This is a genomic window from Streptantibioticus ferralitis, from assembly GCF_029223525.1.
Classification (GTDB): domain Bacteria; phylum Actinomycetota; class Actinomycetes; order Streptomycetales; family Streptomycetaceae; genus Streptantibioticus_A; species Streptantibioticus_A ferralitis.
This window is the reverse complement of record NZ_JARHTQ010000003.1, coordinates 339,992-455,334: the sequence shown is the minus strand read 5'-3', so window position 1 is coordinate 455,334 and position 115,343 is coordinate 339,992. Positions and strand designations below refer to the sequence as shown.

Here is a 115,343-nt window from a genome sequence, read left to right as displayed (position 1 = left end):
CCTGGACGGCCAACTGTTCACCGCGATGGTCACGATGGCGATCGTGACCACCGTCATGACGGGCCCCTTGCTGGACCGGTTCCACAAGCAGGCGAGACCGGCCACCCGGCAGAGCGAGCCTGTGGACCAGAACCGCGATGACCGCCGCCCCCTGGTCACCTCGCCGGACGAGGCCCTCTGAAGGGTACAGAGTGGTGTGTGTCTTTGCGAGTCCCGCAAAGACACACACCACTCATTCCACCCCCTGCCCATTGTCGACTTCGTCTCAGAGAATCGGCGACTTGTTGCGCCACAACGCCATCAATTGCTCATCTCCCTCCAACTTCAGCCCGTTTTCGGTGTACGACTGCCTGTTCCAGAGTGCGCGATAAACATCTTGCGCCGACCCACTGATCCGGCAGTCCCACGTTTCGGTGGCCTCGCGCACGGTCCGGGGGGCAGCGGCACTCAGGTGCATGGTCCATTCCCGCCCTTCTGCGGCTTGTACGAGGAGAACGGCGGGCTTCTCGGCGCGCAGCAGCGATCGGGGACGGCCGTGCCAGCCCGTCAGAATTTCATCGATGCCGTCCATGGCGAGGTCGGGTGCTATGGGTGACAACAGCCCTCCGCCGGCCAACTCGGCGTCCACCCGGTGGATGGTTGTCTCATGCGCCTGACGGCGTGCCCAGAAGGCGCGGGGATTGGTGGCCCCGGGAAGAAACTCCCAGGCCAGCAGCCTGTCGTCAGCGGCGTGCAGGGAGGCCACCAGACGACGTAGTCCCCCCTCGAACCAGGCCGCCAGCTCATCGTCCCCGAGCCGGGCGTCGGGAAGAGGACGCGGATGAGTGATTCCCCCACGGACATACTCGTCGGCCCAGCGATGAACATTCGCTTGATGACCGACAAGGTCCCTCATGGACCATCCCGGACAGCTCGGCACGGCCGCGTCCCATCCTGCCCTGCGCGCGGCCGAGAGAAGCAGAAAACCCTCGGACTCTATTGTTTCGACGAGTTGTGTTGTCCGCATGGCCTGGATCCTCGCACCGCGTATTGGACAGGCGCAAGCGCCGGAAAAACCATATGCGCGTACGCGACTGCCGGCGAGGACGAGGAAAGGACTCGAAAAGGACGCAGCGGGGACGCCCCCACATATTTTGGCTGGCGATAGGAAATCTTTCGGAGCCTCGAATTGCGGGGACAGTCCCGGCCGGAGGGAAAGCGATGGGTAGGACACTCGCGGAGAAGGTCTGGGACGACCATGTCGTCCGGCGCGTTGAGGGCGAGCCCGACCTCCTCTACATCGATCTGCACCTGCTGCACGAGGTGACCAGCCCGCAGGCCTTCGATGGCCTCCGCAAGAGCGGGCGCCGGGTGCGCCGACTCGACCTGACCATCGCGACCGAGGACCACAACACCCCGACCCTCGACATCGACAAGCCCATCGCCGACCCGGTCTCCCGCGCCCAGCTGGAGACACTGCGCAAGAACTGCGCCGAGTTCGGGGTGCGCCTGCACCCGCTGGGCGACGTCGAACAGGGTGTCGTGCATGTCGTGGGCCCGCAGCTGGGTCTGACCCAGCCGGGTACGACCGTCGTCTGCGGTGACTCGCACACCTCTACGCACGGTGCCTTCGGCGCGCTGGCGTTCGGCATCGGCACCTCACAGGTGGAGCACGTGCTGGCCACTCAGACGCTGCCGATGGCACGCCCGAAGACCATGGCCATCACCGTCGAGGGCGAGCTGCCCGAGGGCGTCACCGCCAAGGACCTGATCCTGGCGATCATCGCCAGGATCAGTACGGGCGGCGGCCAGGGCTACATCCTGGAGTACCGCGGCTCCGCCATCGAAAAGCTCTCGATGGAGGCGCGGATGACCATCTGCAACATGTCCATCGAGGCCGGGGCCCGTGCGGGCGTGATCGCCCCGGATGAGACCACCTTCGCGTACCTCAAGGGCCGCCCGCACGCGCCCGAGGGCGCCGATTGGGACGCGGCGGTGGGCTACTGGAGGACCCTGCGGACGGACGAGGACGCCGTCTTTGACGCCGAGGTCGTCATCAAGGCCGACGAGCTGTCGCCGTTCGTCACCTGGGGCACCAATCCCGGCCAGGGCGCACCGCTTTCGACCTCCGTGCCCGACCCGGCTTCGTACGACGACGCTTCGGAGCGCCTCGCCGCCGAAAGGGCCCTGGAATACATGGGGTTGGAGGCCGGGCAGCCGCTGCGCTCCATCAAGGTGGACACCGTCTTCGTAGGCTCGTGCACCAACGGCCGCATCGAGGACCTGCGCGCCGTCGGCGCGATCCTGAAGGACCGCAAAGTCGCCGACGGTGTACGGATGCTGGTCGTCCCGGGCTCCGCTCGGGTCGGTCTGCAGGCCGTCTCCGAGGGCCTGGATGTGGTGTTCAAGGAGGCCGGGGCTGAGTGGCGGCATGCGGGCTGCTCGATGTGTCTGGGCATGAACCCCGACCAGCTGGCCCCGGGTGAGCGCTCGGCGTCCACCTCCAACCGCAACTTCGAGGGCCGGCAGGGCAAGGGCGGCCGTACGCACCTGGTGTCGCCGCAGGTCGCGGCCGCTACCGCGGTCATGGGCCACCTCGCCGCCCCCGCTGACCTGCCCGCCGCCGACACCCCTACGCCCGCTGGAGTCTGAGGATCATGGAAGCCTTCACCACCCACACCGGCCGGGCCGTCCCGATGCGCCGCAGCAACGTCGACACCGACCAGATCATCCCTGCTCACTGGCTGAAGAAAGTCACCCGGGACGGTTTCGAGGACGGGCTGTTCGAGGCCTGGCGCAAGGTCCCGGAGTTCGTCCTCAACCGGCCCGAGCGGCAGGGTGCCACGGTCCTGGTCGCCGGCCCCGACTTCGGCACTGGCTCCTCCCGCGAGCACGCCGTCTGGGCACTGCAGAACTACGGCTTCAAGGCCGTCATCTCCTCCCGCTTCGCCGACATCTTCCGGGGCAACTCACTGAAGAACGGCCTGCTCACGGTGGTCCTGCCGCAGGAGACCGTAGAGCGGCTGTGGACGCTGACGGAGGCCGATCCCACCGTCGAGATCACCATCGACCTTCAGGCCCGCGAGGTACGTGCCGAGGGCATCACCGCCTCCTTCGAGCTCGACGGGAACTCCCGCTGGCGGCTGCTGAACGGGCTGGACGACATCAGCCTGACCCTGGCCGAGGAAGACGGCATCGCCGCTTACGAGTCGCGCCGCCCGAGGTTCAAACCGAACACGATGCCGCCCTCTGCCTCCCGCACTATCGATCTCGCCGTGATCCCAGGCGACGGGATCGGCCCGGAAGTCGTGGCCGAGGGGCTCAAGGTGCTCACGGCCGTCCTGCCGCCCGACGTCAAGCTGAAGACCACGGAGTACGACCTCGGGGCGGACCGCTGGCACCGCACCGGAGAGACGCTCCCGGACGAGGAGCTCGAGTCCCTGAAACGGCACGACGCCATCCTGCTCGGGGCCATCGGGCACCCATCGGTGCCCAGCGGTGTGCTGGAGCGCGGCCTGCTGCTGAAACTGCGGTTCGCGTTCGATCACTACGTCAACCTCCGTCCCAGCAGGCTTCTTACGGCAGCCGCGAGCCCGCTGGCCGGAAGCCGGGAGATCGACTTCGTCGTCGTCAGGGAGGGAACGGAGGGCCCCTACACGGGCAACGGCGGCAGCCTGCGAACCGGTACGCGGCACGAGATCGCCACCGAGGTCAGTGTCAACACCGAGTACGGCGTCGAGCGGGCGGTCCGTGACGCGTACGAACGGGCTATGAGCCGCCCGCGCCGGAAGCTGACCCTGGTGCACAAGAACAACGTTCTGGTACACGCGGGCCGGCTGTGGACGGAGGTCTTCGCCCGGGTGGCTGAGGAATACCCCGATGTCAGCACCGACTACCTGCACGTCGACGCGGCGACGATCTTCCTCGTGACCCAGCCCGAACGCTTCGACGTGATCGTCACTGACAACCTCTTCGGTGACATCCTCACGGACCTGGCCGCCGCCGTGAGCGGCGGTATCGGCCTCGCCGCCTCGGGCAACATCAATCCGGCCCGGGACTTCCCCTCGATGTTCGAGCCGGTTCACGGTTCCGCGCCGGACATCGCCGGCACCGGCCGGGCCGACCCGACCGCCACCTGCCTGTCGGTGGCGCTGCTCCTGCGGCATCTGGGCTTCGAGGACGAGGCGGCGCGGGTCGAGGACGCGGTCGCCGAAGACCTCGCCGAGCGGGAGACGGCCCAAGCCCGCTCGACCGAGGAGACGGGCGACGCCATCGCCGCCCGGGCAGCCGGATCCGCGCGCAGGGACGCCGCGAGGACGGCGTGACATCGCGAGCGTCCAGGGACCAGGAGAGGAGCCAGCCGATGCACAATTCCGTGATCAGGTCGTTCCGGGAACTCGCAACGGGCGGCACGGACATCGCCGCTCCCTTGGTGACGATGTTCAGCGGCGGCCTGGACAGCACCTATCTCCTGTACCGGCTCAGGGACATGGGGGCCACCGACATCCACGCGCTCACCGTCGACCTCGGAGAGGGTGAGTCGCAAGAGGCCAAGCAGGAGATCTGCGACCGGCTGGGCGTCAAACTGCATGTGCTCGAGGGGACACGGCAGTTCGTCGACGAGTTCGTCCGCCCCGCGATATCCGCCCAGGCGGTCTATCTGGGCACCCATCCCATCAGCTCCTCGCTGAGCAGGCCGCTGATCGCCCGGCTCGCCGTGGACCTGGCACAGGAACTGGGAAGCGAGACGATCCTCCATACCGCCAACCGGTCACAGAACACCCTTCGCCGCCTCAACGGGGCCCTGGAACTGATCGGCTTCACCGGACGGTACGGCAGTCCCTACGACCTGGAGCCCGTCGACCGGCCCCGAAAGTCCGCGGAACTCACCGCGGCGGGGCTGACCCTGATGAGTGGGCGGACGGTCTCCAGCGACTCCAACCTGTGGTGCCGCGAGTTCGAGTCCGGTTCCCTGGATGACCCCGAGGGCTTCGAGGTGCCGGAGCGCCTCTACCAGTGGACCCGGGCGAGCGGCACCCCCGCTGAGGAGACGGTGGACGTCGGTTTCCTCGGCGGTGTTCCGACCTCCGTCGACGGCCGTCCAATGGCGCTGCCCGAGATGATCGGCACGCTGAACAGCCGCGTCGGCAGGCACGGACTGGGACGTTACAGCGGCCTCGAACACCTCGGCAGCGACGTGAAGGTGCTGGAGGCGCGGGAGATGCCGGCGGCGTGGCTGCTGCTCCGCTCCTACCGGCAACTGGAGAGCGCCGTCCTGCGCTTCGAGACCATCCGCGAGAAGACACATCTCGAACAGCTATGGGTCCGCGAGGCGGTCGAGGGCCGCTGGTACGGGGAACTACGGCGCAGCGCACAGGCGTTCATCGACACCTGCGCGGTCAAGGTCACCGGGTCGGTCAGGTGGCGGCTGGGCACGGGCCGTGCCGGAGTCGAGTCGATCACCGCGCGGGACCCGCTGTATCTCCGCGACCGCGAAACCTGGGAGCGTGCTTCCGTCGCCCGTGAGCGGTCCACGTTCGCCGCCGCCGTCGGGTCCGCATAGGCCTCTTCCCCGCCACCCGAGCCAAAGCAGTCAGTCCCCGCTCGTCGAGCGCGACGGTCGAGCGTACACGCGAGAACGGAGAGCACCATGGGCACCAGCGGGCCGGAACTCGAAGACGTCTGCGTCCGTCCGGCAAGCCGCCAACTCCGCCGGATGTCAGAGCACTTCCATCGGTACGGCATGGTCACCGTCACGGACCTCGTCGGCGAGGCGACCCGAGTGCGGGTCCGTGAGGAGACGGATCGCCTTCTCGGCTCCCATGCGGAACGCAGGGATCTGCGGCTTGCCACCACCGGCTTCACCCGCCGGTCGATGTCCGTCGTACCGAGTGAGGTGATCCGGGACAACAGCGGTCTCATCGCAGGGCTCTACCCCAACCCCGGCCTGGTCCAGCCCCTCGAGGACATCGCGGGCGAGAAACTGTACCCGTGCCCCAAAAGCGATGAAAAATTCCTGATTACCCGCCAGGAACGTCGCGGGGACACCCATGGATGGCACTGGGGTGACTTCAGCTACGCCCTGATCTGGGTTGTCCAGGCGCCCCCCATCGACGTCGGTGGCCTGCTGCAGTGCGTACCCCACACCTCATGGGACAAGTTGTCGCCCCAAATCAACCTGTATCTCGCGGAAAATCCCATCCACACCTATCACTTCGCCTCCGGCGACGTCTATTTCCTGCGCACCGACACCACGCTGCACCGCACCGTCCCGCTCCGTGAAGACGCGACACGGATCATCCTGAACATGACGTGGGCGGGGGCGCGCGATCTGGGCCGCGACATCACCGCGGACGACCGCTGGTGGGACGATGCCGGCGTCTCGGCGGCGAGCGCCATCGAAGAGTGGCGACCGGCCGACAACCACGAAGCGAGAGAAGCGACATGACCGAGACAAACGCCCTGCACCCCGCCACCGCCGCGTGGGACCACTTCGACAACGTCGAAACCGGCGTCCGGCGACGTATCGCCGTGGCGGACCCGTCGGTCAAGGCCTACCTCGACGGGCTGCTCGTCCGCATCTCCGAGCACCGCGCCGTCGAGCACCCGCTCCTGAACGTCTACCGCACCACGCCGTTCGACCCTCGGCAGGAGCGCCTGTTCTACAGCGAGTGCCACTACTTCTTCCGCCATCTCCCCTTCTACATCACGGGAATGGCAATGATGACCCGCGACGAGATGATTCTGCGGGAGATCGTCCTCAACGTGGCCGACGAGATCGGTACGGACCCGACACATTCCACGCTCTTCGCCGGCTTCCTCGCCCGCCTAGGCATCGACCAGGAGCATCTCGACCGGTACGAGCCGCTGGAGGTCACCCAGCAGCTGAACGACGGAATCCGGCGTCTGTACACCGAGTCGTCGATCTACACGGCTCTCGGCGCACTCTACGCCGACGAGACGATGTCCTCCATCATGGTCTCCAAGATCAACGACGGTCTGCACAACCAGGGGTACGACGAGAAGACGCGCCACTTCTGGAAGCTGCACGTCGACGTCGAGGTGGGACACAGCAACTCCGTCTTCAACGCGATCGCGCCCTACGTCGGATCGGCCACCACCCGACAGGAGTTCGAAGAGGGCTCCTCCGAGTTCCTGGAACTAGTGGAGCGGTACTGGGACGGGGTGCAGCAACTCGTGGGCGTCACCACCTGACCGGGGCGGGCACGCGCGACGCCGAGGCGCGCGCGTGCCTCCTTCGTGGAGGCCGCCCGCCTCGGCGTCGACGGACCGGTCAGATGCTCTCCCAGGCGCTGTTCAACGCCGCCTGGTCGAACGGGGTCTCCACGCCGGCGAGTACGTGGGCGAGGGCCGCATAACACACCGCGTCCGCCTCCCCTAGGCCCTCGGCCTTGGCCAGGGTCTTCTGTAGCCGGTACATCTGGGTGAAGGCCTGCTTGAGGTCCTGCCGGCCCAGCAGGCCCTTGATCTGGCCGGCGGCCTTGGACACCTCGCCGGAGCGCTCCTGGCCGTCGGCCGGCTCGCGCGCGCTGACGGTCGCGTGAACCGCCAGGAAGCGCTCGCACGGCTCGATGTGCTGCGGCTTGACCGACAGCATGTCCAACGGAGCGGCGCTGACGAGCAGCGCGAGGCGCAGCACCTCCTCCGAGGTCGCGGGGTCCGTGCCCTTGGCCAGCTGGGCGTTGCCCACCACGACGACCTCGGGGGCGGTCTTGACCACGGGTGCGATATCCGGTTCGGCCAGCAGCAGACGCAGGGCCAGCAGATCGTCCTCGACCCGGGTGGACGGGGTGACGACCGTCAGCTCGGCGGAACGGACGTGCTCCTCCACCACGCTCAGAACGGGCGAGAGGCACAGTCGCACCGGCTCGCCGGACGCGTCGTCGCGCGCTACCGTCCGCCGGCGCTGGTCCCACGGCACCTCGACGCCGCCGTCGGAGCCGACCGAGGCGACCCGGAAGGTGCCCATCCCGGAATCGGTGTACTCCTCGACCAGCCCCCGCTCCGCGACAGCGGCGAAGTACACGGTCTTGGCCTCGTCGAATGGCAGTCCCTCGGCGGCGGGGCCGACCCGGTAGGCGTGACCCGACTTGATGTACGGGGGCTTCACCCAGTCGACCGGCGCGCCGTCGTGGCCCTTCGGCGCGAGCGAGAACCGGACGGGAAGACCGACCTTGCGGCTGAACTCCAGGTCGGGCAGGTTGTGTCCGGGGTTGAGGAGGACCGCTCCCGTCCCGAATTCGGGCTTCACCCAGTCGCCGACCCAGATCGGGAGGAGGTCCCCGGTGAGCGGGTGGCGGCAGAAGCGTCCGGTGAACGAGGCGTGCTCACCCGGGCCGAGGCCGGTGCTCAGCGGATGCCCCGGGTGGACGGCAACGGCACAGGAACTGGGCAACCCCGTCCAGTCGGTGACAAAGGTCCTCAAGGAGGCGGGCTCGTCACCGCCGGCTCGCGCCTCGGCCTCGAGCGGGAACTCGAAGATAGCGCCGACGGAGCGGCGGACCAGCTTGCGGTGCCGGGACACCATCGACTGGAGCCAGGCCCCGTCGCCGTCACCCGCGACGCGATCGCGGGCGGCACGGGTGGGGACATAGCGCACCTCGCCGCCGTCGCCGATCAGGGTCGCCGCTTCGGCGAGCAGCGTCACGGCCTGACGGGAACCTGTGGCATCCGTGGCGACCGTCGCACTCTTACCCTCGATCACCCGCAACCGCCGCAGATAGGAACCCAGGGCCTCGCTGCGGAGGTTCGACTCGGGGGATTCCGGATCACGAAGGACCAGGACGATTGTGCTCCTCACTCATGGCTCCAATGCACTGAGACGGTTTGATACTTTTGCCGGAGAAAAGGCGGTTGGCCGCGTCGAGCTCAGAGACACGGCAGGCTTTCGAAGCGACCGGTAGGCCCACGGCCAAACCGTGGGCGGATTCGGTTCGCAGTCCACGAGGGGTTCGGCACCGGGGGGTGTTCTGCCCTAAGTCGGCCGCCGTTTCGGCCGCGAGCTGGCCGGCGTACGCGTGGAGCAGTTCGTGGATCACATAACGCCCCGGGCTCGACGTGGCGAGCAGATGGGCATCGACGAGCGATTCGAGCAGGGTGTCCGCCTGGGCCAGGGAGATCCTGGCGAGCCCGGCGACGTTGCGCGTCTCGATGTGGTCGCCCGGCATCTGGCCGAGCAGCCGGAAGATACGTTGCTGACCCCGGCTCAGTCCTGCGTAGGACTGACGGAACACCTCGATCAGGCCGCCGTCCTCCGCCTCCAGAGTGGCCAGCCGCTGTCTTCCCCTGGCCAGGCGAGAGGCGAGGTAGGCGACGGACCAGGAAGCGCGGTGGCGCAGTTTGGCGGCGGCCAGCCGAATCGCCAGTGGCAAACGTCCGCACACGTCGACGACGGTGTCCACTGCTTCGCGCTCCTCCGCCACGCGATTATCCCCGACCATCCTGCAGAACAGATCCCGGCCTTCCGCGGACGTCATCTCCCGGAGCGTGAGATGGCAGGTGGCGATGAGGTCGGTGAGCCGCGTACGGCTCGTCACGATGGTCAGGCAGCTAGGCACCCCGGGCAGCAGCGGGAGGATCTGCTGGGTGTCGGCCACGTTGTCGAGCAGGATCAGCGTGCGGCGGTCGGCGAGGAGCCGACGCCAGGTGGCAGAGCGCTCCTCCAGGCCCTCCGGCATGTCGCTCGGTGGAAATCCGAGCCCTGCCAGCAGCGTGCCCAGAGCCATCCCGGGATCCAGCGGCCGGCCGTCCGCGGCGCAGGCACCCATGTCGACGAACAGCTGCGCGTCCGGGTACAGCGGCGTGAACTCGTGTGCGGCATGCACCGACAGCGTCGTCTTGCCGATGCCGGCCATGCCGTCGATCGCCAGGACCGCGGGAGCGGCGGAGGGCGGGCGGCCGCCTTCCGCGTAGCTCCGGGCCACGTCGCTGAGAACCTTCATTTCACGGGACCGGCCGGTGAAATGAACGGCAGAGATCGGCAGGCTGTTGCACCTCAGAACGGGAGCGCTGCGAGCCGATGGCCGGCCTTCGCTCTGCAGAATACGGCGGTGCAGCTCCTGTAATTCCACGCCCGGGTTGACACCCAACTCGTCCTTGAGAATCCGGCGGGTCTCCTCATAAACGGTGAGAGCACGCGCCTGTGCACCGGAACGGTAAAGCGCCAGCATCAGCTGGGCCACGAGGCGTTCCCGCAGCCGATTCTCCGCCACCCACGCGGAGAGGTCGCCGACGACGGATTCGTGATTGCCTTGGGCCAGTTCCAGTTCGACCCGCTCCTCCATGGCGGCGAGCCGCATTTCCTCCAGTCCGGCTATCTGCGCGCGCAGGGCCGGGCTTTCGAGTCCAGCCAGCGCGGGACCGCGCCAGAGGAGTAGTGCGGCGCGGAACTCCTCCAGAGCTTCCGCGAGGCGTCCTTCGTTCCGGTGTTCGCGTGCCCGGGCGACCCGTTCGGTGAACACGCGGGCGTCCAGGCACCAGCCATCGACTGCCAGGCGGTAGCCGTCCCCGGACAGCGTGAGCCGCTCGGCGATCTCCGGATGGATCTTGCGAAGGTCGGATGCGACGTTGCGGATCTGCTTGGCGGCGGTGACGGGCGCCCGGTGTTCCCACACGGTGTCCATCAGGCGGTTGAGCGAAACCGATTCACCGTGCGCGAGGAGGAGCGCGCCGAGGACCGTCTGACGCTTTCTTCCGGACAACCCCAGGCGTTCTTGGCCACACCACATCTCGAGCAGGCCCAAGACACGACACTCCAACACTGGCCCCCATGCTTCCAAAACCATGATGACTCGTTCCAGGGATTGCGACGTTCCATTTTTCAGGATTCCCAGGGTCAGGGCTGCGAAATTCGGACAACCCCCGTGCGCACGAAGTAATTGCGCCAAGCGCATCCGCGACGAACATCGGCTTCCAGGATTGACCGAAACTCGTCGCCCGGTTCTGCCTTGGCCCGGCCGGTCGGGCGAAGGGCCGGTGTGCCCCGCTTCGACGGGGGATTACCAGCGGGCACACCGGCCCGGTCTCTTCTCCGGCGGCTCCGCGCACACCGGTTCCGGCCTGTCAACTCCCTTCGGCCTCGGTTACCACCGCATCCCGCACCTGGGGAGCGACAGTGCTGCCCTGTCCCCGGGCGACGGCCGGCTCCCCGTCGCTCTCCTTCCGGGCGGCGGGCTTTGCGGCTCCGCGTGCGCTGACCACGGCGAGGAAGGCACCGCCCAGCATGATCAGGGCCGCGCCGCCCTGGGCCCAGGTGAAGGACTCCCCGAGGAAGATGAAGGAGAACAGGGTGCTGAACAGCGGGACGGCGAACATCATCACCGAGGCGGTGGAGGCACCGAGGTCCCGGATACCGCGGACGTACAGCAGGTAGGCGATGGCGGTCGGGCCGATCGCGAGATGGACGGCGTTGACCCAGAAGCCGCCCGACAGGTCGCCCCACTGGACGCTGCCGAACTTCGGTACGGCCATCACCGCGAGTGCCAGGGAGCCGGCGACGGTCGAGTACATCACCGCCTGCACGGGGTCCATGCCGACCACCAACTTACGGTTGAGCAGGGTGTAGACGGACCACACGGCGGCACCGACGAGGAAGATGGTGTCGCCCATGAGCCGGTCGGAGCCGCCCCCGCCGTGGGCGGTGGTGGCGACGAAGAACAGCGCCGCGCCTCCGACGCCGACCGCCAGGCCGATGATGCGCACGGGCCGCGCCGACTCGCGGCCGCCCAGGATGAGGGCGAGGGACGTGATGACCGGGGTGAGCGCGGGGAAGATCACCCCGCCGTCGCTCGCTGGGGCCATGGTGACACCCCAGAAGAAGAGCGCGTTGTAGCCGAAGACGCCGACTATCCCGGCCACGCAGGCACCTAAGACGGCCTTGAGCGGTGGGGTCTGCTGCGGTCGCCGGAAGAAGGTTATGAGCAGCAGGACGATGGCACCGCCGCCGAACCGGAACAGGGCCGCGACCTCATGCGGGACATGCTCCACCGCGTACTTCGACGAAGGGAAGGCGCTCCCCCACAGCACCATGGTGAACAGGAGCCATCCGTAAGCTCCGAAGGCTTTGGTCTTCATGTCGCATCACGCTCGTTCGTCTTCTCGAATCCAGTGGCCGGCGCGGCGGCCGTACCGTAGGGCCGTCAGCCACCGTGCAGGGCCTCGGCGATGGCGGCATGCACCCGCGGGGCATGCTCGAAGATGGCGAAGTGGTCGCCCTCCAGCTGGTGCAGGGTGAACTTCTCGGTCGTCTGCTCTTCCCAGGCCGTCAGTTGGGCCACGGTGGCCCTCGGGTCATCGGTCGCGGCGAAGGCGGTGATGGGGATGTCCAGGGGCGGTTCCGGCGTGTACCGGTATGCCTCGCTGACCGCGAAGTCGGCGATGAGTAGCGGATGGAGCATCCGCAGCATGGCCGGGTCGTTCAGCACCCATTCGGGGGTGCCGCCGTGGTGGCGCAGTATCTCCGCCAACTCCTCAATGGTCAGCTCCTCCAGCCGTGAGGGGCGCTCCCCGACTTGGGGGGCGCGGCGCCCGGCGACGAAGAGGTGGACCGGCTGCGAGGCGCCGATCCGCCGCAGCTGCCGGCACAGTTCGAACGCGCAGATCGCTCCGGTGCTGTGCCCCATGACGGCGTACGGTTTCTCGACGACCGCGGCGACGTCCTCGGCGAGCGCAGCCACCAGCGGGCCCACCTCGCTCAGCGGGGTCTCCTGCCTGCGCGTCTCGCGGCCCGGTGGCTGGATGGGGGACAGACCGATCCAGTCCGGCAGATCCGCGCCCCAGGCCCGGTAGGAAGAAGCTCCCGCGCCCGAGTGCGGCAGGCACAGCAGCCGGATGTCTGCCTGCTCGGCGGCGCCGAAAGGCAACCAGGGAGTCTTGCTGCGCTGCGTGCTCATGGTCCTCCTTCTGCGTCGTGGGATGCGGGTCGAGGGCGGCCGTGCAGACCTTGGAGACGAGGCCCGTGACTCCTGGCAGTAACGGATCTTGGCAGCTCTTTCAGGGATTCTCCACCAATTCCGAAACTTCTGCGGTAGTTTCGCAGGCATGCCGAATTTTGATGAGATCAATCGTGCCTTGCTGCTCGAGCTCCAGAAGAATGCTCGCCGCTCCAACCGGGAGCTGGCGCGCACCCTCGGCATCGCCGACTCCACGTGCCTTGAGCGGGTCAAGAACCTGCAGCAGAACGAGGTGATCCTCGGATATAACGCCGAGGTGAACCTGGACGCACTCGGACGTGGTCTGAAGGCGATGATCGCGGTGCGGATCCAGCCGAAGAGCCGGCACGCCGTGGAGTCCTTCCGGGAGTTCGTGCTCGGCCTCGACGAGGTCCTGGACGTGTTCGTGGTGTCGGGAAGCAACGACTTCCAAGTGCTGGTGGCCGTCCAGGACCCGCAGCACCTGGAAGACTTCGTGCTGGACCGCATCGCGCAGTTTCCGTCGGTGGCCGACCTGCACGCCTCGCTCGTCTACGAGCACCTGCAACGACGGCCGGTGGAGATCCTCGCGCCCAAGGCGAAGCGACGCCGCCCCGCCCGGCCGTGGAACTGACCGGCGGTCAGCGCGCCAACGGGCCGGCCTCCCGGCGGACCGCCCCGTGCATGAACGCGGCCATCGCTCCGGCCGCCCCGGCCGAGTCGGTGAACAGCGCGTAGTGGCCGCCCGTCGGGATTACGGACAGCTTCGCTCCCGCGACCAGCTCGGCGGCCCGCCGCGCATGGCGGTGGCTCACCATCTCGTCGTCCTCTCGGGCGATGAACTGGGATGGGACCGCCAACTGCGCGCAGGCCGCGGCCGGGTCGTAGTCGCACGTCGCGTGGATGCCGAACGCAAACCGGGTCAGCGCCTCGACATCCTGCCGGTAGGGACGCGTGAGCATGCGCGTCAGCTCCTCGTCGGGAACGCCGAGCACGGCCGACTCGTTGCCCCGCGGCCGTACCACGTCGTGGTAGAAGCCGGCGCGGTCGCTGTCCGCGGAGATCTTCGCGCACATGTCGAAGACAGCGTTGCCGAGCCGGGCACCGGGAGTTCCGGTGAACAGCAGGGCGCCGTCGACTGAGGTGAAGGACAGGGCGCGCTCGGCCAGCGCGCAAGTGGCGAACAAAGCGATCGAGGCGCCGGTGCACCAGCCGACCACATGGGCGCGGGTGATACCGAGCGCCTCCAGGACGGCCAGGGCGTCGGCGGTGTGGTCGTCCAGCGTCACCCGGGCCGGGCCTTCGGCCCCGGGGCTGCCGCGCAACTCCCAGGTGATCAGGTTGAGTCCGTGCGCCCGGAACTGTTCCCCCAGGCCCGCGAGCAGAGCGTTCTCCATCCCGACGGCGTTGGCGAAGAGCACGGCTGGCTCGTCATCGCCGAAGACGGCGGCGTGGAGCGTGACCTCACCGCTGCGGACGGTCTCAGTGCGCACCGCGCATCTCCTCAAGAGCCTCGGCGAGCCTGCGGATCCCCTCGGCGATGACCGACTCGTCCGGGCTCAGGCTCAGCCGCACGCAGCGGGTCGCGTGCTCCGCCAGGAAGAGTGAGTTGAACGGTGGCACGAAGAAGTGACGGCCCGGAACGATGAAGACCTTCTTGCGCTTGAGTGCCTCGTACATCGCGAGGTCGTCGAACCAGTCGTGATCGATCCACAGCCAGCAGAACATCCCGCCCTCGGTTGCGTGCAGGCGCCAGTCGACCGTGTCGGGCAGGAGTTCGTGCAGCAGCTTCTCGGCGACCTGGCGCTTGCGCCGGTAGTACGGCTTGATCACTTCGCTGGTGAGCGTGTCGATCACGCCCGTGTTCAGCGCCTGTTCGGCCGTCGCCTGGATCAACTGCGGGGGATGCAGGTAGGAGTTGGCGGTGAAGGACAGCATGGCGTCGATCGCGGCCTGCGGGCCGATCGCGAAGCCGAGCCGCTCGCCGGGCAGGCCCGCCTTGGACAGCGTGAAGCAGTTGATGACGTGGGAGTGGAGCGGCGGGTCCACGGAGTCCTCGGCGACCCCGGGAAACGGATCGCCGTAGGCGTGGTCCAGGAACAGCGGTACGTTCCGCTCCTCGGCGATCTCGATCAGACCGGCCAGGGCGTCCGCCGGGATGCTCCGGCCCGTGGGGTTGCCCGGACTGGACAGCAGCATCATTCCCATGGAGGGTTCCCGGCCCACCGCTTCGAGGTCGAAGGTGTAGCGGAAGAGGCGGCCCTCCTGGAGCTCCACGCCGGGGGCGACACCGACGATGCCGCCCTCGTCCAGGCTCAGCCCCTGGTATCCGGTGTAGTCCGGGACGGACGGCAGCACCAGGCGCCTGGGACCGTCGGCGTAGGGGCCGGTGAAGATCGTGGTCGCCATGAACGCCAGCATCTGGCAGCCGGCGCCGACCAGGACGTTCTGGGCCGTGATGTCCCAGTCGTAGCGGCGGTTGAAATAGCGAACGATAGCGTCGACGAGTCCGTCGGAGCCGCGCGAGGGGCCGTAGCGGCCGCTGGCTTCCGCGAAGCGCTGCGCCAACGACTCCTGCTGCAGTCGGAGCCAGGTGCCGGTCACCTCCGGGATATGCGCCGGGTTGCCCGGACTCAGGTTGAGCCAGGTCCCGCCGGAGGGGTCGGAGGCAGCCAGAGCGATGTCCTCCATGATGCTGCGGATGCCCGACAGACCGCCCATCTTCGCGCCCCGTGGGGAGAGTTCCACCGGCAGAGTCCTTCCGTTGAGAGGACGCGTCGTTCCCGTGCGTCATCGTGCTGTTGCGTGTGGAGCGGGGCCATGACCCGCGCGCCGGGGGAACACCGGTACCGTCCGGTGTTTTTCCCCCGGCGTGTCCGACCGGCTGTCGTGGTCCGTCCCGGACCCGTCAGCGGGCGCGCGAGGGCGCCGTAGGGTGGTGCGACGTCACGACACCGTGGCCCGGGACTCCAGGTGGGCCGAGATGCTCCTGATCGTGGAGTGCCGGAACAGCTCGTCCATCGGCACTTCGATGCCCAGCTCCTTGGCGATCGCCGCCTGGATCTCCGCCATGACGAGCGAGTGTCCGCCGAGGGCGAAGAAGTCGTCGTCGTCGGAGATATTGTCCAGCTTGAGGGCGTCTTCCCAGATCTTGTTGATCTTCTGCTCAATCACGCTGTGTCCTCTCTGTCATTGCCGACCGGATTACCGCGCCGGGCACAGGCGCATCAGTGGGTGTTCTTGACGGCGAACGGCTCGCCGTGGACGTTGGTCGTGCGGAGCCGGTTGTGACCGTAGGTGTCACGGCCCGAGACCAGAACGGCGCCGTAGTCCTTGAGGTCGAAGTCCTGACCGTGCGCGGTGTAGGAATCCTGGTTCGGGTACACACGGACGTGCGTCGGCACATAGCGCGAGGTGATCGCGAACCGGGTCTCGCGCTCGGTGATGTTGGGCAGCGAGCCGTGCACGCAGGAAGCGGTGAAGATGAGGGCCTCGCCCGGCTGCATCTCCACCTCCGCGACATCCTCGGGGCGCGGCTCCCAGTTCGGGTCCACGGCGAAGTCGGAGAAGTCGTAGCCGTAGAAGCCGGTTTCTTTGGTGAACGTGGTCACGTGGTCCGCCGCGTAGTGTGCTTCTCGGCCACGGACCGGTGACTTGCTCTCGTCGAAGATGCGCTCCCGGTGGGAGCCGCGCACGAACTTCATGCACCCGGTGCGCTTGGTCGCCGGGGTGAAGGTCGTCCACACCGTGATGTCGATGTACGCGTTCCAGTCCGTTGCCGTCGGCAGCAGCTGGGGCTTCCCGGTGGCGTAGCTGTAGTCGCGGACCTGGTGCCACTCGGTGCCCCGGGAGCCGGGGAACTTGGCGAAGAATTCGGTGCGCCAGGACAGCACGTCCGGCCCGAAGATCGCGTTCAGGTACTTGAGGATCGTGGGGTGCGTGACGTGCTGCGACAGCTCCGGGATGTCCAAGTGCCGGTCGTAGTTCATGCTGTTCTTGAACACCGAGTGGGTGGTGTCCTGGTTCTTGACGCGGACCTCGCGCAGCATCTCGGCGGCCTCGTCGGGCTCGTAGAGCTTGACAGGGCCGATGAAACCATCCTGCATGAACCGTGTGATGTCGTCCTTGATGTCCTCGGGGACGATCGCGTCGCCGGCAATCGCCATACCCGAGCCTGTGGGCCCGATCTGAGTCCCAGTCATCGTGAGGTCACGTCCTTTCAAGGATTCCTGAACTCGTCGAAGTCGTCCCGTCACACCGGCCCATCACAGTCCCGGAAGTACGGAAAACCGATGCGCCATCGTGGACTCGACCAGGAATACAGGAACTTGTGGTGCCTTCCGTGGAGCATCCTCGATGGCGCTGTCCTCGCGAGGTCCTCGCCCTGTCCTCGCGACATTCCCGGCGCTCACGCAGGCAGCGACACGAACAGATTTCAGTCGACGGTGGCGGGGAAATGCGGGTTGACAGCCCGTCGGCCACCGTCGATGCTGACGGCGTTCGTGAGGGGCCGGAACCAGCATCGCCGAACTGCGCACCGCAATGTGGCGGACCGACCACAACGGCCCATCGAGACGATTTCGCAATGGCTTCGGGAGATCCGGGGTTTGTTCACTCACCGGTCGACGAAAGGTCTTACGGCGCACACATGACAGGAAGTGAGATCCTTTGAGGCCACGGCGCCGACCGACCGTCTTAGGACCGACTGAACGGGCCTGCTGAGACCACCGATGCCCGCCGCATGACACGAGTGACGAGGAGAGTACATGGCCAGGCCAGACATGTCCGTCAACATCGCCGGGAAGCTGGCGAAGGTGACCGAACACTGGTCGCCGAAAACAGTTCTCGAGGTGAACGGCCTCGAATTCAAGGCGGTCAAGGTCAAGGGTGATTTCGTATGGCACAACCACCCCGAGGGTGACGAGCTCTTTCTCGTCGTCAGGGGAGAACTGACCATCGACCTCAAGGACCGCCCGAGTGCGGTGGTGCGGGCCGGGGAAATGTTCGTCGTGCCCCGCGGGCTGTACCACAAGCCGTACGCCGCGCAAGAGTGCGAGATCCTCATCATGGATCCTCCCGGGGTCGTCAACACCGGTGAGGCGTCCAGCGACCTGACCGCCGATGAGGAGTGGTTCTGATCACTCCTCCTCCTGGCGGCCGCACCGATGACAGAGGAGTCGAGCTGTACGCCGGGCATTGGCTCCTCGAAGGGCTCCCATTCGGAGCGAGAGGGTCGCCATAACCACCAAAGAAGTCGCGCCGATCGGCGGCTTCGCAGCTTTGCTGATCCCGCCGAGGACGCACACCCGCGGCCTACATCTCACCGAGAGCGCACATCGCCTCGATCGTGACCCACCCACCGGTACCGGCCGCAGAGTGCAAGTCGCGCCGCCAACCGTGGCGTCGAGTTGTTCGGCGAGGACCTCATCGCCGGGCCAGCCGCGTGCACGCAGCCCGGCCGCGCACCCCACCGCCGCTTCCCGGGCGCGGGGTACGCCCCGGGTGGCGGCAGCGGTCAGTGCATCACCGCACTGCTGCAGCACGCAGCCGCAGTCATGCATGCGCAACAAGGCAAGGAGAGACGGGCCGTCCGCGGTGTGGCAGGCGACGCGGAGCGCCGTGTACGCGTGATCGGTCCAGGCCTACCCGCAGACTCGCTCCCCCGTGCCGGCCCCTGGGCTGTTCCACTACGCTCGGCGCGGTGAAGAGCGCCACCGCCTTGAAGTCCTGGCTCGCCGGCCGCACCCGCGAGCAACTGGCCGAGCTGCTGGAACAGCGGGAACTGCCACAGGCCGCCGCCTACGGCAGGGACGGGCTGGCCACCTTGGGACAGCTCGCCGACCATCTGCTGACCGCCTCTTCCGTCAGCCGCGCGCTGCGTGACGTCAGCCTCGGGGATCTACAGGTGCTGGTCGCGGTGGCACAGCTGGCCGAGCGGGTGCACGGTCCGCTGCCGACCGGCGGGACAGCCGAGCCGGGGCAGTTCGGGTATCCGGCACGAGCCGAGCAGGATCCCGCCGAACGCGCTGTGCCGCGCGAACAGTTGCTGGACTGGCTGGCGGATGGCCCCGAGCAACGGGCGGCCGCGGAGGACGCGTTGGAGCGGCTGACGACGCGGGCCCTGGTCCTGCCCGCGCATGCCGCGAAGGTTTCGGTTCCGATGTTGTTCCATCAGCAGGCTGCCGAACTCCAGGGCCTGGGAGGCCCGGTTGACTCGCTGCTGTCCGCCGCCTTCAACGCCGCGGAGATCCACCGCATCTCGGACGGACTGGGCCTGCCGAAGGCCCGCACTCGCGACGTCGCCAAGCGACAGATCACCGCCCTGCTCAGTGACCCGCAACAGGTACGGGAAGTGGCGGCTGGGGCCCCCGGCGAGGCACGCGAACTGCTGGACAAGCTGGTGGCCGGTCCCGCACGCCTGCGCACCCGCTGCTTCACCACCCAGTACGGCTACTACTCCGGCCCGAACTCCAAGTTCCTCTTCCGGCCCGGGGGTTCCGGCGATCCAGGCACGGACTGGCTGGCCGCACGGGGCCTGGTGGTGCCGGTCGGCACCGACCTGGCGGAACTGCCCTACGAGGTCGGCCGTGCCCTGCGCGACGATGACGCCCGCCCCGCCTTCCAGCCCGCACCGCCACCTGTCACCTCGCTGGTGCCGCTACCGCGCACCGCCGCTGGCGAGGCCCACTCGGCCGCCGCCTCCGCCGCCTCCCGGGTGGAACTGCTGCTGCGCACCACGGCAGCCCAGCCGCTGGCCGTACGCAAGGCCGGCGGGATCGCGGTGCGCGATACCAAACGGCTGGCCAAGGCGATCAGCGCCCCCGAACAACAGACCCGGCTATGGCTGGATCTCGCCGCCAACGCCGACCTGATCGCCCCGCACCGCGACGAGCCATCCCCCGCCCGGGGCCGCAATCGCAGGCCGGGCCCGCCGCCACCCGCCCGGATGCTGCCGACCGACCGCTACGACGACTGGCTGGCCGCATCGCCCGCCGACCGACTGCTACCGCTCCTGGCCACCTGGGCGATCATCCCCGAGGTGTTCAGCTACTGGCCCGACGCGGACGAGACCCCCGTCGCCCTGATCTCCCCCCAGGACCCGGTAGCCGTGCCACTGCGCCACGCGCTGCTGGCCGCCCTGGCACAACTCCCGCCCAGGCACGGTCCCGCCCCCGACTCCGGCGGTACGCCCACCCCGAAGGCGGTGGCCGAACTGCTGGCGTGTGCCGAGTGGTTCCAGCCCGCCATCGCCGGACTCGGCCAGGACGCCGTGGCGCGCGCCCTGGCCACCTTGGACGAAGCCGGACTCCTCGGGGTCGTCGCGCACGGCGCACTCACCCCGGTCGGACACGCAGTGCTCGCACTCTTGAACGCCGGCGCGGCCCGCCACTTCCCCGCCATCCCCGGCGCCGGACCGGACCTGACGAAACACCCTCAACTCGCTGCCGCCGTACAGGCGTTGGCCGAAACCCTGTCCCAGTTGCTGCCCCCGCCGCAGACCACCGCCCGCTTCCAAGCCGACCTGACCGTCACCGTCACCGGCGCGGCCTCACCCGAACTCACCGAACTGCTGTCCGCCGTCGCGGACCGCGAGTCCGAGGGCCACGCCGTGGTATGGCGGATCAGCCCCGCCACGCTGCGCCGTGCCTTCGACAACGGCCTTGCCGCCGACGACCTTCTGGAACGCCTCGCAGCCGTCTCCGAAGGCGGCGCCACGCTGCCCCAGCCGCTCGAATACACCATCAACGACACCGCCCGCACCCACGGACGGATGCGAGTCGTCCGCTCTGCCTGCTGTATCCGCTCCGATGACGAAACCCTCATCACGGAACTGTCCAAAGCTCGGACCCTGGCCAAACTGGCACTGCGCAAGATCGCCCCGACCGTGCTGATCAGCACCGCCGCCCCCGACACCACCCTGGCCACGCTGCGCACCGCAGGCTACGCACCCGTCCTGGAAGCCGAAACCGGCACCACCATCATCGAACGCGCCCCTGACGAGCGCGCCGCAAGTACCATGCCCTCTCTCGCCCAAGCTCGGCACCACCACGGTCCAGGACCGCAGACCGCCCCCGCACTAGCCGCCAAACTGCTCGCCACCCGGTAACACGCGGCCATCCCCGGCAACCACCCCGGCCCCGTCACGAGCTCTGCTTCCCATCACCGACCATGCCCCGGTAGCCATCCCGGCGCTGCAAAGAGTGACTACCCAGAGGCCGACGTCGAGGCGGTCGCCGTCACGACGATCCCTCGCGTGAGCCCTTCACCGGTTCGGAGGGCCTGCCTGCCATCCGCGGCGGTACGGCCCCGTGCGGGTAGTGCAGCTGACAGCACCGGAACCGAGGCCCCGTCTTGAAGCTCCCCGCCTGGACGGACGCAGATGCCCGCCCGGACGCGGAGAAGCTCGTCGCAGACCTGCGCGTGGTGGGCTGTTCCCCGTCGACCGCCGTATCGATAAGCCGTGACGCTCTCGGTCAACGGCCAGGCCGACCGCCCCCGCAGACTTCGCGGCAGCCGGCCCCGGACCGAACGCCCTTACGCACCCTTGGCGGCTTCCTTGAGCTTGGAGCCCGCGGAGACCTTCACGCTGTAGCCGGCGGGGATGTCGATCGGGTCGCCCTGCGACGATATGGCACAGGCGGGCATGAGCAATCCTTCGATCACGTGAGCCTCGGCAACCCACATGATCAAGGCATCCATGCCCGCCCACCCACGAAAGAACGCCCTACGCTACGACTTTGCCGAGGCAGCGGGCAGCACGCCGGAGATCCGCAACAGCTTGCCCTGCCGGTTGCTGACGTAGATCCAGCCGTTGTCGCGGTCCAGCCCGACGCCGCAGACCGTGCCGAGACCGTCGGCCACCACGCGCTGACGGCCCTTGGCCTCGCCGTCAGCCACGTCGACCTCTTGCAGCTTGCCGCCTGAGTCGGAGACGTATGCGTTGACCGCGCCATCCAGCGCTACGCGGACGGTTTTCCCGAGATTGGTGGCCACGACCTGCGGGGTGCCGCCATCCGCCGTCAGGTCGACCTCGTACAGCCCGCCGCGGTCATACTGGCCGACGTACGCCTTGCCTCCGTTCAGCGCTACTCCGGCGGCCCTCGGCACGTCCCAGGTGCGCTGCTTCTCCGCCGGTTCGCTGTTCAGGTCGAACTCGATCAGCTTCCCGCTTTCGACGTCGGTGACATAGGCCTTGTTGCCCGGCAGGTCCAGCGCGACGCCGTACGCGTACATGCCCTTGGCGACCGTGACCGGGGAGGTGGAGCGGTCGGACAGGTTCACCGTGAACAGGCGCTGGCCGCTGTAGTCGGCGACGTAGGCCTTGTTGCCCGGCAGGTCCAGCGCCACATCGTTGACTTGGCCCAACTTCTCCAGGACCCAGTCCGTGCCGCCGCTGGCGAGATCCACCTTGTACAGTTTGCCGCCGTTGTACCGGTCGGTGACGTACGCCTTCTGGTTCACCAGGTCCAGCGCGAGGCCATCGGCCGTCCCGAACCCGGCGGCGAGCTCGAAGGGAGCCTTTTTCGAGCTCTTTTGCTCTTCGCCGCCACCCTTGTAAAGAGGGTGATTCTTCATATCGAAATTAAGTTTTTCAAGCTCGAATACCTCGTGCACCCCGGCGAGGGTAGAAACGACCTCGGCTTCCCCCTTTTGCATAAACGGCTTGCCCTCATCGGTCAAGTCGAAAGTCTCCGCCGCAGTACCAGTCTCACCGAGTTTCCATGCAATCACCTGGGAGTATTTCGGTTCCTGGGCCTGTGGGCCGTCCGGGCGGGTCTCCTTGACCTCTACTGGCTCGGGGTAATACAAGGCGACCCACCCACCAAAGGAGACAGGGAATTCGTAGTCGAACCTCCTCACCTGACGTCGCTGCGTGGCCAGGACATCTACCCGGCTGCCAACTTCACCGTTCAGCGTAGACGATGTTTTGAACGAAGTGGTCAACGAACCACTGACAGAAGCAGTGATCCCAAGCATCAGCTGTGCCGATAATTCCCCGGTGCCCGTGGCGGTACTCGTGGCTGTTGTCGTACTCGTCGTTTGTGACTGAGACTCGACGTCAACGCCCTGATTGTCTTTGCTGTTCTTCAGGGTGGTCTTCTGAGATTGGTTCATCGCCATGCTCTTTTGCAGTTGCTGCTGCAGTGACGCGATGGCTTTTGCCCCGAAAGTGAGCTGTACCTGCCCCTGGAGCGACCAGCTGATTGTGTTCGAAATCGAGAATTCGACAGTGTGTGACCATGTGGTGGGGGTGGGGTCGGTTCGATTGACGTACGTTTGCTTGGAGATCACGTCAGGCGGGGGCTGTACAATGTCGCCTCGTTCTTCGACAAGCGGTACACCCACCGTCATATAGGCGCGCCACCCGCGCTGGTGTGCCGCATCCTCCCCATCGGGAAAGTCGCCGAATCGCCCCTTGTTCAAAGAAAACCCGGTAGGGGCGACATAGCGGTCCTTTCCGTCTGCTGATTTCTTCTCGGCCTTCCTCTTCAGTTTGTCCTTGTCCCGCTCCAGGATGGCAGCGGCCTTGTCGGCAATTTTGAGCTCCTTCAGGTTTCGCCCGGTCAGTGGGTGGCGCACGAATCGTTCGCCAAGATGAGCTGTACTCACGTTGTTTTTGGTGGCTCCGCCCATGCCGTTCAGCCTCCTTGCGTAGCAGAACTCAACGATTTGTCAGTGATTATTTGTGAGCTGTTTCCAGCCTGGCGTGACCGAATGAGAAGTCGTCAGGCTACCGAGCGGGGCCGTTGCCGCTGCTCAAGGGCCGGATCATAAAACCGGGACTTTTGAACAGCCCGCCGGCCCTCGAGTTGGCTTCCCGATCGGCCCTCACCCCTTGGCCGACCCGCCGTCAGCCCTTTTGGCGTTTTTCGCCAATTTATAGTTATCCTTTCCCAATCCTTCTCGCTCTTCGTCGCTGATCTTTGGCCGGTCGTCGTCCCTGATCTCCACCTCCACCTTTTTGAATGCCTCATCCTTTGCCGAAGATGCCATACCGGATGTCGATTCGGGGTTTTCGCTGGCTTCCCGCTGCTTGGCGGCTACTGTCTGGGTGTTCTTGAATAGGGGGGCGATGAAGTTGTTCATGATATTGAGCGCCTCAGGCGACGTCTCGCGCATAATCTTCGGGTCACGCGCAGCTTCAGGAATGCCGTCGTAGAGCTCCGGATCAACCCCTTCCCGTTCGGGCCGAGCGCCAGGAATTTTTTCAGATACCTTTTGAGCGGACTCTTCGGCGGACTTGGCTTCACTTCCGCCACTGTCGAAGATGTTCTTAAAGGACATGAACTTCCCTCCGGATCCTCTCGGTGGGCGCAAAATCACCCCTCACAAAGAGGATGATTTTTCTCGCCATGATTGAGTTTTTCGCATTCGAAGACATCGCGCACCCCGGCGAGGTGGCAATAATTCCGGCTTCTGCATTTTCGCGTAAACGGCTTGCCTTTGCCGGTCAGGTTGAACTTCTCCTTACTGTTGCCGCCAGTCTCGCCGAGTCTTCACGATCGCCTTATAGTGTTTCGGTTCCTCGGCCTGTGGACCATCTGGGCGGGTCTCCTCGACCCCTACTGGCCCGGGGTAACGCAAAGCGATCCACCCGCCCCAAAGGTGATGAGGATTTCGTAGTCGGACGTCCTCGTCTGACGTCGCTACGTAGCCAGGGCATCTACCGGCTGCCGATAAGCCCGCTAAGACCGTGTCATATTTCGCCAAGACAATCTGTGCACACGTCGCTTTTGCCGTCCAATGCCTTCAGCCTCCTTGCGCCATCCACTGTGTGCACCAGGATCTTCGTGTGCTTGCCTACCCCTCTGGTGATCGATCTATCCAGCTCGGCCCATTTGGGCCACCATGACGGCTGGAAATGATCCCCGGGCGGTTTCCGAATGAACGATGCTCTGAAATGGCCCCGCCTATGACCTGCGAGGACCAGCTTGGAGGGGCCGCTTCAGGACATCATCGAACTGCAGATCGCGTTGAGTCCTGGCCAACACGGCGGTCCCCAATATTGAGCCGAAACTGGTGGGTCTCCTGCTCATTGGACGGGTGTGAGCGTCGAAAGTGGGGACATGCGTCGGCTGGCGCCCACGGCGCAGGAGGATCTGCGGCTGCGGGGCGTTGCGGCGCTGGAGTCGGGGCGAGTTCGGACGTACGGCCAGGCCGCAGAGGTCTTCAGGGTGTCCGAGCGGTCGGTGGGCACCTGGTGGCGCCCCTTCCGGGCGGCCGGCAGGCGGTGCGGCAACCGCGCACCAGATTGGGCGAGTTGCTCGATGCCTCGGCGCGCGGGGCGGCACTTCAGGCGATGACGGAGACTGAACATCCCTTCGCGTCCCAACCGTCACCGCTCCTACCAGCGGCGACGACTTTTCGAGCGGCACAGGCATCCCGTGCGTCAACTGACGCCCCGACCGGCATGATCGGCAAGCCGCGGAGACTCGGCACCACCGAGCTCCGGGGCTTGCGGATCATGCCCTGTCGAGCCCGGCCCCGCCAGCGACGCAGCATGATCACGCGCGACAAGAAGTCGCGGCACCGGGCGCCCGAGCTGGCCGACATGCCGCTCGTCCTGCCGTGACCCGACCGGCTGCTCTGCACCCCGTCACTGGCTCCAGAGCGGGAGACGATCGCGTTCAGCGACAGCGTCAGTGAGGACTCGCAGAACATCGCGCCAACCGTGTCCCTGCTCCAACAGGCGCAGGCCGTCAGCACCGATACCAAGGTGCGCGTACTCCATCCGGACAGGGACGACACTGACGTGCGGGCCGAGGTCGAGCGCATCCTCACCGAGACCGGGCAAGCCCTACCCGACCCGATGCAGGCTCTCCCTCGTCTGACCACTGGAAGGGGGCGCCGTGCCGATCCACCCCGCCATGGCCAAGGACCTGTCGGTCAGGCGTAGCCACCCTGCACGCGGCCGCCGAGGCGTGACTGCCGGGCAGCGGCGACTGTAGCTGAGTTGATGCATTCGCCCAGGGTGCGCACCATGTCTGGCGGGAATGACCCGATGCGACAGTCAACAGTGTGCGCAGGCACCAAAGTTGGGAGGCGAGCGAATGGCTGACAGGGTCAGCGGCGTGGTCCGCTGGTACAACCAAGCCCGGGGCATCGGGTACATCGACGGGGACGACGACCGCGAGGTGAGGGTGGACCGCACGGCCATCGAGGACGGAACCTTTGTCGTCGAGGGTTTGCGGGTGACCTACGTGCCCGTGGAAGACGAAAACGGCTGGCATGCGGAACACCTGACCATCGTCAAGCACTCCCCGGGAACCTGAAGGGTGTCTTTACTGCCGTACAGTGACTGACCAGTGGCTTTGCGAGGGGCCGCGCCCCGGGCATGATCCCGGTTCGTGGGTCTACGGCTGCGGTACTTGATCTTCTGCCGACTGCTGGGCTGGCTGACACTGCTGGGGCGCTCCTCCGCCGCGCACAAGGCCGAGATCCTCGCTCTACGCCATGAGGTCGCTGTACTGCGACGCCAGGTCGGGCGGCCGCGGATGTCATGAGCCGACCGCGCCCTGCTCACCGCTCTCGCGCGGCACCTTCCACGCGCCTTGCGTCGGCACCGGTTGGTCACCCCGGGCACGCTGCTGACCTGGCACCGGCGCCTGGCGCGCTGGACGTGGCGCCAGCCACCGGGCAGGTCCGGCCGACCACCACTACCCGAAGGGATCGTCGCGCTCATCCTGTGCCTGGCCGAGGAGAATCCGACCTGGGGGTACGTAAGGATCCAAGGTGAACTGCGGCGGCCCGGCCACCGGGTCGCCGCCACCACCATCCGCCGCGTGTGCTACGCCGCTCCGGCCTGCCACCCGCACCACAGCGCGCCTCTCTCGTATCGCCAAGCTGCCCTTCTTGAGCAGCAGAGTCCTTCACGCACGTGCGGGCACCTTTTGGGTGCCCGCAGCGGCGTTCCTACCACCAGATGACGAGGTACCCACTGCCGCCGACGTTACCGCCCCTGCCTGGGCTGCCGACACCGTCCGCGACACCGGGCTGGCCGCCGGCGCCGCCGGTGCCACCACCGCCGCCGGCGCTGCTGCCGGGTGGCAGGCCGACGATGCCGCTTACAGCGGCGCTGCCTTGAGTGCCGGAGCCGGGGTTGCCGTCGCGTGTGATACCGCCGGTGCTGCAGGTGCCTGTGCCACCGGTGCCGCTGAGCCCAGTGGCACCAGGCGAGCCGCCTGCTTGGCCGCTCCCGCCGCCGTTGCCGCCCTCGCCGTGGCCACCGCCGGTGGCGCTGAGCAGCACCTTGGAGTCCGGTGCCGCCAGGGATGTGGTGCCTCCGTCGCCGCCAGCGATTCCGTTGTGCCCGACGGTGGCGGTGGCTGTGCCGCCAGCGCCGGAGGCTGCGACTGGGGATACGGTCACGGTGTAGTGGGCCCCGGGTCTGACCTTGATGACGCACCAGGTGAAGCCGCCTGAACCGCCTGAACCGCCGTTACCGCCCGCACCGCCTGCGACGGTGGCGCTGGCTGGGCCGCCTCCCCCGCCGCCTCCGCCTCCACCACCGCCACCCCATGCCTGAACGTTGACCGAGGTGACTCCGTCAGGTGGGGTGAAGATGCCGTTACTGGTGAAATCCTGCAGGCCGTGGGGGACCTTATGGGGTGTTGGATGATGACCGGGCGTCACCTGAGCGGTGGCCGCGGTTGCGGCGAACAGCTGGCCGGTCAGCGCTACCGTCACCGCGACGCAGGCAAGGGGAGCCTTGCGGAACGCCACGGATCGTTCATGGGTTGGGCTCTGACTGTTCATGTGTGTCGCTTTCCGCCCCTGCTACGGCGTAAAGACACAGGGGCATGATGAGTCGTCCGCGGGCCGAACAGCCCGTGGGTCCCCATTCCACCTGAGCCGCGCGCCAGCGCAGTCACGACACGCATCGCACGTAGCAGTCGAATCGGATAATGACACTACCTGGAGTTACTCGTGTCCCGGGTCGCTGCTGAAGGTCACCTCAGACGTCAGGTGCGACGGCTCTCCCGCACGTACTGCGACGCCCCTGGTCACTCGGGTGGCCATGTCCAGCTCGGCCGTGGTCCCGCGGGGAAGGGCGCCAGCCCCAGGTAGCGGCGGTACGCGGCATGGATCCATGCTGCCTCGGTCTGTGGTGGAAACGTGAGGTCGGCCAGAGACACCTCGCCGCCGTTACCAACTCCGCTCTTGCGGCAGCGCGCGGTCACCTCCGCGCGGCCGGACGGCACGCCGATGTGGATCGCTGCGACCGTCTCGCCAAGCAGCTCGGCCTGCGCCGGGACGTCGATGACGTCCTCCAGTACGGTCTCCCATGCGACGGCTTCTTCGTCTTCGCCGTAGGCGTCCGTGAGCACGATCTCGATCACACGGTCCAACTCCGCGTCGTCGGTCACTGAAAACCCCCTGTCCATCGTCTCTCTCGCGGTTGGCGAGTTTGTGGTGGCGCGCTCGCGGGGTGTGATGTGCTTGCCATGAATCGTGACGGCGGTCGGCGCAGGGGCCGTCGGCGTGGAGGAGGGGACGGCCGGATGGCGCGGGTCATCGTCACCGCTCCGGGGCCGAAGGGGCCCGGAGCAGACCCGCTCGCCTCGCCGGAGTCCACGGCCTGGGTCGGCGGCCTGCTGCTCGGCGGCTGGGCCGCGGTCTTCGTGCCGGGGGAGCCCGACCGTACCGGGCGGATGGTGCTGTGGCAGCCCAACGGCGCCCCGTACCAACCGACTTCAGCGCCCCCGGTCGGTATAGAGGCGGCAGAGCTCGAACTGGTCCTGCTCCACGGGCGCGGAGTGCGCCGCCGCACCGTCGCCGGGTACGCGGTACCGCCCGCCCAGGCCCTGGCCGCGCTGGTTCGCGATGAGCCCGCGCATCCTTCCGCGGCCGCTTGGGCCGTCGCCGCCCGTCTCGCCCTGCGCCTGATCGCCCAGGGGCGGCTGTATCCCGCGCTCACCGAGCAGGGGTACGACGCGTGGCGGGCCGGGCCGTACGACGCCGAGAGCCGGCAGGCCGTCATCGCGCTCGCCGCGGCCTTCCCGCCACACGCGCACTGCCTGCCGCTGCCCGGTACGTCACCCCTACGGATCGCTCGCCGAACCCGGGCCGCTCATCCGGGACTTCGTCGATGCCGTCGCGGACACTCTGGCGCGTACCCCCGCAGCCCCGCTCGCGTTCGGTCAACTCCCCTACGTCTGGCGAGCGGTGCGGCCGGTGCCCGCGCTGCGGGACTGGGCCGAGGAGACCGACGCCGGGCTGTCCGCCGCTGTCACGGTCAGCCTGCGCGTGGAGCCGCCGGAGGGCAGACGCCGGCAGTTCCGCGCCGTCGTCCAGTTGCACACCGCCGATGACCCGTCTCTGGTGGTCGAGGCCGCGGATCTGTGGGCCGATCCCGAAGCCGTAGAGCGTCTGCTCGGCGCGCGCGCCGAGACCGAGGCTCTACTGGCTCTGCGCCGCGGCGCCCGGGTCTGGGAGCCACTCGGGCGACTGCTCCAGGAGGCCGCGCCCGACCAGCTGCGGCTGACCGACGACGAAGCACTCGAACTGCTCGGCGACGCCACCGACGCGCTCAGCAGCGCGGGCATCGACGTCCACTGGCCCCGCGAACTCGTCAAAGCCCTCACCGCCCGCGCCGAGATCGGACAGGCAAGTGCCCCCGGCTCCGCCGCCCCCACGCTGCTCGACGTCGACAGCCTGCTCGACTTCCGCTGGCAGATCTCGCTCGGCGACCAACCGCTCACCGAAACCGAGATGGACGCTCTCGCCGACTCGCGCCGCCCTTTGATCCGGCTGCGCGACCAGTGGGTGATAGCCGACCCGAAGCTCGTCGCCCGTGCCAAGCGCCGCCGTATGGAACCGCTCAGCCCCATGGAGGCCCTCACCGCGGCCCTCTCTGGTCTTCACCCAGTACGTCGCCATGGCCAGGCTCATCGAACGCCACCTGGCCGACCAGGGCATGGCGCCGCTCCTGCTGCACGGCGGCACTCCAGTCGCCCGCCGCGAGGAGATGGTCACCGCCTTCCAGTCCGGCACGGCCCCGGTCTTCCTCCTGTCACTCAAAGCCGCGGGCACCGGCCTCAACCTCACCCGCGCCACTCATGTCGTGCACTACGACCGCTGGTGGAACCCCGCCGTCGAGGACCAGGCCACCGACCGGGCCTACCGCATCGGCCAGGACCGCCCCGTACAAGTCCACCGGCTCGTCACCGAAGGCACCGTGGAGGACAGGGTGGTCAGACTCCTCGAAGGAAAACGAGCGCTCGCGGAAGCCGTTGTCGGCTCCGGCGAAGCCGCGCTCACCGAACTCGGCGACGATGAACTCGCCGAACTCGTCGCCCTGCGCAGGCACTCATGAGCCCCTCCCGCCGCTCCCCCACCCGCGGTAAGCGGGCCTTCGCCGCCACCTGGTGGGGCCAGGCCTGGGTCACCGCGCTGGAGGACTCCTCCCTCGACTCCGGGCGTCTGTCCCGCGGCCGCACCTATGCCCGCCAGGGCATGGTCGGCGAGGTCACCATCTCGCCCGGCGCCGTCACAGCACCCGTCCAGGGCAGCAGGCCACGCCCGTACCGGACATCGGTCCGCGTCCCGACACTGACCGACCGCCAGTGGGACACCCTGCTTGGGGCGATCGTCGCCCGCGCCGGGCACGCCGCGGCGCTGCTCGACGGGGAGATGCCACAGGATCTCGTCGACGACGCCCGCAGTGCCGGCGTCCCGCTGCTGCCCCGGCCGACCGAGCTCGATCCCGACTGCTCCTGCCCGGACTGGGGCTACCCCTGCAAGCACGCCGCCGCCCTGTGCTACGCCATCGCCGCCAGCATCGACGCCGACCCCTTCGTCCTGTTCGGCCTGCGCGGCCGTACGAAGGAGAAGGTCTTCGAGGAGCTCCGCCACCGAAGAGGCCGTACGGCAGGCGAACCCGCCCCGCAGACCGCCCCGGCCGGTCTCCCGGCAGCCTCCGCGTACGCCCGCTGGGCGGCAGACCGACCCGAACTGCCCGAACCGCCTGCGCTCACCCCCACCCGGGCACCGGTCCTCCCCCCGGCGCCGCCCCCGGCTTCCGGACTGACCGCCACCGGGCTGCAGCGCCTCGCTGCCGACACCGCCGCCCGCGCCGCCCGGCTGCTGGCCGGTGACACCGCGTCTCTGGAACTCACCCAGCACCAGGACGCGCTGCGCCTGGCCGCGAGCCACAATGACCCCGAGTGGTTCCACGGCATCCGGACCAGTACGGGGGTCCGCCCGGCCGAACTCTCCCGTCTCACCCGCGCCTGGCGACATGGCGGCGCCGCGGGTGTCACAGCGGCCGAGGAACCCTTCACCCCCGAACCCGCCACGATGGCCGCAGCCCGGACCGCGGTGGCCCGAGCCCTGCGGGACATGGACGACGACACGGCCGGGCAGCGACTACGGGCCTGGCGCAACCGCCTCACGCTGGAGGGCGCCGGTCTCCAACTCCGCCTCGGCCCGGACGCCCGCTGGACGCTGAGTGGTGGCCGTGCGCCGCCGCCGACCCGGACCCGGCCACGGCCCTCGTTGCGGCTTGGGAAAGGGTCAGCGCCGGTGGACAGTTGACGGCTGAGTCCGCCGGGAGCCCGCCCCGGGAGGGGGTGCGGTCCGCAGCGCACCGGCCGCCACGGCCGTGACCGGGGGAAGGCCACCAACCTGCTGGCTCGACAATCACCCCGCTGGGAACCTGGCACGGCCTCTGGCTACCACCGGTAGTAACGCCCTGGTCGGAGCGGCGGCCGTCGCCTGGCGTGCGGCTCAGGCCATGTCCGCCACAACCCGGTCGCTCGGGTGGCTCGGGTCTTGGACATCCGTGAGGAACGCACCCCGACGCACGTACGGCTTATAGCGCGAACGTGACGGTCTCGTCTGACGCACCGTCACACCCTCCGTACCCGTCCGCGTCGACTGCGCACTGACGCCGTTCGGGGAAGGCCTCATCCCCGTGATGCGAGCGCTGGCGCGCGGGTCCCGAGATTGCCGGACGGCTTCACCGGGGAACCCGTACGCCAATGCTCGCATCCTGCCGCTGCTACGACGGGTTCTCCACAGCCCGACCGGTCCCTGTCCTACCTGGAGGAACAGTTCCTCACGCGCGTTGAGAAGGGCTGGCGACCTCCCAGGCCGCCTCGATCATCCGGAAGATCTCGTTCACCGCGGCCTCCGGATCGGCCGCCTCACGGGCCAGCGAATGGGCGTCGATCACGAACCTCGCGATCGTCCGGCAGGCCGTTGTGGTCTGTGACAGGTCGAGATCGGCGGCGATGGCCGTTGCCAGCGACTCTGCATGGCGCAGCCTCATCGACTCCTCGTACTCCCGCAGGGCAGGTGATTCGTCGACCATGCGCCAGATCGGGGCGGCGCTGTCCACCATGCAATGTCGCACCAGGGCCTGGATCTCGCGGCGCAGCGCAGGGATGAGCGGCTCGTGCGGCGCCCGGCCGGTGACCGCCTGCGTGAGGCGTTGCTCGAAGTCCTCGTCCTGCTCGAACACCAGGGCCTCTTTCGAGGCGAAGTGGGAGAAGAGCGTGGTGACGGCTACGTCGGCCTCAGCGGCCACATCACGGATGCCCACCGCGTCGTACCCGCGTTCCAGGAAGAGCCGCAGGGCGGTGTCAGCGATCTTCTGGCGGGTCGCGGCCTTCTTACGCTCACGGCGTCCGGGCGGCACTGGCATGCCCTAACACTATCAGGTACAAAGCCGGATGGGTTCTCAAACACTAACCGTTAGTGTTACGGTCGACCGCATGAAGAGAGTGAGCTTCGCCGAGTTCGGCGGTCCGGACGTTCTGCAACTGGTAGACGCCGAGGAGCCCCACGCGGGCCCCGGTCAGGTACGCATCGCCGTGCGGGCGGCGGGCGTGAACCCCGTCGACTGGAGGATCCGTGAAGGCCAGTTCCAGAAGGTCCATCCGATCGAGTTGCCCGCCGGAGTCGGGCAGGACGCCTCCGGGGTGGTGGACGAGGTCGGCGAGGGCGTCGAAGGGGTCGAGGTCGGCGACCACGTGTTCGGCGAAGGCTCCAGCACCTATGCCGAGTTCGCCGTGCTGTCGGCCTGGACCCGTATGCCCGAGGGCCTGACCTTCGAAGAGGCGGCCGGGTACCCCTCCGTGGTGGAGACCGCGCTGCGCATCATCCGCGAGGTCGGTGTGCAGGCCGGGCAGACGCTGCTGGTCAGCGGTGCGTCCGGGGGAGTCGGATCGGCGGTGCTGCAGATCGCCCGCGACCGCGGCATCACGGTGATCGGCACGGCTGGGGCCGCGAACCAGGACTATCTGCGTAGCCTGGGTGCCGTCGCCACGACGTACGGCGAGGGCTGGGTCGAGCGGGTGCGGCAGCTCGGCCATGTCGACGCGGCTCTCGATCTGGCCGGCTCGGGCGTGATCCGCGAGCTCGTCGAGCTGACCGGGGATCCGCAGAAGGTGATCTCCATCGCCGATCTCGCTGCGCCGGAGCTCGGTGTCCGATTCTCCGGCGTGGCCGGGAGCATGCCGGAAGCGCTCGCCGAGGCCGCCGGCCTCATCTCGCGGGGAAAACTCCACATCCCGGTCGAGAAGTCGTACACGCTCGCCGAGGCCGCGGCGGCGCACATCGACAGCCATACCGGTCACACGCGCGGGCGCCGGGTCGTGGTCGTCTGAACCGTTTCCTGCGCAGTTGCACGGCCCGGCAAGCTGAATTCCCTGGCGGTGGTGAACGTGCTTCCCGTCCCCGAGGCCGCCGGGCAGGGATGGCTACAGGTCTTCGAGCTGCTGCTCGCAGCATGCGGTTCGCCCGATGACGAGTGTCGATGTGAAGTGCCTGCTCGGACTGGCCTTTTGGGCGCCGTACGGGCATGAGGATGCCGATGCCCGCGCCGATGTAGCCCTTGTCCGCGAGGGTCGGTAGGCCGTCGGCCGCCGCCTTGTCTGCCTGCCGGAACGGGCCCAGTGCCCGGGAGCCCTTCGACGTGCCGATCCGCCGCCGGTGTGCGGCCAGGTGACGGGCGAGGAACGGGAGATCCACCTGAGCCTTCCGTGCGTACCAAGCCACCGCACACCGACTGCGGGCAGGCCGGGGGTGTCCTGCCCGCCGTCGGGGCGGGTCAGGCGTGAGCCGCCAGCTCGCCGGGGACGATGAGGCGGACCAGGTCGTCGACGGTCCGTGCGGCATTGAAGGTGCGCAGGTCGAAGTCGACACCGAGCCGGACCTCCAACTGGGTGAGGGCCTCCAAGGACCTCAGGCTGTCCCAGGCGTGGCTGGCGAGCACCGGGTTGGCGCGCAGATCGTCCACCGGTGTCTCAAGGACCTCGCCGAGGGTTTCCAGCACGGTCAGCCTGGCCGCTGCGAGTTCAATCATGATGACGCCCTGCTTCCTTCGATTTCGACGATGTTGATCCATGCGGGGGTCGGGCAGCATTCGAGAGGCCGAATATGGAGCAAATATAGGAATGGCCGGGAAAACGCGTCGGCCCCGGCCTGTGGAGGCCGGGGCCGGGGTACCGGTAGCCGGGGGATTCGCTACCGGTCGTCAGTTCCCGTCGGCGGGCTTGATGTTGTGGGTGAAGCGGAACAGATTGTCAGGGTCGTGGAGTGCCTTGATGCGTGCCAGCCGCTCGTAGGCGTCCGCGTCGAACAGCTCGCGCACCTGCTCCTCGTTCACGGGAGTGCCGTCGTGGTAGACGAAACCGGGGCTCCGGCCCACGGCCCACTGCTTCATCGCGTCGTAGACCCGCTGGTGGACGGGGCGCACGGAGTCGGCGGGGGCGGGGACTCCCCCGGTCATCACGCGCAGGATGTACTGGGCCTCGCGGCCGCCGACCGCGCTGGGCTGGGCCGGCCGACGGGCGAACGCTCCGCCGAGGTGGCGGATGTCGATGATGCACGGAACGGCCGAGTCCGGGCCCGCGAGGTCCATGAGGGTCTGTAGCGCGGTGGGGTCGAGCTCGCGCAGCAGTACGTTCCCGCCGAAGTAGGCATGCGGGAAATCCGGGTCGTGGTAGACGGAACCGGCTTCCTCGTACGGCATCTCCCTGAGGGTGTCGATGAGGCGCGGCCCGAGTGCGCGCAGCGGCGCCACGAGTCGCTCGCCTTCCGCCGTGTCACCGTTGAAGGCGATGCGGACGTGGGCCACGTACCGGCCCTGCAGTTCCTTGGGGAAGGCCGGGATCGGCGGATAGCCCATCAGCCCGATCGAGGAGGTCAGCTGTTCCGGGACGGTCAGCGTCCACTCCCGATAGGCGCGCAGCACCTCGACGGGGCTGTCCGCCTCGAAGTAGAGCCCTCCGCCGTAGAACCGGGCGACCGGGAACAGGCTGGTCTCGATGGCGGTGACGACGCCGAAGTTCCCGGCGCCGCCGCGCAGCGCCCAGAACAGGTCCGGGTCGGACCCGGCGGTGACGCGGCGCAGCGTGCCGTCGGCGGTGACGAGTTCGATGGCGTGCACGTGATCGGAGGCGTAGCCGAACTCGCGGCCCAGCAGGCCCGTTCCACCGCCGAGCAGATAGCCGACGACCCCCACGTGCGGGGCGGAGCCGTTCAGCGGGGCAAGCCCGTGGCGCGCCGCCTCCCGAATCACCTGCTCCCAGCGCACCCCCGCCTCGCCCCGCACGGTGCGGGCTTCGGCGTTGAGTTCGAGCCCGGCCATCCGCCGGGTGGTGATCAGGACCCCGTCCCCGTCCAGGGCGGTGACGATGCCGTGTCCGGTGGATTGCACGGCGACGGGCAGCCCGCGCTCGGCGGCGAAGCGGACCGCGGCACGCACGTCCTCGGCGCCGGTGGCTCCGACGATGACGGCGGGGCGGTGCTGGAAGCCGGCCTGGAAGCCGGCCCGCTCCTCGTCGTAGCCGTCGCCGCCGGGCTGCAGGACGGGGCCTCGGACCGTGGCGGTCAGCGCTTCCACGTCGACGCTCATCTGCTCGTTTCCTTTCCAGAGGGCGGGTCCTCACCCTGCCCCCGTGTCCATCCGAAGTCCAATGTCGGGGCCACTTGCACATCTGCGGGGTTGCTCAGACGGCGTCGCCGGTGATTCGCCGCCAGCGCGGGACTCGGCGCTGCGGCCGTCCGACCAGCGCTGTGCCGTGCAACACCAGCTCGTCGCGGTCGAGTTCGAGGTCGCGGGACTGCTCCGTACCGAGCCAGCCCGACTCGGGGGCCACGTCGATGGTGTGAACGACGCGGTCACCCTCGCGCCGCCAAGTGCCCGCGTAGCTCATGTAGTTGCCGCGTTCCGGGCGGGCGGGCCCGGTGCGCATCATGGTCACGCAGACGTGGCCGTCGGCCGAGTAGGAGAGCAGTCCCCGCGGCTCGGACCCGAGCGGACCTTCGTGCGACGTCCCCGCGCTGTCGATGTCGTGGAAGGACTCCGGCCGCCATACCCCGACGAGTTCATGTGCCGTCATCGTGTCCCGTCACTCCGTTCCATCCCTGTGTCCTTGCGTCCGCGTGTCCCCGTCTCACGGCACGGGGACGGCGGGCGTGACCATCCGGCCCGGATCGCCGCCGAGTACGGCGTCCCGCGCGATGGCGTTGACCTCGTGGGGTGCGCCTGCGGGCACCCTGCCCGCCGTGCACAGCCGGGCGTACTGCTCGTTGGTGAGCGTGAGGTCGAGGGCGGCGAGGTAGTCGTCGAGCTGTTCGGGGGTGCGGGGGCCGATGACGGGCACCAAGGCGGTGCCGGCCCGCCGGGCACGCTCGCGCACCCACGCGACGGCGACCTGGGCGGCCGGCGCCCCGGTCTCCTCTGCGACGGCCCGCACCGCGTCGACGACCCCCTCTTGGCGGCTGCCGTCGCCGCCTCGGATGACCCTTTTGCCGTCGCTGACCCAGCCGTCGGTGCCCCGCCGGTACAGACCGGTGAGCGGCCCGCCGCCCAGCGGCGACCACATGGCGACGCCCAGCCCGAGGCTCTCCGCCATCGGCAGCAGTTCCCGGTCGGGGGTGCGCTGCGTCAGGCTGTACTCGGTCTGCACGCCGATCAGCGGCGACCAGCCCCGCAGGTCCGCCATCGTGGCAGCCCTGGCGACCCGCCACGCGGGGAAGTTGGACAGCCCCGCGTAGAGGATCTTCCCGGCGCGGACGAGGTCGTCGAAGGCCGCCAGGATCTCCTCGATGGGTGTGAGGTCATCGGGAAAGTGCGCCCAGTACAGGTCGATGTAGTCGGTGCCCAGCCGTTTCAGGCTGGCCTCGACGGAACGGACCATGGTCTTGCGGCTGTTGCCGGTCCCGCTGACCCGGGGGTGTGGCGAAGAGCTGTTGGTGAACTTGGTCGACAGGACGAAGTGGTCCCGGTCGGCGGCGAGGAACTCTCCGAGCAGTTAGTCCGCCTCTCCGAACTGATAGCAGTCCGCGGTGTCGACGAAGTTGCCTCCCGCCTCGGCGAAGCGCTCGAACAGCGCACGGGTCGTGGGCCGGTCGGCGCCCGCGCCCCGCCTGCCCCACAGCGGAGTCCCGGCGGTCGGCCCCGGCGCGCGGGTGCAGGCGGCCCGGCGGGCCGGCACAGCAGGTCTTCCTCGACAACGCTCACGCATGCCCCTTCCGGAAGCGGCCGGGCCGAGCGACCACGACCTGCGGACGACGGACGTCCCTCATCGTGAGCTCCCGCCATTGCAGGGACCTTGCAAAGTTCTGCACGCGTGGGCGTATCAGGCGTAAAGGACGGCACGCACGTCACGATCCACGGTCGGCAATGTCTCGGCAGCGGGCCTCAGAACACTTCGCCACGCCCCCTGGCCGGAACCGCTCCTCCACAACGAGCCGTCCCACGGGACCTGCCGGTGACCCGAATCGGCCTTGATCGCGCGGGCCACTCGGAAGTCGGTTTCCGCCGTCGGTACGATCAACTCCATGCCGCAAGAGGCTCTTGGCGATTTCACCCCACTGAACAAGACTGCTGCACCCTTTTGCGGCCTTCCAGGTACAATGGACGATTCTGCGGCCAACGGCCAACGGCCAACGGCCAACGGCCAACGGCCAACGGCCAACGGCCAACGGCCAACGGCCAACGGCCAACGGGCAGTACTCCTTGCCGTTCGTTCGGCGGGGGCCCTGCACCGGCTTCTCGATGTGCTGCCCGTCTTCGAGGGTGACGAGCGCATCCTTGTCCGCTTCACGCTGGTGCCGGGATCGGCGTTCGACGCGGACGCCTTGGCGGCCTTGGAGCGCTCCGGCGCCCGTACCATCATGTGGGAAGAGGCCCGCGACGGTAAGCACGACCTGATCCTGGCCGCGAGTCCGAAGGGCGCGTTGCGGGTGCTCTCGGGTCCTGCGGCGCTGCTTCCGCACGGTGCCGGGTTCAACAAGACCGTCAGCGAAGAGGGTTCGCCACACCTCCCGTCCGGTCTCGATCCCCACCACCTACTCGCCGACGGCGAACCTTGGGCCGCACTCCACGCGCTGGCGCATGACGATCAACTCACTCGCCTCACCGAGTACTGCCCTTCGGCCGCCGCCCGGGCGGCGGTTGTGGGTGACCCGACGCTGGATCGGCTGCTGGGGTCTCTCGCCCATCGGGAGAACTACCGTTCCGCCCTGGGAACGGGCGAGCGACGACTCATAGTGCTCACGTCCACCTGGGGGCCGGAGTCGCTGCTCGCGCGGCGACCCGAGCTACCGGGCGAGCTCATCAACCGACTCCCGTACGACGAGTACCAGCTCGCTCTTGTCCTTCATCCCAATGAGTACAGCCGGACGGGCACGTTCGACCTTTCCCGTCAGCTCGCTCCTGCCCTGGCTGCCGGCCTGACCCTGGCCAGACCGCATGAGGAATGGGCCGCCCTCCTGGTCGCGGCCGATGCCGTGGTCACCGACCACGGCTCCGCCGCCCTCTACGCGGCTGCTCTCGGCCGACCGGTCATCGGGGCATACGGCGGTGGGAGTGAGCTGATCCCTGGCAGCCCCATGGCACGGATGCTCTCCCGGGTTCCCCAGCTGGCCGAGGCTGCCGACCTGCTCGATGTTCTCCCGGCGGCCGAAGCCCACGACGTACGGGACTTCGCCGACGCGGCTTTCGCGCTGCCTGGCCAGTCACTGCGGCGGCTTCGCTCCGAGCTCTACCGGTTGTTGGGCCTCCGGCCACGGTCCGCACCGGTGACTCCGCATCCGCTCCCCCACCCGGCCGCGCCCCAACGTCCCCGGGCCTTCGCGGTACGGGCCGAGGTGTCTGGGCTCCGGATAAGCGTCGCGCGGTTCCCCCCGTGCACCTCCGAGGAGGTGCACCACCTGGCGGCCGAACACCCTGAATCCGGCCAGCGCCATGTGCAGAGCGCGTCGGTGCTGTGGCGCCGTGCACGGCCCACCTCTCCGGCACCGCACACCAGCGCCTGGACTGCTGCCGGTTGGACGACCCGTGTCCTGGACGAGGCTCCGGGCTGCCGGACCGCTGCCGCGGTCCTCTCCCCGGAGCGGTGCCTGGTCCGGCACCGCTCGTTGGGACCACTCAGCGTCCGCATCGAGCCCTGCAGAACCACCGACCGCGTTCTGCGCGCCGATCCGGGGGCAGTGTTGTCTGCGATCCATGCCTGGCTCGGCGCCACCCAGCAGTGGGCGCCGCCAGTGTCGCTCGTCTGCGACATCGGCCCGCTCACGGTACGCGTCAGGCTGGCTCAAGCCGACGAGGCGGACCTCGACTACGAGCTCTGACCGCCGTCGGACAGGCCGCCCGAGCGTGCGGCCAGCAGCTTGGCCGTCGTCCGGTACTCCTCGGCTCCGGCAGGTTCACCCAGCTCATCCGTAAGAGCAGCCAGTTCCTCCAGGATGCGCGCCTCATCGAAAGTCGAGCCCCGCTCACGGGAGTTCGCCAGCGCCGCACGTACCAGTCCACCTGCTTCCGCCGCACGCCCGGCACGCCTCAGCGCACGACCGAGCTCGAAACCGGACCGCGCCGTCATCCGCTCCCGGCCCTGCTCCCGCGCCATCCTGTGCGCCTCGCTCAGCAGGGCTACCGCCCGCTCGGACTCGCCTTGGCTCAGGGCGGTGCGGCCCAGCAGGTAGGTCTGGAGCAGCACGCCGTACGCGTTCCCGATCGCCGTGTGGACCCGTCTGGCAGCTTCGAAGTCCGCGGTTGCCCCCGCCAAGTTCCCCTCCTCTGACTTCAGCAAGCCCCCGAACTCCATCACCGATGCATTCAGTTTGCGTTCCTGCGAAGACTGGCCCAGGCTCTCGGAGGCGCCGAACGCCTGTCGCAGCTGTTCCGCGGCCTCGTCGTACCGCTCCTGCTCCCACAGCGGCCTGGCCAGTTGGCATCGCATCCGCACCATCGCCGGCAGGAACTCCAGGCGATCGGCGGCTGCCACGCCCATGCGGAACGCATCCGTGACGTCCGCGTAATGCGGGTGATCAAGGAAGTGTGTCCACAGCGGTTCACACAGCGACCAGGCATCCTCATAAAGCCCGGTTTCGAAGGCCAGCCGAACACAGTCGTACAGGGCGAGCCGATGCGATTCCAGCCACCTCAAGGCCTGCGTCCCACCGCTGAACTCGATGTCGGGGACGTCCGGGACCGCCGCTTCGGGAGCTGCGAAGGTCATCCGAGGGCCGGCAGCCAGCAGGTCCGCCCGGGCTGACTGGCGCCTGTACCAGCGGATCAGCCTGCGGCGCACCTCGGCACGACGCACGCCTCCAGGGTCGGACTGGCGCGCGCGGCGCTCAGCATGCCCTCGCAGCAAGTCGTGCATCCGGTACCCCTCGGGCCTGTTCTCCAGCAGACCCGCCAACTCCAACTCCTCCAAGGCGTCCTCGGCCCGCTGGAGACCACCACCCAGGAGCGCCACGGCAGTTGGGGCCGTGATCGTGGGGGCGCGGTGCTGCGGCAACAGGCAGTAGAGCCAGGCGGCCGCTGACCCCAGCCCCGAGTACGCGGCGTCCCAGACTGCCTCGACCATGGGGATGCCCCTCTCGTGCAGCTCTGCGGTGAGCTCAGCGACCAGCCGGGACAAGTTGCGTCTGCGGTACTTGCGGACCCACTGGCCGGCCACCAGGAGCGCCGCGGGCAACCCGGCACAGCCGCGGGCGAGTTCCGCCACTGCGTCCGGCTCCGCCGCAAGCCGTGGGTCGTCCACGATATGCCCGAGCAGCCGTACCGCATCGCCCACCGCCAACGGGTTCACGGGCACCTCGACCGCGGCCACGCCGTCGAGATCGTAGAGCGGCCCCTGGCTCGCCACGATTACCAGGCTCCCGGCGGATGCCGGTAGCAGCGGTACGGCCTCCGCGCCGTAGCGCGCATTGTCGATGACCACGATGAGGCGCTTGTTCCGGGTACACGTCCAGTATTGTTTCGAACGGCCGGCGAAGGAACGCTCCAGCCAATCCGGGGAGACACCAAGGCCGGTGAGCAGTTCCCCGGCCGCGTCGGCGACCTCCACCACCCCGTCTCGGCGTAGGTCGTCCAGATCGACGTACAACACCCCGTCGGGATACCTCCCGCTGAGCTGACGAGCGACGTGGAATCCCAACGCGGTCTTGCCGATGCCGCCGATCCCGGTCAACGCCACCACCAGCGGCCCAGCATGGTTCGCATGGCTCTCGGCAGCACGTGCGATGCGCTCCTGCTCGGCCTGCCGGTTCTCGAAGTGCACCGGTGCGGGCGGTAACTGAAACGGCGTTGGCTGCGCCGAAGGAGCCGCGGCGTGCAGGTGCTGATGCAGCTCTCCGATGCGGCCGGCCTGGACCACCACGTCCGCCCGCCCGTCCAGACTGTTGTACGTCTCCTCGGCCATCCTCCAACCCTATGACGCACGAGCCTGGGTGACGGGAAACCAGCTCGTCTCAGCGACTCGGTATCGACCCTTCCCTGACGAGATTCGCCCTGCGAAGGGAGTTCTGCCGTACTGGCCGCGCGCCGCCCTCGGTTTCGTGTGGCCGGGACCGTTTGCGGCGTGCGCGCGAAGGTACGCAGAGAGCGGCGGAATCCGCTGCAGCAACGCCTGAAGCACTTTTATGGTGTGTCTGCAGCAGACAACCCAAGGAGCACACTCATGGATCCGATCTCGGCGGCCGCCCTCACGGCACTGGCCGGAGGGGCTGGCGGGGAAGCCGGACGACAGGCATGGCAGGGACTCTCCGCGCTCGTCCGGCGCCCCTTTCGGCGTGGAGAGGCGCAGAACGAGACAGAAAGTCCCAGCGTGAGCTCGGGCCAGCTCGAGCTCACGGCCCTGGAAGACGCCCCGACCGATCCGATGCGAGCACAGGCACTGATCACAGCGCTCGGCGTGCGGGCGGCTCTGGACACCGACTTCCGGGGGCTCCTGACAGAGTGGTGGCAACAGGCTCAGACCGTCAGTACAGCCAGCAAGGTCCACAACGAGATCAGCGGCGGAACCCAACACACGGTCGTCCAAGGCAGGGACTTCTCCAACATCACGTTCACCGTCCCTCCGGCCACTCCTCCCACTGCTTAGCACACCGTGCAGGCAGGGCCAGCCGCCGCTTGAGATCCGGAAGCCGCCCGGGGCCGCAGCGTGCGCGGGTGGCCCTGCCGGGCGATGGCGGACGCTCAGAAATCCGCGATCCCCCGCTGCGCCACCACCCGCTCGACCCGCCCCCGTACCAGGTACTCGCCCGGTACGGCGTTGCGCTTGCCGAACGATTCCGCCTTGGCCCGGCCCATGTAGCGGTGGCCTAGGCGGGTTGCCCAGTGGAGCAGTTGGGCGGGGTCTTGGGTGAGGGTGGCCGTACAGTCCAGGCGGACGTAGGAGTACGGGGGCTGCTGGTCGTCCACGCAGAGGCTGAAGCGGGGGTCGCGTAGCAGGGCCTTGGCCTTCACCGAGGCACCCCAGGTGGTGAACAGGATCTCGGGGTGCGCGGAGTCGTCGTCCAGCAGGAACCACACGGGGGTGACATGCGGGCGGCCGTCGGCGCGCATCACGGCGAGCTTGCCGGTGCGGGTGCCGGTTGAGACGAACGCCCGCCATTCCTTGTGGTCATGTGCTCCATGTCGCTGCCCCTTCCCCTGGTCCTGCCACCCGGCGCGCCGGATGCCCGGGTCACGACCTATGACCCGGGCATCCGGACAGGCGACTTACTTACCCGCCCACCGTGCCGGTCCCATCTGCCGGGACATGATGGTGATCAGCTCGTACGCGGTGTGGGAGGCCGCGACAGCGGTGATCTCCGCGTGGTCGTAGGCCGGGGCGACCTCCACCAGGTCAGCGGAGACCAGATGGCAGTCGGACAGGCCACGGACGATTTCCAGCAGTTCGCGCGAGGTGAGGCCGCCCGCTTCTGGCGTTCCGGTGCCGGGGGCGTGCGACGGATCGAGGACATCGATGTCGACCGAGACGTACAGCGGCCGCTTGCCGATCCGCTCGCGGAGCTGCTGCACCACCTCGTCGACACCGCGCCGCATGACATCGGCGGACGTCACGATGCCGAAGCCCAGCTTCGTGTCCTCGTCCAGGTCGTTCTGGTGGTAGATCGGGCCGCGGGTACCCACGTGCGAGAGGGCGGAGGTGTCGAGGATGCCCTCCTCGACCGCCCGCCGGAACGGTGTGCCGTGGGTGTACTTCTCACCGAAGTGCGCGTCCCAGGTGTCCAGATGGGCGTCGAAGTGCAGCAGCGCCACCGGGCCGTGCTTACGGGCCACGGCGCGCAGCAGCGGCAGGGCGATGGTGTGGTCGCCGCCGAGCGTCATCAGACGGGCGCCGGTGTCGACGAGTTCACCGGCGGCGGCCTCGATGGTCTCCACGGCCTCGTTGATGTTGTGCGGGTTGGCGGTGATGTCCCCAGCATCCGCGACCTGGGCGAAGTGGAAGGGGTAGACCTGCTGCGCCGGGTTGTACGGCCGCAGTTGGCGGGACGCCTCACGTATCGCGTTCCCACCGAAACGCGCGCCGGGGCGGTAGGAGACACCGGAGTCGAACGGCACACCGACCACGGCGATATCCGTCTCCCCCACCTCGTCCAGCCGAGGAACACGTCCGAACGTCGCCAACCCCGCATACGTCAGGGTGCGTTCGGACACCTCGGGTCCACGGGGAGGAATCACGCCGTTGTTGATCGGGGTCATGGTTGTCGCGGGGCCTTTCTGTACAAGCCGTCGGGCCTGCGCGGCCAACGGGCCACGGGCCTGCGGGCCAACGGGAAGCGCGGGGAGGTGGGTCAGATGGGCGGGTTGCCGTGCTTGCGGGACGGCAGGTCGGCGTGCTTGGTGCGGAGCATGGCGAGCGAGCGGATCAGTACCTCGCGGGTCTCGGCCGGGTCGATCACGTCGTCGACCAGGCCGCGTTCGGCCGCGTAGTACGGGTGCATCAGCTCGGACTTGTACTCCTTCACCATCCGGGTCCGCATCTCGTCCGGGTCGTCCGCATCTGCGATCTGGCGGCGGAAGATGACGTTGGCGGCGCCCTCGGCGCCCATCACCGCGATCTCGTTGGTCGGCCAGGCGTAGGTCAGGTCGGCGCCGATGGACTGCGAGTCCATCACGATGTACGCACCGCCGTACGCCTTGCGCAGGATCAGCGAGATCCGCGGCACGGTGGCGTTGCAGTACGCGTACAGCAGCTTCGCGCCGTGCCGGATGATGCCGCCGTGCTCCTGGTCCACGCCCGGCAGGAAGCCGGGCACGTCCAGCAGCGTGATCAGCGGGATGTTGAACGCATCACACATCTGAACGAAGCGTGCGGCCTTCTCCGAAGCCTCGATGTCCAGCACCCCGGCCAGCGCCTGCGGCTGGTTGGCGATGATGCCGACGACCTGGCCGTCGAGCCGGGACAGCGCACACAGCACGTTCTTCGCCCAGCGCTCATGGACCTCAAGGAACTCGCCGTCGTCGACGATCTCCTCGATGACCTGGCGCATGTCGTACGGCCGACTGCCGTCCACCGGAACCAGTTCCAGCAGGGCGTCACCGCGTCGGTCCACCGGGTCGGCGCACTCCACCGCGGGCGGCATCTGCCGGTTGTTGGACGGCAGCAGCGAGAGCAGGTACCGGACCTCCTCGATACACAGAGCCTCGTCGTCGTAGGCGAAGTGCGCCACACCAGAGGTCTCGGCGTGCACATCCGCGCCCCCCAGACCGTTCTGCGAGACCTTCTCCCCCGTCACCGCCTGCACCACATCCGGGCCGGTGATGAACATCTGCGAGGTCTCCCGCACCATGAACACGAAGTCCGTCAACGCCGGACTGTACGCCGCACCACCAGCACACGGACCCAGCATCACCGAGATCTGCGGGATCACACCCGACGCCCTGGTGTTGCGCTGGAAGATCCCGCCGTACCCGGCCAACGCCGAGACGCCCTCCTGGATCCGCGCCCCCGCACCATCGTTGAGCGACACCAACGGCGCACCCGCCGCGATCGCCTTGTCCATGATCTTGTGGATCTTCTGCGCATGGGCCTCACCCAACGCACCACCAAAGATCCGGAAGTCATGCGCATACACAAAGACCGTACGGCCGTGCACCGTACCCCACCCGGTGATCACACCATCGGTGTACGGCTTCTTCGCCTCCAGACCGAAACCGCTCGCCCGATGCCGGCGCAACGGCTCGACCTCACGAAACGAACCCTCGTCCAACAACAGGTCAATCCGCTCACGCGCGGTCAACTTGCCCTTGGCATGCTGCGCCTCGGTCGCCCGCTCACTCGGCCCCCGCCGCACCTGCTCACGAATCGCATGCAGCTCCGCCACACGCCCACGGGCGTCACCGCCGGAAGGCGCGGCCTGCCCCCGAGCCGTGGCCTGGGTCATCGTCGTCATGGGTCAGCTCCACCCCGGAAGCCCGGTGTTCCGGGCGACATAGTGGTCCGAAGTCGTGGTCCGACATCGTCGTCCGCGGGCCTGCGAGACCCACGTTCGACGATTCAAACCCGGACCGGAGTGAGACTTCCACCACCATCTCCCCCTAGCGTCGCCCAACCACCCCCTAACCCGCCGTGACCAGCCATCTCTGCCAACTCGACCCTCTCGCACCGGCGCGCGCCAGCCTCATCGGGGTCATTCGATTCAACGGCCCGTTCACCCTCCGGTGATTTGCACGTTACTTTTACGCCGCCTGCACCTCGCCCATGCTTTTCTTCGCTGCTCCGGGTCGTTGCTAGAGTTCCCAATGAGCCTTCGGCCAGAGGCACCGGCCGGCGTCCGTGATCAGACCTGCGCGCGAACTGACCTGAACCGCGCGGGCCGTTGACGTCGTCCAGGAAGCGTACGGGGGAGGGAGCAACGTGACAGTGGCCCGCTTAAGGGGATTTCGCAAGCGCGAGGCGTAGGACGTTTTCCGGAGATCCTCCAGAACTACCGTTCGGTAACACAACCGCCGGTAGCGGAACGCCACCTGACCGGCCTCCCTGATGGCCCCCGGATATATGCGCGTCTTTAACGGGGAAGGAATTAACGACTTGTTGATCGAGCGGGATGAGGAGAATACGCGGCTCACCCGGTTCCTCACCGGGAGATCCGATGGCCGAGGACGTCTCGGCGTCATCAGCGGCGCCGTGGGGTCGGGCAAGACCGCACTCCTGAACCATGTGTCGGAACACGTCGCGGCCTCGGGTGTCCGGCTGCTGAGCGCGGTTGCCGCGCCCTCCGAGCAGGGCTTCCCATACGCGGTGCTGGAACAGCTGCTTCAGGCGCTTCCACCACTCGCCGACGGCCTGCCACCACTGCTGTTCCCGTTGCCGTCGGAGCCCGGCCAGCGACCAGGTGATGCGCCCACGGGCGGCGAGCCCTCCCCGCAGGTGCCTCTCGCCATCCTGCGCGGCTTCCACCGCACGCTCGCCGAACTGACGGCCCAGGAGCCACTGCTGATCGTCGTCGACGATGTGCAGTTCGCCGACGCGCAGTCACTTACCTGCCTGGCGTACGCTATCCGTCGACTGCCCACCAACCGGCCGTCGTTGCTGATCGCTTGTGCGCGGGCGTGCGATGTGCCCACGGCATTCAAGGAGTTGGGCCGCCAACTGGACGTGTGCAACGTACGGCTGGGCCCGCTGTCCGAGCAGGGCGTCGGACAACTGCTGGCGGAATCCTTCGATCCGGCGGACGCCGCTCGGCTCGCCCCCGCCTTCCACGCGGCGACCGGCGGCAACCCTCTGCTGGTCCACGGCTTCCTGGACGACACCCCCCGCCCGGCGCCGGGCGTCGCCAACCGTCCCCCGCTCTCGCCCAGGACCGGCGAGATGTTCCGGCAGTCCGCGCTGGCCAGCGTGCACCGCATCGGCAAGGACAGCCTGCTGACCGCCCGGGGCATCGCGGTGCTGGGCGGTGCGGAGGCGGTACCGCTGCTGTGCGGGCTGATCAGGCTGGAGGAGCGGACCGTACGGCTGTCCATCACCGACCTCGCCGAGGCGGGCATACTCGACGAGCCGGGAGCCGCGTTCCGTCATGAGTCGGTCCGCGACGCCGTGCTGGAGGACCTGCCCGGTGCGTCGGCGTCCCAACTGCGCTGGCGTGCCGCGCGGTTGCTGTACGAAGACGGCGCGAGCCCGACCGCCGTCGCACACCAGTTGATCGGCCACGATGTGCCCGCGCCGCACGAGGAGTGGGTGCCCCGGGTGCTGCGGGACGCGGCGCAACGGGCGCTCGCCGACGACGAGGTCTCGTTCGCGACCCGCTGCCTGCAGACGGCCGAGCGGTGCTGCCCCGATGACAGGGAGCGGCTGGCGATCAGGGCGGAGCTGGCGGAGATCATCTGGCGGGTGAAGCCGTCGGCGTCGTTGCAGCAGCTGCAGTCGCTGGCCGCGCCCGCGCGGGCCGGACTGCTGCCGCCCGCCCAGACGCTCCAGCTGGCAGTGGGCATGATGTGGAACGGTCAGATGGATGACGCTGCCGCCGCGATCCGGCAGGTCAACGAGGTGATGGCAAAGGCCCCCGACTCCCGGCTCGGCACCGAACTGCAAAGCACCCGGCTGTTGATGGCCTCCACCTACCCCGACACGCTCGACCAGGTCCAGGATTCGATGGCGCAGGTGGAAAGCGGTGGGCGAGGGGCCGCGACGGCGCCATCGCTGCGGGCGCTCAGCGCGCTCCAGGCGTCGCTGTGCCAGGATGGCAACGATGCCACGGCTGCCCAGGCCGAGCAGGTGCTGCGCACCACCCGGCTGACGGACCTGACGAGGCACTCGCTCAAGGCGGCGCTGCTGGCGCTGGTGTACACCGAGCGGCTCGGCCCGGCGACGCTGTGGTGTGACCGGTTCCTGGCGGAGGCGGCGGCCCGTAACGCTCCGAGCTGGCTGGGCACGTTCAACGCCGTCCGGGGGCTGATCGCGTTGCGCCGCGGTCATCTGGGCAAGGCGGTGGAGTGCGCCGAGCTGGCGCTGGAGCAACTCCCCGCACATGGCTGGGGCGTTGGCATCGGCATGCCGCTGGCCACGCTGGTGGAGGCCAGGACCGCGATGGGCCACCACGAGGCCGCCGCGGAGCTGCTGGAATCCCCCGTCCCTGATGCCATGTACGCCACCCGGCACGCGATGCACTACCTGTACGCGCGCGGCCGTCACCAGTTGGCCACCGGCCGCCATCATGCCGCCATGACCGACTTCGCGGCCTGCGGTGAGCGGATGCGTGCCTGGGGCATGGACTCCGCCGCCCTGGTGCCGTGGCGGCTGGGCTCGGCGGAGACCTGGCTGGCACTGGACAACCACGGGAAGGCCGCCGAGTGGGCCAGGGACCAGCTGGCCCGGGCCCCCGAATCGCAGGCCCGGATCCGTGGGGCCGCGGCGCGCGCTCTCGCGGCCACCCTGCCGCCCGTGGAGCGTCCCAAGCTGCTGGGCCAGGCCATCAGTGCCCTGCAGGCCGGCGGGGACTGCTACGAGATGGCGCGGGCACTGGCCGATCTGGGCCAGGCGCACAAGCAGCTCGGCGAAGTGGCCAAGGGCCGCTTGCTGATCCGCAGGGCGTGGCGGATGGCGGACGGATGCGGCGCCGAGGAGCTGTACCGCTCGCTGCAGCCCACTCCGGTGCGGGGGGCGTCATCGGAGGCGACCGGAGAGACGGCGGGTGCGGTACGGGCGGACACCGCCGCGGTCGCCTCGCTGACCGACGCGGAGCGACGGGTCGCCTCGCTGGCGGTCTACGGTTACACGAACCGTGAGATCGCGGCGAAGCTGTTCATCACGATCAGCACGGTCGAGCAGCACCTCACCCGGGTCTACCGCAAGATCAACATCAGTCAACGCCAGGACCTTCCGGTCAGTTTGGACAGCGATGTCGCACACAGCGCCTAACACCTCGGCGCAGACCACCTCCCCCGGCAGATCCGACGGACGGCTGCTGGCCGTCAGCGATCTGCACATCGGTATCGCCGACAACCGTCCGATCACCGAATCGCTGTTCCCGACGAGCGATGACGACTGGCTGATCGTCGCCGGGGACATCGGTGAGCTGACCGATGACATCGAGTGGGCGCTGCGGCTACTCACCAGCCGATTCGCGAAGGTGGTGTGGGCGCCTGGCAACCACGAGCTGTGGACACCGCGCGAGGAACCGCTCCAACTGCGCGGCGAGCAGCGCTACCAGCATCTGGTGGAGCTGTGCCGCGGCCTGGGCGTGGTGACCCCCGAGGACCCGTACCCGGTGTGGCGGGGACCGCAGGGGCCGGTGGCGGTGGCGCCACTGTTCGTGCTCTACGACTACAGCTTCCGGGCGCCGGGCACCACGACCAAGGAGGAGTCGCTGGCCAAGGCGCACGAGGCGGGCGTGGTGTGCACCGACGAGTACCTGCTGCACCCGGACCCGTATCCGAGCCGGGACGCATGGTGCAGGGCCCGGGTGCAGCAGACCGAGCGACGGCTGGCGGCGCACGATCCGTCGGTGCCGCTGGTGCTGGTCAACCACTACCCGTTGGTGCGCGAACCGACGGAGGTGCTGTGGCACCCGGAGTTCGCGCAGTGGTGCGGCACCGAGCTGACCGCCGACTGGCACCGCCGGTTCAACACCGCGGCAGTGGTCTACGGGCATCTGCACATCCCCAGGACCACCTGGCACGACGGAATCCGGTTCGAGGAGGTCTCGATCGGCTATCCGCGCGAGTGGCGCCGCCGCGGCCACCCTCGGGGACTGCTGCGGCAGATCCTGCCCTACCCCGAGGACGCGCCGCAGCACGACGGGAAGCCGAAGGAGGACAGCGCATGATCAGCGGACTGCTGCCCGCGACGGTGGCCTGCGCCGAGGCGTTCGAGGACGACGGCGAGGACGACCTGTTCCCGCAGGAGCGGGAGCTGATCGGCAATTCGGTGGAGCGCCGGCGCCGGGAGTTCACCACCGTACGGGCCTGCGCCCGCCGGGCGTTGGCGGACCTCGGCCTGCCACCCGCGCCGGTGCTGCCGGGCGTGCGCAACGTGCCGCAGTGGCCCGCCGGGATCGTCGGCAGCATGACGCACTGCGACGGCTACCGGGCGGCGGCGCTCGCCAGGGCGGCGGACCTGGTGACCGTCGGCATCGACGCTGAGCCGGATCTTCCGCTGCGGCAGGGCATGGTCGAGTCGATCGCCCTGCCGAGCGAGCTGTCCTGGGTACGGGCGGCGGTGCCCGGCTCCGTCCACCGGGACCGGCTGCTGTTCAGCGCCAAGGAGTGCGTCTACAAGGCGTGGTACCCGATGATGCGCACCGAACTCGACTTCGATGACGCCGAGATCGCCTTCACCGAGACCGCCGACGGCTCCGGCACGTTCGACGCGCGGGTGCTGCGTCCGGCGCGCAATGCGCCGGGGCAGTGGGTGGACGCGTTCGCCGGCCGCTGGACGGCTCGACGAGGGCTGCTCGTCACCACGATCTCACTTGCCGCCACGGCGGTTTCGGTGAACTGAACCGGAACCCCGGTCATAAGTGGGAAACCAGGGTCGGTAGGGGTTGGCGCGGCAACGCTTGTAAAAATAGCGTGAGTTCATGCTCGTGCCGGATTTTCCGTTCTCGTACGACAGCTGGCTTCGTCATCCGGCCGGTCTCGGCACACTGCCGCCGAGCGCGGCCGGAATTGAGGTCGCCGTTGTCGGCGGCGGTATGGCGGGGATTACCGCCGCCTATGAACTCATGCGTCTCGGGCTGCGGCCGGTGGTGTACGAGGCCGAGCAGTTGGGCGGCCGAATGCGTTCCGCGCCGTTCCCGGACAACCCGGAGCTCGTCGCCGAGATGGGCGCGATGCGGTTTCCGCTCTCCGCTCGGTCGCTGTTCCACTACATCGACCTGCTGGGCCTGCGGACCTATCCCTTTCCCAATCCGCTGGCCCCGAGCACACCGAGCACGCTCATCGATCTGGGCGGCCGGCGCCACCGCGCCCGCTCGACCGACGAACTGCCGGGCATCTACCAGGAGGTGGCCGATGCCTGGGACAAGGCCCTGCAGGAGCGCGCCGAACTGTCCACGATACGCGACGCGATGCAGCGGCGCGATGTGGAAACTCTGAAGGCGGTTTGGAACCGGCTGGTCACGGAGTTCGACGACCAGTCGTTCTACGGCTTTCTGGCGACCTCCCCCAGCTTCCAGTCGTTCCGGCACCGGGAGATCTTCGGTCAGGTGGGATTCGGCACGGGTGGTTGGGACACCGATTTTCCGAATTCGTTCCTGGAGATCCTGCGGGTGGTGTTCACCGAGGCGGACGACAACCAGGTCGGGATAGCGGGCGGCTGTCAGCAGGTGCCGCGCGGTTTGTGGCTGCACACCCCGGCCGACCTGGCCCACTGGCCCGCGGGCACCTCACTGGCCGCACTGCACAACGGTTCCGCTCGCCCCGCCGCCACCCGAATCGGACGGACCGCCGACGGCTTTTCCGTGACGGACGCGGACAACACCGTGCGGGAGTATCCGGCGGTCGTCTTCAGCCCCCATGTGTGGACGCTGCTGCACCGCATCGACTGCGCTCCGGAACTGCTGCCCACCGCGCACTGGACGGCGGTCGAGCGCACCCACTACATGGGGTCGTCGAAGCTCTTCGTCCTGGTCGACCGGCCGTTCTGGCGGGATGCCGATCCGGATACCGGCCACGATGTGATGGGGATGACGCTCACCGACCGGATGCCGCGCGGTGTCTATCTGTTCGAGGACGGCCCCGACCGACCCGGCGTGATGTGCCTGTCGTACACCTGGAACGACGACTCGCTGAAGTTCGCCACGCTTTCCGCGCACGAGCGCCTTGACGCACTGCTGACCAGCCTTGCGGCGATCTATCCGAACGTCGACATCCGCTCGCACATCGTCGGCGACCCGATCACGATCACCTGGGAGACCGAGCCGCATTTCATGGGGGCGTTCAAGTCGAACCTGCCCGGCCAGTACCGCTACCAGCGCCGGCTGTTCACCCAGTTCATGCAGGAGTCGATGGATCCGGAACACCGCGGCTTCTTCCTGTGCGGCGACGACGTCTCATGGACGGCGGGCTTCGCCGAGGGGGCGGTGACCACGGCGCTGAACGCGGTGTGGGGAGTGGTCAACCATCTGGGCGGCAGCACGCATCCGCACAATCCGGGCCCCGGCGACCTGTTCCACAGCCTCGCGCCCGTCGATCTGCCCTACGTCTGAACAACGCATCGAAGGAGGGGGGTGGGGGGCGGGTGCCGCCAACCCCCCTCCTTCGATGTCGCGCTCTACTCCTGAGCAAGAGCCTCCAGACGGCGCTTGTCCGGCTTCCCGTTGCGGTTGAGCGGAAAGGCATCGAGGACGACGACCCGATTGGGCTGCTCGAACGCGGGCAGCAGTCCGCCCAGCACCTCGCGCCAGTGCGCCGCGTCCCGCTGCTGCTCGTCCTCCACGAAGAAGACCAACTGCGCCCCGCGCCGCTCGTCCGGCAACGGCACCACCTTCACCGGGCAGTTCGCCGCCTCGACCTTGCGCTCGATCAGCTCGGGATAGAGCGTGTAGCCCATGCGGTGCACGGCGAGCTTGCGCCCGAGGACGAACAGGTTGCCGTGCTCGTCGAGGTATCCGAGGTCGCCGGTGCGCTGCCATCCGGTCGGCGCGGATTCCACCGTGCCGTCCTCGGCGAGATGGCCCTCCAGCGCGTCCGGGGTGTCGACCTCGATCTCGCCCGCCTCCCCGGCGGCCACCGACTGCCGGTCCTCGTCGACGATCCTGACCTGGATGCCGTCCATGGGGCGCCCGGTGGCGACCGGGTTGTCCAACGTGGCGAAGGCGATGTTGCCCAGCTCGGTGCTGCCGTAGCTGTCCAGCAGCGGCAGTCCGAACTCCTCGACGTAGCGGTCGACGAGCGGTGCGTCCAGCGGTGCGGCGCCGACACAGAACATCCGGACCGACTCCAGGTGGACGCGGAGCGCGGTCTTGCGGGTCACCAGGTTGAGGATGCTGCGGTAGCTGGACGGTGTCGCGTCGATCACCGTCGTACCGGTCTGCCCGGCCATCCGCAGCGCATGGTCGAGTCGCCGGTACGGGGCGATCACCAGCGAGCACCGGGTGAGCCAGGCGATCAGCACCATCGACAGACCGTACTGGTGGGCGAACGGCAGCAGCGGCAGCAGGACGTCATCGGCCCGATGGCCGACCTGTGCGGCGTTGCGCTCCAGGTTGCGCAGGAACCTGGCGCCGGACTTGACGACGCCCTTGGGCGTGCCGGTGGAGCCGGAGGTCCACATGATGAGGCCGTCGGGCAGTTCGCCCCAGTTCTCGAACGACAGCCGTTCGCCGGTGACGGGACGATCGACCGCGGCGACCAGCAACTGGTAGAGGTGGACGGGGTCCGCGTCGTCGTCGATGGGCGCGTCATCGTCGACGAAGGTCATCTTGACGCCGGTGCGCAGTGCGATACGCCGGGTCTCCTCGACATGTTCCTGCTGGTCGACCAGGACGATCGAGGCGCCGACATGCATCAGCGCGAACAGCACGCTCACATAGGCGGCGGAGTTCCCGGCCTTGAGCATGACGCGGTCGCCCAGGCCGACCCCACTGTCGCGGACCACATCGGCGATGCGCAGTGCGTCCCGCTCGAATTCATCGAGGGTCTGTACCGAGTCGACTGCAAATATTTTCGCGGTCATTCGCAGGCTCCCTTGTCCTACTCGGCTTGGATGGTCTTGACATTCGCAACGTTTTCGATGATCTCGATGGAGCTCGACATGAGCTGGTCATGGACGAGATTGACGATCTCGCGCTTGCTCGTGGTGAGGTAGCGCGTCGCCCCGGCCAGGACTTCGAGGTCGAAACGCCCGCTGGTACAGCGCCGCCAGGCGCGTACCCCCGCGGGCGTGGTACGGGGATCGTGGTTGCCGGTGAGGGCGACGATGCGGCAGCTGAGGGTCGGCGGCCCGAGTGGGGCGTGTACGCCCGGGGCGTTCCGGCCGGAGACGAACAGCGTCATCAGCAGTGCCGTGGTCTCCCGTTCCAGCCGTTCGGCCACCCGGTAGGCGAGGTAGGCGCCATCACGGTGGCCGAACAGCGCGATGCGGCGGTCGGTCCAGTCCCCCAGTGCCTCGAAGATCCGGTCGGCCAACTCCTCGCAGTCCGCGACGGGTTGCAGATCGCCGAAGCACCGGTCGTCCGGATCGCCCGAGTCACCGGGATACTGGATGACCAGCACCTCCACGGTGGGCAACAGCAGTTCCGCCAACGCCAGGTAGTAGGCGGTGGAATTCACGAAGCCCGGAAAGCACACCAGTCGGAAACTGCTCGGGGTCGCCGGTTGCAGGATCCTGATCAGACCGATGTCGTCGGGGGTGGTCTCTTCCGTCATGTGGTCTGCGGCCCCTGCCGCAACGGTGTCCACACCTTGTGGTTCTTGCGGTACCAGTCCACGGTCTCGGTGATCCCCAGCATGAAGTCGTGGACCGGCCGGTAGCCGAGCTCGTCGCGGATCTTCGTCCAGTCGACGCTGTAGCGGCGGTCGTGCCCCTTGCGGTCGGCGACCAGGTCCACCCGGTCCCAGTCCGCCCCGCACGTCTCCAACAGCAGTGCGGTCAGCCGCTTGTTGGTGAGCTCGGTGCCGCCGCCGATGTTGTATATCTCGCCGGCTCTGCCACCGGTCAGCACCGCGAGCAGGCCTCTGCAGTGGTCGTCGACATGCAGCCAGTCCCGGACGTTGCCGCCGTCCCCGTACAGCGGAACGTTCTCGCCGCGCAGCAGACGGGTGACGAAGAGCGGGATCACCTTCTCCGGGTACTGGTAGGGGCCGTAGTTGTTGGAGCAGCGGGTCACCCGCACATCGAGGCCATGGGTGCGGTGGTAGGCGAGGGCGATCAGATCGCTGGAGGCCTTCGACGCCGAGTACGGGGAGTTGGGCCGCAGCAGATCGTCCTCGGTGGACGATCCCACCGGAACCGAGCCGTACACCTCGTCGGTGGAGACATGCACGAACGGCGCGGTGCCATGCCGCAGCGCGGCGTCCAACAGCACACTGGTGCCCAGGACGTTGGTGTTCACGAAGTCCTGCGCCGCCTCGATCGAACGGTCCACATGGGACTCGGCGGCCAGATGGATCACCGCATCGTGCTCCGCGACCAGTCGGTCCACCAGCGCCGCGTCGGTGATGTCACCGTGCACGAACGCATAGCCGGGTGCGTCCTGGACGGGCGCGAGGTTCTCCAGGCGGCCCGCGTAGGTGAGCTTGTCCAGGACGGTGACCCGGACATCGCCGCCGAGCGGCTGGTCGGGACCGAGGATCGTACGCACGAGATGGGAGCCGATGAAGCCGGCTGCCCCGGTGATCAGGATCTTCATGAACGGATCTGCACCTTGCTGTGGTCGCCGAGGATCAGGCGGTGGGCTTGCGGGGTACGGGGGGCGGGCGTGACCGCCACATCGCGGCCGATCATGGACGCCTCGATGCGGCGGACGCCGTCGATCGTGGCCCCGGTCAGCACGATCGAGTACTCGATCTCACTGTCGGCGATGGTGCAGTGGTCGGCGACCGAGGTGAACGGGCCGATGTAGGAGTCCTCGACCCGGCTGCCGCGGCCGATGATCGCAGGCCCGACGATCCGGGACCGGGACACCGAGGCTCCGGGCTCGACGACGACCCGGCCGACGAGTTCGCTCTCCTCGTCCACGGTGCCGTCGCAGCGCGGGTCGAGCCGGTCGAGTACGGACCGGTTGACCTCCAGCATGTCGGTGGCGTTCCCGGTGTCCTTCCAGTAGCCGGTGACCACCGAGGAGCGCACCCGGGCGCCATGGTCGATCAGCCACTGGATGGCGTCGGTGATCTCCAACTCGCCGCGCGCGGAGGGCCTGATGGCGCTGACGGCGTCATGGATGGCGGGGGTGAAGAAGTACACCCCGACCAGCGCCAGATCGCTCTTGGGGAACCGCGGCTTCTCCTCCAGCCCGATGACCCGCCCCTCGTCGTCCAACTCGGCGACGCCGAAGGCGGAGGGATCGCCGACCCGGGTCAGCATGATCTGCGCGTCCGGGCCGGTGTCCCGGAAGTCCCGCAACTGGTCGGCGATCCCGCCGACCAGGAAGTTGTCACCCAGGTACATGACGAAGTCATCGTCGCCGAGCCAGTCCCGTGCGATGCGCACCGCGTGCGCCAGACCGAGCGGCCGGTCCTGCGGAAGGTAGGTGACCGAGATACCGAAGGCGGAACCGTCACCGACGGCGGCGCGGATCTCCGGCGCGGTATCGCCCACGATGATCCCCACTTCGGTGACACCCGCCTCGGCGATGCCTTCGAGTACGTAGAAGAGGATGGGCTTGTTGGCCACCGGGACGAGTTGCTTCGCCGAGGTGTGGGTCAGGGGACGCAGGCGGGTGCCGGACCCCCCGGACAGGACGAGCGCCTTCACGGGGTCTCCTCGATCGGCTCGGTGCTCTCGCTGATGGCGGACGCGAGGGAGTGCAGGAACGCCCGGCACTCCTGGTAGGACGGCAGCAGACCAGCCGCTTCGGCCTGCGCGAGGCCGGGGGCGGCGGCGTCCTTGGCGGACAGTACGGGCGCCATGTCGTCAAGCCAGTCGATGCCCAGATCCGGGTCGAGCGGGTTGATGCCGTGCTCACGGCCCGGGCTGTATCCGGTCGAGCACAGGTACACGACGGTGGCGTCGTCGGTCAGTGCCTGGAACGCGTGGCCGAGTCCCTCGGACAGGAACACCGCGTTGCGGTCGCGGTCGTTGAGCTCCACCGCCTCCCACTCGCCGAACGTCGGTGAGCCGGTGCGCAGGTCGACCACCACGTCGCGGACGGCCCCGCGCACACAGGTCACGTACTTGGCCTGGCTGGGCGGCACATCGGCGTAGTGCACACCGCGTAGCACGCCACGGCGGGATATCGAGCAGTTGGCCTGGGCGAGTTGGAGGCGGCGGCCGGTCTCCGCGAGGAACCGGTCGCCTTGGAACCACTCCAGGAAACTGCCGCGATCATCGTCGAAATGCCGCGGCTGATAGACCCAGCCGCCATCTATGGACAGGGGTTTCATGGTTCAACGCGCCTCCGCTGCCGGGGGGTTGGGGTCCGCGGCCCGGCCGGACGCGTCCGCGAGCGCTTCGGTGAGTGCCGTACGCCAGTGCCGCAAGGGGGGCAGACCGACCCTCGCCCACCCGTCATGGCCGAGCACGCTCCACGACGGGCGGCGCGCCGCGCGCACCAGTTGGTCGCTGCCGATCCGCCGGACCCGCTCGGGATCGGCGCCCACCAGGTGGAAGACCTCGCGCGCCAACGCGTACCAGGTGGTCCGCCCGCCGCCGGTGGCGTGGAAGACGCCGGTGGCCCGGTCCACCGGCAGACCGCCGAGCGCGATCAGCCGGTCCGCTAGGTCAGGCGCCCAGGTGGGCTGGCCGTGCTGGTCGTCGACCACATCGACGGTCCGGTCCTCGTGCACCGCGATCCGGGCCATGGTGCCGACGAAACCGGTGGTCGCGGTGCCGGTGGCGGCCCGGCCGTACAGCCATGCCGTCCGGACGACGGCCGTGGCATGCGGGAGTTCCGCCAACGCGGCGCGTTCACCAGCGAGTTTGGTGCGCCCGTACGCGGTGTACGGGACGGGCGGGGCGAGCTCGCCGTACGGAGTACCGAAGTCCGTGGCCGCGCCGCCGAAGACATAGTCGGTGGAGACCTGAAGCAGCCGGGCCCCGGATGCGGCGCAGGCGCGGGCCAGGTTGCGCGGGCCGTCGGCGTTGATCCGCGCGGCGGCGGCCTCATGGGTCTCCGCGTCATCGACGGCGGTCCAGGCGGCGCAGTTGACCACGACCTGCGGACGGTGCCCGGCCACCGCCTCCTCGGCCGCGCGGCGATCGGTGATGTCCAGCTCGGCGCGGCCCAACGCCACGGTGTCGACGCCCTGGACGGCGAGCCGAGCGGTCACCTCGCGCCCCAGCGTGCCGCCCGCGCCAACCACCAGCCAGCGGAGTCCGGCGGTGGAAGACGGTGTTGTCGATATGGCTGACGCGAAATCGCGAGGCGCGTCGTGCGGCGGTTGCCCGGCCGTCAATGATTTTTGCGAAGAATCCTTCGACGCGGTCACGCGGCGATGCTACGAGGTAATGCAAGGAAACAGCACCCGGGATTTCCCCCTAAGCACCCCTAGCCAGTGCCGCCGACCCCTAAGTTTACGGCCCGGTAGGTCCAGGCCGTGGTCGGGCGTGCTAGACATGGCACGCACCATATTGCTCCCCATTCCGTCGGCGCACAACGACGCAGCCCGCCGCACGTGCGACCCTCGCGGCAGAACACCGGTGCTGCCGTTATAGCGTCCAGCTTGATTCGCAGGGTCAATGAATACAACACGTCCGCTGGATTATGCCGTCCTAGTCGACGGACTGGTCAAAAAATACCCCGACCGTGAACACCCCGCCGTGAACAACCTCAGCTTCACCGTCAACCACGGTGAGGTCTTCGGGTTCCTCGGCCCGAACGGAGCCGGTAAGACCACCACGATCGGCATCCTGACCACCCGGGTGGCGCCGACCGGCGGTCAGGCGTTCGTACAGGGCGTCGACGTGGTCGCCAAGCCCGCGGTCGCGCGCCAGTCGTTCGCCGTCGTCCCACAGCGCAACAACCTCGACCGTTCCCTGACCATTCGGCAGAACCTGGTCTTCCACGCCGGATACCACGGCCTGCCGCGCGCCGAACGCAACCGACTGGCCGACGAGAGCCTGGAGTTCGTCGGCCTCACCGATCACGCCAACGCCCGCTCCGACGAGGTCTCCGGTGGCCAGGCGCAGCGCGTCATGATCGCCCGCGCGCTGATGCACCGGCCGCGAGTGCTGTTCCTCGACGAACCGGCCACCGGTCTCGACCCGCAGTCCCAGCTCTTCGTCCGCGAGCGGGTGGCCGATCTCAGCGACCGCGGCGTGACGGTGGTCATCACCACCCACGACATGGACGAGGCCGAGAAACTGTGCGACCGGGTCGGAATCATCGACCACGGCCGACTGCTGGCCCTGGACACTCCGCAGGCGCTGATGGAGACGCTCTCCAACACCTCGGTCAGCGTCACCATCGCACCGCCGGAATCCGGTGCGGACGGCGTTATCCAAGAACTGAAGCGGATCGATTCGGTAGCCAATGTCGAGATCGTCCGCCAAGAGGAACCGGATCCGCTCGCGGGCGCCGAGTTCGGCGAGAACGGATTCGAGTTCCACCACGAAACCAAGCCGGCGGACGTGCGGTTGAAGGTCTACTCCGACGCCGCCTCCTCGCTGATCCTGCCCACCGTCATCAAGGCGCTGGCCGATGCAAGCTGCGAAATCAAGGACATGAGCGTCGGCAATTCGACCCTGGAAGACGTCTTCGTCGAGTTGACCGGTAGGGAGATGCGATGACCACCGCACCCACCTCCACGTCCGATTCCACGGCCGAGCTGGCGCTGCCCGCCGAGGATCCGGACGCCACCACCGTCGCGCCCCAGCAGTCCCGCAGCGGTCGGCACCGCCGCCGGGCCACCCGCTGGCGGACGTTCTACTTCATCCTGTGGCGGGACGTCTTCGTCACCGGCCGGGAGATCGCGCCGTTCCTCGGCCAGGTGCTGGTCGAGCCGTTCTTCATCCTGTTCGTCTTCGGCAAGGTGCTGAGCAATCTCGGCTACACCAACCCGAACTTCCAGCAGGTGCTGCTGCCCGGTGTGGTCGCGCTCAACAGCTTCCTGGTCAGCCTGCAGAACACCGCGCTTCCGCTGGCCATCGACTTCTCCTACACCAAGGAGATCGAGGACCGCCTGCTGGCACCGATCCCGGTGATGCTGGTGGCGATCGAGAAGATCATCTTCGGCGCGATGCGCGGAGTGATCGGCTCGCTGGTGATGATTCCGATCGGTCTGGGACTGCTCGACCATGTCTCCTGGCCGCTGGACACCATGCCCGCGACCCTCGGCATCATCTCGCTCGGCGGCATCGTGGGCGGCGCGGTCGGCCTGATGCTGGGCACCCTGGCGCCCGCACGGCACATCAGCATCGTCTTCGCGATGACGCTGACCCCCATCATGTTCACCGGGGCCACCCAGTTCCCGTGGGCCAGCCTGTCCCACATCCGGTGGTTCCAGATCCTGTGCACCCTCAACCCGCTGACGTACGTCAGTGAGGCGATGCGAGGGCTGCTGCTGCCGAAGGGCGGACCCCACTCGATTCCGCTGCCGATCTGCATCGGGGCGATCGCCGCGGCCACGCTCATCTACGGCTTCATCGGCATCCGAGGCTTCCACAAGAGGGCGCAGGACTAAACCCCACCGAGCAGTAAGGGCATGCACCACATCATGACCACATCCGAGCAGGCGCCTACCGCCATCGTGTTCCCCGGCATGGGCCCCTCCAGCTTCTCCGAGGTGGGCAAGTTCCTGATGCTGGACCCGTTCGCCCGGCGCCGTCTCGCGGAGGCCGACGAGGCGCTGGGCACATCGGTCTTCGACAACTTCCGGGAGGCCACCGAGGACTACTCCGAGTTCAGCCAGGTGGCCTTCCTGGTCAACTCGATGGCCATGGCCGACCGGGCCGAGGAGACCCACGGCATCAGCCCCGACTTCTGCGTCGGCCCGAGCTTCGGCCAGAAGGCGGCGGCCGCCTATGTCGGCAGTCTGCCCTTCGCCGAGGTGGTCCGGCTCACCGCGGAACTCGCCCGCTGCGAGGAGGAGTTCTTCCGCCGGGAGTACACGGACGTGGTCACCCACTCCTTCGTCCGCACCCCCGAGGAGCGGCTCAAGGAGATCCTGGCCGAATTCGACGAGCGCGACGAGTGGTACGACTTCTCGGGATATCTCGACCACGGTTTCTACATGCTCTCGCTCCGGGAGAAGGAACTCGAAGGGCTCAAGCAGAAGATCAGCAAGGCCGGCGGCTACTCCATGTACTCCATGCGGCCCCCGGTACACGCCCCCGCGTTCGCCGCGCTGCGGCGCGAGGCCGAGGAGCAGGTCTTCTCCTCGTACGAACTGGCCGACCCGAAGCTGCCCGTGGTCACCGACCAGGACGGTACCGTCATCAACTCCGCGGCCGGGATGCGGACCATGATGCTGGACACCTTCGACCGCCCGATCAACTGGCTCAACGTGGTGGCCACGTTGAAGGAGGCCGGGGTGGCCAAGGTGTGTGTGACCGGCCCTGACAACCTCTTCCACCGGCTGGACTGCACCAAGGACAACTTCGAGGTGCTGGCGGTGGGCCTGCCCAAGCGCTCCCGCGAACGCAACAAGTAACGTCCAACGGCCGAGGGCCGGGCCCCACCGGAAAGGTGGAGCCCGGCCCTCGGCCTGTTCTTCAAGGTCAGCGCTGGCGGGCCGGGTCAGTGTCGAAGTCGTAGTCGTGCCGGGCCCGCGCGAGTTCGTCGAGGTCGCTGGCAGCCCACTGAAAGCCCGCCGGAGGATGTCACCGGCGGCGGGAGTCCGTCCCAGTCGGCGCTGAAGGCGGTAGAAGGCACTCCCGTCCGGTCCCGCACACGGGGGTGTGTGGGACCGGACGGGAGACCGCTGCCGTCAGCGCCCGTCGGTTCCGGCGAGCCAGTCGTCCACCGCCCGAGCGGTGGTGTCGGCGTGCTGCTCCATCATCGTGAAGTGGTTGCCCGGCACGTCCACGGCCGTGTGCTCCAGGTCCCAGTAGGACCGCCAGTCGCCGTCCCTGGTCCAGTCGAAGAGCCGCTCCCCGGCCCGGACCAGCAGCGTCGGAGTGCGGACCGGCTGCGGCTTCCAGTCGCCGAACAGCCGGAAGTACCCGCCCATCGCGAGCAGTCGGGTGTCGTCGACCGGCACATAGCTCTCCTGCCGTTCGTTCATCCCCTCGGCCAGCCCCGGCTGGATGCCCACGATCGCGTCATCGTCGTGCGAGTAGATGTCGATCAGCACGACCGCTTCGGGGAACACCCCGTCGTCCTCCAGCCGCGCCGCGACCGCGTGTGCGAGCATCCCGCCCGAGGAGTGGCCGAGCAGTACGAACGGCTTGCCGTCGGCATGCCGTACCACCGCCTCCGCCTGCGCCTCGATCACCGCCTCCTTGGTCGCGGGCAGCTGCTCCCCGCCGAGGAAGCCGGGCGCACCCAGCGCCCACAGGTCCCGACGGCCCCGGAAGGCCGCGGCGAACCGGGCGTACTGGTGCGGTCCGGAGATCGACAGGATCGAGGAGAAGCAGACCAGGCCGGGCTGCCGGTCACCGGAGGACAGCCGGACCAGGCTCGGCGCCTTTCGCAGCTCCGCCGCCGAACCGAAGGACGGCCGGAATCGCGAGGCCTCCATCAACAGCCCCATGAACTCACCCGACTTGCCGAGTTCACCGGCCTGCTGCAGCATCGCGCCGAAGACACCGCCGGTCGGCTCGTCCGCACCGGCCGCCGCCTGTGCGCCGTCGGGCGCCGCCCCGGCCAGCTCGGCGCGCAGCCGCTGGGCGGTCAGCGTCGGCGTCGGGTGGTCGAACAGCAGCGTCGGAGGCAGCCGCAGCCCGGTCGCCGCGTTCAGCCGGTTGCGCAGTTCGACGGCGGTCAGCGAGTCCACACCCAGTTCGAGGAACTCCCGGCCCGCGCCGACCTCGTCCGGCGACGCATACCCCAGAACGACGGCCACCTGTGCGCGCACCAGCCCCAGCAGCACGTCCTCCTGCTCGGCCTCGCCCAGCCCGGCCAGCCGCCGCAGGAGCGTGTCCGCCCCCGTGTCCGCGGCGCCCCCGGCCTGCGCGGTACGTCGGGCGACACCCCGTACCAACCCGCGGAACAGGCCGGGCAACGCGCCGACGGCCGCCTGGGCCCTGAGCGGCGCGGTGTCCAGACTCACCGGCACCAACGCGGCCTCGTCGGCAACCGCACCCCCGCACGCGGTGTCGAACAGCGCCAGTCCGCGCTCGGTCGACAACGGCAGCAGACCGCCCCGGGCCATCCGCTGCACATCCGCGTCGGCCAACTCGCCGGTCATCGCGCTGCGCTGGGCCCACAGCCCCCAGGCGAGCGAGACCGCGGGCAGCCCCTCGGCCCGGCGGCGTTCCGCCAGCGCGTCCAGGAAGGCATTGGCCGCCGCGTAGTTGCCCTGACCGGGGGTGCCGAAGACGCCGGCCGCGGACGAGAACAGGACGAACGCGTCCAGCTCCAGGTCCCGGGTCAGCTCGTGCAGATTCAGTGCCGCGTCCACCTTCGGCCGGAACACCGTGTCGATCCGGTCCGCGGTGAGCGACGGGATCAGCGCATCGTCCAGCACACCGGCGGTGTGCACGACGGCGGTGAGCGGATGCGCGTCGGGGACACCGTCGAGCAGCCGCTGCAGCGCATCGCGGTCGGCCGCGTCACAGGCCGCGACGACCGCGTTCGCACCCAGTTCGGACAACTCGGCCACCAACTCCGCGGCGCCTTCCGCCTGCGGTCCGCGACGGCTGGTGAGCAGCAGTCGGCGTACGCCGTGTTCGGCCACCAGGTGCCGGGCGACGAGCCCACCGAGCGCCCCGGTGGCTCCCGTGATCAGCACGGTGCCGTCCGGGTTGAACGGCGGTAGGGCGGCGTCGGCCTCCTCCCGCACGGCAACCGGAACCCTGGCCAGGCGCGGGACGTACAACCCGCCCGCGCGAACGGCCAGTTGCGCCTCGCCATCGACCAGAGCACCGGGCAGCAGACCGTACGAGGCGTCCTGATCGTCGATGTCCAGCAGAACGAGACGTTCCGGGTTCTCCGTCTGGGCCGAACGCAGCAGACCCCACAGCGGGGCGTGGACCAGGTCCGCCACACCCGCATCACCGTGGGCGGCCACCGCGCCACGGGTGACGAACACCAGCCGCGCGCCCTCGAAGGCCTCCTCGGCCAGCCATGACTGCACGACGCCCAGGGCGTCATGGGTCACCTGGCGGGCCGCTTCCGCGTCGCTGCCCACCTCGTCGGTCGGGCAGGGCGCGAGAACCACCTCGGGCATGGGCTTGCCCGCCTGTACGACACCGGCGAGCGCCGCGAGATCGGCGTAGCTGTCGATCGCGACACCGGCCGCCTCCAGCGCGGCCCCCAACTTGAGGTGATCGGCGCCGAGCACGGCCCAGCGCCGGGCCGGTACCGCACCCTGGCCGGGGACAGCCGTCCACTCCACCCGGAAGAGGGAGTCATGGAACGTCATCTGTACTTGGGCGGCCTGCAGTTGGGCCGGATCGATCCGCCGCAACGCCAGCGACTCGACCGATGCGACAAGGCCGCCGGTCTCGTCCACCGCCGTCAGCGACACGGAACCGTCCCCGGCCGGTGCGATCCGCACCCGGAGCGCGGACGCGCCGATGGCATGCAGGGAGACTCCGCTCCAGGAGAACGGGAGCCGGATCCCCGGCGCGTCGGTGCCATGGCCGCCAGCGGCTTCCTGGGCCTTTCCGGCTTCATCGGCACCACCGGTGATACCGCCCAAGGCCAGGCCGTGCAACGCGGAGTCGAGCAGTGCCGGGTGCAGACCGAATCGGGCGGCGTCGGCGTGCTGCTCCTGCGGCAGCTGAAGCTCCGCGAAGATCTCGTCGCCGCGCCGCCAAGCGGCCCGTAGCCCCTGGAAGGCGGGCCCGTACCCGAAGCCGCCATCTGCGAACCGCTCGTAGAGCCCGCCGACGTCAAGCGATTCCGCGTCGGCCGGGGGCCAGACGGCAAGATCGGCCGCCGGTCGGGCGGGACCGGCCGCGAGTACGCCGCTTGCGTGCCGGATCCACGGCTCGTCGGCCGAGGCGTCCTGCGCCCGCGAGTGCAGGGTCAGCGCCCGACGGCCTGACGCGTCCGACTCGGCTACGGAGAGCCGCAGTTGAACAGCGCCTTCCGAGGAAAGGATCAGCGGGGACTCAAGGGTGAGTTCTTCCAGCACATCGCAGCCGACCTGGTCCCCGGCCCGGATCGCCAGCTCGACGAACGCCGTACCAGGTAGCAGCACCGTCCCGGCCACGGCGTGGTCGGCCAGCCAGGGGTGCGTCCGCAACCCCAGCCGCCCGGTGAAGACGTAGCCATCGGATTCCGGCAACTCCACCGCCGCCCCCAGCAGCGGGTGATCGGCCGCCCCCAGTCCGGCGGACGCGACATCGCCCGCGGTGACCGGGACGTCGATCCAGTACCGCTGGTGCTGGAAGGCGTAGGTGGGCAGGTCGACGCGGCGGGCGCCGGTTCCGGTGAAGTACGCCTGCCAGTCGACGGCGATGCCGTTGACGTGGGCCTGGGCCAAGGCGGCGGTCAGGGTTTCGGGTTCGGGGCAGCCGGTGCGGAGTACGGGGACGAAGGCGGCGCCATCAGCCGTGACGCAGTCCTGGGCCATCGCCGACAGCACACCGTCCGGGCCGAGCTCGACGAACGTCGTGACGTTCTGGGCCTCCAGCGTGCGGATGCCGTCGAGGAAACGGACGGCCTCACGGACATGTCGGACCCAGAAGTCCGGAGTGGTGATCTCATCGGCCGAGACGACGGTGCCGGTGAGGTTGGAGACGATCGGGATGCGCGGGGCTTGGTAGGTCAGGCCCTCCGCGATCTTGCGGAAGGCGTCCAGCATGCCGTCCATGTGCGGCGAGTGGAACGCATGGCTGACGGTCAGCCGCTTGGTCTTACGACCCTGCGCCTCGAAGGCCGCGGCGATCTCCAGGGCCGCGTCCTCGTCGCCCGCGATGACGACCGACGTCGGACCGTTGATCGCGGCAATGCTGACCCGCTCGGTCAACAGTTGACTGACCTCGTCCGCCGACGCCTGCACGGCCACCATCGCGCCGCCACCCGGCAGCTCCTGCATCAACCGGCCACGAGCCGCCACCAACGTGCAGGCGTCATCGAGCGACAGCACCCCGGCCACATGCGCGGCGGCGAGTTCACCAATGGAATGCCCGGACAGGAAGTCCGGCCTGATCCCCCACGACTCCACCAACCGGAACAACGCCACCTCGACCGCGAACAGCGCGGGCTGCGTGTAAGCGGTCTGGTCCAGCAACGTGGCTTCGTTCCCGAACAGCACATCCTTCAACGGCAGTTCGAAGCGCTCGCAGACCGCGTCCAGCGCCTCGGCGAACACGGGATACACCTCATATAGCTCCCGGCCCATGCCCAGCCGCTGGCTGCCCTGCCCGGTGAACAGGAACGCGACCTTCCCGCCGACCGGCGAACCCTCGATCACCCCAGCGGCCTCACGGCCTTCAGCCAGCGCCGCCAGGCCCGCGAGGAACGTCTTCCTCTCCCCCGCCACCACTACCGCGCGGTGCTCGAAGAGGGCGCGCCCGGTGGCCAGCGAGTGGCCAACGTCCGCCAGACCCATGTCCGGGTCAGCGGCCACCCGCGTACGCAGCCGCTCCGCCTGCCCCCGCAGCGCATCAGCAGACCTGGCCGACAGCGCCCACGGCAGGACCTTCGGCGCCGCCGGAATCTGCTCCGGCTGGTCGTCCGCGAGGACCGGTGCCTGCTCGATGATCGTGTGCGCGTTGGTGCCGCTGATACCGAACGAGGAGACGGCGGCCCTGCGCGGACGGCCGGTCTCCGGCCACTCCCGCGCCTCGGTCAGTAGCGAGACCGCGCCAGCGGACCAGTCAACATGCGGCGACGGCTGATCCACGTGCAGGGTCTGCGGCAACACACCATGCCGCATCGCCATCACCATCTTGATGATCCCGGCAACACCAGCGGCGGCCTGCGTATGGCCCATGTTCGACTTGATCGAACCCAGCCACAGCGGCTGGTCGTCGGAACGCTCCTGCCCATACGTCGCCAGCAGCGCCTGCGCCTCGATCGGGTCACCCAACGTGGTACCCGTACCGTGCGCCTCCACCACATCAACATCCGCCGCCGTCAACCGCGCATTCGCCAAAGCCTGACGAATCACCCGCTGCTGCGACGGACCATTCGGCGCCGTCAGACCATTACTCGCACCATCCTGATTGACCGCACTACCACGCACGATCGCCAACACCGGATGACCGTTCTTCCGCGCATCCGACAACCGCTCCACCAGCAGCATGCCGACGCCCTCGCCCCACGCCGTACCGTCCGCACCAGCGGCGAACGGCTTGCAGCGGCCGTCCGCCGCCAAACCGCGCTGGCGGCTGAACGCCACGAACGTGCCCGGGGTCGCCATCACCGTCACACCACCGGCCAGCGCCAACGAGCACTCGCCGTTCCGCAGCGCCTGAACGGCCAGATGCAGGGTGACAAGAGACGACGAGCAGGCCGTGTCGACCGTGACCGCCGGACCCTCAAGACCGAACGTGTACGACACCCGCCCCGAGGCCACACTGCCGGAGCTCGCGGTGCCCATGTATCCCTCAAGGCCGTCAGGCGCGCGGTGCAGGAGGGTGCCGTAGTCGTTGTACATCACGCCCGCGAAGACACCCGTACGGCTGCCGCGCACCGACGCCGGGTCGATACCGGCCCGCTCGAACGCCTCCCAGGTGGCTTCCAACAGCAGCCGCTGCTGCGGGTCGGTGGCCAATGCCTCGCGCGGGCTGATGCCGAAGAAGACCGGGTCGAAGTGGTGTGCGTCGTGCAGGAAGCCACCATCGCGGGTGTAGCTCGTACCGGGCTGGTCGGGGTCCGGGTCGAACAGACCCTCCACGTCCCAGCCTCGATCGGTCGGCAATCCGGATATCGCGTCCCTGCCTTCGGTGACCAGTTGCCACAGGTCTTCCGGTGACCGCACTTGGCCGGGGAAGCGGCAGCTCATCGCCACGATCGCGATCGGCTCGTCATCCGCCGCCGTCGCCGCAACGGCCGGAACGGCAGTGTCCGCCCGAGCACCGAGGAATTCCGCTGCCAGGTACTCGGCCAGGGCCGTCGGCGTTGGGTAGTCGAAGATCAAGGTGGCGGGGAGTCGTACGTCGGTGGCCGCGTTCAGCCGGTTCCGCAGTTCGAGGGCGGTCAGGGAGTCGAAGCCCACCTCGTTGAAGGCGCGCAGCGGTTCGACCGTCTCCGGCCCCGCCAACCCCAGGACGGCGGCGACCTGCGTGCAGACCAACTCCAGGACGGCGCGGTCGCGTTCGGCCGATGAGAGCCCGGCCAGGCGTTCCGCCCATCCGCCGGTCGCCGCCGCTGCCGCGGTGGCGCGGCGGGTGGGGGTGCGGACCAGGCCGCGCAGCAGGGGCGGCAGCATGCCGCTGCCCGCCTGCACCCGCAACCCGGCCATGTCCAACCGCATCGGCACCAACAACGCCTCACCAGCGCGCCCAGCCGCGTCGAACAACGCCACACCGTCCGCCACGGGCAACGCGGCCACACCACCACGGTTCAACCGCTCAACATCAGCCGCATCCAACTCATCGGCCATACCGGTGGACCACAGACCCCACGCCAACGAACTCGCCGCCAGCCCCCGCGACCTACGGTGCTCCGCCAGCGCGTCAAGGAAGCTGTTCGCCGCCGCGTAATTGCCCTGCCCCGCACCACCGAACACACCAGCAGCCGACGAGAACAACACAAACGCCGACAGATCCACGTCCTGAGTGAGCTCATGCAGGTTCCAGGCCGCATCCACCTTCGGACGCAGAACCCGATCGATGCGCTCCTCGGTCAGCGAGCCAATGACACCGTCGTCCAGCACACCGGCGGTGTGCACCACCCCAGTCAGCGGATGCTCGGCCGGAACCGCGGCCAGCACTCCCGCAAGTGCCTCCCGATCGGCCACATCACAGGCCGCCCACGTCACATGTGCGCCCAATTCAGCGAGTTCCGCAGCCAGTTCACCGGCGCCTTCGGCCTGGTCGCCGCGCCGGGACACCAGCAGCAACTGCCGCACTCCGCGCTCGGCCACCAGATGCCGGGCGAACACCCCGCCCAACTGGCCACTGGCACCGGTGATCAACACCGTGCCGTCCTCGGCGAACGACGACTCCTCGCCGTCAGCGACAGCCCGCGCCAGCCTGGGCACCTCGACCCGGTCGCCGCGTACGGCCACCTCCGGCTCACCGGACGCCACCGCGGCCGCCAACAGCTCCGACGAAGCGTCCTCCGCGTCAACCAGCACGATCCGGCCCGGGTTCTCCGACTGCGCGGACCGCACCAGACCCCGCACGGCCGAACCCACCAGATCGGCACCGCGCGTCGCGACCACCAGCCGCGAACCGTCGAACCGCTCATCGGCAAGCCACGACTGCAGCAGGCTCAACGCCCACGCGGTGGCCGCACGCACCGCAGCCGGGACATCAGCGGATCCATCGGGCTCGTACGAAGCCAGCACCAGATCCGGCGCCACGGCGCCGGACTCCACCGCCTCCGCCAGCGCCGCCAGATCCCCGTACACCTCGGCGTCCGGCAGGCCCGCGCCGTCGGCGCCCAGTACGGCCCAACGACCCTCCGCAGCCGCCGAACCCACCGGCAGCTCCGACCACTCCACCCGGAACAGCGAATCCGCCAAATCGTCACGGCCGCCGCCGAGCTGCTCCGGCGAAACCGACCGCAGCACCAGCGCATCCACCGATGCCACCGGCCGCCCGGTCCGGTCCGCCACCGTCAAAGACACCGCGTCCGGCCCGGCCTTCGCCAACCGCACCCGCAGCGCCGACGCGCCCACCGCGTGCAGCGAGACGCCCGACCAGGAGAACGGCAGACGTCCCTGCCCGGTGTCCTCGACCAGTTCGCCCAGTCCGATGCCATGCAACACCGCGTCCAGCAACGCCGGGTGCAGCCCAAAGGCACCGTCCTCAGCGCCCTCCGGCAGGCTCACCTCGACGAAGACCTCATCGCCACGCCGCCAGGCGGCCCGCAGCCCCTGGAACACCGGACCGTAGGTGAACCCGGCGGCCGCCAAGCCCTCGTACAGACCGGCGACGTCCACCGCCTCCGCGTCCGACGGCGGCCAGACGCCCGGATCGAACGACGCATCCCGCGCACCCTGGGCCAGCACACCTGTCGCATGCCGCAACCACGGCTCGTCATCCGCCGCATGGTCAGGGCGGGAGTGGAACGCCATGGAACGGCGACCGGCTTCATCCGGCGCGCCAATCGCGAGCTGAAGCTGCACACCGCCCTGCTCGGGCAGCACCAGCGGGGCCTCCAGGGTCAGTTCGTCCACCTGGTCGCAGCCGACCTGGTCCCCGGCACGCACGGCAAGCTCGACGAAGGCGGTGCCGGGGAGCAGCACCGCGCCCATCACGGCGTGGTCGGCCAGCCACGGATGTGTGTCCAACGACAGCCGGCCGGTGAACAGGAACCCCTCGGCGTCCGCCAGCGAGACGGCGGCGCCGAGCAGCGGGTGCTCCGCCGAGCGCAGACCGGCCGAGGTGACATCGCCAACGGCGGTACCCGCGTCCAGCCAGTAGTGCTGGTGTTGGAAGGCGTACGTGGGCAGGTCCACCCGGCCCGCGCCCGTACCGCCGAAGTACGCGGTCCAGTCGACGGCCACCCCACGCACATGGGCCTCGGCCAGGGCAACGGTCAGGGACTCGGGCTCGGGGCGGCCACCGCGCAGTACGGGGAGGAACGCCGCGTCATCAGTCGTGACGCAGTCCTGGGCCATCGCGGACAGCACACCGTCCGGGCCGAGCTCGATGTACGTCGTGACACCCTGGTCCTCCAGAGCCCGCACCCCGTCGAGGAAGCGGACCGCTTCGCGGACATGCCGTACCCAGAAGTCGGCCGAGCCGATCTCCTCGGCAGAGACCACCCCACCAGTCAGGTTCGACACCACCGGAATGCGCGGCGCCGCATACCTCAGCCCCTCCGCCACCTTGCGGAAGTCCGCCAACATCCCATCCATATGCGGCGAATGGAACGCATGGCTCACGGTCAGCCGCTTCGTCTTACGACCCTGCGCCTCGAACGACGCGGCGATCTCCAGAACCTCGGCCTCGTCGCCCGCGATGACGACAGAGGAAGGCCCATTGATCGCCGCAATGCTCACGCCATCCGTCAGCGTGACCTCATCCTCGGCGGCCTGAACAGCCACCATCGCACCGCCACCCGGCAGCTCCTGCATCAACCGACCACGAGCCGCCACCAACGCACAAGCGTCATCCAGCGACAGCACCCCGGCAACATGCGCGGCGGCAAGTTCACCGATCGAATGCCCGGACACGAAATCGGGCTTCAACCCCCACGACTCAACCAACCGGAACAACGCCACCTCAACCGCGAACAACGCAGGCTGGGTGCACCCCGTCTGATCCAGCACGCCACCATCAGAACCGAACAGCACATCCCGCAACGGCAGGTCGAAGCCATCACACACCGCATCCAACGCCTCCGCGAAGGCCGGATACGCCTCGTACAACTCCCGCCCCATACCGAGCCGCTGACTGCCCTGACCGGTGAACAGGAACGCCACCTTGCCCCGGCCGTCCGCCGCTGCCTGGACCACTCCGGCGGGGGACTCACCGGCCGCGAGCTTCGCCAGGCGGTCGAGGAGGACCTCGCGATCGCCCGCGATGACGGCAGCGCGGTGCTCCAGCGCGGATCGGGTCGTCGCCAGTGAGTGACCGACGTCGACCACGTCGAGTTCCGGGCGTGCCGACGTGTACGTCAGCAGGCGCTCGGCCTGCGCACGCAACGCCTCGGTGGTCTTCGCCGACAGCACCCATGGCAGCACCGGGAGCGCCCGAGGCTCCCCGGCGGCTTCCTCCGCGTCCAGCGGCGGTGCCTGCTCGATGATCGTGTGGGCGTTGGTGCCGCTGATACCGAACGAGGAGACGGCGGCTCGACGCGGACGGCCGGTCTCCGGCCACTCCCGCGCCTCGGTCAGCAACGAGACCGCACCCGCCGCCCAGTCAACATGCGGCGTCGGCTCATCAACATGCAGGGTCTGCGGCAACACACCATGCCGCATCGCCATCACCATCTTGATGATCCCGGCAACACCAGCGGCGGCCTGCGTATGGCCCATGTTCGACTTGATCGACCCCAGCCACAGCGGCTGGTCGTCGGAACGCTCCTGCCCATACGTCGCCAGCAGCGCCTGCGCCTCGATCGGGTCACCCAACGTGGTGCCCGTACCGTGCGCCTCCACCACATCAACATCCGCCGCCGTCAACCGCGCATTCGCCAAAGCCTGACGAATCACCCGCTGCTGCGACGGACCATTCGGCGCCGTAAGCCCATTACTCGCACCATCCTGATTGACCGCACTACCCCGCACGATCGCCAACACCGGATGCCCGTTGCGCTGGGCGTCCGACAACCGCTCCACCAGCAGCATGCCGACACCCTCGCCCCACCCCGTACCGTCGGCGGCGGCGGCGAACGACTTGCAGCGGCCGTCGAACGACAGCCCGCGCTGGCGGCTGAACTCGGTGAACGTGCCCGGAGTCGGCATCACGGTGACACCACCGGCCAGCGCGAGCGAGCACTCGCCGTTCCGCAGCGCCTGAACGGCCAGATGCAGGGTCACGAGGGACGACGAGCAGGCCGTGTCGACCGTGACCGCCGGACCCTCAAGACCGAACGTGTACGACACCCGGCCGGAGGCGATGCTGCTTGAACCGCCGGTGCCGAGGTAGCCCTCGACGCCTTCGGGGACGGCGCGCAGCCGCGAGGTGTAGTCGTGGTACATCACGCCCGCGAACACCCCGGTACGGCTGCCGCGCACCGACGCCGGGTCGATACCGGCCCGCTCGAACGCCTCCCAGGTGGCTTCCAGCAGCAGCCGCTGCTGGGGGTCCATCGCCACGGCCTCACGCGGGCTGATCCCGAAGAAGGCCGGGTCGAAGTGGTTGGCCTCGTGGAGGAATCCGCCCTCGCTGACGTAGCTCGTGCCCTGCTGGTCGGGGTCGTCGTCGAAGAGACGCTCGACGTCCCAGCCGCGGTCGGTGGGGAAGCCCGAGACGGCGTCCGCGCCCTCGGCGACCAGCCGCCACAGGTCCTCGGGCGACTGGACGCCCCCGGGGTAGCGGCAGCTCATCCCGACGATCGCGATCGGCTCCTGTTCCCCCGACTCCACTTCCTGCAGACGACGCCGGGTTTCATGGAGATCGGCCGTCACCCGCTTGAGAAAGTAGCGGAGCTTTTCCTCGTTCATACGTGCATCCCTCTCGCGGAAGCCAGCAAGGCAGAGCCGATCACGTCAAGAAATCCCGAACTCTTTGCCGATGAAGTCGAAGAGGTCGTCGTCCGTCGCCGTCTCCAGTTCGTCGGCGACATCGGCCGCATCGGCCGTGTCCTCCGGGCCGCGGGCCTCGCTCCACTTGGCCAGCAGGGCCTGTAGGCGGGCGGTGATCCGCGAACGACCGTCATCGTCGGGGAGCGCCACTGCGAGAGAGGCTTCCAACTTGTCGAGCTCTGCGAGCAGCGGTGTCACCGCCGCCAGACCGTCCTGGAGAATCTCTTCCCGCAGGAACCGAACCAGTGCCGTAGGTGTCGGGTAGTCGAATATCAGGGTGGCCGGTAGCCGGACCCCGGTGGCCGCGTTCAGGCGGTTGCGGAGTTCGACCGCGGTCAGCGAGTCGAAGCCGACCTCGCTGAACGACCGTCCGGGATCGACGGCTTCGGGTCCCGCGTAGCCGAGTACGGCCGCGACATGGGTGCAGACCAGCTCCAGGAGTACGGCGTCCTGCTCGGCCGCCGACAGTCCGGCCAGGCGCGCGAGCAGCGCGGACTCGCCGCCGGTCGCCGCCGCTGCCGCGGTGGCGCGGCGGGTGGGGGTGCGGACCAGGCCGCGCAGCAGGGGCGGCAGCATGCCGCTGCCCGCCTGCACCCGCAACCCGGCCATGTCCAACCGCATCGGCACCAACAACGCCTCACCAGCGCGCCCAGCCGCGTCGAACAACGCCACACCGTCCGCCACGGACAACGCGGCCACACCACCACGGTTCAACCGCTCAACATCAGCCGCATCCAACTCATCAGCCATACCGGTGGACCACAGACCCCACGCCAACGAACTCGCCGCCAGCCCCCGCGACCTACGGTGCTCCGCCAGCGCGTCAAGGAAGCTGTTCGCCGCCGCGTAATTGCCCTGCCCCGCACCACCGAACACACCAGCAGCCGACGAGAACAACACAAACGCCGACAGATCCACGTCCTGAGTGAGCTCATGCAGGTTCCAGGCCGCATCCACCTTCGGACGCAGAACCCGATCGATGCGCTCCTCGGTCAGCGAGCCAATGACACCGTCGTCCAGCACACCGGCGGTGTGCACCACCCCAGTCAGCGGATGCTCGGCCGGAACCGCGGCCAGCACTCCCGCAAGTGCCTCCCGATCGGCCAGATCGCAGGCCGCCCAGGTGACCTCGGCGCCCAAGTCGTACAGGTCAGCGGTCAGTTCGGCCGCACCCGCGGCCTCGGCCCCTCGGCGGCTGACCAGCAGCAGCTGCCGCACTCCGCGCTCGGCCACCAGATGCCGGGCGAACACCCCGCCCAACTGGCCACTGGCACCGGTGATCAACACCGTGCCGTCCTCGGCGAACGACGACTCCTCGCCGTCAGCGACAGCCCGCGCCAGCCTGGGCACCTCGACCCGGTCGCCGCGTACGGCCACCTCCGGCTCACCGGACGCCACCGCGGCCGCCAACAGCTCCCGCGACACCTCCGCACCGTCGACGTCGACCAGCGCGAACCGGCCCGGGTTCTCCGACTGCGCCGACCGCACCAGACCCCGCATGGCCGAACCCGCCAGATCCGCCACACCATGCGTGACGAACACCAGTCGGGCATCGGCGAACCGCTCATCGGCCAGCCATGACTGCACCAGTTCCAGGGCCCGATGCACCGCACCGTGTACGTCCTCGGCGGACCCCGTCGCAGCGGAGGTCAGACCGTCGACCACCACAGTGCCGGGCACGGAATCCAGTTCCGCGAGATCCCCGGCGCCGATCACGGTCCAGCCGCCGTCCGGCTCCGCGCCCTGGGTCACCGTGACCGGTGTCCACTCCACCCGGAACAGCGAGTCCGCCGGGACGCCACGACCGCCGCCCAACCGCTCCGGCGAGACCGACCGCAGGGCCAACGCGTCCACCGACGCCACCGGCGCACCGGCCGAGTCGGCGATCTCCAGCGCCACCGCGTCCCGTCCGGCCGAAGCCAGCCGAACCCGGACCGTGGCGGCACCCACCGCGTACAGCGAGACGCCCGACCAGGAGAACGGCAGACGTCCCTGCCCGGTGTCCTCGACCAGTTCGCCGAGTCCGATGCCGTGCAACACCGCGTCCAGCAGGGCCGGATGCAGCCCGAAGGCGTCCTCTTCCGCGCCCTCCGGCAAGCCGACCTCGGCGAACACCTCATCACCGCGCCGCCAGGCGGCCCGCAGGCCCTGGAACACCGGGCCGTACGCGAATCCGGCTGCCGCCAGGCCCTCGTACAGGCCGTCGACGGTCACCGCCTCGGCGTCCTGCGGAGGCCACACGCCGAAGTCGAACGACGCCTCCGACTCGCGCTCCCCCAGCGCACCCGTCGCATGCCGCAGCCATGGTTCATCGGCCGAGGCCTGCTCAGACCGCGAGTGCAGGGTCAGCGAACGCCGCCCCGACTCGTCGGCCGCGCCCAGGGAGAGCCGCAGTTGGACCCCGCCCCGTTCGGGGAGGATCAGCGGCGCTTCCAGCGTCAGTTCCTCGATGTGCTCACAACCGGCCTGCTCGCCCGCGCGCAGTGCCATTTCCACGAACGCCGTGCCGGGCAGCAGTACCGCGTCCATGACCGCGTGGTCGGCCAGCCACGGGTGGGTGTCCAGCGACAGTCGGCCGGTGAACAGGAACCCTTCCGCATCCGGCAGTTCGACCGCGGCACCGAGCAGCGGATGGTCGGTGGCGCCCAGGCCGAGGCCGGCCGCGTCGCCCGGACCCGCCTGCGGGGCGGCCGAGTTGAGCCAGTACCACTCGCGCTGGAACGGATACGTGGGCAGTTCCATCCGGCGCGCACCGGATCCGGCGAAGTACGCCTGCCAGTCCACCGGTACACCGCGGACATACGCTCCGGCCAACGCGGCCGTCAGCGTCTCCGCCTCGGGACGGCCGCCGCGCAGCACCGGCACGAACGTGGCGCCCTCGGATGTGACGCAGTCCTGCGCCATCGCCGACAGCACACCGTCCGGCCCCAGCTCGACGAATGTGCGCACGCCCGCGGCTTCCAGAGCCCGTACCCCGTCGAGGAAACGGACCGCTTCGCGGACATGCCGTACCCAGAAGTCGGCCGAGCCGATCTCCTCGGCAGAGACCACCCCACCAGTCAGGTTCGACACCACCGGAATGCGCGGCGCCGCATACCTCAGCCCCTCCGCCACCTTGCGGAAGTCCGCCAACATCCCATCCGTATGCGGCGAATGGAACGCATGGCTCACGGTCAGCCGCTTCGTCTTACGACCCTGCGCCTCGAAGCCCGCAGCAATCTCCAGAACCTCGGCCTCGTCGCCCGCGATGACGACAGAGGAAGGCCCATTGATCGCCGCAATGCTCACGCCATCCGTCAGCGTGACCTCATCCTCGGCGGCCTGAACAGCCACCATCGCACCGCCACCCGGCAGCTCCTGCATCAACCGACCACGAGCCGCCACCAACGCACAAGCGTCATCCAGCGACAGCACCCCGGCAACATGCGCGGCAGCCAGCTCACCGATCGAATGCCCGGACACGAAATCGGGCTTCAACCCCCACGACTCGACCAACCGGAACAACGCCACCTCAACCGCGAACAACGCAGGCTGGGTGTACCCCGTCTGATCCAGCACGCCACCATCAGAACCGAACAGCACATCCCGCAACGGCAGGTCGAAGCCATCACACACCGCATCCAACGCCTCCGCGAAGGCCGGATACGCCTCGTACAACTCCCGCCCCATACCGAGCCGCTGACTGCCCTGACCGGTGAACAGGAACGCCACCTTGCCCTCGGCCACCGTCCCCTGCGTCAGGCCCGTGGTGACGCCGCCCTCGGCCAGTGCCGCCAGCCCCCGCAGGAAGCCGTCGCGGTCCGCCGCGGTGACCACCGCGCGGTGGTCGAAGACCGACCGGCCCGTGGCCAGCGAGTAGCCGACATCGGCCAGTTCGAGGTTCGATTCCGTCTCGACCCGGGACCGCAGCCGCTCGGCTTGGGCCCGCAGCGCTTCGTCGGACTTCGCGGACAGCGTCCAGGTGTGGACCGGCGGCGTCACGGTGGTTCCGGCCTCGTGCTCGTCGGCCGGCGGCTGCTCAAGGATGGTGTGCGCGTTGGTGCCGCTGATGCCGAACGAGGACACCGCGGCCCGACGCGGCCGACCGGTCTCCGGCCACTGCCGCGCCTCGGTCAACAGGGACACCGCCCCCGCCGCCCAGTCAACATGCGGCGTCGGCTCATCAACATGCAGCGTCCGCGGCAACACACCATGCCGCATCGCCATCACCATCTTGATGATCCCGGCAACACCGGCGGCGGCCTGCGTATGGCCCATGTTGGACTTGATCGATCCCAGCCACAGCGGCTGGTGCTCATCGCGTTCCCGGCCGTATGTGGCCAGCAGCGCCTGCGCCTCGATCGGGTCACCGAGCGTGGTGCCGGTGCCGTGCGCCTCGACCACGTCGATCTGGCTGCTGGCCAGACCGGCGCTGGCCAGCGCCTGGCGGATCACCCGTTGCTGCGAAGGGCCGTTGGGCGCCGTGAGCCCGTTGCTGGCGCCATCCTGGTTGATGGCGCTGCCACGGACCACGGCCAGCACGGGGTGGCCGTTCTTCCGCGCGTCCGACAGCCGCTCGACGAGCAGCATGCCCGCACCCTCCGACCAACTCGTGCCGTCGGCGGCGGCCGCGAACGACTTGATCCGGCCGTCCGCCGCCAGACCGCGCTGCCGGCTGAACTCGGTGAAGGTACCGGGGGTGGACATGACGGTGACACCACCGGCCAGTGCCATGGAGCACTCGCCGTTGCGCAGCGCCTGGATCGCCCAGTGCAGCGCGACCAGCGAAGAGGAGCAGGCCGTGTCGACGGTCACCGCGGGGCCTTCGAGGCCGAACGCGTAGGAGACGCGGCCGGAGGCGATGCTGCCGGAGTTGCCGGTCCCCAGGTAGCCCTCCACGCCGTCGGGCACGGAGGTGATACGGGTGGCGTAGTCGTGGTACATGATGCCCGCGAAGACGCCGGTACGGCTGCCGCGCATGGTGGTCGGATCGATCCCGGCCCGCTCGAACGCCTCCCAGGTCGTCTCCAGCAGCAACCGCTGCTGCGGGTCCATCGCGACGGCCTCGCGCGGTGAGATCCCGAAGAACGCCGGGTCGAACTGGCCCGCGTCGTGCAGGAAGCCGCCCTCGCGGGTGTAGCTGGTGCCCTTGCCGTCGGGGTCCGGGTCGTACAGCGACTCCAGATCCCAACCGCGGCCCTGCGGGAACTCGGAGATGGCATCGCCACCCCCGACCACCAGCCGCCACAGGTCCTCGGGGGTCTCCACACCTCCGGGGTAGCGGCAGCTCATCCCGATGATCGCGATCGGATCATCGTCGGCGACCGCGAGCATCGGGGTGGGCGCGGCCACGGCCGTCTCGACCCCGAGGACCTCCGAACGCAGGTACTCGGCGACCGCACCGGCGGTCGGGTAGTCGAAGACCAGGGTGGCCGGGAGCCGTACGCCGGTGGCGGTGTTGAGGCGGTTGCGCAGTTCGACCGAGGTGAGCGAGTCGAAGCCGAGCTCCTTGAACGCCCGGCCTGCCTCGACCGCGTCCGCCGAAGTGTGTCCCAGCACCGACGCGACCTGGCTGCGCACCAACTCCAGCAGTGCGGCGTCCTGTTCGTCGGCCGACAGTCCGGCCAGTCGCTGGGCCAGCGCCCCGGACGGTACGGCGTCGGTGGCTGTCGCCGTCCGACGGGTCGGCGTACGCACCAGGCCACGCAGGAGCGAGGGCAGCATGCCGCTGCTCGCCTGTGCCCGTAGCGCGGCCATGTCCAGCGGAATGGGCACCAGCTGCGCGTCGGCGGCGGTCTGCGCCAGGTCGAACAGGGCAAGGCCCGTCTCGGCGGAGAGCGCGGAGATTCCGCCCCGGCTGATGCGTCCGCGGTCTGCCTCTGCCAACTCCGCGCCCATGCCGCCGGCTTCGTCCCACAGTCCCCAGGCCAGCGAAAGCGCCGGAACGCCCTGGGCCCTGCGGTGCTGGGCGAGTGCGTCGAGGAAGGTGTTCGCCGCCGCGTAGTTGCCCTGGCCCGCGCCGCCGAACACACCGGCGGCCGAGGAGAACAGCACGAACGCCGACAGTTCGAGATCGCGGGTCAGCTCATGCAGATTCCAGGCCGCGTCCACCTTCGGGCGCAGTACGCGCTCAATGCGCTCCGCGGTCAGCGAGCCGATCACACCGTCGTCCAGCACACCGGCGGCGTGTACCACCCCGGTCAGCGGATGCTCGGCCGGAATGGCGGCCAGCACCTCGGCCAGCGCCTCCCGATCGGCCACGTCACACGCGGCCGAGGTGACGGTGGCGCCCAACCGCTCAAGCTCTGCGGTGAGTTCCGAAGTGGCGCCACGGCGGCTGACCAACAGCAGCCGGCGTACGCCGCGTTCGCTGACGAGGTGCCGGGCGAACAGGCCGCCCAGCGTGCCGCTGGCGCCGGTGATCAGAACCGTGCCCTGCGGATCCCACTCGGCCACGGCGGTGTCAGCGGTGGCGCGAGCCAGCCGCGGGACCCGTACCGAGCCCTCGCGCAGGGCGAGTTGCGGCTCGCCGGTGGCCAGGGCGGCGGGCAGTGCCGTGCACGAGGCTTCCTGGTCATCGAGGTCGACCAGGACGAAGCGGTCCGGGTTCTCGGACTGCGCCGAGCGCACCAGACCCCACACCGGGGCGTGTACCAGGTCCCGTACGTCCGCGTCGGCCCGTGTCGCGACCGCGCCGCGCGTGATGAACACCAGCCGGGAGTCGGCGAACCGCTCGTCGCCCAGCCAGGACCGCAGCAGTTCCAGTGCCGCGCTGGTGGCCGTGTGCACCGCCGAGGCACGTTCGAGGTCGCTGGTGGGCAGGCTGACGAAGACGGTCTCCGGCACCGACACGCCGGACTCCAGCGCCGTGTCGAGCGCGGCCAGATCCGCGTACCCGCGGACGGGCAGGCCAGCGCTCTCATCACCCAGCAGCGCCCAGCGGTCGTCGTACGCCACCGGCTCCGCGGGCAGGGCCAACGCCGTCCAGTCCACCCGGAACAGCGCATCCCCGTGCCCGCCGCCGCGTGCGGCGCCGAGCTGCTCAGGGGACACCGTCCGCAAGGCCAGGCTCTCGACGGAAGCGACGGCGACACCGGTGGCATCGGCGATGGTCAGCGACACATCGCCCGTCGCGGCAGGCCGCAGCCGGACCCGCAGGGCGGTGGCACCCACCGCGTGCACCGAGACGCCACTCCAGGAGAACGGCAGCCGCCCCTGCCCCGGCTCGTCGGCGGCACGCAATCCGAGGGCGTGCAACGCGGAGTCGAGCAGCGCCGGGTGCAGCACGAACCGTGCGGCCTCCGCCTCGGCGTCCTCCGCCAAGCGCACCTCGGCGAACACCTCGTCGCCGTGCCGCCAGGCGGCCTTCAGGCCCTGGAACACCGGACCGTAGCCGAAGCCGGACGCGGCAAGCCCGTCGTACAGCCCCTCGACCTCGACGGCCTGCGCGCCCTCCGGCGGCCATACGTCCAGCTCGAAGGAGGCGGTCGGTGCGCCCTCGGCCAGTACACCGCTGGCATGGCGCAGCCACGGCTCGTCGGACGAGGCGTGCTCCGCCCGGGAGTGCATGGTCAGGGCTCGACGGCCCGCCTCATCGGCCGCGCCGAGCGACAGCCGCAGCTGCACCCCGCCGCGCTCCGGAAGCACCAGCGGCGCCTCCAGCGTCAGCTCGTCCAGATAGTCGCAACCGACCTGGTCACCGGCGCGCAGCGCCAGCTCGACGAACGCGGTGCCGGGCAGCAGGACGCTGTCCATGACGGCGTGGTCGGCCAGCCAGGGGTGCGTCTGCAGGGACAGCCGACCGGTGAGCACCACCCCGTCGGAGTCCGGCAGTTCCACGGCCGCGCCCAGCAGCGGGTGGTCCGCCGCGCCGAGACCGGCCGACGACACATCGCCGCCCGCCGATCCCGCGTCCAGCCAGAACAGCTGCCGCTGGAAGGCATACGTCGGCAGATCGACGCGCCGCGCCCCGGTTCCGGAGAAGTACGCCTCCCAGTCCACGGCCGCACCACGCACGTGCGCCTGCCCGAGGGCGGTGGCCAACGTCCTGGCCTCGGCGCGGCCGTCGCGCAGTACGGGGACGAAGGCCGCGTCCTCGTTCGTGACGCAGTCCTGGGCCATCGCCGACAGGACACCGTCCGGGCCGAGTTCGATGTACGTCGTGACGCCGTGGGTTTCGAGTGCCTGGATGCCGTCGTGGAAGCGGACCGCTTCCCGGACGTGGCGGACCCAGAAGTCCGGCGCGGTGATCTCCTCAGCGGACACCAGGGCGCCGGTGAGGTTGGAGACGATCGGGATGCGCGGGGCGTTGAACGTCAGGCCTGCGGCCACCTCGCGGAACGCGTCCAGCATCCCGTCCATGTGCGGCGAGTGGAACGCATGGCTCACGGTCAGGCGCTTGGTCTTACGACCCTGCGCCTCGAAGGCCGCGGCGATCTCCAGCGCCGCGTCCTCGTCACCCGCGATGACCACGGACGTCGGACCGTTGATCGCCGCGATGCTCACGCCATCCGTCAGCGTGACCTCATCCTCGGCGGCCTGAACAGCGACCATCGCGCCGCCACCCGGCAGCTCCTGCATCAACCGGCCACGAGCCGCCACCAACGCACAAGCGTCATCCAGCGACAGCACACCCGCCACATGCGCCGCCGCCAGCTCACCGATCGAATGCCCGGACAGGAAGTCAGGCTTCAACCCCCACGACTCAACCAACCGGAACAGCGCCACCTCGACCGCGAACAGCGCGGGCTGCGTGTAGGCCGTCTGATCCAGCAGATCACCATCAGCACCGAACAGCACATCGCGCAGCGGCAGTTCAAGTCGCCCACACACCGCATCCAGCGCCTCAGCGAACACCGGATACGCCTCGTAAAGCTCCCGGCCCATACCCAGCCGCTGACTGCCCTGACCGGTGAACAGGAACGCCACCTTGCCCTCGGCAACCGCGCCCCGTACCGCACCCCGGCCCTCGGCCAACTCGGCCAGCTCCCGCAGGAACTCCTGCCGGTCACCCGCGACCACCACCGCGCGGTGTTCGAAGAAGGCTCGGCCGGTGGCCAACGAGTAACCGATGTCGGCCGGTTCGAGGCTCGGATCCAATTCGAGGCGGGACCGCAACGCGTCGGCCTGACCGCTCAGCGCGTCGGCGGACTTCGCCGACAACGCCCACGGCACGACCGTGCTCGGGCGGGTGGCGTCCGGACGTTCGTCCTGTGCCACCGAAGGCTGCTCGATGATGGCATGTGCGTTGGTGCCGCTCATGCCGAACGAGGAGACACCGGCCCTGCGCGGACGGCCGGTCTCCGGCCACTCCCGCGCCTCGGTCAACAACGAGACCGCACCCGCCGCCCAGTCAACATGCGGCGACGGCTCATCGACATGCAGCGTCTGCGGCAACACACCATGCCGCATCGCCATCACCATCTTGATGATCCCGGCAACACCGGCGGCAGCCTGCGTGTGGCCGAAGTTCGACTTGATCGAACCCAGCCACAACGGCTGATCCTCCGGCCGCCCCTGCCCATACGTCGCCAGCAGCGCCTGCGCCTCGATCGGGTCACCCAGCGTGGTACCCGTACCGTGCGCCTCCACCGCATCGACATCCGCCGTCGACAGACCAGCATTCGCCAACGCCTGCCGAATCACCCGCTGCTGCGACGGACCATTCGGCGCCGTAAGCCCATTACTCGCACCATCCTGATTGACCGCCGTACCCCGCACGACCGCCAACACCGGATGACCGTTACGCCGCGCGTCCGACAACCGCTCGACCAGCAGCATGCCGACGCCTTCACCCCACGCCGTGCCGTCCGCCGCTGCCGCGAACGGCTTGCAGCGGCCGTCGGCGGCCAGTCCGCGCTGGCGGCTGAACTCGGTGAACACCTCCGGTGTGGTGATGATGGTGACACCACCGGCCAGGGCCAGCGTGCACTCGCCGTTGCGCAGCGCCTGCGCCGCCAGGTGCAGGGCCACCAGCGACGACGAGCACGCGGTGTCGACGGTGACCGCGGGGCCCTCGAAGCCGAAGGTGTACGAGACGCGGCCGGAGGCGATGCTGCTGGAGCCGCCGGTACCCAGATAGCCCTCGACACCCTCCGGGACCACGTTGAGGCGCGAGACGTAGTCGTTGTGCATCTGGCCGACGAAGACGCCAACCTGCTTGCCGCGCAGGCCCGTCGGGTCGACACCGGCCCGCTCGAACGCCTCCCACGAGGTCTCCAGCAGCAGCCGCTGCTGCGGGTCCATCGCCAGCGCCTCGCGCGGGTTGATCCCGAAGAACGCCGGGTCGAAGTGGTTGGCGTCGTAGAAGAAGCCACCCTCGCGGGCGTACGAGGTGCCCGGCCGGTCCGGGTCGGGGTCGTAGAGCGCCTCGGTGTCCCAGCCGCGGTCCGACGGCAGGTGTGCGATGCCGTCCCGGCCCTCGGCGAGCAGCTCCCACAGGTCTTCGGGGGTGCGGACGTCCCCGGGGAAGCGGCAGCTCATGGCGACGATCGCGATCGGGTCGTCGTCAACCGCGGTGGCGGCGTGCTGGATTACCGCCGCGGCGGCCTCGGAACCGAGGAGTTCATCACGCAGATATGCGGCCAGCGCGGTGGGCGTCGGATAGTCGAAGACCAGCGTCGCGGGCAGCCGCAGCCCGGCGGCGCCGCCGAGGCGGTTGCGGAACTCGACGGCGGTCAGCGAGTCGAAGCCCAGGTCCTTGAAGGCCCTGCTGGCTTCCACCGCGTCGGGCGAGGCGTGGCCGAGGACGGCGGCCACCTGGGAACGTACGAGGTCCAGCAGGGCCTGGTCCCGTTCCGCCTCGGGCAGCCGGACCAGCCGGTCCACGAGGGACGATCCCGATGTCGCGGTACCGGCCTCGACGGCCCGTCGTGCGGGTGCGCGCACCAGTCCGCGCAACAGTGCGGGCACCATGCTCGCGTCGGCGTGCCGCAGCGGCGCCAGGTCGAGCTGCATGGGGACCAGGAGCGCGTCGCCCACCTGGTGGGCGGCGTCGAACAGGGACAGCGCCTCGGCCGAGGACAGGCCGAGCACACCGGAGCGGGTCATCCGGGACTTGTCGGTCTCGTCCAACTCGCCGGTCATACCGCTGGCTTCGGCCCACAGTCCCCAGGCCAGCGAGCTGCCCGGCAGGCCCTGGGCCTGGCGGTGCTGGGCGAGGGTGTCGAGGAAGACGTTGGCGGCGGCATAGTTGGCCTGTCCCGCACCGCCGAACGTACCGGCGGCCGAGGAGTACAGCACGAACGCGGCCAGGTCCAGGTCGCGGGTGAGGTCGTGCAGGTTGGCGGCGGCGTCCACCTTGGGACGCAGTACCCGGTCGACCCGCTCGGGCGTCAGCGAGCCGACGACACCGTCGTCGAGCACGCCCGCCGTGTGCACCACGGCCGTCAGGGGGTGTTCCGCCGGGATGTCCGCCAGCAGCGAGGCGAGCGCCTCACGGTCGGCCGCGTCACACGCGGTGATCGTGACCCGTGCGCCCAACTCCTCCAGTTCCGCGGCGAGTTCCGCGGCGCCTTCGGCCTGTGCGCCGCGGCGGCTGGTCAGCAGCAGGTGGCGGGCGCCGCGCTCGGTGACCGCGTGCCGGGCGACGATGCCGCCCAGGGTGCCGGTGCCACCGGTGATCAGTACGGTGCCGTCCGGGTTCCAGTCGGCGGGGATGGTGAGGACCACCTTGCCGACGTGCCGGGCCTGGCTCAGGTAGCGGAAGGCGTCGGGTGCCCGGCGCAGATCCCAGGCCGTGATCGGCAGCGGGTCCAGCGCACCGCGCTCGAAGAGCTCAAGGAGTTCGGTGAGCATTTCCTGGATGCGGTCAAGGCCCGCTTCCACCAGGTCGAACGCCTGGTACGTCACACCCGGGTGCTCGGCCGCGACCTGTTCGGGGTCGCGGACGTCGGTCTTGCCCATCTCGACGAACCGGCCGCCGCGCGGCAGCAGTCGCAGCGAGGCGTCGACGAACTCCCGTGCCAGCGAGTCGAGTACGACATCCACACCGCGGCCGTCGCTCGCCGCCCGGAACGTCTCCTCGAAGTCCAGGGTGCGGGACGAGGCGATCCGGTCGTCGCTCAGGCCGAGGCCGCGCAGGGTGTCCCACTTGGCGGGGCTGGCCGTGGCGAACACCTCGACGCCCCAGTGGCGGGCCAACTGCACGGCGGCCATGCCCACACCGCCCGCGGCGGCGTGCACCAGCAGCGATTCGCCGGACTTCAGGTCGGCGAGGTCACGCAGCGCGTAGTAGGCGGTCATGAAGACGATCGGCACGGACGCGGCCTGGGCGAACGTCCAGCCTTCCGGCATCGGGGCGATCATCCGGCGGTCGGCCACCACGAGCGGCCCGAACCCACCGGGCAGCATGCCCATGACGCGGTCGCCCGGCGCCAGGTCGGTCACCCCGGGACCGGTCTCCACGACGACACCGGCGCCCTCGCTGCCCATCAGGCCCGCGTCACCCGGGTACATACCGAGCGCGTTGAGCACATCGCGGAAGTTCAGGCCCGCGGCTCGTACCGCGACCCGGACCTCGCCGGGGGCCAGCGGCTCGGCGGCCTCCGGGCACGGGACCAGCGTCAGGTTCTCCAGCGTGCCCTTGTCCTGGATGTCCATCCGCCACGCCCGTTCGCCAACCGGGGGCACCAGGGAGCCGGTCGCGGCGACCCTGCCCAGCCGGGGGGCGTGCACGGTGCCGCGGCGCACGGCGAACTGCGGCTCACCGCAGGCCAGCGCGCCGGGCAGGGCCTCGTACGAACTGTCGTCGCCGTCGAGGTCGGCCAGCACGAAGCGGTCCGGGTTCTCGGACTGCGCCGAGCGCACCAGACCCCACACCGGGGCGTGCGCCACGTCCCGTACATCGGCGTCGGTGTGCGTGGCGATCGCGCCCTGGGTGACGAACACCAGACGGGACCGCTCGAACCGCTCGTCGTCCAGCCACGCCTTGACCAGGCTCAGCGCCTCGTGGGTGGTCGTGCGGACCGCCGCGGCCAGGTCCTCGGTGCCGGACGCGGCGCGGGCCGCGAAGACATACTCCGGGACGGCCTCGCCCGCGTCGATCGCGGTACGCAGGGCGGCGAGGTTCGGGTAGCGGGTGCCGGGCACGGTGAGTTCGGCGCCGTCCAGTACCGCCCAGTCACCCGCGGTGGCGGGCGCCACCGGCACGGTGGCCCAGTCCAGCCGGAACAGCGACTCGTGGAACGCGGTGCGGCTGCCGGCGAGTTGATCGGCGGAGACCGGGCGCAGCGTCAGGTTCGCCACCGAGGCCACCGGCTCGCCGTTGACGTCGGCCAGTTCCAGCGACACACCGTCGGTGCCGGTCGGCGCGAGCCGCACCCGCAGCGCACCGGCGCCCACCGCGTGCAGGGTCACGCCACGCCACGAGAACGGCAGACGGCCCTGTTCCTCCGCGCCGTCCTGGACGAACGTGCCGTGCAGCGCGGAGTCCAGCAGCGCCGGGTGCAGGCCGAAGTGCCCGGCCTCGGACTGCCGGTCATCGGGGAGTCGGACCTCGGCGTACACCTCGTCGCCGCGCCGCCAGGCGGCGCGCAGCCCCTGGAACACCGGCCCGTAGGCGAAGCCGCCGGAAGCGAGATGCTCGTACAGGCCCTCGGTCTCGACCGCCTCGGCGCCGGACGGCGGCCATTCGGTCAGGGCGAAGGACGGCCGCGCCGCGCCGGACGCGAGCATGCCGCTGGCGTTGCGGGTCCACGGTTCGTCGGCCGGGGCGTCCTGGGAGCGTGAGTACAGGTCCAGCGGACGACGCCCGGCGTCGTCGGGCGAACCCACCACGACCTGGAGCTGGACCGCCTGGTGCTCGGTGAGCACCAGCGGCGCCTCCAGGGTGAGTTCCTCCAGGACGTCGCAGTCGACCTGGTCGCCGGCCCGGATCGCCAACTCGACGAAGGCGGTGCCGGGCAGCAGCACCGTGCCCATGACGGCGTGGTCGGCCAGCCAGGGGTGGGTGTCGAGGGAGAGGCGGCCGGTGAACAGCACGCCGTCGGAGTCGGCGAGCGGAACGGCGGCGCCGAGCAGCGGATGCCGCGCCTGGCCGAGCCCGGCCGACTCCACGTCGCCCACCCAACCGGCCGGCGCCTCAAGCCAGTAGCGCTCGCGCTGGAAGGCGTAGGTCGGCAGATCCACGCGCTGGGCGCCGGTTCCGGCGAAGTACCCGGCCCAGTCCACCGCGATGCCCCGGACGTGCGCCTGGGCAAGGGCGGTGGTGAGCGTTCCGGCCTCGGCGCGGCCGTCGCGCAGTACGGCGGCGAAGGCCTTGCCGTCCGGGTCGGCCAGGCAGTCCTGGGCCATGGCGGTCAGTACGCCGTCCGGGCCGAGTTCGATGAAGGTGCTGACGTTCAGGGCTTCGAGTGCCTGGATGCCGTCGTGGAAGCGGACCGCTTCCCGGACATGGCGGACCCAGAAGTCGGGTGTACCGATCTCCTCGGCGGACACCAGGGCGCCGGTGAGGTTGGAGACGATCGGGATGCGCGGGCCGTTGAACGTCAGGCCTGCGGCCACCTCGCGGAACGCGTCCAGCATCCCGTCCATGTGCGGCGAGTGGAACGCATGGCTCACGGTCAGCCGCTTCGTCTTACGACCCTGCGCCTCGAACGACGCGGCGATCTCCAGCGCCGCGTCCTCATCCCCCGCGATGACCACGGACGTCGGACCGTTGATCGCCGCGATGCTCACGCCATCCGTCAGCGTGACCTCATCCTCGGACGCCTGAACAGCGACCATCGCACCGCCACCCGGCAGCTCCTGCATCAAACGGCCACGAGCCGCCACCAACGCACAAGCGTCATCCAGCGACAGCACACCAGCGACATGCGCGGCAGCCAACTCACCGATCGAATGCCCGGACAGGAAGTCAGGCTTCAACCCCCACGACTCAACCAACCGGAACAGCGCAACCTCGACCGCGAACAGCGCAGGCTGCGTGTAGGCCGTCTGATCCAGCAGATCACCATCAGCACCGAACAGCGCGTCCATCAACGGCAGTTCGAAGCGCTCACACACCGCATCCAGCGCCTCAGCGAACACCGGATACGCCTCGTAAAGCTCCCGGCCCATACCCAGCCGCTGACTGCCCTGACCGGTGAACAGGAACGCCACCTTGCCCTCGGCAACCGCGCCCCGTACCGCACCCCGGCCCTCGGCCAACTCGGCCAGCTCCCGCAGGAACTCCTGCCGGTCACCCGCGACCACCACCGCGCGCCGCTCCAGCGCGGACCGGGTGGTCGCCAACGAGTAGGCCAGGTCGGGCAGTTCGAGGCCGGTGTCCGCCTCGACGTGTGACAGCAGCCGCCGCGCCTGGTCGGTCAGTGCGTCCTCGGTTCGGCCGGACAGCACCAGCGGCAGCACCGGGAGTTCGACGGCGCCGTCCGTCACGGGCTCGGGCTGCTCCGAGGGCAGCTCGATGATCGTGTGGGCGTTGGTGCCGCTCACACCGAACGAGGAAATACCGGCCCTGCGCGGACGGCCGGTCTCCGGCCACTCCCGCGCCTCGGTCAACAACGAGACCGCACCCGCCGCCCAGTCCACATGCGGCGTCGGCTCATCGACATGCAGCGTCTGCGGCAACACACCATGCCGCATCGCCATCACCATCTTGATGATCCCGGCAACACCGGCGGCAGCCTGCGTGTGACCGAAGTTCGACTTGATCGAACCCAGCCACAACGGCTGATCCTCCGGCCGCCCCTGCCCGTACGTCGCCAGCAGCGCCTGCGCCTCGATCGGGTCACCGAGCGTGGTACCCGTACCGTGCGCCTCCACCGCATCAACATCCGCCGTCGACAGACCAGCATTCGCCAACGCCTGCCGAATCACCCGCTGCTGCGACGGACCATTCGGCGCCGTAAGCCCATTACTCGCACCATCCTGATTGACCGCCGTACCCCGCACGACCGCCAACACCGGATGACCGTTACGCCGCGCGTCCGACAACCGCTCGACGAGCAGCATGCCCGCGCCCTCCGACCAGCCCGTGCCGTCGGCGTCGCCGGAGAACGACTTGCAGCGGCCGTTGGTGGCGAGCCCGCGCTGGCGGCTGAAGTCGATGAACGTGTCCGGGGTGGACATGATGGTGACGCCACCGGCCAGGGCCAGCGTGCACTCGCCGTTGCGCAGCGCCTGCGCCGCCAGGTGCAGGGCCACCAGCGACGACGAGCACGCGGTGTCGATGGTGACGGCGGGGCCTTCGAGGCCGAGGGTGTAGGCCACTCGTCCGGAGGCGACACTGCCCGCGCTGCCCGTGCCCAGATAGCCCTCCAGGCCTTCGGGGACGGCAGGCAGCCGGGTCAGGTAGTCGTGGTACATGACACCCGCGAACACACCGGTGCGGCTGCCGCGTACCGACGCCGGGTCGATGCCCGCGCGTTCGAAGGCCTCCCACGAGGTTTCCAGCAGCAGTCGCTGGTGGGGGTCCATGGCGAGGGCTTCGCGCGGGTTGATGCCGAAGAACGCCGGGTCGAACTGGGCGGCGTCGTGCAGGAAGCCGCCCTCGCGGGTGTAGCTGGTACCGGCGCGTCCCGGGTCCTCGTCGTAGAGGGCGTCCAGGTTCCAGCCGCGGTCGGTGGGGAACTCGGAGATCGCGTCGACGGACCCGGCGACGAGTCGCCACAGCTCCTCGGGGCTGGTGACGCCGCCGGGGTAGCGGCAGCTCATGCCGACGATCACGATGGGGTCGTCGTCCGCCGCCGCCACGGCGACCACCGGGGCCGCGGTGTCCGCGTCGGCGCCGAGTATCTCGGTGCGCAGGAAGGCCGCGAGGGAGATCGGCGTGGGGTAGTCGAAGACCAGGGTGGCGGGCAGCCGGACGCCGGTTGCCGAGCCGAGCCGGTTGCGCAGTTCGACCGCCGTCAGCGAGTCGAAGCCGAGCTCCTTGAAGGCGCGGCCCGCGTCAACGGCCTCCGGACCCGGGTAGCCGAGCACCACGGCCACCTGCGCGCACACCAACTCCACCAGCTGCCGGTCGCGTTCGGCGGCGTCGACCCGCAGCAGCCGCTCGGCGAGCGCGCCGACGGGCGCCGCGCCGCCGGACTCCACAACGCGCCGGGCCGGGGTGCGCACCAGTCCGCGCAGCAGTGCGGGGACCGCGCTCGGGTCGGCGTGCCGCAGCGACGCCAGGTCCAGGTGCATGGGGACGAGGGCGGCGTCGCCCAGCGCCCGCGCGGTGTCCAGCAGGGCCAGGCCCTCGTCGGAGGAGAGGGCGGCCACGCCCGCGCGGGTGATGCGCTGCAGGTCGGCGTCGCCCAACTCGCCTGTCATGCCGCTGCGTTCGGCCCACAGGCCCCAGGCGAGTGCGGTGGCGGCCAGTCCCTGGGACCGGCGGCGCTGGGCGAGGGCGTCGAGGAACGCGTTGGCGGCGGCGTAGTTGGCCTGACCGGGGCCGCCGAGGGTGCCCGCGGCGGCGGAGAACAGCACGAACGCCGACAGGTCCAGGTCCCGGGTCAGCTCATGCAGGTTGAGCGCCGCGTCGACCTTGGCGGGCAGGACGCGGTCGATGCGGTCCGGGGTGAGGGAGTCGATGACCCCGTCGTCCAGGACGCCCGCCGTGTGCACCACCGCGGTCAGCGGATGCTCGGCCGGGACCGCCGCCAGCAGTGCGGCGAGCGCCGCCCGGTCGGCCGCGTCGCAGGCGGCGAGGGTGACCTCGGCTCCGAGTTCCTCCAGCTCCGCGACGAGTTCGGCGGCGCCGTCGGCTTCGGGGCCGCGTCGACTGGTCAGCAGCAGGTGCCGTACGCCGTGTTCGGCCACCAGGTGGCGGGCGACGAGGCCGCCCAGGGTGCCGGTGGCGCCGGTGACCAGCGCGGTGCCGTCCGGGTCGATCGCCGGGGCATGGTGGTCGTCCTCGGCGAGGATCCTGGTCAGCCGCGGTACGGACACCGCGCCGTCACGCAGCGCGAGTTGCGGCTCGCCGGTGGCCAGGGCGGCGGGCAGGGCGCGGTGCGAGGACTCCTGGTCGTCCAGGTCGATCAGGACGAAGCGGTCCGGGTTCTCCGACTGGGCGGAACGCACCAGGCCCCACAGCGGCGCGTGCGTCAGGTCGCGCACGTCGGCGTCGGCCCGGGTCGCGATCGCACCCTGGGTGGCGAACACCAGCCGGGAGTCGGCGAACCGTTCGTCGGCGAGCCAGGCCTGGGCCAGTTCCAGCGCACGGTGCAGCGCGCCCCGGACGGCGTGCGGCAGCGTGTCGGTGTCGTTGTCGGCACCGCTGGCGAAGGGCACCACAACGGCCTGCGGGGTGGGCGCCCCGGCGGCCAGGGCCTCGCCGAGCGCGGCCAGGTCCGGGTAGGCCGCCGCGGTCGGCAGCGCGGCGGCGTACCCGGCGATGGTGGCGCTGTCGGCGTCGCCCAGCAGCGCCCACTGCCCGGCCGCCACGGTGGTGGTGGCCGGGAGCGGGGTGCTGGTCCAGTCGACGCGGAACAGCGACTCGTAGAACGCGCCGCGTGCGGCGTGTGAGCGCACCTGGTCCGGGGACACCGGCCGCAGCAGCAGCGCGTCCACCGAGGCGACGGGCGCGCCGCTGTCGTCGGCGAGCGCCACGGCCACGGTGTCCCGTCCGGCGGGTGAGAGGCGTACCCGCAGCGCGGCGGCGCCGACCGCCCGCAACGAGACTCCGCTCCAGGAGAACGGCAGACGGCCGTGTTCGGTCTCCTCCAGCAGCGAGCCGATGCCGACGGCGTGCAGGGCGGCGTCCAGCAGCGCCGGGTGCAGGCCGAACAAGTCGGCGTCCGTGCGGGCCTGTTCGGGCAGCCGGACCTCGGCGAAGACCTCGTCACCGCGCTGCCAGGCGGCCTTGAGCCCCTGGAACACCGGCCCGTAGGCGAAGCCGGACGTGACGAGGTAGTCGTACAGCCCGTCGACCTCGACCTCGGTGGCGCCGCGCGGCGGCCACTCGGACAGGTCGAACGGTTCGGGCCGGGCCGCTGGGGCGAGCACACCGGTGGCGTGGCGGATCCAGGTGCCCTCGCCCCAGGCTTCGTCCTCCAGCCGGGAGTACAGGGTCAGCGCACGGCGCCCGGTGCCGTCCGGCGCGCCGACGGCGAGTTGCAGCTGCACCCCGCCGTGCGGCGGCAGCACCAGCGGCGCCTCCAGCGTCAGCTCTTCGAGCAGCTCGCAGCCGACGTGGTCGCCGGCCCGGATCGCCAACTCCACGAAGGCGGTGCCGGGCAGCAGGACGGTGTCCATCACGGCGTGGTCGGCGAGCCAGGGGTGGGTCGCCAGCGACAACCGGCCGGTGAACAGGTACCCGTCGGCGTCGGCGAGCGCGACGGTGGCGCCCAGCAGCGGATGGTCGGCGGAGCCCAGCCCGGCCGAGGTGACATCGCCCACCCAGGCGGTCGGCGGCTCCGGCCAGTACAGCTCGCGCTGGAAGGCGTAGGTGGGCAGCTCGACGCGGCGACCGCCGCGGCCCGCGAAGACCGCCGCCCAGGTCACCGGCACACCGTGGGCGTGCGCCTGGGCGACGGCGGTGGCCAGGGTGCGCGCCTCGGGCCGGGCGGCGCGCAGTACCGGCACGAACGCGGCGTCCGGCTGGGTCACGCAGTCCTGCGCGAGGGCGGTGAGGACCCCGTCGGGGCCCAACTCGACGTAGGTGGTGACGTTCTGGGATTCCAGGTAGCGGATGCCGTCCAGGAAGCGGACGGCTTCGCGGACGTGCCGTATCCAGTAGTCGGGCGTGCAGATCTCCTCGGCGGAGACCGAGGCGCCGGTGAGGTTGGAGACGATCGGGATGACCGGCGGGTGGTAGGTGATGCCCTGGGCGACGGTGCCGAACTCCGCCAGCATGCCGTCCATGTGCGGGGAGTGGAAGGCGTGGCTGACGGTCAGCCGCTTGGTCTTGCGGCCCTGTGCCTCGAAGTGCGCGGCGATCTGCAGGGCGGCGTCCTCGTCGCCCGCGATGACGACCGACGTGGGACCGTTGATCGCGGCAATGTTGACCCGGTCGGTCAGCAGTTGACCGACCTCGTCCTCGGCGGCCTGGATCGCGATCATCGCACCGCCGCCCGGCAGCGCTTGCATCAACCGGCCGCGTGCCACCACCAGCGAGCAGGCGTCCGCCAGCGAGAACACCCCGGCGACATGGGCGGCGGCCAGCTCGCCGATCGAGTGGCCGACCAGGAAGTCGGGGATGAGGCCCCACTGTTCGAGGTGCCGGTAGAGCGCGACCTCCAGGGCGAACAGGGCGGGCTGGGTGTAGGCGGTCTGGTCCAGCGGTTCGCTGTCCGACCCGAACAGCACGTCCTTCAGGGGCCGTGCAAGGTGCTGGTCGAGCTGCGCGCAGACGGCGTCCAGCGCTTCCGCGAAGACCGGATATGTCTCGTACAGCTCCTTGCCCATGCCCGCGCGCTGGCTGCCCTGGCCGGTGAACAGGAAAGCGGTCTTGCCCTCGCCGACCACGCCTTGGACGGTGTCGGCGGAGTCCTCGCCATGGGCCAGTGCGCCCAGTTCCCGCAGCAGGCCCGCACGGTCGGCGGGGAACAGTACGGCGCGGTGCTCCAGGGCGGAGCGGGTGGTCGCCAGGGAGTGGGCGAGGTCCACCAGGCCGAGCGCGGGGTCGTCGGTCACCCGGTCGACCAGTCGCTGCGCCTGGGCGCGCAGCGCCTCCGCGCTCTGCGCGGACAGCAGGACGGGCAGCGGCTGCGCCCCGGCGTCGGGGGTGGTCTCGGCGTCGGGGGCGGCGTCCTGCGCGGGAGGCTGCTCGATGACGGTGTGCGCGTTGGTGCCGCTCACGCCGAACGAGGAGATGCCCGCGCGTCGCGGCTGGCCGGTCTGCGGCCACTCCCGCGCCTCGGTGAGCAGCTCGACCGCACCGGCCGACCAGTCCACGTTGCCGGACGGCTGGTCCACGTGCAGGGTCTGCGGCAGCACACCGTGCTCGATCGCCTTGACCATCTTGATCACACCGGCGACGCCGGCGGCGGCCTGGGTGTGGCCGAAGTTGGACTTGACCGACCCCAGGTAGAGCGGGCGGCCGTCCGGCCGGTTCTGCCCGTACGTGGCGATCAGTGCCTGGGCCTCGATCGGGTCGCCGAGCGTGGTGCCGGTGCCGTGCGCCTCGACCACGTCGACCTGGGCGGGGGTCAGCCCCGCGTTGGTGAGCGCCTGGCGGATGACCCGCTGCTGGGACGGCCCGTTGGGCGCGGTCAGTCCGTTGCTCGCGCCGTCCTGGTTGACAGCGGAGCCGCGGACGATCGCCAGCACCGGGTGGCCGTTCTTCCGGGCGTCGGACAGCCGCTCCACCAGCAGCATGCCGACGCCCTCGCCCCAGCCGGTGCCGTCGGCGGAGTCGGCGAACGGCTTGCAGCGGCCGTCGGGCGCCAGTCCGCGCTGACGGCTGAACTGGACGAACGAGCGCGGGCTGGCCATCACCGTCACGCCGCCGGTCAGCGCCAGCGAGCACTCGCCGTTGCGCAGCGCCTGCACCGCCAGGTGCAGGGCGACCAGCGAGGCCGAGCAGGCGGTGTCGACGGTGACCGCCGGTCCTTCGAGACCGAAGGTGTACGACAGCCGTCCGGAGACCACGCTCGCCGCGTTGCCGGTCATCAGGTATCCCTCAACGCCCTTGGGTACCTGCTGCAGAATCTCCGGATACGTCTGGCCGTTGGTGCCGATGAACACCCCGGCCTGGCTGCCGCGCAACGTCGCAGGGTCGATACCGGCCCGCTCGAAGGCCTCCCAGGACGTTTCCAGCAGCAGGCGCTGCTGCGGGTCCATGCCCAGGGTCTCGCGCGGGCTGATACCGAAGAAAGCGGCGTCGAACTTGCCCGCGTCGTGCAGGAAGCCGCCTTCCCGGGTGTAACTGGTGCCCTCCTGATCGGGGTCGTCGTCATACAGCGACTCGATGTCCCAACCACGGTCCGTGGGGAAATCGGATATCGCGTCACGGCCCCCGGCGACAAGCTCCCACAGGTCCTCCGGAGACTCCACGCCTCCGGGGAACCTGCAGCTCATACCGACGATAGCGATCGGCTCCGGTTCCGCCGACTCGACCTCGCGAAGGCGTTGCCGCGTCTGGTGCAGATCGGCCGTTACCCGCTTGAGGTAGTCGAGGATCTTGTCCTGATCCGCATCCGCCATTGGAACCTCACCCATGCTTCTCGTCACAAACGCTTGCGCCGGGAATGCCCGCGCTCTGTCGTGCTACCGCTATTGCCGGGGGCCGTCCCCCGGCCCCCCGAACCCGAGCTCGTTCTCGATGAAGGCGAAGACCTCATCGGGTGTTGCCTCTTGCAGCTTTTCCGTCACGGCCTCGCCGGTCGACGTGGGCTGTGGTTCGCCCCACTTCGCCAGCAGGGCTTGCAGGCGCAGGGCGATGTCCGCCCTGGATTCGCTGTCCGGGTCGAGGACGGACAGCGCCGACTCCAGCTTCTCCAGCTCCGCGATCCCCGGAGCCGCCGCTGCCGCGCCGCCGTCCTGCGTGATCTCGGCACGCAGGAAGTCGGCCAGGGCGGCGGGCGTCGGGTAGTCGAAGACCAGCGTCGCGGGCAGCCGCAGTCCGGTGGCCGCGGTCAGCCGGTTGCGCAGCTCCAGGGCGATCAGGGAGTCGAATCCCAGCTCCTTGAACGCCCGGCCGGCACCGACCTCGGCGGTCGACGGGTGGCCGAGCGCGCTGGCCGCGTGCGAGCGGACCAACTCCACGACCACCAGCGACTGTTCCGCCTGGGACATACCGGCCAACCGCTGGCGCAGCGCCTCGGCGGACCCGGCCGCAGCGGACTCGTCGCCCGCCGCACCGGTCCGCGCCAGCCGCCGCACCTCGGGCAGTTCGCCGATGAACGGGCTGTGGCGGACGGCGGTGAAGCCGGGGGCGAACAGGTCCCAGCGGATGTCCGCGATGGCGACGGCCGTCTCATCGTGGTCCAGCGCCTGCTGCAGCGCGCTGATCGCCAACTGCGGTGCCATGGCCGGGATCCCGCCGCGGTCCAGTCGGTCGCCGATGGCGCCGCCCGCGGCCAGACCGCTGTCGCCCCAACGTCCCCAGGCCACGGAGGTGGCGGTGAGGCCCGCCGCGCGGCGGTGTTCCGCCAGCGCGTCCAGGTACGCGTTGGCGGCCGCGTAGTTGGCCTGTCCGGCGTCACCGAGCGTGCCCGCGACACCTGAGAACAGGACGAACGCCGACAGGTCCAGGTCCCGGGTCAGCTCATGCAGGTTGAGTGCCGCGTCGGCCTTGGGCCCCAGCACGGTGGCGAACCGGTCCGGCGTCAGCGCGTCGAGCACACCGTCGTCGAGCACGCCCGCCGCGTGGACGACCGCGGTGAGCGGACTGTCGGCGGGAATGGCGGCGAGCAGTCCGGCGAGCGCCTCGCGGTCGGCGGCATCGCAGGCCGCGATGGTGACATCGGCGCCCAACTCGTTCAGCTCGGCGCGCAGTTCGGCCGCGCCGGGCGCGTCGGGGCCGCGGCGGCTGGTCAGCACGAGGTGCTTGGCGCCGCTGCGGGCCAGCCAGCGGGCGACATGCCCGCCGAGCGCTCCGGTACCGCCGGTGACCAGGACGGTGCCGTCCGGCCGCCAGTCACGCACCGCGCCCGCGTCGGCGAGCGAAGCGCGTACCAGCCTGCGGGCGAACAGTCCCGAGGATCGGACGGCGACCTGGTCCTCGCCGTCCACCCCGGCCAGCACCGCGACCAGGCGGGACAGCGCGCGCTCATCGGGGTTCTCCGGCAGATCGACGAGGCCGCCCCAGCGCTCGGGGTACTCCAGGGCCGCGGTCCGGCCGAAGCCCCACAGCAGTGCCTGGGCCGGATCCCGTACCGGGTCCGCCGCCGCCACGGACACCGCGCCGCGCGTCGCACACCACAGCGGGGCGTCGATCCCGGCATCGCCCAGTGCCTGGACGAGCGCCAGCGAGCCGTGCAGGCCCTGCGGATGGCCGTCGAACCCGAGCAGCGAGAGCACACCGCCGAGACGCTCGCCGTCCACCACCTCATCGCGGAGGCGGTCGACCAGGGGCTTGCGATCGGCATCGGCCGGATCAAGCACCACCTCACGTACGGAGGCGCCGCGTTCGGCGAGCATCCGAGCCGCGGCGGTGGGCCACTCGCCGTCGGCCGCGGTCTTCGGTACGACGACAAGCCAAGTTCCGGTGAGGCGGGACGCCCGCTCCTCAGCCAGCGGCTGCCAGTTCACGCGGTAGCGCCAGCCGTCCACCGTCGACTTCTCACGGCTCTGCCGACGCCAGGAGGACAGCGCGGGCAGTACGGCGCCCAGCGGCTCGCCCTCGATCTCCAGCGTCTCGGCGAGCGATTCCAGGTCCTCGCGCTCGACGGCCTCCCAGAACAGGGCGTCGATCGGATCCGTCGGCGCTGCCGCGATCTCCTCCGGCGCGGCGGCCTCCGGCCAGTACCGCTGACGCTGGAAGGCGTACGTCGGCAGCTCGACCCGGCGGGCACCGGTGCCCGCGAAGACGGCATCCCAGTCCACCGTCACACCGCGAACATACGCCTCACCCAGGGAGGCGTAGAAACGGTCCAAGCCGCCTTCATCGCGACGCAGCGAACCCAGAACGGCCGCGTCTCGGCCGGAGTCCTCGATGGTCTCCTGCACGCCCACGGTCAGCACCGGGTGCGGGCTGGACTCGATGAACACCCCGAAACCCTGCTCCAACAACGTACGAGTGGCGCTCTCCAACTCCACGGTCTGCCGCAGGTTACGGAACCAGTACTCCGCAGAAAGCTCCGGACCCTCCACCCACTCACCCGACACCGTCGACAAGAACGGCACCCGCGCAGCCCGCGGCACGATCGGCGCCAGAAGCTCCAGCAGCTCATCACGCAGCAGCTCCACCTGCGCGGAGTGCGACGCGTAGTCCACCGGAATACGACGCGCCCGCACACCATCCGACTCACACGACGCCAACAACTCATCCAGCGCCCCCGGTTCACCCGAGACCACCACCGACGACGGCCCGTTCACAGCGGCAACCGAAATCCGGTCCTCACCCCAGGCGGCAATCCGCTCCCGCACCGCCACCACCGGCAACGCAACGGACACCATGCCGCCCAACCCGGCCAGCACCCGCCCAATAGCCTGACTACGCAACGCCACAACCCGCGCAGCATCCTCCAAGCCGAGGATTCCGGCCACACACGCGGCAGCGATCTCACCCTGCGAATGACCCACCACAGCCGCGGGCTCCACACCCACCGACCGCCACACCTCAGCCAACGACACCATCACCGCGAACAACACCGGCTGAACCACATCCACCCGGTCCAACGACGGCGCACCCTCAACCCCCCGCAACACATGCACCAAAGACCAATCAGTGAACGGATCCAAAGCCGCCGCACACTCATCGATCCGGGCAGCGAACACGGGTGAAGCGTCCAACAACCCGACGGCCATGCCTACCCATTGCGACCCCTGTCCGGGGAACAGGAAGACCCCTTGGCCCCCGACTCCGGCCCCCTCAACGAGGCTCGGCAGGCTCAGCCCCTGAACCAGCGCGTCCAGTCCGCGGACGAAGTCGTCGCGGTCCCGGCCGATCACCACCGCGCGGTGGTCGAGGGCGGTCCGGGTGGTCGCCAGTGAGTAGCCCACGTCAGCGGATCGCAGGTCATCGTGGGTGCCGAGGTGGGTCAGCAGCCGCTCGGCCTGTCCGCGCAGCGCCGACTCGCTCTTTCCGGACAGTACCCACGGCACGACCGGCGACACATCGGCGCCCTGTGCCGGGGCGTCGTTGTCGGCGGCGGGAGACTCGGTCCCGACAGCCGGGGTCTCGTTTTCGGATATAGGGGCCTGTTCGAGTAGGGCGTGCGCGTTCGTACCGCTGAAGCCGAACGACGACACGCCCGCCCGCCGCGGCCGACCGGTCTGCGGCCACTCGGTGGTCTGCGTCAGCAGCGACACCGCACCGGCCGACCAGTCCACGTGCGGCGTCGGCTCGGCGATGTGCAGGCTCTGCGGGAGCACACCGTGCCGCATCGCCAGCACCATCTTCATCACACCCGCGACACCCGCAGCGGCCTGCGCGTGGCCGATGTTGGACTTGATCGACCCCAGCAGCAGCGGCTGGTCCTCCGACCGGCCCTGCCCGTAGGTGGCCAGCAGTGCCTGCGCCTCGATCGGGTCACCGAGCGAAGTCCCCGTACCGTGCGCCTCGACGACGTCCACCTCGGCGGCGGACAGCCGGGCGTTGGCCAGCGCCTGGCGGATGACGCGCTGCTGCGACGGGCCGTTCGGCGCCGTCAGACCGTTGCTCGCGCCGTCCTGGTTGATGGCGGTGCCCCGGACGATCGCCAGCACCGGATGGCCGTTGCGCTGCGCGTCCGACAGCCGCTCGACCAGCAGCATGCCCACGCCTTCGGCCGGGGTGAACCCGTCGGCGTCCGAGGAGAAGGCCTTGCAGCGGCCGTCGGTGGAAAGACCGCGCTGACGGCTGAACTCGATGAACGTGCCAGGGGTCGACATCACGGTCACGCCGCCCGCGAGCGCCAACGAGCACTCCCCGCTGCGCAGTGCCTGCACCGCCAGGTGCAGCGCGACCAGCGAGGCCGAGCACGCCGTGTCCACGGTGACGGCGGGCCCTTCCAGCCCGAACGTGTAGGACAGACGGCCGGAGACGACGCTCCCGGCGGTTCCCGTCGCGAGGTGTCCCTCGAAGCCGTCGGCGCTGCCCTGCATGAGCATCGAGTAGTCGGAGCCGTTGGTGCCGACGAAGACACCGGACTGGCTGCCGCGCAGCGTCGCGGGATCGATCCCGGCCCGCTCGAACGCCTCCCACGAGGTCTCCAGCAGCAGCCGCTGCTGCGGATCCATCGCAAGGGCCTCACGCGGGCTGATCCCGAAGAACCCGGAGTCGAACCGTGCCGCGTCGCTCAGGAAGCCGCCCTCACGGGTGTAGGACGTGCCCTGGGCGTCCGGATCCGGGTCGTACAGCGCCTCGACGTCCCAACCGCGGTCGAGCGGGAAGCCGGACAGCGCGTCGCCGCCCGATTCCAGCAGCCGCCACAGCTCCTCCGGCGACCGTACGTCTCCCGGGAAGCGGCAGCTCATCGCCACGATCGCGATGGGCTCATCGTCGGCGGCCGCGGCGGTCGGCAGCGGGACCGCTATCGCGCCCTGCTCACCGGACAGTTCGGTACGCAGGAACTTCGCGAGAGTGGTGGGCGTCGGATAGTCGAAGATCAGGGTCGGCGGCAGCTTCAGCGCGGTGGCGGCGTTCAGCCGGTTTCGCAGTTCCACGGCGGTCAGCGAGTCGAAGCCGAGTTCCTTGAAGGCCCGGTTCGGCTCCACCGCCTCAGAGCCCTGGTAGCCGAGGACGGATGCCACGGCGCCGCGCACCGACTCCAGCAGCAGACGCTCCTGTTCGGACTCGGGCAGGCCCGCGAGCCGCTGGACGAGCGCCACGCCATCGGCCGCCTCCTCCTCGGCGTCGGCGCGCAGGGCGTCCATGACCGCGCGGGCCTCGGGCAGGTCGTGCAGCAGCGGGCGCGGACGGCCGGAGGTGAAGGCAAGGACGAAACGCTTCCACTCCATGTCGGCGACGGTCAGCGTGGTCTCGTCCCGGTCCAGGGCGTGCTGGAGTGCGGTGACGGCGAGTTCGGGCGCCATCTCGATGACTCCGTGCCGGCGCATGCGGTCACCGACCGCGCCCTCCGCCATTCCGCCGTCGCCCCACGGCCCCCACGCCACCGAGGTCGCGGGCAGTCCGGCGTCGCGCCGGTGCTGGGCGAAGGCGTCGAGGAACGCGTTCCCCGGCGCGTAGTTGCCCTGTCCGGGGGCACCGAAGGTGGCCGCGAAGGACGAGAACAGCACGAAGGCGGACAGGTCCAGGTCGCGGGTCAGTTCGTGCAGGTTGAGCGTCGCGTCCAGCTTGACGCGGAGCACCCGGTCGAGCTGCTCCGGAGTCAGCGCCTCGATGACCCCGTCGTCGAGCACGGCCGCGGTGTGCACGACCGCGGTCAGCGGACGATCGGCGGGGATGGCGGCCAGCAGGGCGGCGAGTGCGTCCCGGTCGGCGACATCGCAGGCGGCAATGGTGACGTCCGCCCCCAACTCGGCCAGTTCGTCACGCAGTTCGGCGGCGCCGGGGGCGTCGGGGCCACGGCGGCTGGTCAGTACGAGATGGCGCGCACCCTCGCGGGCCAGGTAGCGGGCGACGTGCGCGCCCAGGGCGCCCGTGCCGCCGGTGACCAGGACGGTCCCGTCCGGCCGCCAGGTGCGTACGACGGGCGACTGCGCCAGCGAGGCGCGCACCAGCCTGCGGGCGAGGAGGCCGGAGGGCCGCACCGCCACCTGGTCCTCGCTGTCGGTCCCGGCCAGCGCCGCGACCAGCCGGGACAGCGCACGCTCGTCAGCGGTCTGCGGAAGGTCCACGAGACCGCCCCACCGCTCACCGTGCTCCAGCGCCACCACCCGGCCGAGGCCCCACACCAGGGCCTGCTCCGGGTCGTCCAGCGGCTCCGAGCGGTCCACGGCCACCGCACCGCGCGTGGCGAACCACAACGGCGCGTCGATCTCCGCGTCACCCAGCGCCTGCACCAGCGCCATGGACGCGTGCAGCGGCTGCCCGCCGTCCAGGGCGAGCAGCGACAGTACGCCGGTGACGCCCTCGCCGTCGGCGGTCTCCTCGCGGAGCAGTTCCGTGAGTGATGCACGGTCGGTGGCGGCGGGCGTCAACTGACGGACGGCCGCACCGCGTTCGGCGAGGGTGCGGGCCGTGTCCGCCGCCCACACGCTGTCGGCGGTCGGCGCGATGAGCAGCCAGGTGCCGGAGAGGCGGGACGTCGCGTCGTCGGTCAACGGCTTCCAGGTGACGCGGTAGCGCCAGCCGTCCACCGTCGACCGCTCGCGCCCCTGGCGACGCCAGGAGGACAGCGCGGGCAGCACATCGCTCCACGGCTGGTCGCCGTCGACCGCCAACTCGGCGGCGAGCGCCTCGAAGTCCTCCCGTTCCACGGCCTCCCAGAAGCGCGCCTCGACGGAGTCGGCCGCGGTGCCCTCGACCGCGTCGGCGACACCCGAGTCAAGCCAGTAGTGCTGGTGCTGGAAGGCGTAGGTCGGCAGGTCCACGCGGCGGGCACCGGTGCCCGCGAACACCTGCGACCAGTCGACGGCCACGCCGCGCGCATAGGCCTCACCCAGCGAGGTGTAGAAGCGGTCCAAGCCGCCTTCGTCGCGACGCAGCGAGCCGAGAGCGGCCGCGTCTCGGTCGGAGTCCTCGATGGTCTCCTGCACGCCCATGGTCAGCACCGGGTGCGGGCTGGACTCGATGAACACCCCGAAACCCTGCTCCAACAACGTACGAGTGGCGCTCTCCAACTCCACGGTCTGCCGCAGGTTACGGAACCAGTACTCCGCAGAAAGCTCCGGACCCTCCACCCACTCACCCGACACCGTCGACAAGAACGGCACCCGCGCAGCCCGCGGCACGATCGGCGCCAGAAGCTCCAGCAGCTCATCACGCAGCAGCTCCACCTGCGCGGAGTGCGACGCGTAGTCCACCGGAATACGACGCGCCCGCACACCATCCGACTCACACGACGCCAACAACTCATCCAGCGCCCCCGGCTCACCCGAGACCACCACCGACGACGGCCCGTTCACAGCGGCAACCGAAATCCGGTCCTCACCCCAGACGGCAATCTGCTCCCGCACCGCCACCACCGGCAACGCAACGGACACCATGCCGCCCAACCCGGCCAGCACCCGCCCAATAGCCTGACTACGCAACGCCACAACCCGCGCAGCATCCTCCAAGCCGAGGATTCCGGCCACACACGCGGCAGCGATCTCACCCTGCGAATGACCCACCACAGCCGCGGGCTCCACACCCACCGACCGCCACACCTCAGCCAACGACACCATCACCGCGAACAACACCGGCTGAACCACATCCACCCGGTCCAACGACGGCGCACCCTCAACCCCCCGCAACACATCCACCAAAGACCAACCAGTGAACGGATCCAAAGCCCCCGCACACTCATCGATCCGAGCAGCGAACACCGGCGAGGCATCCAACAACCCCACCGCCATCCCCACCCACTGCGACCCCTGCCCAGGAAAGACAAACACCGACTTACCACCGACGCTCACACCCTGCGTCAGCCCGGGCGCCATGTCCCCGGCCGCCAACGCGGCCAGCGCGGAACGCAGTTCAGCACGCTGCCGGCCCAGCGCCACCGCACGGTGCTCAAGGCCCGCGCGGCCGGTCGCCAGCGACAATCCGACGTCCACCGGACGAAGCTCGTCGTCAGCGTCCACCCACGCCAACAGCCGCTCCGCCTGACCCCGAACGGCCGCCGCGCTCTTGCCCGACAGCGCCCACACCACGGGCCCGGCCGGGGCCGACTCCTCCGCAGGCGCGGACTCCTCCTCCGCCGGGGCCTGTTCGAGGATGGTGTGTGCGTTCGTCCCGCTGAAGCCGAACGAGGACACCGCCGCCCGGCGCGGTTCGCCGGTCTCCGGCCACAGGACGGTGTCGGTCAGCAGCGAGACCGCGCCCGCCGACCAGTCCACGTGTGGCGTCGGCTCGTCGATGTGCAGGGTCTTGGGCAGCACACCGTGCCGCATCGCCTGCACCATCTTGATCACACCCGCGACACCCGCCGCGGCCTGTGTGTGGCCGATGTTGGACTTGATCGACCCCAACAGCAGCGGCCGGTCCTGCGGCCGGTCCTGCCCGTAGGTGGCCAGCAGCGCCTGCGCCTCGATCGGGTCGCCCAACGTGGTGCCGGTACCGTGCGCTTCCACCGCGTCGACCTGGGCGGCCGACAGGCTGGCGTTGGTCAGCGCCTGGTGGATGACACGCTGCTGCGACGGGCCGTTCGGCGCCGTCAGACCGTTGCTCGCACCATCCTGGTTGATGGCACTGCCACGCACGATCGCCAGTACCGGGTGACCGTTGCGCTGCGCGTCCGACAGCCGCTCGACCAGCAGCATGCCCACGCCCTCACCCCACCCGGTGCCGTCGGCGGCCGCCGCGAACGGCTTGCAGCGCCCGTTGGCGGCAAGCCCGCGCTGACGGCTGAACTCGGTGAAGGTGGCGGGGGTGGCCATGACCGTCACACCGCCCGCGAGCGCCAGCGAGCACTCTCCGTTGCGCAGCGCCTGTACCGCCATGTGCAGGGTGACCAGCGATGACGAGCAGGCCGTGTCGACGGTGACGGCCGGGCCCTCCAGGCCGAAGACGTACGACACCCGGCCGGAGGCGATGCTGCCGGAGCTTCCGGTGCCCAGGAAGCCTTCGACACCTTCGGGTACGGAGTCCAGGCGCGAGGTGTAGTCGTGGTACATCACGCCCGCGAACACCGCGGTACGGCTGCCGCGCACCGACGTCGGATCGATACCGGCCCGCTCGAACGCCTCCCAGGAGGACTCCAGCAGCAGCCGCTGCTGCGGGTCCATCGCCATCGCCTCGCGCGGGCTGATCCCGAAGACGGCGGGGTCGAACCGGCCCGCGTCGTAAAGGAAGCCGCCCTCGCTGACGTAGCTGGAGCCCGGCTGGTCCGGGTCCGCGTCGTAGAGCGACTCGACGTCCCAGCCGCGGTCGGTGGGGAACTGCCCGATGGCATCCGTGCCGTCCACCACCAGCCGCCACAGGTCCTCAGGGGTGCGTACGCCTCCGGGGTAGCGGCAGCTCATCGCCACGATGGCGATGGGCTCCTGGTCTCGCTCCTCCACCTCGCGCAGCCGCCGACGGGCCTGACGCAGGTCGGCGGTGGCCCGCTTGAGGTAGTCGCGAAGCTTGTCCTCATTCACCATCGCGTCGGGGTCCTTCTTTCTCAGGACGAGCCGAGCTCGTCGTCGAGCAGGTCGAAAAGCTCGTCATCGGTGGCTGTTTCAAGATCGTGGTCGTCATCGACGGCGCTGTCGGCCGTCGCTTCCTGCGCGTCATGCCACTTGGCCATGAGCGCCTGCAGCCGCATGGTGACGCGGGACCGGTTGACCCTGTCAGAGGTCGCCTCACCGGAGGCCATACCGGCCAACGTGGCTTCCAGGCGGTCGAGTTCGTCGAACACCGAGGGGCCCTCGGTGAGTGGCAGGGCCGTACGGAGGTGTTCGGCCAGTGCGGTGGGCGTCGGGTAGTCGAAGATCAGCGTGGCGGCGAGCCGCAGTCCGGTGGCCGCCCCGAGGCGGTTGCGGAGTTCGACGGCCGTCAGCGAGTCGAAGCCGAGCTCCTTGAAGGCGGCGTCGGGCTCGATCGCGGCGGCGCCGTCGTGCCCCAGCACGCCCGCCACCTGGGTACGCACCAGGTCCAGCAGCACCCGGTCCCGCTCGGCGGCGGGCAGCCCGGCCAACCGCTCGGCGAGCGTGGTCGCCGCACCCGCTGCCGCCGAGCCACCGCTCGCCGTACGGCGCCGTGGGGTACGGATCAGCCCGCGCAGCAGCGGCGGCACCGCTCCCGCACCGGACTGGGCGCGCAGCCCGTCCAGGTCGAGTCGCGCGGCCACCAGCAGACTGTCGTCCAGCGCACCGGCCGCGTCGAACAACGCCAGGCCTTCGTCCGTCGACAGCGCGGCCATGCTGCCGCGGGTGATCCGCTGCCGGTCGGCATCGGCCAGCGTGGCGGCCATACCGCCCTCGTCGTCCCACAGACCCCAGGCCAGCGACTGTGCCGGGAGGCCCTGGGCGCGGCGGTGCTGCGCCAGGGCGTCCAAGAAGGTGTTGGCGGCCGCGTAGTTGGCCTGGCCCGCGTTGCCGAACACACCGGCAGCCGAGGAGAACAACACGAACGCCGACAGGTCCAGCTCACGGGTCAACTCGTGCAGGTTCAGCGCCGCGTCCACCTTCGGACGCAGCACACGCTCAACGCGTTCCGCAGTCAGCGACTCCACGACGCCGTCGTCCAGCACACCGGCGGTGTGGATCACCGCGGTCAGCGGATGCTCGGCCGGGATCGCGCCCAGCACGCCGTCCAGCGCGGCGCGGTCGGCCGCGTCGCAGGCCGCCCAGCTGACCTGCGCGCCCAACTCGGCCAGCTCCGCGCCGAGTTCGGTGGCGCCGTCGGCCGACGCACCGCGTCGGCTGGTCAGCAGCAGATGGCGGACGCCGCGCTCGGTGACCAGATGCCGGGCCAGCAGCCCACCCAGCGTTCCGGTCGCGCCGGTGATCAGCACCGTGCCGTCCGGGTCGAGCTCCGGCAGCGGCGCGTCATCGACCGCCGCCACCCGTGCCAGGCGCGGTGCGTACACCGAACCGGCGCGTACGGCCAACTGGGTCTCGTCCGACGCGTCCAGCGTCAGCGCGGCCGTCAGCTCCTGCAGGGAGGCGTCCTCGCCATCGAGGTCGATCAGCACGAACCGGCCGGGATGCTCCGCCTGGGCCGAGCGCACCAGACCCCAGACGGCGGAGTGCACCAGGTCGTCCACGTCCTCCTCGGCGCCGACAGCCACCGCACCGCGGGTCACCACCGCGAGCCGGGTGTCGGCCAGGCCGTCGGAGGCGAAGCGCTCATCGGCCAGCCACTCCCGCACCAGGTCCAGTGCCTGACCGGTGGCCGTGTGCGTCGCGGTGGCGACCTCACTGGCGTAGGCGAGGTCGGGTACATACGAGACGAACACGACATCGGGTGCCGCGTCCCCGGCGGCTACCGCCTCGGCCAGCGCGGACAGATCGCGGTATCCCGCGACCCGACCGCCCGCCATCTCCAGCGCGGCCGACAACTTGAGGTCGTCGCTGCCCACGACGGCCCAACGGCCGTCCTCATCCGCGTCGGACGAGGTGGCCAGCAGGGACCAGTCGATGCGGAACAGCGACTCGTGGTGCGGCTGCCCGGCGCGGGCAGCGGCGAGTTGGTCAGCGGCGAGCGGACGCAGCACCAGCGAGTCCACCGAGATCACCGCCTGGCCCGTCTCATCGGCCACGGCCAGCGCGACCGCGTCCTGCCCCGCCGCGGACACCCGTACCCGAAGCGCCGAAGCGCCCTCGGCATACAGCCGTACGCCGTCCCAGGCGAACGGAAGACGCGCCTGACCTGCGGTGTCGCCCGCGAAGAAGTCACCGAGGCTGACCGCGTGCAGCGCCGCGTCCAGCAGCGCGGGGTGCAGCCCGAACGCCCCGGCCTCGGCGTGCTGTTCCTCGCTGAGGGCGACTTCGGCGAAGACCTCGTCCCCGCGCCGCCACGCGGCCCGCAGGCCCTGGAAGAGCGGGCCGTAGCCGAGCCCGATCGCGGCGAGATCCTCGTAGAGACCCTGGACGTCCACCGACTCGGCGTCGGCGGGCGGCCACTCCGTCAGCGCGGTCGGCTGATGCGTGCCCGAGGCCAACGCACCGCTGGCGTGCCGGGTCCACGGTTCGTCGGTCGGCGCGTCCTGCGGCCGGGAGTACAGGTCCAGCGTCCGGCGGCCCGATCCGTCGGGCTCGCCCACGGTCACCCGCAGGTGGACCGCGCCGCGCTCCGGCAGGATCAGCGGGGCTTCGAGGGTGAGTTCGTCCAGGACATCACAGCCGACCTGGTCCCCGGCCCGGATCGCCAGCTCCACAAGCGCGGCACCGGGCACCAGCACCGCGCCGGACACGGTGTGGTCGGCCAGCCACGGGTGGGTGTCGAGCGAGAGCCGCCCGGTGAACAGGAACCCGTCGGAGTCCGGCAGTTCGACCGCGGCCCCCAGCAACGGGTGCCGGGCCTCGCCCAGTCCGGCCGAGACCACGTCACCGACCAGCCCGGCGGGCGCCTCCAGCCAGTAGCGCTGGCGTTGGAAGGCGTAGGTCGGCAGGTCGACGCGGCGGGCGCCGGTTCCGGTGAAGTACGCCTGCCAGTCGACGGCGATGCCGTTGACGTGGACCTGGGCCAAGGCGGCGGTCAGGGTTTCGGGTTCGGGGCGGCCGGTGCGGAGTACGGGGACGAAGGACGCCGCCTTCTCCGGCTGCGTGACGCAGTCCTGGGCCATCGCCGACAGCACACCATCCGGGCCGAGCTCGACGAACGTCGTGACGTTCTGCGCTTCCAGCGTGCGAATGCCGTCGAGGAAACGGACGGCCTCACGGACGTGACGGACCCAGAAGTCCGGCGCGGTGACCTCCTCAGCCGACACCACAGCACCGGTGAGGTTCGAAACGATCGGGATACGCGGGGCGTTGAACGTCAGCCCCGCAGCCACCGCACGGAACGCGTCCAGCATCCCGTCCATGTGCGGCGAGTGGAACGCGTGGCTGACGGTCAGCCGCTTGGTCTTACGACCCTGCGCCTCGAAGGCCGCGGCGATCTCCAGAACCTTGGCCTCGTCACCCGCGATCACCACGGACGTCGGACCGTTGACCGCCGCAATGCTCACGCCCTCGGTGAGCGTGATCTCATCCTCGGCGGCCTGAACAGCGACCATCGCGCCGCCACCCGGCAGCTCCTGCATCAAACGGCCACGAGCCGCCACCAGCGCGCAGGCGTCATCCAGCGACAGCACACCCGCCACATGCGCAGCAGCCAACTCACCGATCGAATGCCCGGACAGGAAGTCCGGCCTGATCCCCCACGACTCCACCAACCGGAACAACGCGACCTCGACCGCGAACAACGCAGGCTGCGTGTAAGCGGTCTGATCCAGTACCTCGCTATCAGTGCCGAACAGCACGTCCTTCAGCGGCAGTTCGAACCGCTCGCAGACCGCATCCAGCGCCTCGGCGAAGACGGGATACGCCTCGTACAGCTCCCGGCCCATCCCCAGCCGCTGGCTGCCCTGCCCGGTGAACAGGAAGGCCGTCTTGCCCGCCGAGGCCGTCCCCTGCACCACGCCCAGGGCGGCTGCCCCTTGCATCAGGGCATCCAGCCCGCGCAGCAACTCGTCCCGATCGCCGACGATCAGCGCCGCGCGACGATCCAGCGCGGAGCGCGTAGTTGCCAACGAGTAGGCCACATCAGCCAGTTCAAGGAGATCGACCTCCGCAACATGAGACCGCAGCCGCTCGGCCTGGGCCCGCAGCGCGTCCTCGGTCTTTCCGGACAACACCAACGGCAGCACCGGCAGCGGCGCCAGCGGCGCACTCTGGCTGTCGTCCGCGACAGTCGGCGCCTGCTCGATGATCGTGTGGGCGTTCGTTCCGCTGAATCCGAACGAGGAGACGGCAGCCCGACGCGGACGGCCGGTCTCCGGCCAGGGCAAGGAGTCACCCAGCAGGGACACCGCCCCCGCCGCCCAGTCAACATGCGGCGTCGGCTCATCAACATGCAGCGTCCGCGGCAACACACCATGCCGCATCGCCATCACCATCTTGATGATCCCGGCAACACCAGCGGCGGCCTGCGTATGACCCATGTTCGACTTGATCGAACCCAACCACAACGGCTGGTCGTCGGAACGCTCCTGCCCATACGTCGCCAGCAGCGCCTGCGCCTCGATCGGGTCACCCAACGTGGTCCCCGTACCGTGCGCCTCCACCACATCAACATCCGCCGCCGTCAACCGCGCATTCGCCAAAGCCTGACGAATCACCCGCTGCTGCGACGGACCATTCGGCGCCGTAAGCCCATTACTCGCACCATCCTGATTGACCGCACTACCACGCACGATCGCCAACACCGGATGACCGTTGCGCCGGGCGTCCGACAGCCGCTCCACCAGCAGCATGCCCGCGCCTTCAGACCAGCCGGTGCCATCCGCGTCGGCCGAGAACGCCTTGCATCGGCCGTCCGCCGCCAAACCGCGCTGGCGGCTGAACTCCACGAAGGGCGCCGGTGTCGCCATCACGGTCACACCGCCCGCGAGCGCGAGCGAGCACTCGCCGTTGCGCAGCGCCTGCACCGCCAGGTGCAGGGCCACGAGCGACGACGAGCACGCCGTGTCCACGGTGACGGCGGGCCCCTCAAGACCAAAGGTGTAGGCGAGTCGGCCCGAGATCACGCTTGCCGCGTTGCCGGTACCGAGGAAGCCCTCGACGCCTTCCGGGAGCACCGGTAGCCGCGAGGCGTAGTCGTGGTACATCACGCCCGCGAACACCCCGGTACGGCTGCCGCGCAGCGCAGCCGGGTCGATCCCGGCCCGCTCGAACGCCTCCCACGAGGTCTCCAGCAGCAACCGCTGCTGCGGATCCATGGCGACGGCCTCACGCGGGCTGATTCCGAAGAACGCCGGGTCGAAACTGGCGGCGTCATGGACGAAGCCGCCTTCGCGGGCATAGCTGGTGCCGGTGCGGTCCGGGTCGGCGTCGTACAGCGCGTCCAGGTGCCAGCCGCGGTCGGTGGGGAACGCGCCGATGGCGTCCCGGCCGTCCATGACCAGCCGCCACAGGTCCTCGGGGGTCTGCACGCCACCGGGGTAGCGGCAGCCAAGACCGACGATGGCGATCGGCTCGTCGTCGGCCGCCACGACCGTCACGGCCTTGTCGACCGCCTCCGGGGCCGCGCCCAGCACCTCGGTACGCAGGAAGTCGGCGAGCACGACCGGCGTCGGGTAGTCGAAGACCAGCGTGGCGGGCAGCCGCAGATCCGTGGTGGCGCCCAACCGGTTGCGCAACTCGACCGCGCTCAGTGAGTCGAAGCCGAGTTCACGGAACGAGCGGTCGGGGCCGACCTCTTCGGCGCCCGAGTATCCGAGCACGGCCGCGACCTGGGTGCGGACGAGCTCCAGCAGCGCGGCGTCCTGCTCGGCGGTCGGCGCAGCGGCGAGCCGCTGCGCCAGCGAACCGTTCTGGGCGCGTTCGGTGCCTTCCGCGGTCCTACGGACCGTGGTGCGGACCAGTGCGCGCAGCAGCGGCGGCACAGCCTCGGAGGCCCGCCCACGTAGTGCGGCGGTGTCCAGACGGATGGGTACGAGCAGTGCCTCGGCGGCCGATCCGTATGCGGCGTCGAGGAGTTGCAGTCCTTCCTCGGTGCTGAGGGCGGAGACTCCGCCTCGGTTCATCCGGCCGAGGTCCGCGTCGCCCAGTTCGGCGGTCATGCTTCCGGACTCGGCCCACAGGCCCCAGGCCAGCGACTGTGCCGGGAGGCCCTGGGCGCGGCGGTGCTGCGCCAGGGCGTCCAAGAAGGCGTTGGCGGCCGCGTAGTTGGCCTGGCCCGCGTTGCCGAACACACCGGCGGCCGAGGAGAACAACACGAACGCCGACAGGTCCAGCTCACGGGTCAACTCGTGCAGGTTCAGCGCCGCGTCCACCTTCGGACGCAGCACACGCTCAACGCGTTCCGCAGTCAGCGACTCGATGATGCCGTCGTCCAGCACACCGGCGGTGTGGATCACCGCGGTCAGCGGGCGTTCGGCGGGAATCGAGTCCAGCAGCTCGGCCAGTGCGGGGCGGTCGGCCACATCGCAGGCGGCAAGCGACACATCGGCGCCCAACGCGCCGAGTTCCGTGGCGAGTTGCGCCGCTCCCTCGGCGTCCATGCCGCGTCGGCTGGTCAGCAGCAGGTGTCGTACACCGTGCTCGGTCACCAGATGGCGGGCGACGAGGCCGCCCAGGGTGCCGGTCGCGCCGGTGATCAGGACGGTGCCATTGGCGTCGTGCGGCCGTACGTCGGCGGCGCCCGCGATGAGCCGGGTCAGCCTCGGGACCAGGACGCGGCCGCCGCGAACGGCCAACTCCTGCTCCGCCAAGCCGAGCAGCGCGGGATCCAGCGCCGACACGGACGGGTCGAGGTCCACCAGGACGAAGCGACCCGGGTTCTCCGACTGCGCCGAGCGCACCAGACCCCGTACCGCCGCCCCCGCCAGGTCCTCCGGACCATGCGTGACGAACACCAGCCGCGACGCGGTGAACCGCTCATCGGCCAGCCACTCCTGGAGCAGCGCCAGCGCGCGCCGGGTCGCCGCATGCACCACCTCGACGGAAACCGCCACAGCCGACGTCAATGCGTCGACAACCACGTTGCCCGGCAACGCAGTTGGCAGGCCAGCCAGCCCCTCGGCGCCAAGCGTCGCGTACGTCGGCCGTTCGCCAGCCTCCGCAACCGTCAGCTCGGTCCAGTCCACCCGGAACAGCGACTCATGCCGGACCTGCCGCAGTTGCTCGGCAGAAACACCCCGAAGCACCAGCGACTCAACCGACGCCACCGGCTGCCCGGTCCCATCAGCCACCGCCAGCGACACCGTGTCCTGCCCGTCCGCCGACACCCGGACCCGCAGCACCGAAGCACCCACGGCATGCAGCGACACACCGCTCCAGGCGAACGGCAACCGCGCACCAGCGTCAGCGTCAGCGAAGAAGTCGCCCAGGCCCACCGCGTGCAACGCGGAGTCCAGCAGCGCCGGATGCAGACCGTACCGGTCAGCCTGGGACCGCTGCTCTTCCGCCAACTCGACCTCGGCGAAGATCTCCTCACCCCGACGCCAAGCCGCGCTCAGCCCACGGAAGCCGGGCCCGTACGAGAGCCCAGCGGCTGCCAATCCCTCGTAAAGGCCGTCGACGCTCACCTCCTCGGCACCCGTCGGAGGCCACACGGCCAGGTCGAACTCCGGCGCCCGCCCAGCAACAGCCAACACACCACTGGCATGCCGCACCCACGGCTCACCCACCCCCGCGTCCTCAAACCGCGAGTACAGGGCTACCGAGCGCCGCTCGGACGCGTCCGGCGCGCCGAGTACGAGCTGTATCCGCACCGCGCCCTTCTCGGGCAGGGTGAGCGGTGCTTGGAGGGTGAGCTCTTCCAGATGGTCACAACCCACCTGGTTTCCGGCGTGCGATACCAGTTCGACGAAGGCCGTGCCCGGCAGCAACACCGTGTCCATGACGGCGTGATCCGCCAGCCAGGGGTGCGTCCGCAGTGACAGCCGGCCGGTGAACACCAGACCGTCGTCGTCCGCCAACGGCACCGCGGCGCCCAGCAGCGGGTGATCGGCCGACGCCAGCCCAAGCCCGGCAGCGTCTCCGGCGCTCGGAGAGTCGGACGGCCGCGGCCAGTATGCGCGGCGCTGGAAAGCGTACGTGGGCAGGTCGACCCGGCTCGCGCCGGTTCCGGAGAAGTAGGCCGCCCAGTCCACGGCCACACCGCGCACATGGGCCTGCGCCACGGCCGCGTTGAGTGATTCGGCCTCGGGGCGGCCGTTGCGCAGCACGGGGACGAAGGCGGCCTTCTCCGGCTGCGCGACGCAGTCCTGGGCCATCGCCGACAGCACACCGTCCGGGCCGAGCTCCACGAACGTGGTGACGTTCTCGGCTTCCAGCGCACGGATGCCGTCGAGGAATCGGACGGCGTCACGGACATGGCGGACCCAGAAGTCCGGGGCGGTGATCTCCTCGGCGGAGACGACAGCACCGGTGAGGTTGGAGACGATCGGAATGCGCGGGGCTTCGTAGGTCAGGCCCTCCGCGATCGCGCGGAACGCGTCCAGCATGCCGTCCATGTGCGGCGAGTGGAACGCATGGCTCACGGTCAGCCGCTTCGTCTTACGACCCTGCGCCTCGAACGACGCGGCTATCTCCACCACCGCGTCCTCATCCCCTGCGATGACGACAGAGGAAGGCCCGTTGATCGCCGCAATGCTCACGCCATCCGTCAGCGTGACCTCATCCTCGGCGGCCTGAACAGCGACCATCGCGCCGCCACCCGGCAGCTCCTGCATCAACCGGCCACGAGCCGCCACCAACGCACAAGCGTCATCCAGCGACAGCACACCAGCGACATGCGCGGCAGCCAGCTCACCGATCGAATGCCCAGACACGAAATCGGGCTTCAACCCCCACGACTCAACCAACCGGAACAGCGCCACCTCGACCGCGAACAGCGCGGGCTGCGTGTAGGCCGTCTGATCCAGCAGATCACCATCAGCACCGAACAGCGCGTCCTTCAACGGCAGTTCAAGTCGCCCACACACCGCATCCAGCGCCTCAGCGAACACCGGATACGCCTCGTAAAGCTCCCGGCCCATACCCAGCCGCTGACTGCCCTGACCGGTGAACAGGAACGCGAGCTTCCCGCCAACCCGAGAGCCCTCAATCACCCCGGCGGCCTCACGGCCTTCGGCCAGCGCCGCCAGGCCGGCGAGGAACGTCTCCCGCTGCCCCGCCACCACCACCGCACGGTGCTCGAACGCCGCGCGCCCGGTGGCCAGCGAGTAGCCCACATCCGCCGGGCTGACCTCCGGGTCAGCGGCCACCCGCGTACGCAGCTGCTCTGCCTGGGCCCGCAGTGCGTCTGCGGACTTGGCCGACAGCGCCCACGGCAAGACCGGCGACTTGACGGCTGGCTCAGCCGGGCCCACGCCCGTGGTCGTCGGCGCCTGTTCCAGCAGCGTGTGCGCATTGGTGCCGCTGATGCCGAACGAGGACACCGCGGCCCGCCGCGGACGGCCGGTCTCCGGCCACTCGCGTGCCTCGGTCAGTAGCGAGACCGCGCCAGCGGACCAGTCAACATGCGGCGACGGCTGATCCACGTGCAGGGTCTGCGGCAACACACCATGCCGCATCGCCATCACCATCTTGATGACTCCGGCGACACCAGCGGCAGCCTGCGTATGACCGAAGTTCGACTTAATGGACCCCAGCCACAGCGGCTGATCCGCCGAGCGCTCCTGCCCGTACGTCGCCAGCAGCGCCTGCGCCTCGATCGGGTCACCGAGCGTGGTCCCCGTACCGTGCGCCTCCACGGCGTCCACCTCGGCCGCCGTCAACCGCGCATTCGCCAACGCCTGACGAATCACCCGCTGCTGCGACGGACCATTCGGCGCCGTCAGACCATTACTCGCACCATCCTGGTTGATCGCGCTACCCCGCACGATCGCCAGCACCGGATGCCCGTTGCGCTGGGCGTCCGACAGCCGCTCCACCAGCAGCATGCCGACACCCTCGGACCAGCCGGTGCCATCCGCGTCGGCCGAGAACGCCTTGCAACGGCCGTCCGCCGCCAGACCACGCTGACGGCTGAAGCCGACGAAGGTGCCGGGGGTCGCCATGACGGTGACCCCGCCCGCGAGCGCGAGCGAGCACTCGCCGTTGCGCAGCGCCTGCGCGGCCAGATGCAGCGCGACCAGCGAAGACGAGCAGGCGGTGTCGATGGTCACTGCCGGGCCCTCCAGGCCGAAGGTGTACGACACCCGGCCCGAGGCGATGCTTCCGGTGCTGCCCGAGCCCAGCGAGCCCTCGACGGCATCAGAGGTGTTCTCCAGCACCGCCGCGTAGTCGTGGTACATCACGCCCGCGAACACACCGGTACGGCTGCCGCGCAGCGCCGCCGGGTCGATCCCGGCCCGCTCGAACGCCTCCCACGAGGTCTCCAGCAACAACCGCTGCTGCGGGTCGGTGGCCAGCGCCTCGCGCGGGCTGATCCCGAAGAACGTGGGGTCGAAGTCGCCCGCGTCGTGCAGGAATCCGCCCTCACGCGTGTAGCTGGTGCCGGGGTGGTCGGGGTCCGGGTCGTACAGCGCGTCGACGTCCCAGCC

General features: G+C 69.6%; 56 protein-coding genes and 4 pseudogenes (2 of these 60 running past the window's edge). 26 read left to right on the top strand and 34 right to left on the bottom strand.

Features of this window, described 5'->3' with window-relative positions; all coding sequences use genetic code 11:
- A protein-coding gene (locus P2L57_RS07195; RefSeq protein ID WP_275810053.1) for a cation:proton antiporter crosses the window boundary here: on the top strand, nucleotides 1-181 show its final stretch. The gene continues 1,160 nt to the left of window position 1, outside the view; 181 of the gene's 1,341 nt are visible here — the last part of the coding sequence; its start codon lies off the left edge, out of view; it ends in the stop codon at nucleotides 179-181.
- An 84-nt stretch (nucleotides 182-265) separates the two neighbouring features.
- On the opposite strand, the gene P2L57_RS07190 is transcribed toward P2L57_RS07195, so the two are convergent.
- Nucleotides 266-1,006 carry a maleylpyruvate isomerase family mycothiol-dependent enzyme gene (locus P2L57_RS07190; protein ID WP_275810050.1) on the bottom strand — a complete coding sequence of 247 codons (741 nt, stop codon included), beginning with the start codon at nucleotides 1,004-1,006 and terminating at the stop codon, nucleotides 266-268.
- A gap of 194 nt (nucleotides 1,007-1,200) precedes the next feature.
- On the opposite strand from P2L57_RS07190, the gene leuC reads away from it, so the two are divergent.
- From leuC to besC, 6 genes and pseudogenes are all read left to right on the top strand, one after another.
- Nucleotides 1,201-2,631 (top strand): 3-isopropylmalate dehydratase large subunit, encoded by a 1,431-nt coding sequence (leuC, locus tag P2L57_RS07185; protein ID WP_275810048.1) that lies wholly within the window; start codon nucleotides 1,201-1,203, stop codon nucleotides 2,629-2,631.
- Nucleotides 2,632-2,636: 5 nt separating this feature from the next.
- Nucleotides 2,637-3,221, top strand: a pseudogene (leuD, locus tag P2L57_RS07180) (3-isopropylmalate dehydratase small subunit); the annotation flags it as partial.
- Nucleotides 3,219-4,304 (top strand): 3-isopropylmalate dehydrogenase, encoded by a 1,086-nt coding sequence (locus P2L57_RS07175; protein ID WP_275810159.1) that lies wholly within the window; start codon nucleotides 3,219-3,221, stop codon nucleotides 4,302-4,304. The pseudogene leuD and the gene P2L57_RS07175, both read left to right, overlap by 3 nt.
- A 38-nt stretch (nucleotides 4,305-4,342) precedes the next feature.
- Nucleotides 4,343-5,542 carry an argininosuccinate synthase-related protein gene (locus P2L57_RS07170; protein WP_275810045.1) on the top strand — a complete coding sequence of 400 codons (1,200 nt, stop codon included), beginning with the start codon at nucleotides 4,343-4,345 and terminating at the stop codon, nucleotides 5,540-5,542.
- Nucleotides 5,543-5,629: 87 nt separating this feature from the next.
- Nucleotides 5,630-6,427: an L-lysine 4-chlorinase BesD gene (besD, locus tag P2L57_RS07165; RefSeq protein ID WP_275810042.1), complete on the top strand. Its 798-nt coding sequence runs from the start codon at nucleotides 5,630-5,632 to the stop codon at nucleotides 6,425-6,427.
- Nucleotides 6,424-7,194: a 4-chloro-allylglycine synthase BesC gene (gene besC / locus P2L57_RS07160; protein WP_275810039.1), complete on the top strand. Its 771-nt coding sequence runs from the start codon at nucleotides 6,424-6,426 to the stop codon at nucleotides 7,192-7,194. Before besD ends, besC begins: the two co-directional genes overlap by 4 nt.
- Nucleotides 7,195-7,273: 79 nt before the next feature.
- Here besC and P2L57_RS07155 read toward each other — a convergent pair whose 3' ends face one another.
- The 4 genes from P2L57_RS07155 to P2L57_RS07140 form a co-directional block, all read right to left on the bottom strand.
- Nucleotides 7,274-8,800 (bottom strand): class I tRNA ligase family protein, encoded by a 1,527-nt coding sequence (locus P2L57_RS07155; protein ID WP_275810036.1) that lies wholly within the window; start codon nucleotides 8,798-8,800, stop codon nucleotides 7,274-7,276.
- Nucleotides 8,769-10,742: an AfsR/SARP family transcriptional regulator gene (locus P2L57_RS07150; protein ID WP_275810033.1), complete on the bottom strand. Its 1,974-nt coding sequence runs from the start codon at nucleotides 10,740-10,742 to the stop codon at nucleotides 8,769-8,771. Before P2L57_RS07150 ends, P2L57_RS07155 begins: the two co-directional genes overlap by 32 nt.
- A 319-nt stretch (nucleotides 10,743-11,061) precedes the next feature.
- On the bottom strand, nucleotides 11,062-12,072 hold the full coding sequence (locus P2L57_RS07145) for a DMT family transporter (protein WP_275810030.1): 1,011 nt from the start codon (nucleotides 12,070-12,072) through the stop codon (nucleotides 11,062-11,064).
- A 65-nt stretch (nucleotides 12,073-12,137) separates the two neighbouring features.
- Nucleotides 12,138-12,890 carry a thioesterase II family protein gene (locus P2L57_RS07140; protein ID WP_275810027.1) on the bottom strand — a complete coding sequence of 251 codons (753 nt, stop codon included), beginning with the start codon at nucleotides 12,888-12,890 and terminating at the stop codon, nucleotides 12,138-12,140.
- Between the two features lie 148 nt (nucleotides 12,891-13,038).
- Between P2L57_RS07140 and P2L57_RS07135 the strand changes: the two genes are divergently transcribed.
- Nucleotides 13,039-13,542: an Lrp/AsnC family transcriptional regulator gene (locus tag P2L57_RS07135; RefSeq protein WP_275810024.1), complete on the top strand. Its 504-nt coding sequence runs from the start codon at nucleotides 13,039-13,041 to the stop codon at nucleotides 13,540-13,542.
- Between the two features lie 7 nt (nucleotides 13,543-13,549).
- Here P2L57_RS07135 and P2L57_RS07130 read toward each other — a convergent pair whose 3' ends face one another.
- The 4 genes from P2L57_RS07130 to P2L57_RS07115 form a co-directional block, all read right to left on the bottom strand.
- Nucleotides 13,550-14,401 (bottom strand): alpha/beta fold hydrolase, encoded by an 852-nt coding sequence (locus P2L57_RS07130; RefSeq protein WP_275810021.1) that lies wholly within the window; start codon nucleotides 14,399-14,401, stop codon nucleotides 13,550-13,552.
- On the bottom strand, nucleotides 14,391-15,656 hold the full coding sequence (locus P2L57_RS07125; RefSeq protein WP_275810018.1) for an aminotransferase class I/II-fold pyridoxal phosphate-dependent enzyme: 1,266 nt from the start codon (nucleotides 15,654-15,656) through the stop codon (nucleotides 14,391-14,393). The genes P2L57_RS07130 and P2L57_RS07125 overlap by 11 nt, the downstream gene beginning before the upstream one ends.
- Nucleotides 15,657-15,854: 198 nt before the next feature.
- Nucleotides 15,855-16,082, bottom strand: a complete 228-nt coding sequence (locus P2L57_RS07120) for a phosphopantetheine-binding protein (protein WP_275810015.1) — start codon at nucleotides 16,080-16,082, stop codon at nucleotides 15,855-15,857.
- A gap of 53 nt (nucleotides 16,083-16,135) precedes the next feature.
- Nucleotides 16,136-17,074, bottom strand: coding sequence for a chlorinating enzyme (locus tag P2L57_RS07115; RefSeq protein WP_275810012.1), 939 nt, complete (start codon nucleotides 17,072-17,074; stop codon nucleotides 16,136-16,138).
- Between the two features lie 600 nt (nucleotides 17,075-17,674).
- Here P2L57_RS07115 and P2L57_RS07110 point away from each other — a divergent pair.
- Nucleotides 17,675-18,046, top strand: coding sequence for a cupin domain-containing protein (locus P2L57_RS07110; protein ID WP_275810009.1), 372 nt, complete (start codon nucleotides 17,675-17,677; stop codon nucleotides 18,044-18,046).
- Between the two features lie 563 nt (nucleotides 18,047-18,609).
- Nucleotides 18,610-21,015 (top strand): helicase-associated domain-containing protein, encoded by a 2,406-nt coding sequence (locus P2L57_RS40130; protein WP_275810006.1) that lies wholly within the window; start codon nucleotides 18,610-18,612, stop codon nucleotides 21,013-21,015.
- Between the two features lie 428 nt (nucleotides 21,016-21,443).
- On the opposite strand, the pseudogene P2L57_RS40585 reads toward P2L57_RS40130, so the two are convergent.
- The 3 genes and pseudogenes from P2L57_RS40585 to P2L57_RS07090 all read right to left on the bottom strand — a co-directional run.
- Nucleotides 21,444-21,527, bottom strand: a pseudogene (locus P2L57_RS40585) (HU family DNA-binding protein); the annotation flags it as partial.
- A 111-nt stretch (nucleotides 21,528-21,638) separates the two neighbouring features.
- The gene (locus tag P2L57_RS07095) at nucleotides 21,639-23,543 is read right to left on the bottom strand and encodes a YncE family protein (protein WP_275810003.1); all 1,905 of its coding nucleotides are present in this window, start codon (nucleotides 23,541-23,543) and stop codon (nucleotides 21,639-21,641) included.
- Between the two features lie 195 nt (nucleotides 23,544-23,738).
- A complete protein-coding gene (locus P2L57_RS07090; protein ID WP_275810000.1) occupies nucleotides 23,739-24,194 on the bottom strand; it encodes a hypothetical protein in 456 nt (151 codons plus the stop codon).
- Nucleotides 24,195-25,960: 1,766 nt separating this feature from the next.
- Here P2L57_RS07090 and P2L57_RS07085 point away from each other — a divergent pair.
- Nucleotides 25,961-26,182 (top strand): cold-shock protein, encoded by a 222-nt coding sequence (locus P2L57_RS07085; RefSeq protein WP_275809997.1) that lies wholly within the window; start codon nucleotides 25,961-25,963, stop codon nucleotides 26,180-26,182.
- A gap of 75 nt (nucleotides 26,183-26,257) precedes the next feature.
- Nucleotides 26,258-26,413, top strand: coding sequence for a hypothetical protein (locus P2L57_RS07080; protein ID WP_275809994.1), 156 nt, complete (start codon nucleotides 26,258-26,260; stop codon nucleotides 26,411-26,413).
- A 409-nt stretch (nucleotides 26,414-26,822) separates the two neighbouring features.
- On the opposite strand, the gene P2L57_RS07075 is transcribed toward P2L57_RS07080, so the two are convergent.
- Together P2L57_RS07075 and P2L57_RS07070 are read right to left on the bottom strand one after the other, a co-directional pair.
- Nucleotides 26,823-27,278 carry a hypothetical protein gene (locus P2L57_RS07075; RefSeq protein ID WP_275809992.1) on the bottom strand — a complete coding sequence of 152 codons (456 nt, stop codon included), beginning with the start codon at nucleotides 27,276-27,278 and terminating at the stop codon, nucleotides 26,823-26,825.
- A 635-nt stretch (nucleotides 27,279-27,913) separates the two neighbouring features.
- The gene (locus P2L57_RS07070; protein WP_275809989.1) at nucleotides 27,914-28,276 is read right to left on the bottom strand and encodes a calcium-binding protein; all 363 of its coding nucleotides are present in this window, start codon (nucleotides 28,274-28,276) and stop codon (nucleotides 27,914-27,916) included.
- A gap of 135 nt (nucleotides 28,277-28,411) precedes the next feature.
- Here P2L57_RS07070 and P2L57_RS40580 point away from each other — a divergent pair, with 135 nt between their 5' ends.
- From P2L57_RS40580 to P2L57_RS07060, 4 genes and pseudogenes are all read left to right on the top strand, one after another.
- Nucleotides 28,412-29,221, top strand: coding sequence for a hypothetical protein (locus P2L57_RS40580; RefSeq protein ID WP_372515631.1), 810 nt, complete (start codon nucleotides 28,412-28,414; stop codon nucleotides 29,219-29,221).
- Nucleotides 29,157-29,699: pseudogene (locus P2L57_RS41095) on the top strand (SNF2 helicase-associated domain-containing protein); the annotation flags it as partial. The gene P2L57_RS40580 and the pseudogene P2L57_RS41095, both read left to right, overlap by 65 nt.
- 61 nt (nucleotides 29,700-29,760) lie before the next feature.
- A pseudogene (locus tag P2L57_RS41090) lies at nucleotides 29,761-30,225 on the top strand (DEAD/DEAH box helicase); the annotation flags it as partial.
- Nucleotides 30,222-31,445, top strand: coding sequence for an SWIM zinc finger family protein (locus tag P2L57_RS07060; protein WP_275809986.1), 1,224 nt, complete (start codon nucleotides 30,222-30,224; stop codon nucleotides 31,443-31,445). The pseudogene P2L57_RS41090 and the gene P2L57_RS07060, both read left to right, overlap by 4 nt.
- Nucleotides 31,446-31,968: 523 nt before the next feature.
- On the opposite strand, the gene P2L57_RS07050 is transcribed toward P2L57_RS07060, so the two are convergent.
- On the bottom strand, nucleotides 31,969-32,556 hold the full coding sequence (locus P2L57_RS07050; RefSeq protein WP_275809983.1) for a TetR/AcrR family transcriptional regulator: 588 nt from the start codon (nucleotides 32,554-32,556) through the stop codon (nucleotides 31,969-31,971).
- 70 nt (nucleotides 32,557-32,626) lie between these two features.
- Between P2L57_RS07050 and P2L57_RS07045 the strand changes: the two genes are divergently transcribed.
- Nucleotides 32,627-33,520, top strand: coding sequence for an NADP-dependent oxidoreductase (locus P2L57_RS07045; RefSeq protein WP_275809980.1), 894 nt, complete (start codon nucleotides 32,627-32,629; stop codon nucleotides 33,518-33,520).
- A gap of 443 nt (nucleotides 33,521-33,963) precedes the next feature.
- Here the strand turns inward: P2L57_RS07045 and P2L57_RS07040 are convergent, their stop codons facing one another.
- From P2L57_RS07040 to P2L57_RS07020, 5 genes are all read right to left on the bottom strand, one after another.
- On the bottom strand, nucleotides 33,964-34,218 hold the full coding sequence (locus P2L57_RS07040; protein ID WP_275809977.1) for an acyl carrier protein: 255 nt from the start codon (nucleotides 34,216-34,218) through the stop codon (nucleotides 33,964-33,966).
- A 171-nt stretch (nucleotides 34,219-34,389) separates the two neighbouring features.
- On the bottom strand, nucleotides 34,390-35,772 hold the full coding sequence (locus tag P2L57_RS07035) for an FAD-binding oxidoreductase (protein WP_275809974.1): 1,383 nt from the start codon (nucleotides 35,770-35,772) through the stop codon (nucleotides 34,390-34,392).
- 94 nt (nucleotides 35,773-35,866) lie between these two features.
- Nucleotides 35,867-36,259 carry a lipocalin-like domain-containing protein gene (locus P2L57_RS07030; RefSeq protein ID WP_275809971.1) on the bottom strand — a complete coding sequence of 131 codons (393 nt, stop codon included), beginning with the start codon at nucleotides 36,257-36,259 and terminating at the stop codon, nucleotides 35,867-35,869.
- A 54-nt stretch (nucleotides 36,260-36,313) separates the two neighbouring features.
- On the bottom strand, nucleotides 36,314-37,174 hold the full coding sequence (locus tag P2L57_RS07025; RefSeq protein WP_275810156.1) for an aldo/keto reductase: 861 nt from the start codon (nucleotides 37,172-37,174) through the stop codon (nucleotides 36,314-36,316).
- Nucleotides 37,175-37,357, bottom strand: coding sequence for a hypothetical protein (locus P2L57_RS07020; protein WP_275809968.1), 183 nt, complete (start codon nucleotides 37,355-37,357; stop codon nucleotides 37,175-37,177).
- A 421-nt stretch (nucleotides 37,358-37,778) separates the two neighbouring features.
- Between P2L57_RS07020 and P2L57_RS07015 the strand changes: the two genes are divergently transcribed.
- Nucleotides 37,779-39,497 carry a translation initiation factor 2 gene (locus P2L57_RS07015; protein WP_372515629.1) on the top strand — a complete coding sequence of 573 codons (1,719 nt, stop codon included), beginning with the start codon at nucleotides 37,779-37,781 and terminating at the stop codon, nucleotides 39,495-39,497.
- Here the strand turns inward: P2L57_RS07015 and P2L57_RS07010 are convergent.
- Entirely contained in the window at nucleotides 39,485-41,575 is a 2,091-nt protein-coding gene (locus P2L57_RS07010; RefSeq protein WP_275809962.1) for a P-loop NTPase family protein, read from the bottom strand. The two genes, P2L57_RS07015 and P2L57_RS07010, sit on opposite strands and share 13 nt — an antisense overlap.
- A 258-nt stretch (nucleotides 41,576-41,833) precedes the next feature.
- Here P2L57_RS07010 and P2L57_RS07005 point away from each other — a divergent pair, with 258 nt between their 5' ends.
- Nucleotides 41,834-42,256 carry a hypothetical protein gene (locus tag P2L57_RS07005; protein ID WP_275809959.1) on the top strand — a complete coding sequence of 141 codons (423 nt, stop codon included), beginning with the start codon at nucleotides 41,834-41,836 and terminating at the stop codon, nucleotides 42,254-42,256.
- Between the two features lie 95 nt (nucleotides 42,257-42,351).
- On the opposite strand, the gene P2L57_RS07000 is transcribed toward P2L57_RS07005, so the two are convergent.
- From P2L57_RS07000 to P2L57_RS06990, 3 genes are all read right to left on the bottom strand, one after another.
- Nucleotides 42,352-42,834: a PPOX class F420-dependent oxidoreductase gene (locus P2L57_RS07000; protein ID WP_275810154.1), complete on the bottom strand. Its 483-nt coding sequence runs from the start codon at nucleotides 42,832-42,834 to the stop codon at nucleotides 42,352-42,354.
- Nucleotides 42,835-42,876: 42 nt separating this feature from the next.
- Nucleotides 42,877-43,863 (bottom strand): agmatinase, encoded by a 987-nt coding sequence (speB, locus tag P2L57_RS06995; protein ID WP_275809956.1) that lies wholly within the window; start codon nucleotides 43,861-43,863, stop codon nucleotides 42,877-42,879.
- A gap of 92 nt (nucleotides 43,864-43,955) precedes the next feature.
- Nucleotides 43,956-45,548 (bottom strand): acyl-CoA carboxylase subunit beta, encoded by a 1,593-nt coding sequence (locus P2L57_RS06990; protein ID WP_372515638.1) that lies wholly within the window; start codon nucleotides 45,546-45,548, stop codon nucleotides 43,956-43,958.
- A gap of 650 nt (nucleotides 45,549-46,198) precedes the next feature.
- Here P2L57_RS06990 and P2L57_RS06985 point away from each other — a divergent pair.
- The 4 genes from P2L57_RS06985 (at nucleotide 46,199) to P2L57_RS06970 (ending at nucleotide 52,310) form a co-directional block, all read left to right on the top strand.
- Complete coding sequence (locus P2L57_RS06985) at nucleotides 46,199-49,021, top strand: helix-turn-helix transcriptional regulator (RefSeq protein WP_275809950.1); 2,823 nt, start codon at nucleotides 46,199-46,201, stop codon at nucleotides 49,019-49,021.
- Nucleotides 49,002-49,928, top strand: coding sequence for a metallophosphoesterase family protein (locus P2L57_RS06980; RefSeq protein ID WP_275809947.1), 927 nt, complete (start codon nucleotides 49,002-49,004; stop codon nucleotides 49,926-49,928). The genes P2L57_RS06985 and P2L57_RS06980 overlap by 20 nt, the downstream gene beginning before the upstream one ends.
- Nucleotides 49,925-50,602, top strand: coding sequence for a 4'-phosphopantetheinyl transferase family protein (locus P2L57_RS06975; RefSeq protein ID WP_275809944.1), 678 nt, complete (start codon nucleotides 49,925-49,927; stop codon nucleotides 50,600-50,602). Before P2L57_RS06980 ends, P2L57_RS06975 begins: the two co-directional genes overlap by 4 nt.
- 79 nt (nucleotides 50,603-50,681) lie before the next feature.
- A complete protein-coding gene (locus P2L57_RS06970) occupies nucleotides 50,682-52,310 on the top strand; it encodes a flavin monoamine oxidase family protein (protein ID WP_275809941.1) in 1,629 nt (542 codons plus the stop codon).
- A 65-nt stretch (nucleotides 52,311-52,375) separates the two neighbouring features.
- On the opposite strand, the gene P2L57_RS06965 is transcribed toward P2L57_RS06970, so the two are convergent.
- Genes P2L57_RS06965 through rfbD form a run of 6 tightly spaced genes read right to left on the bottom strand, consistent with a single transcriptional unit; the run spans nucleotide 52,376 to nucleotide 58,107 of the window.
- Nucleotides 52,376-53,779: a class I adenylate-forming enzyme family protein gene (locus P2L57_RS06965; protein ID WP_275809938.1), complete on the bottom strand. Its 1,404-nt coding sequence runs from the start codon at nucleotides 53,777-53,779 to the stop codon at nucleotides 52,376-52,378.
- Nucleotides 53,780-53,796: 17 nt separating this feature from the next.
- The gene (locus P2L57_RS06960; RefSeq protein WP_275809935.1) at nucleotides 53,797-54,471 is read right to left on the bottom strand and encodes a thioesterase II family protein; all 675 of its coding nucleotides are present in this window, start codon (nucleotides 54,469-54,471) and stop codon (nucleotides 53,797-53,799) included.
- Complete coding sequence (gene rfbB, locus P2L57_RS06955; RefSeq protein ID WP_275809932.1) at nucleotides 54,468-55,454, bottom strand: dTDP-glucose 4,6-dehydratase; 987 nt, start codon at nucleotides 55,452-55,454, stop codon at nucleotides 54,468-54,470. The genes P2L57_RS06960 and rfbB overlap by 4 nt, the downstream gene beginning before the upstream one ends.
- Nucleotides 55,451-56,518, bottom strand: coding sequence for a glucose-1-phosphate thymidylyltransferase (locus P2L57_RS06950; protein ID WP_275809929.1), 1,068 nt, complete (start codon nucleotides 56,516-56,518; stop codon nucleotides 55,451-55,453). The genes rfbB and P2L57_RS06950 overlap by 4 nt, the downstream gene beginning before the upstream one ends.
- A complete protein-coding gene (gene rfbC, locus P2L57_RS06945) occupies nucleotides 56,515-57,147 on the bottom strand; it encodes a dTDP-4-dehydrorhamnose 3,5-epimerase (protein ID WP_275809926.1) in 633 nt (210 codons plus the stop codon). Before rfbC ends, P2L57_RS06950 begins: the two co-directional genes overlap by 4 nt.
- Before the next feature lie 3 nt (nucleotides 57,148-57,150).
- Nucleotides 57,151-58,107: a dTDP-4-dehydrorhamnose reductase gene (gene rfbD, locus P2L57_RS06940; protein ID WP_275810151.1), complete on the bottom strand. Its 957-nt coding sequence runs from the start codon at nucleotides 58,105-58,107 to the stop codon at nucleotides 57,151-57,153.
- 334 nt (nucleotides 58,108-58,441) lie between these two features.
- On the opposite strand from rfbD, the gene P2L57_RS06935 reads away from it, so the two are divergent.
- Genes P2L57_RS06935 through P2L57_RS06925 form a run of 3 tightly spaced genes read left to right on the top strand, consistent with a single transcriptional unit; the run spans nucleotide 58,442 to nucleotide 61,353 of the window.
- A complete protein-coding gene (locus tag P2L57_RS06935; RefSeq protein ID WP_275809923.1) occupies nucleotides 58,442-59,491 on the top strand; it encodes an ABC transporter ATP-binding protein in 1,050 nt (349 codons plus the stop codon).
- Nucleotides 59,488-60,384 carry an ABC transporter permease gene (locus P2L57_RS06930; RefSeq protein ID WP_275809920.1) on the top strand — a complete coding sequence of 299 codons (897 nt, stop codon included), beginning with the start codon at nucleotides 59,488-59,490 and terminating at the stop codon, nucleotides 60,382-60,384. Before P2L57_RS06935 ends, P2L57_RS06930 begins: the two co-directional genes overlap by 4 nt.
- Before the next feature lie 33 nt (nucleotides 60,385-60,417).
- Entirely contained in the window at nucleotides 60,418-61,353 is a 936-nt protein-coding gene (locus P2L57_RS06925; RefSeq protein ID WP_275809917.1) for an ACP S-malonyltransferase, read from the top strand.
- Nucleotides 61,354-61,629: 276 nt separating this feature from the next.
- On the opposite strand, the gene P2L57_RS06920 is transcribed toward P2L57_RS06925, so the two are convergent.
- The 4 genes in view from P2L57_RS06920 to P2L57_RS06905 are tightly spaced (at most 54 nt apart) and all read right to left on the bottom strand, a layout consistent with a single transcriptional unit that may run on beyond the window.
- Nucleotides 61,630-73,044, bottom strand: coding sequence for a type I polyketide synthase (locus P2L57_RS06920; RefSeq protein WP_275809914.1), 11,415 nt, complete (start codon nucleotides 73,042-73,044; stop codon nucleotides 61,630-61,632).
- A gap of 45 nt (nucleotides 73,045-73,089) precedes the next feature.
- The gene (locus P2L57_RS06915; protein WP_443732074.1) at nucleotides 73,090-95,190 is read right to left on the bottom strand and encodes an SDR family NAD(P)-dependent oxidoreductase; all 22,101 of its coding nucleotides are present in this window, start codon (nucleotides 95,188-95,190) and stop codon (nucleotides 73,090-73,092) included.
- 54 nt (nucleotides 95,191-95,244) lie between these two features.
- A complete protein-coding gene (locus tag P2L57_RS06910; RefSeq protein ID WP_372515637.1) occupies nucleotides 95,245-104,802 on the bottom strand; it encodes a type I polyketide synthase in 9,558 nt (3,185 codons plus the stop codon).
- Between the two features lie 23 nt (nucleotides 104,803-104,825).
- Nucleotides 104,826-115,343, bottom strand: the 3' portion of a protein-coding gene (locus P2L57_RS06905; protein ID WP_275809905.1) for a type I polyketide synthase. Its footprint extends 5,481 nt past the window's final position; 10,518 of the gene's 15,999 nt are visible here — the last part of the coding sequence; the start codon falls outside the window, past its right edge; the stop codon is at nucleotides 104,826-104,828.

Coding starts and splice junctions, on each gene's coding strand:
- P2L57_RS07190 (WP_275810050.1), bottom strand. CDS start 1,006: ATGCGGACAACACAACTCGTCGAAACAATAGAGTCCGAGGGTTTTCTG.
- leuC (WP_275810048.1), top strand. CDS start 1,201: ATGGGTAGGACACTCGCGGAGAAGGTCTGGGACGACCATGTCGTCCGG.
- P2L57_RS07010 (WP_275809962.1), bottom strand. CDS start 41,575: ATGGCCGAGGAGACGTACAACAGTCTGGACGGGCGGGCGGACGTGGTG.
- rfbB (WP_275809932.1), bottom strand. CDS start 55,454: ATGAAGATCCTGATCACCGGGGCAGCCGGCTTCATCGGCTCCCATCTC.
- P2L57_RS07135 (WP_275810024.1), top strand. CDS start 13,039: ATGCCGAATTTTGATGAGATCAATCGTGCCTTGCTGCTCGAGCTCCAG.
- P2L57_RS07005 (WP_275809959.1), top strand. CDS start 41,834: ATGGATCCGATCTCGGCGGCCGCCCTCACGGCACTGGCCGGAGGGGCT.
- P2L57_RS07045 (WP_275809980.1), top strand. CDS start 32,627: ATGAAGAGAGTGAGCTTCGCCGAGTTCGGCGGTCCGGACGTTCTGCAA.
- P2L57_RS07050 (WP_275809983.1), bottom strand. CDS start 32,556: ATGCCAGTGCCGCCCGGACGCCGTGAGCGTAAGAAGGCCGCGACCCGC.
- P2L57_RS06930 (WP_275809920.1), top strand. CDS start 59,488: ATGACCACCGCACCCACCTCCACGTCCGATTCCACGGCCGAGCTGGCG.
- P2L57_RS06925 (WP_275809917.1), top strand. CDS start 60,418: ATGACCACATCCGAGCAGGCGCCTACCGCCATCGTGTTCCCCGGCATG.
- P2L57_RS07090 (WP_275810000.1), bottom strand. CDS start 24,194: ATGTCCTTTAAGAACATCTTCGACAGTGGCGGAAGTGAAGCCAAGTCC.
- P2L57_RS07060 (WP_275809986.1), top strand. CDS start 30,222: ATGAGCCCCTCCCGCCGCTCCCCCACCCGCGGTAAGCGGGCCTTCGCC.
- P2L57_RS06980 (WP_275809947.1), top strand. CDS start 49,002: ATGTCGCACACAGCGCCTAACACCTCGGCGCAGACCACCTCCCCCGGC.
- P2L57_RS06920 (WP_275809914.1), bottom strand. CDS start 73,044: ATGAACGAGGAAAAGCTCCGCTACTTTCTCAAGCGGGTGACGGCCGAT.
- P2L57_RS07085 (WP_275809997.1), top strand. CDS start 25,961: ATGGCTGACAGGGTCAGCGGCGTGGTCCGCTGGTACAACCAAGCCCGG.
- P2L57_RS07040 (WP_275809977.1), bottom strand. CDS start 34,218: ATGATTGAACTCGCAGCGGCCAGGCTGACCGTGCTGGAAACCCTCGGC.
- P2L57_RS07015 (WP_372515629.1), top strand. CDS start 37,779: ATGGACGATTCTGCGGCCAACGGCCAACGGCCAACGGCCAACGGCCAA.
- besD (WP_275810042.1), top strand. CDS start 5,630: ATGGGCACCAGCGGGCCGGAACTCGAAGACGTCTGCGTCCGTCCGGCA.
- speB (WP_275809956.1), bottom strand. CDS start 43,863: ATGACCCCGATCAACAACGGCGTGATTCCTCCCCGTGGACCCGAGGTG.
- P2L57_RS07030 (WP_275809971.1), bottom strand. CDS start 36,259: ATGACGGCACATGAACTCGTCGGGGTATGGCGGCCGGAGTCCTTCCAC.
- P2L57_RS06960 (WP_275809935.1), bottom strand. CDS start 54,471: ATGACGGAAGAGACCACCCCCGACGACATCGGTCTGATCAGGATCCTG.
- P2L57_RS40580 (WP_372515631.1), top strand. CDS start 28,412: ATGGCGCGGGTCATCGTCACCGCTCCGGGGCCGAAGGGGCCCGGAGCA.
- P2L57_RS07110 (WP_275810009.1), top strand. CDS start 17,675: ATGGCCAGGCCAGACATGTCCGTCAACATCGCCGGGAAGCTGGCGAAG.
- P2L57_RS06935 (WP_275809923.1), top strand. CDS start 58,442: ATGAATACAACACGTCCGCTGGATTATGCCGTCCTAGTCGACGGACTG.
- P2L57_RS07035 (WP_275809974.1), bottom strand. CDS start 35,772: ATGAGCGTCGACGTGGAAGCGCTGACCGCCACGGTCCGAGGCCCCGTC.
- rfbC (WP_275809926.1), bottom strand. CDS start 57,147: ATGAAACCCCTGTCCATAGATGGCGGCTGGGTCTATCAGCCGCGGCAT.
- besC (WP_275810039.1), top strand. CDS start 6,424: ATGACCGAGACAAACGCCCTGCACCCCGCCACCGCCGCGTGGGACCAC.
- P2L57_RS06975 (WP_275809944.1), top strand. CDS start 49,925: ATGATCAGCGGACTGCTGCCCGCGACGGTGGCCTGCGCCGAGGCGTTC.
- P2L57_RS06990 (WP_372515638.1), bottom strand. CDS start 45,548: ATGACCCAGGCCACGGCTCGGGGGCAGGCCGCGCCTTCCGGCGGTGAC.
- P2L57_RS07095 (WP_275810003.1), bottom strand. CDS start 23,543: ATGGGCGGAGCCACCAAAAACAACGTGAGTACAGCTCATCTTGGCGAA.
- P2L57_RS06965 (WP_275809938.1), bottom strand. CDS start 53,779: ATGACCGCGAAAATATTTGCAGTCGACTCGGTACAGACCCTCGATGAA.
- P2L57_RS07145 (WP_275810030.1), bottom strand. CDS start 12,072: ATGAAGACCAAAGCCTTCGGAGCTTACGGATGGCTCCTGTTCACCATG.
- P2L57_RS06970 (WP_275809941.1), top strand. CDS start 50,682: ATGCTCGTGCCGGATTTTCCGTTCTCGTACGACAGCTGGCTTCGTCAT.
- P2L57_RS07175 (WP_275810159.1), top strand. CDS start 3,219: ATGCCGCCCTCTGCCTCCCGCACTATCGATCTCGCCGTGATCCCAGGC.
- P2L57_RS07140 (WP_275810027.1), bottom strand. CDS start 12,890: ATGAGCACGCAGCGCAGCAAGACTCCCTGGTTGCCTTTCGGCGCCGCC.
- P2L57_RS06915 (WP_443732074.1), bottom strand. CDS start 95,190: ATGGGTGAGGTTCCAATGGCGGATGCGGATCAGGACAAGATCCTCGAC.
- P2L57_RS07115 (WP_275810012.1), bottom strand. CDS start 17,074: ATGGCGATTGCCGGCGACGCGATCGTCCCCGAGGACATCAAGGACGAC.
- P2L57_RS07170 (WP_275810045.1), top strand. CDS start 4,343: ATGCACAATTCCGTGATCAGGTCGTTCCGGGAACTCGCAACGGGCGGC.